We start from the raw sequence: 115,343 nt of genomic DNA on the forward strand, positions 1-115,343 counted from the left end.
TGCCCGCCGCCCCGAGGGGCCGCGAATACTCATCGGTAACCACAGGGGAAGATGAACCCCGTGACCGATTCAGCCAATACTTCCGCGAACCCCGTCGCCACCGCCGACCTGGCCGATGAGATCGGCCCGGAGATCCGCAGCTGCGACACCCAGTTCATTCAGTTCGGCGGCCGGGAGACCTTCTCCGGTCGCATCGTGACCATCCGCTGCTTCCATGACAATCTGCTGGTCAAGCAGACCCTCGGCGAACCCGGCGCGGGCCGGGTGCTGGTCGTCGATGGCGGCGCGAGCGTGCACACCGCCCTGGTCGGCGACATCATCGCCGGACGCGGCGTGGACAACGGCTGGGCCGGTGTGGTCGTCAACGGCGCGGTCCGCGACTCGGCCATCCTGCGCACCCTCGACATCGGCATCAAGGCGCTGGGCACCAATCCGCGCAAGAGCACCCAGACCGGCTCCGGGGAGAAGGACGTGCCGGTCGAGTTCGGCGGCGTCACCTTCGTGCCGGGCGACATGCTCTACAGCGACCACGACGGCGTCGTCGTGCGCGCCGAGAGCTAGCCCGCCTCTCCGGGACTTCAGCGCACAGCTGAGCCGTCGGCCGTCATACACGCGTGCCGGCGGCCGTGTGCCGAACCGATTTCGGCCGTACCCCCGAGTTACCCTCGCCTCCCGAGACCAGTTGTCACGGGTGCGGGAGACGCGCGTAAGGCTCAGTCCGCCGCGACACGGGCCTTGTGGCCCGCGAGCGTGACCACGTCGCCCGCTTGCAACTGTCGGCCGCGACGCGTCTCCACCTCGTCGTTGACGCGCACCAGGCCCTGTGCGATCACGGTCTTGGCCTCCGAACCGGAATCGATGAGGTTCGCCAATTTGAGGAATTGGCCGAGTCGAATGACTTCGTCCGCGATCGGCACATCGACAGGATCCGACATGGGTACATCCTCACCCGCCGACGCTCCCGCGCCAAAACGCGACCTCGCGACCGGCCGGTAGGCCGCGGTTCCCCGGTCCCGAGACACGTACCCGGTGGCTTCTCCACAATGTGCCGTCGCACCAGACACACTGGTGCGGTGACTTCGACGCAGGACCGGCACCACCACGACTCCGAGCACAGACCGGAGGCGCGGTCACCGGAGGTTCCGCACCGGGGACACGGGCGCTTCGGCGAGGTGCCGCACCTCGCCGGTCTCGTACTGGGTGTCTTCGCCGTGTGCTGTGCACTGTGGAGCATCTCCCCCGCCCTGCGCTACCTCACCTCCGGACTGCGGCACTACCTCGACGACTACTACTTCGACGCCCCCGACACCAGCCTCATGTGGGCGCTCATGGTCGGCCTGCTGGCGGGCGCGACCGCCAGCCGCAAACGCATCGCCTGGTGGGTGCTGGTCGGCTACCTCGCCCTGTACGCGCTGGCCAACGGCATCGAATTCGCCGCCGTGCGCGACTATCACGCCCTGGTCGCCCTCATCGTGCATCTGGGCGCGATCGGGATGCTCGTCGCCGCCTGGCCGGAGTTCTACACCCGGGTGCGTCCCGGCGCGGTGTGGAAGGCGCTCGCCGTGCTCGGCGGCGGACTGGCCGCGGGCTGCCTCATCGGCTGGGGACTGGTGGAACTGTTCCCGGGCAGCCTGCCCGGCGGCATCCAGCGACCGGCGTGGGCGGTCTCCCGGGTGACCGCGGCCATCCTGGTGAGCAACGAGAACTTCGACGGGCATCCGCCGCACTTCGTGAACCTGCTGCTCGGCCTGTTCGGCGCGGCGGCGGTGGTGGCGGCCGCGGTGGTGCTGTTCCGGTCGCAACGCGCGGCCAACGCGCTCACCGGTATCGACGAGTCGGCGCTGCGCGGACTGCTGGAGCGCTCCGACGTGGCGGATTCGCTCGGCTACTTCGCCACCCGCCGCGACAAGTCGGTGGTGTTCGCGCCCAGCGGCAAGGCGGCGCTCACCTTCCGGGTGGAGCTCGGGGTGTGTCTGGCCTCCGGCGATCCCATCGGCTTGCGGGAGGCGTGGCCGCACGCCATCGACGCCTGGCTGCGCATGTGCGACGAATACGGTTGGGCCCCCGCGGTCATGGGTGCCAGTGAGGCCGGCGCCACCGCCTACGGGCGCGCCGGACTGTCGGCACTGCGGCTGGGTGACGAGGCGATTCTGGAGACCCGGAGCTTCTCGCTGGCCGGACCGGAACTGAAGCAGGTGCGCCAGGCCGCCAATCGACTGCGCAAACAGGGCGTGGTGGTGCGGGTGCGCCGGCACGCCGAAGTGCCTCCGGAGGAGATGCGGCGGGTGATCGCCCGCGCCGACGCCTGGCGCGATACCGAGACCGAGCGCGGCTTCTCCATGGCGCTGGGCCGCCTCGGCGACCCGCTCGACGGGAACTGCCTGCTGGTGGAGGCGATCGACCCCGCCAGCTGCACCGGCCCGAACGACGAACCCCGGGTGCTGGGCATGCTGTCGCTGGTGCCGTGGGGCCGCACCGGCGTCTCCCTGGATCTCATGCGCCGGGACCCCATGGGCCCCAACGGGATCATGGAACTGATGATCTCGCAGCTGGCGCTGAACTCCGACCAGTACGGCATCACCCGGATCTCGCTCAACTTCGCGGTCTTCCGCGCGGTGTTCGAGGAGGGCGGGCGGATCGGCGCGGGACCCGTACTGCGCCTGTGGCGTTCGATCCTCATGTTCTTCTCGCGCTGGTGGCAGCTGGAGGCGCTGTACCGGTCGAATGTGAAGTACCAGCCCGTCTGGGTGCCGCGGTTCTCGCTGTACGAGGATCGGCGGCAGCTGCCCCGGGTGGCCATCGCCAGCGCGCTGGCGGAGGGCTTCCTGCCGCGCTTCGGCACCCAGCCGGACGCGACCCGGCACACCGGCGTGACCTCCGCGGTGCCCGACACCATCACCGGCCTGCACGCCGACGGCAGCGCGCCCGATCCGGCCGAGGACGCCGCGGCCGATCCGGGACCGCGGCGTCCGGAGCAGGTCCGGGTGCGCATGGACAAGTTGCGGCGGCTCACCGAACGCGGCATCGACGCCTACCCGGTCGCCTATCCGCCGACGCACACCATCGCCGCCGCCCGGCGGTCGCCGCAGGGCACCACGGTGCGAGTGTGCGCGCGGCTGTTACGAATTCGCGATTACGGCGGCGTCGTGTTCGCGCTGTTGCGCGACTGGTCCGGCGAGATCCAGTTGATGATCGACCGCGGCCGGGTCGGCACCGGTCGCGCCGCCGAATTCGACGAGTTCTTCGATCTCGGCGACCTGATCGAGGTGAGCGGGCAGATCGGCCGCAGCCGCCGCGGCGAGCTGTCGCTGCTGGCGCAGGACTGGCGCATGATCGGCAAATGCCTGCATCCGCTGCCGGACAAGTGGAAAGGCCTGGCCGATCCCGAGGCGCGGGTGCGGCAGCGTTATGTGGACATGGCGGTCAACTCCGAGACCCGCGAGCTGCTCACCAAGCGCAGCGCGGTGGTGCGCTCCCTGCGCGACACCCTCGGCGGCTGGGGGTTCCTGGAGGTGGAAACCCCGGTGCTGCAACAGGTGCACGGCGGGGCCAACGCCACCCCGTTCACCACCCACATCAATGCCTACGATCTGGACCTGTACCTACGCATCGCGCCGGAGCTGTACCTCAAGCGGCTGTGCGTGGGCGGCATGGAGAAGGTCTTCGAACTCGGCCGCGTCTTCCGCAACGAGGGCGTGGACTACAGCCACAATCCCGAGTTCACCATTCTGGAAGCCTATGAGGCGCACAGTGATTACGAGCGCATGATGCACGCCTGCCGCCAGCTCGTCCAGCAGGCGGCGGTGGCGGCCAACGGAAGGATGGTGGCGCTGCGGCCCGACAGCGACGGCGGCTACACCGAGGTGGACATCTCCGGCGAGTGGACGGTCAAGACCGTGCACGGCGCGGTCTCCCAGGCGCTCGGCGAAACCATCACGCCCGACACCGATGTGGAGCGGCTGCGGCTGCTGTGCGACAAGGCCGGGGTGGCCTACCAACTCGGTTGGGACGAGGGCCAGCTCGTGCTCGAACTGTACGAGCGCCTGGTGGAATCCCACACCGAGGAGCCCACCTTCTACATCGATTTCCCCACCTCGGTCTCCCCGCTGACCCGCGCCCACCGGCATATCGCCGGGGTCACCGAGCGCTGGGACCTGGTGGCCTGGGGTGTCGAACTCGCCACCGCCTACAGCGAATTGACCGATCCGCTCGAACAGCGTCGACGGCTCACCGAGCAGTCCATGCTGGCGGCGGGCGGCGATCCGGAGGCCATGGAGCTGGACGAGGACTTCCTGCAGGCGCTCGAGCACGCCATGCCGCCCACCGGCGGACTCGGCGTCGGCGTCGATCGCGTGGTCATGCTGCTCACCGGGCGCAGCATCCGCGAGACACTGCCCTTCCCGCTGGTGAAACCACGTACCGCGCAGAGCGATTCACGATGATGGCAGAATCCCGTGTCGCGCGGTATGTCGCGGCCTGACCTGCGCGTATTAACGCGACGTGGCCCGGGCACGACTACCGTTCGACGATCGGCCCGTGCCACGGGTCGCGAACCGAACGGGGGTTCCCACATGTACTACCTGGACCTGATGACCCAGGCGAATCTGCTCGACCACTCGGTCTGGGCCAGTCCCGACACCTGGACCGCCGCGCTCGAGCACCAGGCCAAGCGCAAGAAGAGCGGCGGCAAGGGCGGGCTGATCTTCGGCGCGATCTGCTGCATCGGGCTGGTGGTGCTGATTCTCGGCATCGTCTACCTGGTCACCCAGCGCAAGAAGAAGTAGGGGCGGGGCCGACCCGGGCCGGAGGTCCGGGTCGGGGGTACGGCACAGTAGGAGACGTGCAGTTGATCCTCGTCCGTCACGCCCAGCCGCAGCGCATCCACGGCACCGCCGCTCCAGACATGCACGGCACCGCCCCAGACATGCACGGCACCGCCGTGGCGGCCGATCCCGACCTCACCGAGATCGGCGTCCAGCAGGCCGGGCGGGTTCCGGGAGTGCTCGCCCCGCACCGGGTGGCCCGGGTGGTGAGCAGCCCGCAGCTGCGCGCCCGCGAAACCGCGCGGCCCACCGCGGAGAAGCTGGGCCTGGCGATCGACATCTGCGACGGTCTCGCCGAATACGATCGCGACCTGCCGGTGTACATCCCCATCGAGGACGCGCAACGCGAATTCCAGCAGGTGTACGAGCGGATCAAGGCCGGGTACATCCCCGAGCAGATCGACGCCGACGCCTTCCGCGCCCGGGTGCTGGACACGGTCGCGGCGATCACCGCCGCCGCCGACCACACCGATACGGTGGTCGCCTTCGCGCACGGCGGTGTGATCAATGTGCTGCTGCAGGATGTGCTGGGCCTCGAACGCCCGCTCACCTTTCCGATCGACTACTGCTCGGTCACCCGAATCCTGTACTCGCGCAGCGGGCGTCGCACGGCGGCCACCGTCAACGAGAACAGCCACGTGTGGGATCTGCTCCCCCCCGCGCTGCGCTGACGCTCCCAGCGGACTCCCAGCTCCATCGGACCGCGGGCACAGCTCGGCGGATTCTCATGGATCGCACGGACCGCTGCCACGGCGGTACGGATCAGACCGAAAGGACTCCGATGCGATTCACGAGGAACTCCGGACGCCGCCGGGTGATCGGGCGTGCCACGTTCGCGGCCGCGTTGACGGCCATTCCGCTCGCCGCCGTCGCCATTCCGGCGACCGCGGCGGCGCCCACCGCCGTGGAGATCTCCCGCCCGGGTCCACAGCACCCCGGCGGCGGTCCGGAACGTCCGGTCCCCGACCGCGATCCGGGTCGGCCCGACCATCGGCCCGCGCCGAATCCTGAGCCCTTCCCGATCCGGCCCTCGACCGGATCGTTCGGCAGCGGCTGACGGACGTCGAAGGCCGCCCCGGCGCGGCGGGGCGGCCTTCGACGGTCACGAGCCGGACGGTCACACGGTGCGGGCGATCCAGTTGTGCATCCAGCTGACGGCGGTCTGACCGCCGCCGACCGGGTAGCTGCCGTACATCTGGTGGGTGCCGGTGCCGTAGAACTGCCGCAACTGCTCGATGCGCTGCTGGTTGGCGTCCTCGCTGAGCTGTGCCTGCAAGGTGGGGAAGCCACCCTGAGCCATCAGATCGGTCATGATCGCACCCAGTTCCTGCTGGTAGCGCCACATGCTGGCCGGACTGGGATTGGATGCCTGCGCGAGGAATCCGGCGAAGCGCATGACGAAGTCGCTCTCCTCGGTCGAGCAGTACAGGTCGCCGATGGCGCAGATGGTGCGCACCCGGTCGGCGATCCAGCCGAAGCCGCCGACGCGCGGGCCACCGGCCCCGGCGCCCGGTGCGGCCGGGCCGACCTGGATGTCCGCGGGCGAGCGGCGCGGATCGGAGAGCAGGCCGACGGCCACGACCCGGTCCGGGGATACCGGCCCGATCCCGGTGCCGATCTCGGCGGCCAGGTCACCGGCCGCGTCCGCGCCCTGGCTGTAGCCCACGATCGCGATCTTGGTCGAGGCGCAGCGGGTTGCCATGGCGAGCACCAGATTTCGGGCGTTCGCGGTGGCTTCCGCCTTGGACGCGCCGTAGACGTCGCCCTCCCAGGGGAAGGCGGTCGCGGCATAGCTCACGTAGTCCACGCGCCCGGGTAGCCCGTCGGTCACACCCGACAGCATGCCGTGCTCGGGATCCTTGTCCTTGCCGGTCTCCCAGGTCCCCGGGACGGCGACCGTGTACAGGCTCGGGCATCCCGGATCCGCCACCGCGGATCCGCCACCGCCGAGCACGAGGCCGGACAACACACTCGCCGCTGCCCCCGCAGCGGCGACAATCTTCTTCAACCGCATAGTGCTCCAGTTCACCTGCCCCGGGACGTAACCGGTCACGTCCCGATTCCCGATCATGGTGCGGTCGTCCGATGACGTTTCCGTGCACACCGAGTTAACGCAGGTAACCCCACCCGTATGAGATTCGCGAACTCAACGCCGGCGCAGAGATCGGCGACACACCGGTGACAAGGATAAAGGGGCCTTGGCGTCGTCGCCGACCAACCGCGGGAAAACGTCCGATTTGCGTTGCTGCCAACATCTTTCACACACCGGCTCTGTGATGCACGCCACTGTGGAGGGGGTGAGACCGTGGCGACCGGTCCGCACTCGCGACGGCCTGTGCGAACTTACCGATGTATCGCACACCGAAATTCGCAGGTGTTCGCTCGGTTCGCGGGCGCATACTGACTTGTAGTTCCTCGTCGGGGTGGAGGGCATGAGGTGGAGTCGGCAATCCGATCGGATGCTGTCCGCGCGACCCGTTCACTGCTGACATCAGTAGTCGCGCGGTTCGCCGCCGCCTGGGAAACCGCGCAGGCGCCACCCGAACTGGCCCGCTTCCTGCCCGACGCACCCGAATTCCGGCGACTGTGCCTCATCGAACTGATCAAGGTCGACCTCGAATACCGCTGGGTGCGCTTCCACCACCCCAAACGCCTCGCCGACTACCTCACGGAATACGTCGAACTCGGCGCCGAACCGCTGCCGCCGGATCTGGTCTACGAGGAATTCCACGCGCTGCGCCGCGCCGGGCTCGAACCCGAACCGAGCGGTCGCGTCGACACCGACGACACCGTGCCCGCCCTCGCCGCCGACGACTACCGCAGCACCCTGATCGCGGTGCCCTGGGCGCAGGAAGCTCTGGACGGCATCGAGGTGGGCGACCGCATGGGCGACTTCGACCTGCTCAGCGAACTGGGCAGCGGAGCCTTCGCGCGTGTGTTCCTGGCCTGGCAGCGCTCCATGCAACGCCTGGTGGCGGTGAAGATCTCGCAGAATCGCGGCACCGAATCCGAGACGCTGGCGCAACTGGACCACGACCACATTGTGCGCGTCTACGATCAGCGGCTGCTCGCCGACCGCGACCTGAAACTGCTGTACATGCAGTACCTGCCGGGCGGCACCCTGCACGACGTGCTGACCCTGGTGCGCGCCCGCCCGCCCGAACAGCGCAGCGGCACACTGCTGCTGGAGGCGGTGGACGCGGCCATGCGCGCCCGCGGCGACATCGTGGACGGCGATTCCCTCATCCGCACCGAACTGGCCGCCGCCACCTGGCCGGAGGCCGTGGCGTGGCTGGGCAAACAGCTCGCCGAATCACTCGACTACGCGGCCCGCCACGGCGTGCTGCACCGCGATATCAAACCCGCCAATGTGCTGCTCACCGCCGAGGGCGCGCCGAAACTCGCCGACTTCAACGTGAGCTTCGGCCGCCACGTCGCCGGGACCAGCCCGCTCGCCTACTTCGGCGGGTCGCTGGCGTACATGTCGCCCGAACAGCTCGCCGCCTGCCATCCGCACCTGCCCACCACCGCCGAACACCTCGACGACCGCAGCGATATCTACGCCCTCGGGGTGATGCTGTGGGAATTGCTGACCGGCCACCGGCCCTTCGACGACGAAACGCGCGCGGGCGACTCCGCCACCTCCCTCGAGCGCATGCTGGAACTGCGCAAACGCGAAGTCGCGCAACAGCATCTGATGGACCTGCCCCCGGATACGCCGCCGACCCTGCGCCGCGTCCTGCTCGGCTGCCTGGCCCCGCGCCCGCAGGACCGGTGGGCCAGCGGGGCCGAACTGGCGCAGCAGCTGGGCCTGTGCCTGGATCGGCGTGCCCGCGATCTGGTAGACCCGCCGCACACCAGCCTGCGCGCCAAACTCGGACCGTGGTCCCTGCTCGCCATCATCAGCCTGGCCAGCACCGCCGGGCTCATCCTCGGCGTGCTGTACAACAACCTGCACAACGCCCCGCTGTTCTACGCCTGGGTGCGCCCGGATCAGCGGGAGCGACTCCAGGACATCAGCGGTCTGCTCGGCGTCCTCACCACCCCGATCGCCATCGTGGTGACCAACTATCTGTGCCGCCGCGCCTTCCTGGTGTGGCGGGTGGTACGGCGGGGCGGGACCGTGGACACCGCGATCCTCGCGCAGGCGCGGCGCGACACCCTAGTCGACGGCGACCGGGTGGCGCTGGTGGCCTTCGGCGGCTGGATGCTGCACGCCCTGGTGACGCCGTTCGTCCTGCTGGCCTACTCGGATCTGTCGGTGCGCCAGATCATCCACTTCTCCACCACGCTGGTGGTGAGCGGGACCATCGCCGTGGTGTATCCATTCTTCCTGGTCACCTTCTGCGTGGTGCGCTGCTTCTATCCGCGCCTGCTGGTGCACGGGGAGACCACCGACGACAGCGCCGCGCTGCGCGCGCTGGGCCGCCGCTGCAACCGCTATCTCGCGGTGGCGGCGTCGATTCCGCTGATCGCCGTGATCACCGGCCTCATGTTCCTGGAGCCCGCCGAGGTGTCCCTGGTCATCGACCCCATCCAATGGCTCTGTCTGGCGGGCATTCTCGGCTTCATCGGCGACTACTGGCTCAACCACCAACTCCAGGAGGACCTGCGCGCCTTCGAACGCGCGGTCACCCGAAGAACAGCAGCCCGAACAACCCCAGCCACACCACACTCGTGACGATGCCCGCGGCCGGCGGATCTGCCCGCTACAGGTCCAGCGAAGCTCGAAGGGCAGACTCCACGCGCTCGACGGTGTCCGGGTCGGCCGTGCCGAGCCGGTCACCGACCCATTGCCGGTACAGACGGTGCGTGGTGGCGGTGTTGACCCAACCATGGCCCGGGATCTCGACCGTGAGAATGTCACCGTCGTTCTCCTCGACAATGTCGAGACCCATGAACCACGGGCGTTCCGAATCGAGGACCGCTTGATTGGAGGCGAGCAGCACAATCTTCTGCAGCGCCGCACCGTGTTTGCCGTAACTGTGAATGTCTCCGCGCCTCACGCAGCGCCCTTGTGGCGGCGTTCGGCGGCATCGGCAGCGGCCTGCTCAGCCTCGTAGGCTTCGGTGGCCGCTTCGTCGGCCACCGGCGTCACGACCGGCCGAAAGTCCCGAATCGCCTTGTCGCGGATAGCCTTGGATACCCATGCCGATGTGGATATGCCCGCCTTGGCCGCCTCGGCCTCGGCAATACGCCACGCGTAACTGTCCAGAGACAGCGAAACCTTGGTCGTTCTCGGAGCCATACCGCCGATCGTACCGATCATCGCACTCGGATGGGCCGAATCTGCCGGTTCAGCCGCCAAGTGACACGACGACGCCCACGGACTCGAGTCCGTGGGCGTCGATGATGTATTCGATTCAGCGGGTCAGCGCTGCGCGACCATCGTGGGGGTGATGGGGGACGGCAGGGCGGAATCGCCCTCGAGGTACTTGTCCACCGCGGCGGCGGCGGCACGGCCCTCGGCGATGGCCCACACGATCAGGGACTGGCCGCGACCCATATCGCCCGCGACGAAGACGCCGGGGACGGTGGTCTGCCAGGCGTTGTCGCGCTTGACGTTGCCGCGCTGGTCGTAGCCGACGCCCAGATCCTCGAGCAGGCCGTTCTTCTGCGGGCCGACGAAGCCCATGGCCAGCAGCACCAGATCGGCCTCGAGGGTGAAGTCGGTGCCCTCGACCTTCTCGAAGCGGCCGTTCACCATCTGCACCTCGTGCGCCTGCAGGCCGGTGACCTTGCCGTCCGCGCCGACGAAACGCTCGGTGTTCACCGAGAACACCCGCTCGCCGCCCTCCTCGTGCGCCGAGGAGACCCGGTACATGAGGGGGTAGGTCGGCCACGGGGTGGACGCGGCGCGCTCCTCCGGCGGACGCGGCATGATCTCGAACTGGTGCACCGAGGCCGCACCCTGCCGGTGCGAGGTGCCCAGGCAGTCCGCGCCGGTGTCACCGCCACCGATGATGACGACCTTCTTGCCCTTGGCGTTGATGGGCGGCAGGCCCTCGTCGTCGGTGATGGGGTCGCCCAGCTGCACCCGGTTGGCCAGCGGCAGGAACTCCATGGCCTGGTGGATGCCGTCCAGATCGCGACCCGGGATCGGCAGATCGCGCGCGATGGTCGCGCCACCGGCCAGCACCACCGCGTCGAACTGCTCGCGCAGCTGCTCGGCGGTGATGTCCACGCCCACGTTCACGCCGGTCTTGAAGACGGTGCCCTCGGCCTCCATCTGCGCCAGGCGGCGGTCGATGAAGCGCTTCTCCATCTTGAATTCCGGAATGCCGTAGCGCAGCAGGCCGCCGATGCGGTCGTCGCGCTCGAACACGGTCACGGTGTGGCCCGCGCGGGTCAGCTGCTGCGCGGCGGCCAGACCGGCCGGGCCGGAACCGACCACGGCGATCTTCTTGCCGGTCAGACGGGTCGGGTACACCGGGGTGACCCAGCCCTCGTCGAAACCGTTCTCGATGATCTCGACCTCGACCTGCTTGATGGTGACCGGATCCTGGTTGATACCGAGCACGCAGGACGACTCGCACGGAGCCGGGCACAGGCGGCCGGTGAACTCCGGGAAGTTGTTGGTGGCGTGCAGCCGCTCGAACGACTCCTTCCACGCACCCTTGTAGACCAGGTCGTTCCACTCGGGAATCAGGTTCCCCAGCGGGCAGCCGTTGTGGCAGAAGGGAATACCGCAGTCCATGCAGCGGCTGGCCTGGCGCTGGAGGGTCTCGTGGGAGAAGTTCTCCTCGTAGACCTCTTTCCAGTCCATGAGGCGCAGCGGCACCGGACGGCGAGTCGGCAGTTCCCGTTTGGTGTGCTTCAGGAAGCCCTGTGCGTCACCCATTTACGACTCCTGACAAAAGCTAACGCGCCATCCGGCGCACCGAACAAGGCTGGTGCGTCGCACCGCGGTAACGTCGGCCGCGAACTGATCAGCCACGAGCCGCCTTGAATGATCGCAGCGCCTCACCGCACCCGCGGCACCGATGTGATCAGCCACGAGCTGCCTCCATGATGGCCTCATCGACATCCCGGCCCGAAGCCTCGGCCTCGGAGATGGCGAGCAGGACCTTCTTGTATTCGCGCGGCATGACCTTGACGAAGTTGTTCACCTGCTGCGACCAGTCGCCCAGGATGCGTTCGGCCACGGCCGAACCCGTCTCGTCGCGGTGGCGGGCCACGATGTCGTGCAGCCAGGTGAAGTCCTCACCCGAGAGCGGCTCGATGGCATCGGCCTGCTCGGGGTTGACATTGCCCGCGAAGGTGCCGTTCGGGTTGTAGACGTAGGCGACACCGCCCGACATGCCGGCGCCGAAGTTGCGGCCGGTCTCGCCGAGGATGACCACCCGGCCGCCCGTCATGTACTCGCAGGCGTGGTCGCCCACGCCCTCGACCACCGCGGTGGCGCCCGAGTTGCGGACCGCGAAGCGCTCGCCGACCACACCGCGGATGAACGCGTGGCCGTTGGTGGCGCCGAACAGGATCACGTTGCCCGCGATGATGTTCTGCTCCGCCACGAATTCGGCGGGCGCGTCGGACGACGGCCGGACGACGATGCGTCCGCCCGAAAGACCCTTGCCCACATAGTCGTTGGCGTCGCCGAGCACGCGCAGGGTGATACCGGCCGGGACGAACGCACCGAAGGAGTTACCGGCGGAACCGGTGAACGTGATGTCGATGGTGTCGTCGGGCAGGCCCGCGCCGCCGTACAGCTTGGTCACCTCGTGGCCGAGCATGGTGCCGACGGTCCGGTTCACGTTCGTGATCTTGGTTTCGAACTTGACCGGCTTGCCGCGCTCCAGCGCGTCGCGCGCCTGGGTGATGAGCTGGTTGTCCAGCGCCTTGTCCAGGCCGTGGTCCTGCTCCTTGGTCCGGCGGCGGTCCTGGTACATGAACGCCGTCTCGACGTCGTCCAGGATCGGCGACAGGTCCAGCTTGCTGGCCTTCCAGTGCGACTTGGCAGCGGTGGTGTCGAGCAGGTCGACCCGGCCGACGGCCTCGTCCAGGGTGCGCAGCCCCAGCGACGCCAGCAGCTCGCGCACCTCTTCGGCGATGAACATGAAGAAGTTCTCGACGAATTCCGGCTTGCCGGTGAAGCGCTCGCGCAGGATCGGGTTCTGGGTGGCGACGCCGACCGGGCAGGTGTCGAGATGACACACGCGCATCATGATGCAGCCCGAGACCACCAGCGGAGCGGTCGCGAAACCGTACTCCTCGGCGCCCAGCAGCGCGGCGATCATGACATCGCGGCCGGTCTTCATCTGACCGTCGACCTGCACCACGATGCGGTCGCGCAGACCGTTGAGCAGCAGCGTCTGCTGGGTCTCGGCCAGGCCGAGCTCCCACGGGCCGCCCGCGTGCTTGAGCGAGGTCAGCGGCGAGGCACCGGTGCCGCCGTCGTGGCCGGAGATCAGCACCACGTCGGCGTGCGCCTTGGACACACCCGCGGCGACGGTGCCGACGCCCGGCTCCGCGACAAGTTTCACGTGAATCCGCGCCTGCGGGTTCGCGTTCTTCAGGTCGTGGATCAGCTGGGCCAGATCCTCGATCGAGTAGATGTCGTGGTGCGGCGGCGGCGAGATCAGGCCGACGCCCGGAGTGGAGTGCCGGACCTCGGCGACCCACGGGTACACCTTGTGCGCGGGCAGCTGGCCGCCCTCGCCGGGCTTCGCGCCCTGCGCCATCTTGATCTGGATATCGGTGCAGTTGGTCAGGTAGTGCGCGGTCACGCCGAAGCGACCCGATGCCACCTGCTTGATGGCGGAACGCCGCCAGTCGCCGTTCTCCTCCGGCTCGAAGCGCGCCGGATGCTCGCCGCCCTCACCGGAGTTCGAGCGGCCGCCGAGCCGGTTCATCGCGATGGCGAGAGTCTCGTGCGCCTCGGCGGAGATGGAGCCGTAGCTCATCGCGCCGGTCGAGAACCGCTTCACGATCTCGCTGGCGGGCTCGACCTCGTCGATCGGAATCGGGTTGCGGCCCTTGGACTTGAACTTGAACAGGCCGCGCAGCGAGGCCAGCCGCTCGGTCTGGTCGTCCACCATCTTGGTGTACTCCTTGAAGATGGAGTACTGCCCCGAGCGGGTGGCGTGCTGCAGCTTGAACACCGTGTCCGGGTTGAACAGGTGGTATTCGCCCTCACGACGCCACTGGTACTCACCGCCGACCTCGAGCTCGCGGTGCGCGCGCTCGTTGCGGTTCTCCAGGAACGCCAGCCGGTGCCGGGCCGCGACCTCGTCGGCGATGTCGTCGAGGCCGATGCCGTCCAGCGGCGAGTTCAGGCCGACGAAGTACTCGTCGCACAGCGCCTGCGACAGGCCGACCACCTGGAACAGCTGCGCGCCGCGGTAGGACGCGACGGTGGAGATGCCCATCTTGGACATCACCTTCAGCACGCCCTTGCCCGCCGCCTTGTTGTAGTTGGCGACGGCCTTCTTGAAATCGGACTCGACCGAACCGGTGCCCAGCGACAGCGCGCCGCGCTCCAGCATGTCCTCGATGGACTCGAAGGCCATGTACGGGTTGATGGCTGCCGCGCCGAAACCGATCAGCATGGCCATGTGGTGCACCTCGCGGGCGTCACCGGCCTCCACGACCAGGCCGACCTTGGTGCGGGTGCGCTCGCGCACCAGGTGGTGGTGCACGGCGGCGGTCAGCAGCAGCGACGGGATCGGGGCGAGCTTCTCATTGGACTCGCGGTCGGACAGCACGATGATGCGCGCGCCGCCGTCGATGGCCGTCGAGACCTGGCGCTGCACGGCCTCGATGGCCTTGCGCAGCCCCTTGCCGCCCTTCTTGACCGGGTACAGACCGTGCACGACCACCGAGCGCAGCCCCGGACGGGAGCCGTCGTCGTTGATGTGAACCAGCTTGGCCAGCTCGTCGTTGTCCAGGATCGGCTGGGTCAGGGTGATCTGACGGCAGGACTCCGGGCCCGGGTGCAGCAGATCGGACTCGGGTCCGATCAGGGTGCGCAGCGAGGTCACGACCTCTTCACGGATGGCGTCCAGCGGCGGGTTGGTGACCTGCGCGAACAGCTGCGCGAAGTAGTCGAACAGCAGTCGCGACCGGTTGGACAGCACCGCGATCGGGGTGTCGGTGCCCATCGAGCCGAGCGCCTCCATGCCCTTCTCCGCCATGGGAGCGAGCAACAGGTTCAGCTCTTCGTTGGTGTATCCGAAGATCTGCTGGCGAATGAGCACGCGGTCGTGCGACATGTGCACGTGCGGGCGGTCGGGCAGATCGCCGAGCTTGGTCGGGCCCTCGTCCAGCCATTCCTGGTACGGGTGCTCGCCGGCCAGCTCCTCCTTGATCTCCTCGTCGCCGATGATGCGGCCCTGCGAGGTGTCGACCAGGAACATGCGGCCCGGCTGCAGCCGCGCCTTCTTGACCACCTTGGCGGGGTCGATGTCGAGCACGCCGACCTCGGAGGCCATCACGACCAGACCGTCGTCGGTGACCCAGATGCGCGAGGGGCGCAGACCGTTGCGGTCCAGCACCGCGCCGATGACGGTGCCGTCGGAGAAGCACACCGACGCCGGGCCGTCCCACGGCTCCATGAGGAACGAGTGGTAGCGGTAGAACGCGCGCTGCGCGGGGCTCATGTTCTCGTGGCGCTCCCACGCCTCCGGGATCATCATGAGCACGGCGTGCGGCAGCTTGCGGCCGCCCAGGTGCAGCAGTTCGAGCACCTCGTCGAAGCGCGCGGTGTCCGACGCGCCCGGGGTACAGACCGGGAAGATCTTCTCCAGGCGGTTGTTGCCCTCGGCGTCGGTGCCGAAGACGTCGGAGTTCAGCAGCGCCTCGCGGGCGCGCATCCAGTTCTCGTTGCCGGTGACGGTGTTGATCTCACCGTTGTGCGCGACCCGGCGGAAGGGGTGCGCCAGCGGCCACGAGGGGAAGGTGTTGGTGGAGAAGCGGGAGTGCACGATGCCGAGTGCGGATTCGACGCGGTCGTCCTGGAGGTCCAGGTAGAACGCGCGCAGCTGCGGCGTGGTGAACATGCCCTTGTAGACGAAGGTCTGGCCGGACAGGCTCGGGAAGTAGACCGACTCCTTGCCGACCGGTCCCGCGCCGGCGCCTGCCTTGCCGAGCTCGTGCTCGATGCGCTTGCGGACGACGTAGGCGCGGCGCTCCAGGTCCATGCCGGAGAGCTGCTCCGAGCCACCCTTGGGCGAGGCGATGAAGATCTGCCGGAAGGTCGGCATGGCGTCGCGGGCCAGCGCGCCCAGCGACGATTCGTCGATCGGCACCTCGCGCCAGCCGAGGACCTCGAGGCCCTCCTCGCGGACGATCTTCTCGACCCGGTAGGCGGCGCGCGCGGCTTCGCGGCGGGCCTGTGGGAGGAAGGCGATGCCGGTGGCGTACGAGCCCTCGGCGGGCAGCTCGAAGTCGACGATCGCCCGGAAGAAGCGATCCGGGAGCTGGATCAGGATGCCCGCGCCGTCGCCGGAGTTCGGCTCCGCGCCGGCTGCGCCTCGGTGCTCCAGGTTCAGCAGTGCCGTGATTGCCTTGTCGACAATGTCGCGGCTGCGACGGCCGTGCATGTCGACGACGAATGCGACACCACAGGCGTCGTGTTCGTTCGCCGGGTCATAGAGCCCGCGGGGTCCGTGCCCGTAACCGGCACCGCCGGTGGGGGACCTGTGGCCAGGAAGTTGCGTCATGCCTCTGCCTTCACAAAAACAGGCCTTCGAAGAATGCGGCCTTCGTCGAACGCCTCCGTCAGACTGCGCCCGGACGTTGCAGTCACAGTCGGCTTCCTGACCAGCGGCGCTGATGGTCATACCGTGCAGTCAACTCTCTAGTTGTCCACCCGCTTCGAATTCCTAGTCGGGTGCTCGGCGGTAACCCAACGCTTACGTGTTGGCTACCTGCCGCGCCGTTTTCGCCCTTTAGTCTGGGCACCGATCTGGTCCCGGCTGTTGGGGCGATATGCCGAACTTGTCGCGTTCGACGTAAGAGCAAACGATAAGTCAGGACTTGAGCCCAACCAACTTAGGTTGCACTAATAACAGTGTCTAGCTGGGCTTCTCCATCGATCCTCCACTACCTGCGCGTTCTCTAGTGTAAAGCAGCCGAGCGGCATCGTTTCAGTCGAGTTCGCCACTGTTGTCCAGGTGACCGGCCCGAGCGGAGGATCGCCCCGCTCACATGCCGGTATGCCCTCTCACCTGCATCGAAACAGATTTCCCCGCAATCACTTCGGATAAACCGGACGTAAGGTGGCTAACTTTCCGGACACCTCACCACCCCGTCCGGAGCGCCTGGGAGACAGGTCACGGCAATGTTCCGACCGTACGGAATCGTTTACCGTTCACCCAGCTCAGCACACGACTGGCTAACGTTGAATATGCGGTAGCTCACATTTGCCGGGGCGGTTCGGGGTGATCAAGCGCACGAAACGCGCCGGAAACTCGCCGATGTGAGCCTGAACACATCCCTCGCGGCCCACTCGGTGGAACCAGGCTCGGCCTGTCACGCTGAGATAACGAATAAGCGATAGTTTCGCACGGCCGAAACACCCTGGGACTTAGAGGATGTGAGATCCCATGACCGCCCCACACGTCCCTGAGCCGCACATTCCCGCCGATGCGGGCGGCAGCGCACCATCCTCCACACCGCCCGCGCAGCGCTCACCCGGGCCGTCCGATCCCGCCGCCGGGGTCCGCACGCTGCTGACCTGGCTGGGCGGCGGCGACAGCCACCTGACCGACCGGCACGAACTGTCCGGTTACACGCTCACCGGCGCGGTGGTGGCGCTGTTCGCGGGTGTCGCCGGTGCGGTCACCGCCCCGGCTACCGGGGCAGCCGGCTGGCCGATCGTCGGCATCGTCCTCATCGCGCTGTTCGCCACCCTGTTGGCCGGAGCCGTCGGGCGGGTGATGGCGACGGTTCCGGCACCCGCACGGGGTGAAACACGCCGTAGCCGAGCCGAATTCGCCGGGCGTGTCGCCGTGGCGGTGCTGGCGGGCGTGATGGTGGCCGAACTGGCGAGCACCGTACTGTTCGGCGGCACCGTGGACCGGCTGCTGGACGACCGGGCACGGACCGAAACCGAATCCGTCGCGACTGTGGTCACCGCCCGCGACGAACTCGATCGCGCGCGCACCGACCGCACCGCGCTCGACCAGCAGATCGCCCAGGCCAAAACCGATATCGACGCCGCGCTGGTGATCGCGCGCTGCGAGTACAACCCCGGCCCGGACTGCCCGAGCAACCGCATCACCGGAGTACCGGGACGCGGTCCCGAGGAGCGCACCGCCAACGAGATGCTCGGCGACGCGCGCGCTCGGCTCACCGCCGCCGAGGAGCGGATCGCCGGACTCGACGCCCGGGTCTCCGACAAGGAGCAGGCCCTCGCCGACGCGCGGGACGCCGCCTACACCGACGGCGACCGCGGACTGGGCGCGCGCTGGGTCGCCATGAACGACCACACCACGGCGCACGGCGGCGCGCTGGCGCTGCGCCTCGCCACCATCGTGCTCATGGTGCTGCTGGCCCTGCTGCCGCTGCTGCTGCGGTGGTGGCGCGGGGAGACCTCGTTCGACCGGCGGGTCGCCTTCCGCGCCGACACCGACCGCGCCGCGCAGGAGGCCGAGACCGCCATCGCGGTGGGGCGCGCGCGGACCCGGGTCGAGATCGAGAAGCTGCACGCCGAACAGGCGATCACCGCCGCCAGACTCACCGCGCACGCCGACACCGCCATCAACCGGGAACAGCAGCGCAAACGCATCATCGCCGCCATCGGCGGGCTGGAGATCGGCATCACCGAATCCGGCCGCCGCGCGGTGAACGAATTCGACCGCGCCGCGCTGGACGACGCGCCGGCGCACGAACTACCGGCCGCCGCGGCCGGAGACCGAAAGGACAGCTCCGTGTCTCAGGAGGGGATCGTGACACCGTCGAACCTGCCCGCCCAGATCGCGCCGGGAGCCGTGGCCCCGGCCGCCGCGGGCGGCGCACTCGCCCCGGCCGGTGCCGCGCCGCGCCCGGAGCAGGCGAAACCCGGTGGCGGCCTGGAGCTTCCGATTATCGGCACGGTGCCCTTCACCGATACGGCCGCGCGCTGGATCCGCCCGCTGGTGCCCTCCTTCGTCGCCAATGCCATCGACACCGCGACCCATCCGCTGCGCACCGTCCGCCAGGCGTTCGAGGAAGCCGAGGAGATCACCTTCACCCTGCGCCGCACCCGCAAGGTGACCGTCGACTCCGAGGACTCCGCCCAGCCGCAGCCGCCCGGCTACCAGTTCCAGCAGCCTGGCTACCAACTCCCCCCGGGAGCCCAGCAGCAGTACGCCCACCACGTCGCCTCGACCGTGGTCGACCAGCCGTACGCCCAGCACCCGGGCTACGCCCCCGGCTACTCCGCCCTGCCGGGCGGGCAGGCCGCCCACGGCTACGGTCTTCCGCCCGCACCCCAGCAGACCGAGCTGAGCGCTCGGCAGCACCCGGCCCTCGAATACCGCGGGCCGCGCGAACTGCCGCCCGGCAAGAACGAGTAGATCGCAGCGGCGGTCCGCCGCGGCCGGACCCGCCCGGAGCGGGCGGTAATCCCACGTCGGCGCGGCACGACCCAGGTTGCTCCGACAGTCGCGTGCGTGTGGGAACGGTGTGGTGGGGACACCATCGGCAGCCGGGGCCGGGGTCTACCGGTCCCCGAGCAGGCGATGTGGATCAGGCTCGCTCGCAGGCGATTCCGTCATTGTCGCGGTCGAGATGCGGCGCGTAGCCCGGGTCGCCCCGATGCAGTGGGGCCTGGCCCGCGCGGCGGACCTCGTCGCAGTTCCGGTAGTAGGTCGACGGTGCCTGCGGCTCCGGAGCGGGCTGCTCCGGCTGGGCCTGCGGGGCGGGCGCGGGGGCCTGCGGAGCAGGGGCGGGAGCCTGGGGAGCGGGACAGAACTGGGACGATCCGGCATTGCAGAGCAGATCGGTGATCGGATCGGCCGACGCGATCGGTGCGCCGAGGGTGAGTGCTGCGGTGGTGAGCAGTCCGGCCGCAACCGCGCCCGTGCGTCCGCGCCACCGGGTAATCGAGATGTTCACGCTGAAATTCCTGACTGATACGCGCAGGTGAAACCGTGTCCCCTGCGTCCAAAACGTGCCGGGGAGCGTGGAGTGCCCACGCCCTCGGGCAGCGCGCCCCCGACCAAAGCGAACCGCGAGAAAACGCTAGCCCGCCGGAAGCCGACGGTTCTGACACAACCGCCGACATTCCGTGCCAAAGATCAGGCCCGGAAGACCCTGTTGCGACGGTCGGAGACTCCGGCTGCCCGGTAGACGATGACCGCCGCCAGCAGCAGGATCGCCGTGGTGCCGGTGGCCGCGAGGTGCATGCCCGTGACGAAGGCCGAGTGGGCCGAGTCGACCAGGGTGGCCGCCGCCGAGGCGGGGAGGTGGCTGGCGGTTTCGACAGCGCCGCCGAGGGATTCGCGGGCCGCGTCCACCCGGGCGGGCGGGACCGTGGACAGATCCAGGCCATGGCGGAAGGCCGACATCACCACGCTGCCGAGGATGGCGACGCCCAGGGCGATACCGCCCTCCAAGGCCGTCTCGGAGATCGCGGCCGCGTTGCCCGCCCGCTCGGCGGGTGCCGAGCTGACGATCATGTCGGCCGAAACCGTCAGCGCCACACCGGCTCCCAGACCGATCAGCAGGAAGCCGAGCACGAACGGCCACACCGGGGCCGCCGCATCGGCACGCAACAGCCAGAACAGCAGCGCACCCACGGCCGCCACCAGCAGCGCGGACACCAGTACGGATACCGGACGCCAACGGCGCACCAGCCAGGCCGCGCCCAGTGAGCCCGTCAAACTGCCGATGGTGCCGGGAATCAGCAGCAGACCCGCTTGCAGCGGGGCCTTGCCCAGCACCAACTGCAGGTACTGCGACCCGAAGAACAGCACACCGGCCAGCGCGAACACCGACAGCAGATTGGTCAGCACCGCCGCGCGGAAGGGCGGCAGCGCGAACAGCTCCAGGTCGATGAGCGGCGCGGCAAGACGGCGCTGACGGCGCAGGAACGCCGCGCCGGCGAGCACGCCGACCAGCGCCGCGACCACTGCCGCCGAGCTGACGCCGTGCGCCGCGATCTTCTTGACCGCGAACACGATCGGGATCAGCGCCAGCATCGACAGTCCGGCGCTGACCAGGTCGAAACGGCCCGGATTCGGGTCCCGCGATTCCGGCACCAGCACCGGGGCCAGCGCCACGAGCAACGCCATGACCGGCAGGTTCACCAGGAACACCGAACCCCACCAGTAGTGCTCGAGCAGCCAGCCGCCCAGCAGCGGGCCGACGGCCGCGCCGCTGCCCGCCATCGCGCCCCAGACCGCGATGGCGACGGTGCGCTGCCGTGGGTCGGCGAACATGCCGCGAATCAGGCCGAGGGTGGCGGGCATGAGGGTCGCACCCGCGACGCCCTGCAGCACGCGGGCGGCGATGAGCATCTCGGGGCTGATCGACCAGGCGGCCAGCGCCGAGGCCAGCGCGAAGCCGACCGCGCCGATGAGCAGCAGTTTCCGGCGGCCGATGCGGTCGCCGAGGGTGCCCATGGTGATCAGCAGTCCGGCCAGCACGAACGAGTAGACGTCGATGATCCACAGCAGCTGCGGAGTGGTCGGGGCGAGGTCGCCGCTGATGGCGGGGATCGCGAGGTCGAGCACGGTGGCGTCGACCGAGACCAGCAGCAGGGCGAGGGCGAGCACGCTCAGTCCGGCCCAGGTGCGGGCGGTCGCCCGTGGGGGTCGACCGGCCGGGAGGGGTGTGTCGACGGCGCGGCGGTCGGCCGCACTGTCGGGGAGCGCCGCGGTTCCGGGTGCGGACCGGGCGTTGCGGTGGGTGGTCATATCCTTCGCTGCTTTCCGAGTTCGAACCGTCCAGACGGTACAGTAACAGATCAACCGTCCGGACGGTACAGTGATGGCCGTGACATCGACGCGCGACCGCATCCTCGACGCCCTCGAAACCCTGCTGCTCGACAAGGGCATGTCCCAGGTCACCCTGGAGAACGTGGCCGCCACGGCCGGCGTCTCCAAGGGCGGCCTGCTCTACCACTTCAAATCCAAGGACGCCCTGCTGGCCGGACTGGTCCGCCGCCTCGGCGACCGCGCCCACGAGCAACTCGATTCCGCGGTGGCGCAGGGCCGGTCGGTGGCCGAGTGGTATCTGCAGAGCCCGCATCCGGACAACGAGTCCGACGCCCTCGAACTGGCCCTGTACCGTTCCATGCTGGCCGCCATGCGCACCGTCGACGGCCCGCACGACACCGGGGTGGACGAGGTCGACCGCGCCCTCGCCGAGGTGATGACCACCTGGAAGACCGGTCTGGACAACGAGATCCACGATCCGGTGCACGCGGAGATCGTCAGCCTGGTCGGTGACGGCGTCTACCTGCGTGCCCTGCTCGGCCTGCCGCCGACCGAACCGGAGCTGTACCGCCGGGTCGTCGCCCGCCTGCTCGACGCGTAGACGTGGGTCGCGCGGCCCCCGCGCGCCTGGAACGGCGGACCGAGCACGGAAGTCAGCGACACGGCCGCACGGCACACGCTCCATCGAGAGGCGACCGCGCATGCTGGCAGAGCATCGCACCGGCATGCGTCGTTCGCACCGAAGGTGCCACCGGACCGGAGGCGGCAGTGTCCGCCGGGTCGACCGTGGCCGAAGGCACGATGACGATTGCCGCCGCCGTGTAGACGACGGCTGAGTTCCTACCGAGAATCGCCCGCCACCCGCCGAAAGCGTCGAGTCGCGACCGAAAGCCGCCGGACCGATAGACTCGGCCCGTGTTGCCAGCCGCCGACCACGCCGGTCCGACGACCGGATCGGCGACGGAACCCCAGCCCGAACCCGCACCGGTGCCGATCCGCCCGCTGCGGTTCCGGGAGCTGATGGATCTGCCGTTCGCGCTGGTGCAAAGCCGGATCAAGCTGCTGGCGGCCCTGTCTGGGGCCGGGGCGGCGGTCAGCGCGGCGATCGCGATCGGCTGCACCTTCGTGGTGATCGCGCTGGCCGGTGACTCCGATGTCGCCGTCGCGGTCGGCGCGGTGCTCATCACCCTGGTGTGCGTCTGGCTCCTGCGGCTCTATGTGCGCGGGATGACCACCGCCGTCGCGGTCGCCGTGGTGCACCGGCAGCCGCTGGGCTGGCGGGGCGCGCTGAACCGACTGCTGTCGCACCTGCCCGCGCTGGCGCTGTTCCAGCTCAAGTACACGCTGATCGGGGTCGGCGTGCTGGTGCTGGGCACACCGCTGGTCATCACACTGCCGTTCGCGGCGATCTGGCTGGGTTGGCTGCGAGCACGGCAGTACACCACCGCACCGGTGATCATCGGCGAATCCGCCACCGCCACGCTCGCCGCGCAGCGCGCGAAAACCCTGGCGCAGGGCACGGAATGGCAGCTGGTCGGCGTGTGGATGGCGCTGCGCACCCTGCTCCCGGTGCTGCTGCTGCCGATGCTGCTGGCCCTGGACCTCGTCGCCGAATTCACCGGCACTCACCGACCCGCGGTGATCGCCCTGCTCATCAGCGTGGTCATGCTCTGGACGGCCTTCGCCGACACCATCGAATCCGCCACGCAGACAGTCGTATACGTGGACCGCCGCTGCCGCCGCGAGGGTTGGGACATCCGCATCCCCCGGCACGCGGTTCCCACCGGAAATGGAGCACCGTCATGACCGGCTCGGGGGGAGAGCACGAGGACGCGGGCAGGCCGGGGCCACCCGCGAGTCCACCCGGTGAGACAAGCGCAGGGCTCCCTCCCGATGACGGCGGGACTCAGCCGACCAGCGGCAACACGGGAGCGCGACCGCCCGGTGACAACGCGGACCCGCAACGATCCGGAAGCCCGGTGAGCACACCACCAGTCGGCTACGAGGCGGCCACACCGCCATACGGTCACAACACCGGCACACCATCGCCCGGCGGTGGTCGCAGCGAAGAACCACCGCGAGGCACCGGTACGGGGGCACCAGCCCGGGCTGGCAGCACAAGCTCGTGGCATCCGGCCGAGATGCCCAGCGCCCCACCCATACCGGCATTGAGCGCGGCGGACGTGCATTTGGCCGCCGCCGAAACCGCCGCGCGGCAGCGGGATTTCGCCACCGCGCAGCGGGAGCGGTTCCGGGCGGTGACGCGCGGGCTGGAGCAGCACGGGGTGCTCGAGGTCAGCCGCGCCCGCACCGCCGACGAGACCGCGCATGCCGCCACCACGGCGCTCGGCGAGCGGGGCGATCTCGCCGATCCCACCGAGCTGCCCGCGGCCGCACGCAGTTTCGACGAGATCGTGTACGGCGGCCGGCCCGCCACCGAATTCGAATACCGCCGCTTGGAGCAGGCCGACCGCTACTCCACGGCCCCGCCGCCCGGCACGGAACCGGCCGAGGTCAGCGAGCGCCGCCGCAAGCCGCGCAAGAAGGCGGCGCGCTCCCGGCAACGCATGGACACTCCGGAACTGTTGCGCGACTGGCGGTTCTGGGCGGTCATCCTCGGTGTGCTCGCGGTGGCGCTGCTGGTCTTCGCGCTGGTGAACGCGCTCAGCGCGCCCTCGGTACCCCGGCCGACCGCACCGGATGGACCGCCGCCGGAGCCCCCCGATATCGACGGCCCGGAGTTCGGGGAGGGTTCGGACTCGCTGTTCGAACGGCTCCCCGGCTGGGTCGCCTTCGGCGGCCTGCAATGGGTCATCGCCTGGGTGATCGTGCTGTGGTGGCGGGCCCGCCGCCGCGGCAGCGTGGTGCCCGATCCGCTGCCGGTGCAGGTGCCCGCCCACGAGCTGCTCGCCGGGCAGGCCGGGCTGTACCGCCGTTCCCGCGACTTCGAGCATGTGGCCGCCCGGCTGCGCTCGGCGTCACTGCGGCGGCTGCGGCCCGTGCTCGGCCTCACCGCCGACAGCCCGCCCGACCGGGTGCTGGCGGCGGTGTGCACCCGCAGCGGAGCCGAACCGGCGCTCGTCGCCGCCGCTCTGTACGACCCGGTTCCCGACCGGGGCACTCTCGAACTCGTCGCCGCCCAACTCGAATGGATCGAAGCGGAGGTCCTGTGACCACAGTGGACACCACCCACACCCCCACCGCCGAGGACGCGCAACAGGCCCTGTTGGCCCTGCGCGCCGAGATCGGCAAGGCCGTCGTCGGCAATGACAATGCCGTCATGTACCTGGTGCTGGCGCTGCTGTGCCGGGGCCACGTACTGCTCGAAGGTGTTCCGGGCGTGGCGAAGACACTGCTGGTGCGCTCCCTGGCCACCGCGCTGGAGCTGGAGCACACGCGCGTGCAGTTCACGCCGGACCTGATGCCCGGCGATGTCACCGGCTCGCAGATCTACGATCCGCATTCGGCCGAGTTCACCTTCCGGCGCGGTCCGGTGTTCACCAATCTGCTGCTCGCCGACGAAATCAACCGCACCCCACCGAAAACGCAGTCCGCGCTGCTGGAATCCATGGAGGAGCGCCAGGTTTCGGTGGACGGCGTACCGCAGCCGCTGCCGGAGCCGTTCGTGGTGATCGCCACCCAGAACCCCATCGAGCAGGAGGGCACCTACCCGCTGCCGGAGGCGCAGCTGGACCGGTTCCTGTTCAAGGTCGACGTGCAGTTGCCCGGCCGCGACGACGAGTTCCGGATTCTGCAACGGCATGCCGCCGGATTCGATCCGCGCGATCTGGCGGGCGCGGGGCTGCGGCCGGTGGCCGGTCCGGCCCATATCGAGGCCGCCCGCCGGGCGATCGCACAGGTCACCCTGAGCCCGGAGGTGCTGGCCTACATCGTGGACCTGTGCCGGGCCACCCGCACCTCCCCCGCCGTCGCGCACGGTGCGTCCACGCGCGGCGCGACCGCGCTGATGGCGGCGGCGCGCGCCTTCGCGTGGCTCAACGGCCGCGGCTACGTGACCCCCGACGACGTGAAAGCCATTGCGCTGCCGGTGCTCCGGCACCGGATGCAGTTGCGGCCCGAGCATGAGGTGGCGGGTGTGACGGCCGAGGGTGTGCTGACCTCACTGCTCATGTCCGTTCCCGTTCCGGTGTAACCGATGGTCGTGACCGGCCGGTTGGCCCTCGCCGCGGCGGCCGCCGCGCTGTTCGTCACCCTGGCGCTGCCGTCCTGGCTCGGCGTGCTGGTGGCGACGGCGGCTTTGGCGGTGCTGGTGATCGCCGACCTGGCGCTGCTCGGCTCCGCCGACGACCTCGAGCTGTCCCGGGAACCGGTCACCACGGTGCGCACCGGACACGCGGCCGAGGTGGAACTGGTTGTGCTGAACAAGGGTTCGCGCACGCTGCGCGGCATCGTGTGGGATGACTGGCCCGACAGCGCGCACGCCGAGCACCGCACGCACGAACTGCGTCTGCCCGCCAATACCCGGGTGCGGTTCCACACCGAACTCACCCCGGACTATCGCGGTGACCGCATCGCGGGACCGGTGACGATCCGGCTGCTCGGCCCGCTCGGCATGGCGGGACGCCAGACCCGCCGGACGGTACCCGCCCGGCTGCGTGCGCTGCCGCCGTTCCGGTCGGAACGACTGCTGGGCGCGAAGATTCGGCGCTTGCAGCAGATGGAGGGGCGCAATACCGCCACCATTCGCGGGCAGGGCACCGAATTCGACTCCTTCCGTGAGTATGTGGTCGGCGACGACGTGCGCACCATCGACTGGCGCGCCACCGCCCGCGCCGACGACGTGCTGGTGCGCACCTGGCGGCCGGAACGCAACCGGCACGTGGTGATGCTGCTCGACACCGGCCGGATCAGCGCGGGCCGCGTCGGCGATGGCACCCGCCTGGACGCCATGGTGGAGGCGGCGCTGCTGCTGGCCGGGCTCGCCGCGGCGGGCGGCGATTCGGTGGATCTGCTGGCCTTCGACCGGGAGTTGCGCACCGAGGTGCGCGGGGTCGGCGGAAAGCGCTTGCAGTTCAAGCTCATGCACGCCCTGGCCGCGGTCGCACCGCGCCTGGTGGACACCGACTACCAGGCCCTGCTGAACGCCACCCTGCAACGCGCCCGCCGCCGCAGCCTGGTGGTGTGGTTCACCCACCTGGACGCCGCCGTGGTGCAGGAGCGGCTGCTGCCCGTGCTGCCGGTGCTCACCCGCCGCCACCGGGTGCTGATCGTGGCGGTCACCGATCCGGAGGTCGCGGCCGCCGCCACCCGCCGCGCCACCGTCGACGACCTGTATACGGCCGCCGCGGCGGAAAGCCTGGTCATAGAGCACACCCTGACCCGGGAGAACTTGCAGCGCATGGGCGTCCGCGTTATCGCCGCACCACCGGAGCAACTGCCGGAGGCGCTGGCGAACGAGTATCTGGAGCTCAAGCAGACGGGCGCGCTCTGAACTCGACCAATTTGTTACGGCTTTTGAGGGTTTGTTCGCAAGATTGCGCTCAATTCGAGGCCAACCTTCCACCGTCTCTTCACCGTTACAATGACAAGGTATGTCGAGGAGCGCAGCAGCTGCGTCACGCGGTCGAGCGGTGATCGCCGCAGGACGTCGTCATTCGGTCGGTGTCCGCACGGATGGATCGGGTTCGACGGCGGGACGGCCCCGGGCACCGGAGTGCCGCACCGATACCTGGCGCGACATCGTGGCCGTGGCCGCCGGAAACGTGCACACCTTCTCGAACACGGGCCGCTCGCACACGGTGGGGCTGCGCGCTGACGGCACCGTGGTCGCGGTCGGCTGGAACGGGGACGGCCAGTGCGACGTCGACGCCTGGACCGGTGTGGTCGGCATCGCCGCCGGTTGGCGACGCACCCTGGCGGTTCTCGCGGACGGCACGGTCCGGGCGGCGGGAAGGGGAACGGAGGGGGCGTGCGACGTCGACGCCTGGCGCGAGATCGTCGCCGTGGCCGCCGGGGATTGGCATTCGGTCGGCCTGCGCGCGGACGGCACGGTCACGGCGGTGGGTAACAACCGACGGCGGCAGTGCGAGGTCGCCGACTGGCGCGACGTGCGTGCCATCGCGGCGGGCTATCTGCACACCGTGGCCGTCACTGCGGACGGGCGGGTGCTCGCGGCGGGGGCCGCGTCGCATGGCGTCACGCAGGCATCCGGCTGGCACGACGTGGTCGGAGTATCCGCGGGCAGCTATCACACCGTCGCGGTCGATACACACGGCCGGGTCTACGCCGCCGGAGACAACAGCCACGGGCAATGCGATGTGGAGTCCTGGCGCGATGTCGTAGCGGTCGCCGCCGGGTCCACCCACACCCTCGGACTGCGCGGCGACGGAACCGTCCTCGCGGTCGGCGACAATGACAGCGGTCAATGCGATACGTCGGAGTGGCGACTCCGGATCTGATGGTCGGTCGGCGAGGTTGCCGCCCGCTGTCGGGTGTCGTCGTATCTCAGACGTGCGTCGCGACCGGCCGCGACCACTGCGTTTCCGGCTGGAACGGCACAGCCGGTGCGGCGGGCGGCGCGGGTAGTGCCCGGCGCTGGCGTTCGGCCAGGATGGCACCCAGGATGTGCATGGGCGGATGGCCCACGGGCACGGGCATGGCCAGCTCCGCGCAGACCGTGTGCAGCAGCGCCGCGCCGAGCTGCTGTTGCGCCGGCGGTGTCAGGCCGGGAAAGCGCAGCAGGTACTGGCGCACAGCACGAGCCGATTCGTCGGACAGCCCGGACACGTCGAGCTGCCGCGACCAGGCCAGCAGCCAGGGCGGCGGCACCGCGAGCCCCACATAGGGAATCCGGGTCTGCCCGTGCACGACCACCGTGCCCGCCAGAATGTCACCGACCCGCCGCGCCTGCGGCGAACACAGCGACACCAGAATCGCGATCAGCCCGGTGCCGAGAATCCAGAAGTCCACGATGCCGCCCAGCCCCCGGGTGAGCGCATGCCGAAAATCGACGGGCCCACCGTCGGCCCGCACCACCCGCAGCCCGAGCGCCAACTTGCCCACGGTCCGCCCGCGCGTCAACGTCTCACAGGCCACCGGATACCCGATGAGCACCCCCACGATGATCACGATGAGCGCCGCGTCCTCCCACGCCGAATCCGCGTTCAGCCCGGCCAACACCATCTCCGCCACGAAGATCAGCAGCAGCCCACCCACCAACTGCACCACCAGGTCGATCACGAACGCCACCGCCCGCGCGGGCAGCCGCGCGACCGGCAGTTCGACGGCGACAGCCTCGCCGGTGGTGAATAGGGCCATGATGACTCGCATTCTTCCCACGTAGGCGCGGCGAGGCAACACGCGCGCGCCGTGTCACGCGACCGCGCCCGGTCCGCTGGGTGAATACCCCGTCCCCCGGTACGCGTTCAGCGCCCGGCTGGGAGCTGCCGCAGCGCCTCCCCCAGCACGTCGACGTCAGTATTCATCGGCCATTTCGCCGACATCTCCCGGTGAAGCACACGAATGAATCCGATCAGTCGGGAACCTAGGGTTGCGGCACCGACCCGAAGGGCGTCGAGTGCACGCTGGCTGGCGAGTTCGGGTTCTCCGACACCGGCCAGTGCGCAGGCCGATTCCGCGACGTACCAGGTTGCCCACTCGGATGTCAGCATCTCGGGGTCGAAGCTCGACAGACCCGCCTCGAGTGATTCCAGTGCCTTACCCCACTGGCGCGCGAGGCGGTAGGCCAGCCCGCGCTGCATTTCGATCAGGGCGTCGGAGTAGAAGTACTGGGCGTCGGGCCGTTTCGGGTCGCCTCGAGCGATCAGGTCGGCCGCTTGGTCGAGCTTTGCTTCCATAGCGTCCAGATCGCCCGCGATCGCCAGACCGCGGCCTTCCTGCTGCACGGCCAGCGCGAGCACGGTAGGACTGAGTACTCGAGCATCGCGCTGTGCGGCGCGGGACAAACCGACCATGCAGTCGATCTCGCCCGCCATCCACGCGACATGTCCCCGCATGGACAGGGCGGTGGAAATCATGTCTCGATTGCCGCTTTCCGTCGCCAGCTCCAGTGCCGCGCGATAGTGGTGAACGGCTGCTCGATGGTGGCCGAGGTTGGCGTGGAGCCAGCCGAGAAACTGCTGCCATCCCGCTGCGGAGTCGACCACCTCGGTCCGCACCGCGCCCCGGGCCTCGGTAGCCAGCTTCGAAGATATGCGCGCCTGCCGCAGACTCACCGGCAGCACGAGTTCGGAACCGACTCGATCCTCGAGTCTCCGCGTCTCGGAGAGCAATTCGGCCATATCCCTCGCCAAGGCGCGATCGATGTAGCGTCGCTCCGCCAGCGCGGCGGATTCCCGCAGACCCAGCTGTGTCGATCGATCGGCTTCGGCTGTCTCGGTGATGACGCTGTCGTAGACGGCTTCGAGTACCCCATCGGCTCCGAGGACGCCGTCCAGCTTCCGGACCAGATCGGCGGGAGGTTTGCGCCTGCCGTTCTCGAGGCGCGACAGCGCACCCGGGTCGTAGTGCAGCAAGCCAGCCAGTCCGCGCACCGACAGACCCGCTCGCGTTCGGAACTTCCGAAGCTCGGTACCGAATACCTGCCACTCCTCCATTCCGCCCCCTCGCGCGACCGTGCCGAGCAGCGTTGCGGTGCCGCCTGATTCGTTGGCAACACCATGGCCACGCTGCAACGCTACCGCGCGACTCGAGACCGCACGACGCTTCCGGTAGCCGCATCGTCAGGGTGTTGTCATCGCCCGGTAGCGCTCCCCCGGTGGTGCGGCCCCAACCACCTACAGCGGAAGGGACGGCAATGGATCAATCCGCGCGAGGCGACAGCGAGGACGGCACAGCACGCGCCGCATCCAGCGGCTTTCGCTACCTCCAGCGCATCGACGGCTCATGGTCGCTCATCGGTGATGACGGTTGGGAAATGAGCATCGACGACCTCGAATCCGATGCGAGGGCCGCGCTCGCCGCCGTGGCGTTCGCGCCGATCGACATCGATCCACTGTGGGTCGTGGACACCGAGATTCGGTGATCACCATGTCGTGGTGGGTGTTCGCGATCGGTGTGGTTGCCGCACTCGTGTTGACCGCGGCCGCGTACGCGGTGGCGTGGTTCTGGCCGCGTCATACGCCGGACGGGCGCAGCGTGGCCGAGATACGGCGACGGCTGCGGGAGGAGAGCAGCGCGATAGACGCGGCCGTGTGGCCGGCCGGGTACCCGCATGATGCGCCCGACCGACCGATGGGAGAACCCGAGGCGCAGCGAACCATGCAGTGGCACCGGTCGTGTCGGGTCGGCGAGTGTCCACGCAAGACCGTGGCGTGGCGAACGCTGGTGGAGGCGGGGAGGATCACACCGGATTCGGGACGCACCTATTGATCGGGTACATCGCTGTACGGCAGCCGTCTTCGCACCGCCTCTCCTCTCCGGAGCATCGGCGTGCAGTGGTCACAGGCCCGGATGGATCGGCAGTCGTGAACGCGCCGCGCGGCTCCTTCTGCGAATCATGACGCCGTTGTTAGGGAATCCTGACGACACTCAGGACTGCCCGGATGCCGCACCGGCCGGGCTACTACGAGCTGCTACACCACTCTTACATACACAACCGTAGGTGTGTCCGGGTCACGATTGCTTGGAAGGGCCTGGCCGGGTTCGGACGGATTGACACACTAGCTATCTACCTACCCCTCGCGCCGGGACGAGATCGATTCCATGGCTGCGCGATTAGAAGTCGTATGCGGGCTCAGCATCGAGGATCTTTGCGAACATCGCGATCAACCCGGTTAGGTCGGATTCGGCCCGCGCCGCGTGGCAGGCACCGTGCAACTCGGCCAGGTCGGTCTTATTCCAGTCGAGTCCGGCACCCCGTTCGGAGAGGAGAAGGTTGAAGAACTCGCGAGTAGCACGACCATTACCTTCCCTGAAGGGGTGGGCGAAGTTCGTGTAGTCGTACAGGTACGCGATCCTGCGCGCGAGATCTGCCTCGGGAACAGCCTTGAGCTGCTTGAGAAGGTAAATCTCAGAGGCGACATGCTCCATCGGCTGGATGATGGAGCTTGGTGGGCAGAAGGACTCGCTACCCTTTTCGATGCCGACAGTCCGCACATGTCCTGCCCAGATGTACACGTCTTGAAAGAGCTGGCGATGGATCGCTTTCAGGTACGCCAAGTCATACGAGCGGTCACCCAGAAGGTCGGGAGCCTCGCGGAGTTCAATCACACGCGCCTCGACGAGGTCGTTCTCCGCGTCCTGCAACGCTTCGAGCGTTCGGGCACCGACGCGATTTCTAAGAACGTTCGTTCCAGGGATGAAATAGCCCTGCCAGTTCCGTTCGAGATCGCCGACGTCCCAAGGATGCGGCATTCCTCGTCCGACTACTGGACGTTGTACCGACTGCGGACGCGAGCGCTCAGCTCAGCCGCAGTGATTGTGCCGCGAGCGTAAGCAACCTGGTCGGCGCGGGTGGCATTCGTACTGCGCGAACCTTCGAGCTCAGTGCTACGGCGGATCGCCCGCACAACCTTCACTCGCTTCTTGACGCTCCTCACGTCGCTCACCTCAACACCACCTTTCGTCACCTGCCTCCAGAGTAGTCGACGGAACTGACATCGTGTCGATTCGCTGCCCAACTTCAATCGGTCGGCGTGAGTGAGCGTTCATGCCTGCCATGCTGCCGCCGAACATGCTCGCAGACGGTGTCAGATCCACCGACGCCCACCGCGGGTGCTGGCCGTGTCGGGCGGGTACGTGGGGCGTGGCCGATAGTCTTTCCTCAGCCGTGCGGCAGGAGGGCAGTGGATGGATCTGGACGCGTACACCTATGTGCACAGGCAGTCCTGGGAGCGGCTCGATCAGCTCGCGACCCGGCGCAAGCGGTTGTCGGGGGCGGAGACCGATGAACTGGTGCGGCTGTATCGGGTCACCTCGCAGCAGTTGGCTGCGTTGCAGACGCAGGGGGCCGATGCGGAGTTGATCGCCGGGTTGTCGGCCATGCTGACCCGGGCGCGGGGACGGGTGTTGAGTGCGCGCACCGAGATCGGCAAGGAGATCGGTTACTTCTTCACGCACCGGTTTCCCCTGGCGGTGTATAGGGCGTGGGGCTGGTGGGCGGGGGTGGCGGCGGCGTTCCTGCTCGGGTCGACGGTGTTGGCCTGGTGGGTGGCCGAATCGTCGCATGCGCGGCGCACCCTCGGGCTGCCGGAGAACGCGCCGGAGCTGACCGGGCCGGGTGGGGCGTTCGAGTCCTACTACTCCGAACATCCGAACGACGCGTTCGCCGCCCAGGTGTGGACCAATAACGCGTGGGTGGCCGCGATCGCGCTGTTCACCGGATTCCTCATGGTGCCCGCGGTCTACGTGCTGGTCATGAACGCGGTGAACCTGGGCATTACCGCCGGGATGATGGGGAACGCGGGACGGTTGGAGTCGTTCTTCACCTTCATCCTCCCGCACGGAATGCTGGAGCTCACCGCCATTTTCGTGGCAGGCGGCGCGGGGCTGAAGCTGGGGTGGACGCTGGTCGATCCGGGGCGACGCAGCCGGGTGCAGGCGCTCGCCCACCAAGGCCGGGCAACCGCCGTGATCGCAGTGGGATTGGCGGTAGTGCTGTTCGTGTCCGGTCTGATCGAGGGTTTCGTGACCCCGAGTCAGCTGCCTGATCCGCTGCGCATCGGGGTCGGCCTGCTGGCGGAGTTGATCTTCCTCGGCTACGTGTTCGGCGTGGGTCGCCGGGCGGCACTGGCGGAGGACCAGAGTGAGCACATGTCGAGCTACTCGATGGGGATCGGACCGGATCCGGCTGCGGTGTCAGGGCCTTCGACCTCGGCGGCAGCGGTCGGGAATTGATTTCCACTGGCCGCAGCGAGTCCAGCTCAGCTGCGGCCAGCGTTGCCGACAACTCTACACAATCGTTATGCCGACGCAACCCTCGACACGGACCGCGGGCGTATAAGCCGACCAGGCGAATCAGGCGGCGAGGGAGGGTGATCCGGCAAGATCGCTAATTTCCAGCTTCCCCGTTTTCGAGGCTAGGTAACGATCACCGTGATCGTTTCGTAGCAACTTCCGCGCCACCGGCGAGCGACCCTAAGGACCGCTTGGTGTGAACCCCGCCTGAACGTTTGCTTCGGTTTCGGACAAATCTCGCCACCAACTCGATCAACCCGCGTTCATCTGGTGTTTTCCGAGAGCAAGAGGCTATTGCCTGCCGTTCGCCAGATTTGAAACAAACTCTAAGTCCGTTTAACAGAGCTAAGGCCGTACGCACGTCTAGCAAAAGTCACCGAAAAGGTGGTGGCTACCCCGAGTGCCGTCCGGCGGCAATCGAATTTCGCTCTCACCGACCGGTCGCGCACCCATCCGCCGCCGCCCGGCAACGCCCCGACCGGGGGCTGCCGAGCAGCACTGCGATCTTCGTCACATCTCACCGCGACCTGCGGTTTTCCTCAGCCCGCGATCCGGACTATGCCCGTCGTGGTCCCCTGCAGCACATCGCCGGAATGCAGCAGCAGCGGCGAGGTCTGCAAGGGATCGGCGAGCAGCGTGGACGGAAGCCCGCGCTCGCTCACGACCTCCCCGGTATGCGGGTCCACGACCGTGAACGCGTAACCGTCCAGCGGAGTGGTGACCGGCAGACCCACCCGGCCCACCGTGTAGAGCAGTCCGTCGCCCGCCGACAGATGCGGCACGGCGGAACTGCGCACCGTGTTCTCCCACACCGTGCGGCAGCCGCCGCCGTCCACATCCACCCGCGTCATACCGCCGACGAAGGGAGCCGACGCCGGTTCCGCCGGACCCGCGCCCTCCGGCACCGCCGGATACGGATACCCGTAGGTGGAGGCCACGAACACCGACTCCCCGATGCCGACGGGCGAGTTCTCACTACCCGCCCCGCCGCGCGTCAACACCGGCCGGGTGCACACGAGTTCACCGCTGCCGGAACGGAATACCAGCAGGCTCACCTGTTCCGCCGCGTTGTCGACAATCGTCACATAGTCGGCCCCGGTGCTCGGCCCGAAGTAGGTGGGCGTGGAACCGGTCCCCCAGGACAGCTGCCCAGGCTTGCGCGCCGGACCCCGGTCGTAGGCCGCGCGCCACAACTGCACCGGCCGCCCGGCGGCGTCGGCGTCGAATTCGTAGAGCGCGTGCGTGGTCGCCACCGCGACCCGCCCGCTCGGCGCGGCCGAGATGCTGTTGGCCACCTGCTCCCCCGCGGGCAACCCGAGTGTTGCGACGGTACCGCCGAGCGTCACCGTGCCGACGATGCCGCGCGCGGTGGCGAACCAGACCGTGCCCGACCAGTCCGGCACCAGCCCGGTGACGCTGTCACCGTCCGGGATGGCCGCCGAGAGATCCACCGAATCGACCACGCGCAGTTCCCATCCGGCTCCGCTGCGCTCGTGCGCGATGCGCAGCAGCTTCCGGGTGCCGTCCACCACCACGAGGCGATCGGCATTGTCGAGATAGGCGTACACGCCACCGAGCAGCCCGCCCTTGGTCAGCTTCAGCTGCGCCAGCGACCCGGTGAGCACCCCCGCCGACCCACTGGCAAGCCCCGCCGATCCGGTGGCCGGACCCCCGGACCCGGTACCGAGCAGCCCCGAATCCGCCGGATCGATCAGATGCACCACCGGCGCACGGTCGACCACCCCGGTACACAGCGCCACCACCAGCCCGTCGGACCCCTGCAACAGCGTCGGACAGGCCGCCCCCAACGGGTACACCCCGATCCCCCGCGCACCGGTCCCCGGCCCGGGATACGGCACCACATCCGAGGACCCCGCATCCCCGTGCATGGTCGCCGTACCCACCGGCCCCAGATATGGATTCGGCTCCGCCAACGGCCCCCACCCGGGAGCCGCCGCCCCCGGCCCCGCCGCGATAGCCCCCAACATGCCGACCGCCAGCAGCCCCAATGCCGACAGTCCGATTCTCCGTGCTGACACAGCCGCCGATACTGCCCGACCGCTACCGGGTCCTCGGGCAATACGCCACTCCGGCCCCGGCCAGTGGGACCGGGTCTGGACTTACGACGCCAACTCCGCCCGGGCGGGCGGCTGCCAGATGCGGCTGCGCAGGTCGGTGCCGCGGATGACCTGGATGCGCCACGGGGTGAGGCGCAGTACGCGCAGCTTGGGATCGTCGGGGCCGTGCCAGAACTGGCCGAGGTGGTAGCCCGCGCCGCGGGGGCTGGTGCGGCGGTAGAGGTCCCAGACGTGGGTTTTGAGGGTGATGTCGTCGACGCCTTCGGCGGTCGCCTCCACCGCCACCGAGTTGTTGCCGGGTTTCCAGTAGGAGAAGCTGGTGTGCGGGTTGGCGGCCAGGTGCTTCTCCTTGACGGGGGTGCGGTAGGTGGCGAGCCAGCCGAGGGGGTTGCCGTCGACCTTCTCCCACACCGGGATCAGGACGCGGGTGCGGGGGCGGTTGCGGGCGTCGACCGTCACCATGGTGGCGTAGTTGATGGAGCCGACGTAGGCGTTGAATTCGCTTTCCAGATCCTCGAATCGGGCGACCTTGGCGCTCATGAGGCGACTCCCTTCCGGAGAACTTCGATCACACTGGCGAAACTGTCCGAACCGTGCCCTGATTCCCGGGCGCGCAGCATGGTGGACTTGAGCAGTTCGGGCAGGGCGGTGTCGATGCCGCGGGCCGACTCCTCGTGCAGCACATGGTCGATGGTCGCTATCTGCACGTCCACGGTGGCGTCGTCGCCCGGGTAGCTGCCCTCGTCCACCTGGGTGGCGTAGCGGGTGAGGAAGGAGTTCACGGTGGCCAGCCAGCGGATCGCGATGGGCGTGAACTCCTGTGCCGCAACCTGTTCCGCGCCGACCAGGGCAACGCCGTGCAGCCAGCCGGTCATGGTGGACCACATGAGATTCAGCAGCGCCGAGTCGTAGAGGGCGGCGATACCGGCGTCCGCGCCGAGGTAGAGCGGATCGCCGAGGGCGGCGAGGGTCTCTCGGTGCGGTTCGAACGCGGCGGCGGCACCGCTGTAGAGGAACATGACCTCGGAGCTGCCGACGCCGGGCGGAGTGGTCATGATGCCGCCGTCGAGATAGTCGACGCCGCGCGCACCGAACCACTCGGCGGCCGCACGGGCCTGCTCGGCACCGCACGAGGTGAGATTGACCAGCGCCTTGCCCGCGAGTTCGGCCACGATCGGATCGGTGAGCTCCCGCATCGCCTCCTGGTCGAACACGCAGACGAGGACCAGCGAGCTCGCCTCGACCGCCCGGCGCGGATCGGCCGCGAGCACCGCGCCCCGGTCCACCAGCGGCTGGGCCTTGTGCGCCGACCGGTTCCACACGGTGACCCGGTGGCCGCGATCGAGCAGCGCGGCGGCCAGCGCCGAGCCCATCTGGCCCAGGCCGAGTACCGTGACGGACTGCGGTGTGGTGTTCATCTCTTGTCTCCCTTGAGGTTTCAACGATTCTTGGCCGACCGGGATCAACATTCGCAGCCCGTGCGGGAGCCGACCAGTGACACGAATGCCGGGTATCACCAAATTCCTGCCATAGGCTGACGGGTATGAGCGTCGGTTCCGTAGCCCTGGTCGTTCCCGCCGACATCGGCGTGCCCACCTGGGATCTCTACGAATTGAGCATTCCGGCAACGGTTTTCGGAAAGCCACAGCCGGACCTGTCCCCCACCTGGTATGAATTGCGACTGTGCGGCACCGGTGATCGGAGCGAACCCGGCTCACCAGGCTTCACACTGCGTACCCCCTACGGGCTCGAGGGTCTGGTGGGTGCCGACACCGTGATCGTCCCATCGGTGCCGGACGACTGTGTCGATGAAGGAAAGCCGCTGCCACCCGATCTGATCGACGCCCTGCGCGCCGCGCACGCCGCCGGCGCCCGCATCGTCTCGCTGTGCACCGGAGCCTTCGCCTTGGCCGAGGCCGGACTGCTGGACGGCCGCCGCGCCACAGCGCACTGGATGCACACCGCGGAGCTGGCTCGCCGCTATCCCGCGGTGCGCGTCGACGATTCGGTGCTGTACGTGGACAACGGCGATGTCCTCACCAGCGCCGGGATGACCGCCGGCCTCGACCTGTGCCTGCACCTGGTGCGCCGCGACCTCGGCTCCCGGGTGGCGAATCAACTGGCGCGGCGCATGGTGGTGCCCGCGCACCGGCCGGGCGGTCAGGCCCAGTTCATCGAGGAATCGGTGCCCGAGACCGACGACCGCGCCCTCGCGCCGGTCATGGACTGGGCGCGCACCCGGCTGGACCGGCCGCTCACCGTCGAGGACCTGGCCCGCCGCGCCGCCGTCAGCCCCCGCACCCTCTACCGCCGTTTCCAGGAGACGACCGGCACCACGCCGCTGCAATGGCTGCTGAACCAGCGCCTGGCCCGCGCCCGGATGCTGCTGGAGACCACCCACCTGCCGATCGAGAAGATCGCCGAACGCAGCGGCCTCGGCACCGCCAACAATCTGCGGCACCATTTCCTGGAGCGGCTCGGCGTCTCCCCCGGCGGCTACCGCCGCAGCTTCCCCTGCCAGCCCCACGAGACCCGATCCCACGAGACGAACGTCGCCTGAAATGCGAAAAGCTCGATCCGGAATCCGGATCGAGCTCCTCATCTGGTGGGCGAGGGGGGACTTGAACCCCCACGTCCTTACGGACACTGGCACCTGAAGCCAGCGCGTCTGCCATTCCGCCACTCGCCCGAGCGACGTGAAAAAGTTATCACGGGGTATGCCCTAAAACGAAATCGCCTGGTGACCGGCCGTACACCAAGTTGCGGACCGGGCGGGAACCAGGGGCTTTCGCCAAGAGTTACAGGTGTGGACGATCGTGGATATCATGCAATCACCGTGTCCCTACGGCGACACGCCCTTCTCGCGTGTCGCCGTATCGGACGCGCCGTGCATGACACGGCGTCTGCAGACCACGACACGAGAAACGCTCGCTCTCGAGGGAGCGTCATGACCCGGGAGGAGGGGCGATGGGGATCGTTTCGCGGTTCGAACGTCGCCTCCAGGGAGCTGTCGGGGATGTCTTCGCCCGCGTGTTCGGCGGTAGCGTCGTGCCCCAGGAAGTCGAGTCGGCCCTCCAGCGCGAGGCCACCGATCACATCCAGGAACTCGACGGTGGACACCTGTTGGCACCCAACAGCTACACCATCACCATCAACGAGTCGGACCTGCGGCAACTCGAGGCCGACCACGATCTGACCACCCGCGCGTTCGCCAAACATCTGCAGGACTACATCCGCGAGCAGGGGTGGCAGACCTACGGCGAAGTGCACGTGGCGTTCGAGGCATCACCTACGCTGCACACCGGACAGTTCAGAACCCGCGGCCGGGTGGACCCGGACGTGGGCCGTCGGACCGGCCCACCACCGGCCTCTGAACGACCACAACGACCCGAACACCCGCAACCAGGAGCTGGCCCCATGACGCAGAACTCAGGCTACGACCCCAGCCGTGACGCCGCGGAGTCCGATCCACGCCGCGGTGGGTACGCACCCCCTCCGGCGGGCGGCCAGCAGGGCTACGCCGACCAGGGCTACGGCCAGCAGGGTTACGCCGATCAGGGCTACAGCGACTACCAGAACGGTTACGACCAGGGCGGCTACGGCCAGCAGGGTTACGGCCAGCAGGGTTACGCGGACCAGCAGGCGTACGGCCAGCAACAGGGCTACGCCGACCCCGCGTACGGCCAGCAGGGTTACGCCGATCCCGGCTACGACCAGCAGGGCTACCAGCAGGGTTACGACCAGGGTGGCTACGGCCAGCAGCAGGGCTACGACCAGGGGTACGGCCAGCAGGGCTACGACCAGGGCGGCTACGGACAGCAGGGCTACGACCAGGCGTACGGCCAGCAGCAGGGCTACGCCGACCCGGGCTACGGCCAGCAGGGCTACGCGGACCCCGGCTACGACCAGGGCGGCTACGCACCCGACGACCAGTACGGCCAGCAGGGCTACGGGCAGCAACCCGGCTACGGCCAGCAGGGCTACGGACAGGCTCCGGCGGCCCCGCCGCACGGCGGCTCCAGCTACTCGGCCACCCTCCAGCTCGACGACGGCAGCGGTCGCACCTACCAGTTGCGTGAGGGATCCAACATCATCGGCCGCGGCCAGGACGCGCACTTCCGGCTTCCCGACACCGGGGTGTCCCGTCGCCATATCGAGGTGCGTTGGGACGGCCAGACGGCCATGCTCTCCGACCTCGGTTCGACCAATGGAACGCTGGTCAACGGCTCGCCGGTGCAGGATTGGCAGCTCGCCGACGGGGATGTCATCCGCGCCGGGCATTCCGAGATCCTGATCCGGATCGTCTGATCCCGTAAGCTCGCGGTGCAGGTCACGATATGGCCCGAGAATCCTCGGTCGTATCGTGATCGCAACCGGTCTACGGCCCTATGATGCTGCCAACACTCACGCGGTGGCGAAACCCGGCCCGTGCTGACAGGCAACACCGGTTGGGGGTCGACGAACCGTACCTACAACACGGTCGAACAGGAGGTGGAGCACCGTGCAGGGATTGATCCTGCAATTGACCCGTGCGGGGTTCCTGCTGCTGCTGTGGCTGTTCGTATGGGCGGTGCTCCGGACCTTGCGCAGCGATATCTACGCGGCATCCGGCATCAGAGTCGCGCCACGGTCCCCGAGTGGTTCCGCGGTGCTGCCATCGTTTCGCCGGGGCCAGAAGGGCGCCAAATATCTCGTGGTGACTCAAGGCTCACTCGCCGGCACCCGCATCACTCTCGGCACCCAACCGGTGCTGATCGGGCGGGCCGATGATTCCACGCTGGTACTCACCGACGACTACGCCTCCACCCGCCACGCGCGCCTGTCGCCGCGTGGTGAGGACTGGTACGTCGAGGATCTCGGTTCCACCAATGGGACCTACCTCGACCGCGCGAAAGTCACCACGCCGGTGCGGGTTCCGCTCGGCACCCCCGTCCGTGTCGGCAAGACAGTGATCGAGCTCCGATCGTGACACTTGTTCTCCGCTACGCAGCGCGCAGCGACCGCGGTCTCGTCCGAGCCAACAACGAGGACTCCGTCTACGCGGGTGCGCGGCTGCTCGCGCTCGCGGACGGGATGGGCGGCCACGCCGCCGGTGAGATCGCCTCGCAGTTGATGATCGCCGCCCTGGCCCATCTCGACGACGACGAACCCGGCGACGATCTGCTCGGCAAGCTCGACCGCGCGGTGCGCGAGGGCAATGCCGCCATCGCCGATCAGGTCGAGGAGGAACCCGAACTCGACGGCATGGGCACCACGCTCACCGCCATCCTGTTCGCGGGCAAGAAACTCGGCCTCGCCCATGTCGGCGACTCCCGCGCCTACCTGTTCCGCAACGACGAGCTGACCCAGATCACCCGGGACGACACCTTCGTGCAGTCGCTGGTGGACGAGGGGCGCATCACCCCGGAGCAGGCGCACACCCACCCGCAGCGTTCGCTGATCATGCGCGCGCTCACCGGCAACGAGATCGAGCCGACGCTCATCGTGCGCGAGGCCCGCGCCGGTGACCGCTACCTGCTGTGCTCGGACGGCCTGTCCGACGTGGTCAGCGACGAGACCATCGGCAACACCCTGCGCGAGGGCACCACCGACGAGGCGGCCGACCGGCTCATCGAACTGGCGCTGCGCAGCGGCGGTCCCGACAATGTGACCGTCGTGGTCGCCGATGTGATCGACCTCGACTACGGCCAGAGCCACCCCATCGTGGCGGGCGCGGCCTCCGGTGAGGACGAGGACACTCCCCCGCCGAACACCGCCGCCGGGCGGGCGGCCGCCATGAGACCGCCGCGGGCCGCCCCGCGCCGCGCCGTCCAGCAGTCCGAGCCCGAACCGCCGCGCAAGGGTCACACACTGCGCTGGCTGCTGCTGGCGGTGGCGCTCATCGTGGCCATCGGCGCCGGGCTCACGGTCGGCTACAACATGATTCGCAGCAACTACTATGTGGGCGCGGACGGCGATCGGGTGGTGGTACTACGCGGGCTGCCCGGTTCGGTACTGGGCTACTCCATCCACGATGTCGATCAGATCGGGTGCGTCACCCGCGATGGCGAACTGTCCCTCGTCGCCCCCGGCACCGACTTCCCGGCCGGCTGCCGCGAACTGACCTTCGACGATCTCAAGCCCACCGGTCGCGATTCCGTCGAGAAGGGCCTGCCGCCCGGGTCCCGTGAGGACGCCGTGACGCAGATGCGGTCGCTGGCGCAGCGGGAACTGCTGCCGCCGTGCGAGAAGCCCGCCGAACCGGAGCCGACGCCGCCGAGCGAGACGAATCAGCCGCCCGCCACGGGTGCGCCGACCACGACGGTGCCGCCCACCACCACCCAGCCGGAGACCGAGCCGGGTGCCGAGCGCACCGGTGAGCTGCGGCCGCCGGAGAACCGCGAGCAGCCCCCGACGAGCGCCCCCGTCACCACCACCACCCAGGCCCCGCAGATCGCGGGCCAGAACTGCAGAGTGACGGACTGATGTCCGCACCGGCACCGCCGTCCGCTGGGGCCTTTCCCAGTCCCCCGGGCGGATTCGCTCCCGCGCCGCCGCCGTCCACCCGGCGGAATATCGAGTTGCTGCTACTCGGTCTCGCCGCTCTCGTCACCACGGTGGCGCTGGTGCTGGTGGAGGCCAGCCAGGAACAGTCCATCAGCTGGGACATCGCCAAACTGGGTTTGGCGTACCTGGCGCTGTTCGGGGTAGCGCATCTGGCGGTGCGGCGCTTCGCGGCCTTCGCCGACCCGGTGCTACTACCGATCGTGGCGCTGCTCAACGGTCTGGGGCTGGTGCTCATCCATCGCCTGGATCTGGCCGACAAGCAGGACGCCGTCTTCAACTCCACGGCCATCCCCTCCCCCGACGCCAATCAGCAGGTGCTGTGGACGGGGCTGGGGATGGTGGTGTTCCTGGGTCTGCTCATCACGCTGCGCGACTATCGCACGCTGGCGCGCTACGCCTACACCCTGGGACTGATGGGCCTGATCGCGCTGAGCATTCCGGCGCTGCTGCCGGACCGGTTCTCCATGGTCAACGGCGCCAAGATCTGGATCCGACTGCCCGGATTCAGCGTGCAGCCGGGCGAATTCGCGAAGCTGCTGCTGATCATCTTCTTCGCCGGGGTGCTGGTCGCCAAGCGCGACCTGTTCACCGTGGCGGGCAAGCATGTGCTGGGGCTGGAGCTGCCACGCGCCCGCGACCTGGGCCCGATCCTGGTGGTCTGGGTGGTGTGCATCGCTGTGCTGGTGCTGGAGAAGGATCTCGGCACCTCGCTGCTCATCTACGCCACCGTGCTGACCATGCTCTACATCGCCACCGAGCGGGTGGGCTGGCTGGTCATCGGCGGCGGTCTGCTGGCCATCGGATTCCTCTTCGCCTACAACAGGTTCGGGCATGTGCGGGTGCGCGTGGAGACCTGGCTGCACCCGTTCGACGACTACAACAACACCGGCTACCAGATCTCGCAGTCGCTGTTCGGCCTGGCCACCGGGGGGCTGGCGGGGACCGGGCTGGGCAGCGGACGGCCGTCGCAGGTGCCGTTCGCCAAGACCGACTTCATCATCACCACCATCGGCGAGGAACTGGGGCTCGTCGGCCTGGCCGCGGTGCTCATGCTGTTCACCGTGCTCGTGGTGCGCGGGCTGCGCACGGCGCTGGCGGTGCGTGACAGCTTCGGCAAGCTGCTGGCCGCCGGACTGGCGTTCACCATCGCCGTGCAGGTGTTCGTGGTGGTCGGCGGTGTCACCAAACTGATTCCGCTGACCGGTCTCACCACGCCGTTCGTCTCGTACGGCGGTTCCTCGCTGCTGGCCAACTACGCGCTGGTGGCGCTGCTGATCAAGATCTCCGACGCGGCCCGCGCACCCGCCCCGGTGCGCAGGCGCGCCCCCGAACCCATTGCCGACGCCCCCACCGAGATGGTGCGGCGACCTCCGAAGGGAGGCACCGCGTGAACACTCCCCTGCGTCGCGTCGCCATGGCCGTGATGATCATGGTCGTCGCCCTGCTGGCCAATGCCACCTACGTGCAGGTCATCAAGGCCGACAGCCTGCGCAGCGATCCGCGCAACGTGCGAGTGCTGATGGACGAGTACTCCCGCCAGCGCGGCCAGATCTCGGCGCAGGGCACGGTGCTGGCCAGTTCCGTCGCCACCGACGACCGCTACAAGTACCTGCGCACCTACCCGACCGATCCGGCGGCCTACGCCCCGGTGACCGGGTTCTACTCCATGCAGTACGGCAGCACCGGGCTCGAGCACGCCGAGGACTCGGTGCTCAACGGCTCCGACAACCAGCTGTTCGGCCGTCATCTCGTCGATCTGGTCTCCGGCCGCGATCCGCGTGGCGGCAATGTGGTCACCACCATCGACCCGGTCATGCAGAAGGTCGCCTACGAGCAGCTCACCTCGAAGGGGTACACCGGTTCGGTGGTGGCCATCGAACCGAGCACCGGGCGCATCCTCACCATGGTGTCCACCCCCAGCTACGACCCGAACCAGCTGTCCAGCCACGACGGCGCCGCGGTCACCCAGACCTGGAACGACCTGCAGCAGGACCCGCGCTCACCCATGCTGAACCGCGCTGTGTCGCAGACCTATCCGCCCGGTTCCACCTTCAAGGTGGTGGTCACGGCCGCCGCGCTGTCCGCGGGCATCGCCCAGCCGGACGACCAGTTCACGGCCGCGTCGCGCATCACCCTGCCCGACACCGCCACCACGCTGGAGAACTACAACGGCAACCACTGCGGCCCCGGCGACAGCCAGACCGCATCACTGACCACCGCGTTCAAACTGTCCTGTAACACCGCTTTCGTGGAGCTCGGTATCAAGGTTGGGTCCGCGAAGCTCAAGGACGAAGCGGCCGCGTTCGGTATCGGACAGCACGAGGGGATCCCGATTCCCGTGGCGGACAGCACCGTCGGCACCATCCCGGACGGCGCCGCGCTCGGACAGAGCAGCATCGGCCAGCGCGACGTGGCGCTCACGCCACTGGACAACGCGGTCATCGCGGCCACCATCGCCAACGGCGGCGTCCGGATGCGGCCCTACCTGGTCGACCAACTGCAAGGCCCGGATCTCAGCGTGCTCAGCACCACCAAACCGATGTCGGTGGGTCAGGCGGTGAACGCCCAGGTGGCGTCCCAACTGACCACTCTGATGATGGAATCGGAGAAGAACACCCAGGGCGGGGGCCGCAGCCCCTACACGATCGCTTCCAAGACCGGCACCGCCGAGCACGGCAGCGATCCCCGCAACACCCCGCCCCACGCCTGGTACATCGCCTTCGCGCCGGCGCAGAATCCGAAGATCGCGATCGCGGTCATCGTGGAGAACGGCGGTGACCGCGCCCTGGCCGCGACCGGTGGTTCCGTCGCGGCGCCGGTCGCCCGCGCGGTGCTCGACGCCGGACTGGCGGGGGGCTGAACGATATGAACGTGCTCGCTGGACGGGGGCTGGAATGCTGACCAACGGTGCCTTGATCGCCGACCGCTACCGGCTGCATCGCCTCATCGCCACCGGCGGAATGGGACAGGTCTGGGAAGCCCTGGACACCCGCCTCGACCGCCGGGTCGCGGTGAAGGTGCTGAAGGCGGAGTTCTCGACCGACCCCACCTTCCGGCACCGGTTCCGCACCGAGGCCAAGACCACCGCGCAGCTCAACCACCCCGGCATCGCCGGCATCTACGACTACGGCGAGACCATGGACCCGGCGGGCGGCGAAACCGCCTACCTGGTCATGGAATTGGTGTCCGGTGAACCGCTGAACGCCGTTCTCAACCGGCTCGGCCGACTGTCGGTGGCGCAGGGCCTGGACATGCTCGAGCAGACCGGTCGCGCGCTCCAGGTGGCGCACGCCACGGGCGTCGTGCACCGCGACGTCAAGCCCGGCAACATCATGGTGACCCCGACCGGCCAGGTGAAGATCACCGACTTCGGCATCGCCAAGGCCGTCGACGCCTCCCCGGTCACCAAGACCGGCATGGTCATGGGCACCGCCCAGTACATCGCGCCCGAACAGGCCACCGGCGAGGACGCCACCGCCGCCTCCGACGTGTACTCGCTCGGCGTGGTCGGCTACGAGGCGCTGGCCGGACAGCGGCCCTTCACCGGCGACGGGGCGCTCACCGTCGCCATGAAGCATGTGCGGGAGACCCCGCCGCCGCTGCCGCCGGACCTGCCGCCGAACGTGCGGGAGCTCATCGAGATCACCATGGCCAAGGAGCCGGGTCAGCGCTACACCAGCGGCGGCGAATTCGCCGACGCGGTGGCCGCCGTGCGCGCGGGCCGTCGGCCGCCGCCGCCCAGCGGCCTGGCCGGACCGATGACCTCCGGCGCCACCCGAGTGCTGCCGCCCGGACCGACCGTGATCCTGCCCACCGCCGCCCGCGGTGACGCCGCCACCGTGCGGTACCCGACGCCGCCGCACGCGCAGCGGGCGCAGCAGGCGCCGGTCGCCACCGCCATGATGCAGGGCCCGAACACCCCGCCGCCCGGCACGCCGCCGATCGGCGGACGCACCGCCGAACAGGGCGGCGGACGATTCACCAACAGCCAGAAGGCCCTCGCGGGTCTCGGCGTCGGCGCGCTGGCCGTGGGTGCCGCGGCGGCCTTCGTGCTGCTCAACAACAATCCTCCGGATCCGACGCCGCCCACCAAGACCAGCGCCGTGGTGGTTCCGCCACCGGTGCAGTCCACCACCACGACGACCGAACCGCCGACCACCACTCGGTTCGTGCCACCGCCGCCGACGGTGCCGCCGACCACCGAGGAACCGCTGCCCACCACCACCGAGCCGCCGCCGACCACCACGACGCAGCCGCCGACCACCACGCCGGACAAACCGACGACCACCAAACCAGCGCCGACCACCACGGTCAAGCCCAGCAAGACCACCATCGAGCCCCCGTTCGAAATACCATCGTGGCCACCGACGGTGCCCGGTGGCGCCGGTGGTGCGTTCGGAACCACGCGACCAGCACACAGCAGCACTCCAGCTCCCGCCGCCCAGCAAGGACTGCCATGACGACCCCGAAGAATCTCTCCTCTCGCTACGAGCTGGGCGAGATCATCGGGTTCGGCGGTATGTCCGAAGTCCACAAGGCGCGGGATATGCGCCTCGGCCGCGATGTGGCCATCAAGGTGTTGCGTGCCGACCTGGCCCGCGACCCCACGTTCTACCTGCGGTTCAAGCGGGAGGCGCAGAACGCCGCCGCACTGAACCATCCGGCGATCGTGGCGGTCTACGACACCGGTGAGGCCGAGGTCGACGGCGGGCCGCTGCCGTACATCGTCATGGAGTACGTGGACGGTGACACGCTGCGCGACCTGGTGCGCGGCAAGGGGCCGCTGCCGCCGCGCCGGGCCATGGAGGTCATCGCCGATGTGTGTGCGGCGCTGGACTTCTCGCACCGCAACGGCATCGTGCACCGGGATATGAAGCCCGCCAACATCATGATCAACCGCGCGGGTGCGGTGAAGGTGATGGACTTCGGCATCGCGCGCGCCATCGCCGACAGCTCCAACCCCATGACGCAGACCGCCGCGGTCATCGGCACCGCGCAGTACCTGTCCCCGGAGCAGGCCCGCGGCGAACAGGTCGACGCCCGCTCGGACGTGTACTCCGTCGGCTGCGTGCTGTACGAGATCCTCACCGGCGAACCGCCTTTCACCGGCGACTCCCCGGTCGCGGTGGCGTACCAGCACGTCCGGGAGGATCCGCGGCTGCCCTCGCACGTACACCCGGGCGTACCGCGCGAACTGGACTCGGTCGTGCTCAAGGCCATGAGCAAGAACCCGGCCAACCGCTACCAAACGGCCGCCGAAATGCGCGCTGACCTGATCCGGGTGCTGGGTGGGCAGAAGCCGACCGCGCCCATGGTCATGACCGAGGAGGAGAGCACCACCTTCCTCGACGAGGAATTCCCGGTATCGCGCTACCGCACCGTGGAACGCGGCGACGACACCAGCGAACAGGAGATCGTCGACCCGGGCGGCTCCCGGCGCGGGCTGTACCTGGGCCTGGCGGGCGCGGCCGCGGTGGTGGTGGCCTTCGTCCTGTTCTGGACGCTGATCGGTCCCGGCTCCGGTCCTGACCAGGTGACGGTGCCTGATCTGGCCAATCGGCCCGCCGCCACGGCGCAGCAGGAATTGGAGCGGCTCGGTTTCACCGTCGCCATCCAGGAGAAGCCGGACAGCAAGGTGGCGCAGGGCAATGTGATCGCCACCCAGCCGCTGGGCGGATCACCCATAGACGAGGGCAGCACCGTCACCCTCCAGGTGTCCACCGGCCCCGCGCAGGTCGCGGTGCCGCGCCTGGCCGGACTCACCCAGCAGCAGGCCGAACAGCAGCTCAATGCCAAAGGGCTGCGGCTGGATTCGGACGTGCAGCGCGACGCCTCCAGCGTCGAGGACAAGGACAAGGTGATCGCCCAGACCCCCACCGAGGGCGCGCGCATCGACGCCAACAGCACGGTCACCATTACCCTCGGCAAGGGACCCGAGCAGGTGCGCGTCCCCGATGTGGTGGGCCAGCCGCTGGAGGTGGCCGAACCCAATCTGGTGGAGAGCGCCGGTTTCGAGATCACCGTGCAGGAGGTGCAGAACTCCCAGCCCAAGGGCACGGTGATCGGCACCAACCCGGCGGGCGGCTCCATGGCCGACCGGGGCTCCACGGTCATCGTCCAGGTCTCCACCGGCGACGCCATCACCATGCCCGACCTGCGTGGGATGACCCCCGCCCAGGCCGCCGACACCCTCCGCTCCCGCGGCTGGGTCGGCCAGATCAGCCAGAACACCCAGGCCACCCTGGACGCGGGCAGTGTGGGCCGAGTCATCGCCCAGCAGCCCGCGGTCGGCTCCTCGCTCGGCAAGACCGCGACGGTGACCATCACGACCGGCGTGCTGTCCCTCGGACCCCCGTGAGATCCGCCGATCGGCACCACCGGCATGGCCGCGCCCCGCGAGGAGCGCGGCCATTCTCGTCAGAGCCGCAGGTGGCGGTTCATCGACATGGCCTCGTCGGCGAGGTCGGGCAGTTCGATCACCTCGATGCCGTGCTCGCGGAGCTTCTCGACGCCGACGCAGTCGGCCACGAAGGTGGCCGGTTCCCGCCAGGCGATGACGACCCGCCGAATGCCCGCGCGCAGAATGCGATCCGTGCAGGGGGCGCGGTCGAGGCTGGCGCGCTGCGAGCAGGGTTCCAGGGTGCTGTAGAGGGTGGCGTGCGGTAGCCGCGGGTCGTCCGGTTCCAGTTTGTTCAGGGCGGATTCCTCGGCGTGCACCTTCTCGTCGGTCTCCCGCGACCAACCGTGTGTGATCTCCACGCCGTCCTCGCCGACGATCACCGCGCCCACCGAGAACGCGGTCACGCTGATCGGGCACAGTCGGGCCAGTCCGATGGCGTGGCGCATCCACTGCCGGTGCAGGCGCTGCTCATCCGACACGGGGACCCTCCTCCTTCGGCAGGTAGCGCAGCAGGGCGATATCGCCGACCTGACTGACCTCGGCCAGCCGCAGCCGCCGATGCGGCCCACCCGGATACGCGGCGGAACGCAGGAATCGCGGGGCGGCCGAATCGCCGACCAGGATCGGGGCGACCGCCATCAGCATCTCATCGGCCAGTCCCGCCGACAGGAAGGCCGTGTGGATCGCGCCGCCGCCCTCCACCATGAGCCGTTCGACGCCGCGCGCGCCGAGATCGTCCAGCAGCGCGGCGAAATCGACCACACCGCCCAGGGATATGACCGTCGCCGCCCGCGTGACGCGATCACCCAGCCGCACCGCACCGGCCTCGGTGGTGTAGACGATGCGCTCCCCGCCGCTGTGCCAGAAGCGCAACTCCGGGTCGAGCTCACCCTTGGCCGAGACGACCACGCGCAGGGGATACTCGGATCGCCCCGCCGACACCCGGGCGGCGCGGCGCTCGGCGCTGTTCACCAGCAGCCGGGGATTGTCGCGACGCAGCGTCTCCGCGCCGACCAGGATGGCGTCGGATTCGGCCCGCAGTCGATCGACCCGGTCGAAATCCGCCGAATTCGACAGCAGCAGCCGCTCGGTGCGCGCGTCGTCGATGTAGCCGTCGATGCTCACCGCCACCGACAGCAGCACGTGCGGTCGGCGGCGCACCACATCGTCGGGGCGATTCACACCAGCGCCGCGACTTCCGCCTCGAGGGTCCGCACCAGGCCCTCGTCGGGCCGGGCGCCGCAGACGCCCAGCCAGTTGGCCAGCATCCGGTGCCCGCCCTGGGTGAGCACGGATTCGGGATGGAACTGCACCCCGTGAATGGGCAGCTCACGATGCCGCATGGCCATGACGATCCCGCTCTCGGTGCGGCCGAGCACCTCCAGCTCCGGCGGCATGGTCTCCTCGAGCACGGTCAGCGAGTGGTAGCGGGTGGCGGTGAAGGGGTCGGGCAGTCCGGCCAGCACCCCCGCGCCGACGTGGTAGACGTCGGAGGTCTTGCCGTGCAGCAGCTCCGGGGCCCGGGTGACGGTGGCTCCGAAGGCCGTACCGATGGCCTGATGCCCCAGGCACACCCCGAGCAGCGGTACCTCGTGCTTCGCGCAGGCCCGCACCAGCTCGATACTCGCCCCGGCGCGCTCCGGCGTCCCCGGCCCGGGGCTGATGAGCAGGCCGTCGAATTCGGTCACCACCGCGTTCACGTCCGCGAGCTGTGGATCGTCGTTGCGCCAGACCGTCGCGTCCACACCCAGCTGCCCCAGATATTGGACCAGGTTGAACACGAAGCTGTCGTAATTGTCGACGACCAGAACACGCATGGTTCGAGAGTAGCTGGGCGCGGCCGCGATCGTCGCAGGCAATACCTAGTATGGACGCATACCTCAGCCATGCGCTGAAGTCACGGAGAGGCGGAGGAGAGCCACCCATGCCCAAGTCGAAGGTCCGGAAGAAGACGGACTACACGATCAACCCGGCAAGCCGGACACCCGTCAAGGTGAAGGCGGCGGGTCCCTCGCCGGTCTGGTACGTCTCCATCATGCTCGGTTTCATGCTGGCCGGGCTGGTGTGGCTGCTGGTGTACTACCTGGCCGCAGAGCAGATCAGCTGGATGAGCGATCTGGGTGCGTGGAACTTCCTGATCGGCTTCGGCCTCATGGTCGTGGGCCTGATCATGACCATGCGCTGGCGCTAGTTCTCCCCAGTCTCCACAAGATGAGCGGGGTGTGGATGGATACGACCGCTACATATAGCGGCTGCTAGTGAGCTCGATCGCCTTACAACAGTGTTATTCATACACACTTGTGGATGAATCTGTGGACAACTCGAGGAGGGTTTGGGGACAGTGACGCCAGCCGATTCCCGCGCCTTGGCGTGGTCGACCCCACCCGCCGCCCTCGCGGTCTGTGCCCTCGGCGGGATCGTGCTCGCCGTGGCGGCCTTCCTGTCCGACGATCCGCCGGGTCGGCTGCTCATCGGCCTGGCCGCGATCGCCCTGCTCGTCATGGCCGGAGTGGGCCTGCGGCAGCGGCCGCGCCTGGCCGTCGAGCCGGGCACCCCCGATCCGGTCGTGGTGCGCGGCGTGGCCGGACCCAAGCGCTATACACCCGAGCAGGTGCTGCGGGCGCGCGTGGTCTCCTACCGGCGACTCGGCCGCCGCATGCCCATGCTCGAACTGGATGTGGACGACGGCGGCGAAGAGCGGCTGCTCATCTTCGGCCGCTGGGATCTCGGGGCCGCACCCGCCGAGGTCCTCGAAACCCTGCGTGCCCATCTGGGTCGCTGATCCGGTAGTTCACCCGAGTCGCTCCGGCCGAGCCTCGAAAGGATCCGGCCGAGCCGAGCCGTCAGTTGATCACTATCACCGTCGGCGCGGCCAGCACGCTCACCACCAGCGCGAGCACCACCACGGCCGCCACCGATCCCCAACCGATCGCGGAGGCGGTCGACTGGGTGCGGGCGCGCAGCAGGCGCGGCAGGTACAGGATCCCGGCCGTGGACAGCGTCCCCGCCGCGAGTCCGCCCAGGTGCGCCCACAGCGAGATGCCGGGCACCGACACGCTGATGAACAGGTTGATCGCCAACAGCACGGCGATCTGCGTCATGTTCTGCCGGGTACGCAGCATGATCACCGCGACCGCGCCGAACAGACCGTAGATCGCGCCGGACGCGCCGACGGTGGCGGTGAGCGGATCGACCAGCGCCATGACGGCCGCGGAGCCACCCAGCAGCGAGGCCAGATACACGGCGAGGAATCGCGTACGCCCCAACGCCACTTCGCAGTACGGGCCGAGCAGGTACAGCGCGAGCATATTCACCAGCAGGTGGATCAGGCCGTAGTGCAGGAAGCCGGAGCCGACGACGCGGAACCACTCACCGTCCCCGACGAAGGCGGGCACCAACCGCCATGCCCTGAACAGCGAGGAGGCCCGATTGTCCATCAGGTTCCCGGCTTCCAGCGCGGTAATGCCGTAGATGGCGACATTCACGGCGATCAGCGCGTAGGTCACGAAGGGCACGGGATTGCGCGACAGCGTCGCCCCGCCCACCGTGCGCACCTGCCGAACATCCTTCTGCCCCTGTGCCACACAGTCCACGCAGTGCTGCCCGACCGAGGCCGAGCGCAGGCATTCCGGGCAGGCGGACCGCCCGCACCGCGTGCAGGCCAGACCGGTGGGCCGGTCCGGATGGCGGTAACACGACGGTGCGGGCGGGTGAGGATTCATCTCTACTGCTTTCGAATTCAGTCGATGGTGACGCTGTTGATCACGACCGGATCCTTCGGCCGGTCGTTGCGATCGGTCGCGGTGGTGGCGATGGTGTCGACCACCTTGCGGGAGTCGGGATCCACCACCTCTCCGAAGATGGTGTGCTTCCGATTGAGATGCGGCTGCGCACCGACGGTGATGAAGAACTGCGAACCATTGGTGCCCGGCCCGGCGTTGGCCATGGCCAGCAGGTAGCCGCGGTCGAAGCGCAGTTCGGGATGGAACTCGTCCTTGAACTCGTAGCCCGGCCCGCCGCGCCCGGTACCGGTCGGGTCGCCACCCTGAATCATGAAGCCGTCGATCACGCGGTGGAAGACGGCACCGTCGTAGAACGGCCCGGAATCGGTGCCCGCGGCGTTCTTCGTCGTGTACGGGGCGGAGCCGTCGGCCAGGCCGATGAAGTTGCGCACCGTCGCGGGGGCGTGGTTACCGAAGAGCGAGATCTTGATATCGCCGAGGTTGGTGTGCAGCGTCGCCACGGCGGTCTGATTCGGTGAGGTCACGCCGCCCATGCTATGCCGTTGCCAGCGGGGGAACCCCCAGCGACCTGCGGTCACCACCCCTTGCTGCGCGAAAACGCGTGCTGTGTCACAGTGGTCGGATGGAGCTGGGGAGTTTTCGCAACCGAATCATCGCGGCGGCACTACTCGGAGCGGTGGGCAGCATTGTCGCGGTCGTCCTGAACCGCCGCCCGCAGCCGCCCGCCCCCGAACCGCCGCGCCTGGGCTATTCCCGCAATGGTTCCGCACCCACCCCGCTCGCCGGAGCGGGCACGGAAACCACGCGCTGAGCATTCCTACCGGCTCACCGAGCGCTTGTACTGCCGCACGGCCAGCGGAACGAAGATCACCAGGATCACGGCGACCCACATGAGCGTGGTCGCCACCGGATGCCGCATGGACCAGGTGTCCGGCGGCGGCATGGCCGGGCTGGTATTGCCGAACAGATCGCGAGTCGCCTGCGTCAGCGCCGACACCGGATTCCATTCCGCGAACAGCTTCAGCGGTCCGGGCAGATTCTCCATCGGCACGAAGGTGTTGGCGAGGAAGGTGAGCGGGAAGATCACGATGAACACCGCGTTGTTGAACACCTCGGGCGCTCGCACGATCAGGCCGATCACGGCCATGATCCACGAGATCGCGTAGGCGAACAGCAACAGCAGCAGATACGCCAGCACCGCGTCCACGAACGATCCGCGAATTCGCCAGCCGACCACCAGACCGGCCAGCGACATCACCACCAGGCTCACCACATTGATCACCACGTCGGCGCCGGTGCGGCCGATGAGGACCGCCGCGGGTTCCATGGGTAGTGAGCGGAAACGGTCGATGATGCCCTTCTGCATATCCTCGGCCAGGCTCAAACCCGTGAAGGTGCCGCCGAATACGACCGTTTGGGCGAAGATGCCCGCGATGAGGAATTCGCGGTAGCCGCCCTCCATACCCGGCACCTGGATGGCCGTGCCGAACACGTACGCGAACAGCAGCACGAACATGATCGGCGACAGTGTCGTGAAGATCAGCACGTCCGGGACGCGTTTGATCTTGATGACATTGCGCTTGGTGATGGTGAGGCTGTCGCTCGCCAACATGGTGGCCCGCTGGGCCAGCGACGGTTTCTCGACGGATGTCAGCATGGCGCTCATCGGGCCTGTCCCTCCTTCTCCAGCTCCGCCGAACCCGAGCCGTTCACCAATTCCTCGGCCTCATGGCCCGTCAAGGTCAAGAACACGTCGTCGAGCGACGGTCGCCGTAGTCCCACGTCATGAATGGCCACTTCATGTTTGGTGAGCTGGCCGATAGCGTCGACCAGCGCCTGCGAACCATTGCTGACCGGGACGATGATGCGCCGCAGCCCCGGCTCCAGCCGGATCTCGCCGTGCGCCAGCCCGGACAGCGCCTGTTCGGCGACCGCCAGATTGTCCACATGGTCCACGGTCAGCTCGATGCGGTCGCCGCCGACCATGGACTTCAGCTCGTCGGAGGTGCCCTCGGCGATCACCGTGCCGTGGTCGATCACGGCGATGGAGTCGGCCAGCCGGTCGGCCTCCTCCAGGTACTGGGTGGTCAGCAGCAGGGTGGTGCCGCCCGCGACCAGTTCCTCCATGACATCCCAGAGGTCCAGGCGCGCACGGGGATCGAGGCCGGTGGTCGGTTCGTCCAGGAACAGCACCGGCGGGTTGGCGACCAGGGCGCCCGCGAGGTCGAGCCGCCGCCGCATACCGCCGGAGTAGCCCTTCACCGGGCGGTCGCCGGCGTCGGACAGCCGGAAGCGCTCCAGCAGCTCCCGGGCACGCTGCTTACTGCGCTGCACCCCGAGGTGGTACAGCCGACCGACCATTTCGAGATTCTCGAAGCCGGTGAGGTACTCGTCCACGGCCGCGTACTGGCCGGAGGTGCCGATCCGGGAGCGCAGCAACTGCGGATCCTTCAGCACGTCGACCCCGGCGACGGTGGCGCGGCCGGAGTCGGGGATGAGCAGGGTGGTCAGAACGCGGACGGTGGTGGTCTTCCCCGCGCCGTTGGGACCCAGCAGGGCTTTGACGGTGCCTTCCGGCACCCGTAAGTCGAGTCCATCCAGTGCGACCACGCGGCCGTACCGTTTGACCAGCCCCTCTGCGACTATTGCGTCGGGCATGATTCTCCTGGTGTCGTATGGGTTCTTAGCTCGTATAGATGTCTGAGCTGCGCAGATACTGTCGACCGTGACCGGGACGCTATCGCCCCAGTATTGCCCAGGCTGATCGTGATTTCATCCCATTTACCCCGTTTCGAAACGCCTGTCGCACACGAGGAGCCGCCGCCCTCGGGAATGCGGCGGCGCGCGGTCCTCGACAGCTCGTGCACGAACACATGTTCGCAGCGGGGTACGACAGGTTCGGCGAAAAATTCTTCCAACGCGATGGTCCCCGTGCGCACACAAACTCGAATCGTCGCGTAGGATCGTTCCCGTCGGCCCCTCCCCCCCGGGCCGACCTATCGCGGGCCTCGGCTAACTCCCCCCCTTCGCCGAGGCCCGCCCCCCTTTCTGGAGTCGGCTCACCGGACTAGACCAATACGATCTAGATCAGTGGGCGGATCTCGTTGCGGCGCAGCACATGCCCGCGCAGTCGGCTGATACCGCGCACCCGCACACTGCGCAGATGCCGCAGCGTGAATTCCGGATCGCCGTCGAGTCGCGCGGCCGCGCCGTCGTCGATGAGCACGGTGCCCGGCCGAGCCACACCGGTGAGCCGCGCGGCCACATTCACCACATCGCCGTAGAGGTCGCCGAAGCGCTGCAATACCGGCCCGTAGGCCAGGCCGATGCGCAACTGCGTGGTGATCCCCGGCGACGCCTCCGCCGCCTCCTGAATGGCCAGCGAGATCCGCGCGCCCTGCTCGGCGGACCCGGCCGCGTACATGACCTCGTCGCCGACATTCTTGATCACCCAGCCGCCGCCCGCGGTGATCGCGTTGCTGGTGACGGTCTCGAACGATTCCAGCAGCGCCGAGAGCTCCTCGGGGTCCAGATGCCGGGTCAGACGCGTGTAACTGACCATATCGGCGAACCCGACCGCCAACTGCCGCACCTGGTCCCCCGCCACCGCGCCGCCGTCCAGCGACCGCGCCAGCGAGGAGGCCAACTGCCGCCGCCAGGCATAGGAGAGCAACTGCTCGAGTTCGGAGACGACCTCCTCGGTGGCCGCCCGCGCCGCCTCCTGCGGATCGGCCGCGGGATCGGCCTCGGTAATGGCCGCGATCCGGTCCAAGATCTCCTCGGTAACCAGATCGACCTGCCACTCCGCCAGCCGCGCCATGGACTGCCCCAACTGCCGCGCCGCCGCCGTCTGCCGCGGAACATCCGCCCGCGCAAGCACATTCAGCTTGGTGAAGGCGCGAACAGCCTGCACATCGGCATCGGTGTACTCGATCGCCTCATCGTCCGGATCAGCCGGAAACCCCAACGACACCCACAGTCGCCGCGACAGCGTCGACGGCACCCCGGTGCGGTCGGCCACCTGCCGCCGGTTGTACTTACGCTCCCCGCTCAGCAGATAAGGCTCGACCACCGACTGAACCAATTTGGAGATCTCAGTGGAGGCCATGGGGCCACCTTACGGCGCAACCCCCCCACCACGCCGCCGCCACGACCCGCCTGGTGACCGATCACAAACCAGGGCTGGGTTCGCGGGCGTCGGGGTGTTGAGCCGCGGTCAGGCGTGCTCACGAAGAGCATGAGCCTTTGTTCGTTCCGCGTACACCCTCAGCCTGGTTGCTCGGTTTCGGCCAGGCCCCGCACCGCTGTTCAGCGCAGAGCCGGGTCTGTGACCCGATCACTGCTTCCAGCTCCTGCGAACACCCGATCCAACAGATCGAGCACGGGATCCCCCGGCAACACATCCACATTTCCCTGCCAGATGACCCCGCCCTGCGGACACCACACCAGCACCCGCCGAGATCCCGGTGCGACCCCTTCGGCCACAACGCTGTTCATACCCGGTGCGATCGCCAAACTTTGGGTGCGCCCATCCGCGTCCGGATCCACCGAACACCGATCCGCCGGGTACTCGGTCCCGTGCACCACCACTTTGATCCGAGCCCGCCCCGGAATTACCTGCACACTCGGATCAGCCGCCGCAAACGCCGGATCCGCCAGCAGCAACGCGCCAGCCGCGACCACGGTCGTCACCACCCGGCTGCCGCGCACACCCTGCAAAGCCCGAAACCCCACTTCAGCCCTTTCTTCCGGCATCCACCAGGATCCCGATCCTATGCCGCACCCACCCCCGCTCAGTATCGGGTAGATGCCCTAATCCGCCGACAATCTTCGAACTCGACCGAGCATCTCGGAGCTAGGCCCGCGATTCGGAACAGCCCAGCCCGGCCCACCAGCGAACCCCCGTGCGACAGCGACCATTACGGTCCTGGAATCGGCATATGGTGCGTTCGCGCACCGGCGGCCCCTTCGATGCCTGCGCCGAATCCCCCGAGGGGTCCTCCGTTCGTAGTTCCTGCGTTCGGCGCGTTGTTCGGGCAGTCCTGACTTTGTCGTCTGCCGATCAGGAGGCTGGGGCACTCGGGTGAGACAGCGCGATTCGAGCCGTTCCCGCTGGTCACCCGGTTCCGTTGGTAGCGTCAGCGCCATGGAGCTTCGTGATCTCGTAGCTCGAGCTGTACGCATCGGGGCAACACCCGGACTCCCAGCTTCCCCGGCCGAGCTCGCTGCGGCAGAGTCGCGACTGGGGGTCCGCTTCGATCACCAATACAGAGAGCTGATGTCGATCTGCAGCGGCATCGAGGCGATCGGTGGTTCCTTCCTGTACCCGGCCGATGAGCTCGGGGCCTCGCCACGATGGCTGGAGCGGACCGATTTTCTCGAGATCGAGTACTTCACCGGCGATCCGCCGGGCTTCGAGATGCGGAACTGGGAGATGATCGAACCGATCTTCCATCCGCCTCCGGCCGGACGAATTCATGTCCTGATCGGCGATGACGAATTGCAGCCCGAAGCCTTGGTATGCAACTTCTCCAGTACCGATCCCGACGCGCCGCCCGGGGATATCGCCCAGTGTCGCTACGAACCTCACATCCGTGGAGATCTCACCGAGACCTTGACCGAACTGATAGACGTTGCCGAAGAACTCGGCATGGATGACGGGCGCGTCGAGTCCGACCAGCACGATCGCGCAGACGTGTACTTCCAAATCGGCCGTCTGCTGCGAGGGATCTCGACACAGAACCGTGCGTACATTCGCCATGCCCTGTCGGCTCGATGGCGTCACGAGTTCGACCAGCGACCGGGCCAACCCGGCCTCAACGACCTCCGAGATTCCGTGTGCTGGCACCGGGTACCAGCCAAGATCGAACCGATCGAGTATGACCTGTGGGGATCGCCTCCGCATTCTGTGCGCGCCACGGCGACCATCCCCGAGGGCTGGTCGAAATCCCCGCTCGAGGCCGTCATCGGTGTCGTCAAGGAGAACACCGTGTGGCGGATCGACTCGTGGTCGTGGAATCGACCTGACGGATAGCGTTGCCATCTGACGGATGAATTCGCAGACACCCATACCCCAGAGAGCTATCCCTTGCGCCCGGAAACCCGTACAGTCGAGCTCCTGTTTGCGGGGCGCTGCTGCCACAGCGGGGTAAGGGGCACTCCCCTACCAGCGATTCCCCACCTCATCCTGAATCAACCGGCGGGTCGGTTCCCCGTACACAGCCTGATCACTCAGCGCCGCAAGCAGCAGCGTGCCCTGGATGACGACCGCTATTGATCAGCGACGCTCAGCACCGTCCGGCCATACGATGACGACAGGCACGCCTTTGCCGCGGGCCAGTTCGACGACGGTGCCGGTGCCGCCTTTCTCGCTGGGTTGGGAATCCCATACGGCGATCAGCGCATCGCAGGTGCCGACGAGCGCCTCGTTCGCGGCCTCGTATGCCTCGCGGCCAGCCTCGTCGAACTCCATTACCCGCACGGTGTCCGCGCACCGGATCAACTCATCGAACTGCTGGGCGTGATCGGGCTTGACCTTGCGCTCACGGTAGTTCCGTGACGGCAGCACGACCTCGAGTCGGCCGCCCGCGTCGAGTACGGCCTGCGCGAACACCGAGTCGGCACCGCGGGCGATACAGCTGACGCCGACAAGGTCGACCGCATCGCCGTGCTCGTCGAGGACACGGCGGATCTCGTCATAGATGAGCGGCACCGAGTCGGCGGTGATGTTCATATGTTCGGTCACACCGATGCGAGTCATGCCCACTTCTATACAGGTGCGGTGATATAGGGGCGCATCCTGTCGCGGAACTCGGCCACGACAGCGAGGTCGGCGAGTTGGCTGGTTCGCTGGTACATCTCGCCGAGCTTTACCCGCACCCGGTCGGACGCAGTCCGTTCCACGGTGGTCAGAGCCTCGTGCCCGAGTCGACACGCTTCCTCGGCCTCACCCTCGATCAGACGAGCCTCGGCGATGCCGAGCTGATCGAGGGCGGTGCTGCGCAAGCGGTCCGGCCTGCGGAGCGCGATGGCCTGCCCAATGTATTCGGCGGCCGGTGCGGCGTACTCAGGGTTGCGCTGTGCCATCTCGAGCAGACGGCCCCCGGTGGTGCCTGCGAACTCGGCGGCGTCGAAATAGCCAATCCAGTACGGGGTTTCGCCGAGCCCGGTCGCTGCAAGTGTTTCGAACGCACGATCGGAGGTTCGCCGGAACGCCGTTGGTCCGCCGAGCCGTGCGTATGCCCATGCTTCGCGGGTATCGAGCATGGCCCGGACTGTGGGCGCTGCCTCGTTGAACGCGGCGCACATCCGCGACACCGGGATCCCGCCCGGGCCGCCGGGCCGCCGCTCCTATGAGGTCAAGGCAGCCCTGTTACGCGGGGACGTGGCGTGTCAGTATGAGCGTCACGGGCAGCATCCAGGGGCAGCCGTTCGTGTTCAGCGACTACTCACGGACCCGTGAAGTGCCGACAACGCAATGTCCGAGCCGATGAGAGGAGTTCCGATGTCGATGGACAAGCGCACATCCCAGGAATTGCGGGACCAGATTCAGCCGATCGCCGAGGCGGTGGCCGCCAAGCTCGGGGCCGGGCACCCAGCGGTCGCGGCGCTGGACTTGGCTGCGGCCGAGATCGCCGCCGCCGTGCCCATGCCTCGCCGGTACGCCGACTACGAGCCGCAAACCGTGCCCGAAGCGACGTAGTCCAGATATGACGAAATCCACCTCAGATTCACGGGTGGGCCGCAGCGCCGCAGCCACTTTCGTGGACGCGGTTCGTGGACACGAGCATACCGGAGGGTCAGAAATGCACTCTGACCTGCACCGATGCTTGTGGAGCCTAGGGGAATCGAACCCCTAACCCCTGCCTTGCAAAGGCAGTGCTCTGCCAATTGAGCTAAGGCCCCGGACGGGGAAGAATCCCCGAAAGTTGTTCAGCGCGTGGTTACCTCGTGCCAGAGGTCCGCGTCGTTGCGCTGACGCAGTTTGCTGATTCCGAAAATCACCGCGGCAACGAGGCCGATCGTGAGGAGAAATTTCATGAATCCCACCCTACAGAGATATTCGGGAGTGGGCCTAGGAGGACTTGAACCTCCGACCTCTTCGTTATCAGCGAAGCGCTCTAACCGCCTGAGCTATAGGCCCTCATCTCGGTTCCGGGTGTCTCACCCGAACCGAGGCATGAGATTACCGTACGACTCCCCGAGTAACCAAAACGGCCGGTAGCGGGCTTGTACGAGCCCGCCGCCGGCCGCTTCGAGAGGTACTCCGATGCGAGTGGACTAGTCCGGATCGGCCAGGGTCACCTGGATGCCGCCGACCAGATCGGTGCAGTTGTTGTAGACGAACACGCCGACCGTGGACAGGGCGGTGAAAAGCACCACATTGATCATGCCGATGACACCGGCGTAACCGAAGACGGTGCCCGCGTCCACGATCGCCGAGGACGAGCCGCCGTCGGAGACGATGTCGGTGAAGGTGGAATTCATCCGCTCCCACACGCCCATGCCCTCGAGCACGAGGTACAGCAGGCCCACCGCGAGCATCCACACGAAGAACAGCGCCACGCTGATCACCAACGACACCTTCAGCGTGGACCACGGATCGATATGGCGCAGCTGCACCGTCGCCCGCAGTGGTTCACCGCTGGAGACGGCCTGCTGCACGGCCGCCGGAGCCGACGGCGACACCGGACCCCCGGCGACCGCCGCGGGAGCCTCCACATGCTGTGGCAGCGGATGCCGCAGATCGGACAGATCCGGCATGTCCTTGACCAGTTCCGGCCGCGCGATGCTGCGGGTCGGCCCGTCGATGCCGACGGACTTCACCATGGCGGCCTCCTTGCGGGCCGCCTTGGCGGCCAGGTCGGCCGTGGTGCGGGCATTGGACGCGCCCGCGTTCAGGCCGACCCCGGGCGCGGAGCCCGGGCGTCCCGCCACCGGTGCCTGGCCGGGACGGTAGAGGTTGGACTGCGGCTCCCGCTGCGGTAGCTGGGACCAGCCGCCCTCCTCGAACCGGGACGTGGTCTGCCCGTCACCGGGTGCCGGTTGCTCGGCGGCCTGATCCGGGGCGGCCTGCTCCGGATCGCTCCGACGTCCGGCGTTGCCATCCTGCGCGAAATCACCGGACTGGCCCGACATTTCAGGCGGTTGCGGCTGCCCTTCCGGCGATCCCGGCCGCGGAATGGGGCGCGGCGGAATCGGGGACGGTGCGATTCGCTCGGTCACACCGTTGGCATGCTGCCGCTGGTCATTCGGCTGATTCGGAGTGGTCAATGGTGAATCCTTCGATCCGTTGTGCCGCCGCTGCTGTCGAGAAAACTACTGCTTCGCCGAACCACTGGCATCTTCTTCACCGGAAACCGCGTCGGGCTCATCGGCGTTGCGCGCGATTGCGAGCAACGTAGCGCCCTCGCCCAGGTTCATCAATCGCACGCCCTTGGTCTGGCGTCCGGCCTTGCGCACCTGGTTGGCCGCCGTCCGGATCACACCGCCGCCGGAGGTGATGGCGTACAGCTCGTCGTCGTCGTCGACGATGAGCGCTCCGACCAGACTGCCACGTTTCTGGTCGTACTGGATGGTCAATACGCCCTTTCCACCGCGACCCTGCGCGGTGTACTCGTCCAGCGCCGTGCGCTTGGAGTAGCCGCCCGAGGTCGCGACGAGCAGGAAGCCCTGCTCACCCTCGTGCACCACGTTGAGCGACAGCAGTTCGTCGTCGGTGTTGAAGCGCATGCCCTGCACGCCGGAGGTGGCGCGGCCCATGGGACGCAGCACCTCGTCGTTGGCGGCGAAGCGGATCGACTGGCCGTGTGCGGAGACGAGCAGCAGGTCGTCATCGGCGGCACACAGCGCGGCACCGACCAGTTCGTCCTCGTCGCGCAGGTTCACCGCGACGATGCCGCCGCTGCGGTTGGAGTCGAAATCGGTCAGCCTGGACTTCTTCACCAGGCCCTTGCGGGTGGCGAGCACCAGGTAGGGCGCGTCCTCGTAGGACTTGATCTGGATGACCTGGGCGATCTTCTCGTCCGGCTGGAAGGCCAGCAGATTCGCCACGTGCTGGCCGCGCGCGGTGCGGTTGGCCTCGGGCAGCTCGTACGCCTTGACCCGGTACACCCGGCCCTTGTTGGTGAAGAACAGCAGCCAGTCGTGCGTGCTGGTGATGAAGAAGTGCTTGACGATGTCGTCCTGCTTGAGACCCGCGCCCTGCACGCCCTTGCCGCCGCGCTTCTGCGAGCGGTACAGGTCGGTCTTGGTGCGCTTGGCGTAACCGGTCTCGGTAATGGTGACGACCACGTCCTCGCGGGCGATCAGATCCTCGTCCGCGACGTCACCGTCGGAGGCGATGATCTTGGTGCGCCGGTCGTCGCCGTGCTTGTCGACGATTTCGGCCAGCTCGTCGCGCACGATCGCGCGCTGCCGCTCCGGCCGCGCCAGAATGTCCTTCAAATCGGCGATCTCGGCCTCGATCTTGGCCAACTCGTCGAGGATCTTCTGCCGTTCCAGGGCGGACAGGCGGCGCAGCTGCATATCGAGAATGGCCGTCGCCTGGATCTCGTCGATATCGAGCAGCTGCATCAAGCCGGTACGGGCCGTCTCGGTGTCGGCCGAGCGGCGGATCAGGGCGATCACGGCATCCAGCTGATCCAGGGCCTTCACCAGACCGCGCAGGATGTGGGCGCGTTCCTCGGCCTTGCGCAGCAGGTACTTGGTACGCCGGACGATCACGTCCAACTGGTGATTCACGTACAGGCGAATCATCTGGTCCAGACGCAGCGTGCGCGGCACGCCGTCCACGATGGACAGCATGTTCGCGCCGAAGCTGGTCTGCAGCTGGGTGTGCTTGTAGAGGTTGTTCAGCACCACCTTGGCGACCGCGTCACGCTTGACCGTGATGACGATGCGCATGCCCACGCGATCCGAGGACTCGTCGTGGATGTCGGCGACACCGGCGATCTTGGCGTCCTTCACCTGCTCGGCGATCGAGTTGATGAAGTTGTCGGTGTTGACCTGGTAGGGCAGCTCGGTGATGACGATCGTGGTGCGACCCCGATTGTCCTCCTCGATCTCCACCACACCACGCATCTTGATCGAGCCGCGGCCCGTCGTGTACGCGTCGTGAATGCCCTGGGTGCCCACGATCAGACCCGCGGTCGGGAAGTCCGGACCCTTCACCCGCTCCATGCACGCGGCGAGGGTGGACTCCTCGTCGGCGAGGTGATTGTCCAGCGCCCAGTAGATGGCCTCGGCGAGTTCGGTCAGGTTGTGCGGCGGGATATTCGTCGCCATACCGACCGCGATGCCGTTGCTGCCGTTCATGAGCAGCACCGGCACGCGGGCCGGGAGCACCACCGGCTCCTGCGTCTTGCCGTCGTAGTTCGGCAGGAAATCGACCGTCTCGTGGTCGATTTCGCGCAGCAGCTCCATGGCCAGCGGGGTCAGGCGGCATTCGGTGTAGCGCATGGCGGCCGCGCCGTCGTTGCCGCGCGAACCGAAGTTGCCCTGACCATCCACCAGCGGGTAGCGCAGCGACCAGGGCTGCGCCATGCGCACCAGGGTGTCGTAGATGGCCGTGTCACCGTGCGGGTGGTAGTTGCCCATGGTGTCGGCGACCGGGCGAGCCGACTTCACATAGCTGCGATCGGGCCGATACCCGTTGTCGTACATCGCGTACATGATCCGGCGGTGCACCGGCTTCAGACCGTCGCGCACCTCGGGTAGCGCGCGGCCCACGATCACGCTCATGGCGTAGTCGATGTAGGAGTTCTGCATCTCCTGCTGGATGTCGACCGGTTCGATCCGGTCGCCACCCGACGGGGGCAGGGAGGTCTCAGTCATGAATTGGTCTCCGTGGGAAGTCTGGTGGGGTGGTGGATGTGGGGCCTAGGGGAATCGAACCCCTGGGGACCACCTCCCCTACACATCGAGGAAGCGGACATCCTTGGCATTGCGGGTGATGAAGCTGCGCCGAGCCTCGACGTCCTCGCCCATGAGGACCGAGAACAGCTCATCGGCGGCCGCCGCGTCATCCAGGGTGACCAGGCGCAGCACCCGCACGCTCGGATCCATGGTGGTCTCCCACAGCTCCTTCGGGTTCATCTCGCCGAGACCCTTGTAGCGCTGCACGCCGTCGTCCTTGTTGATCTTCTTGCCCGCGGCCAGGCCGCGCTCCAGCAGACCGTCGCGCTCGCGGTCGGAGTAGGCGAACTCCGGATCCGACCGCTGCCACTTGAGCTTGTACAGCGGCGGCTGCGCCAGGAATACGTGCCCGTGCTCGACCAGCGGCCGCATGAAGCGGAACAGCAGGGTCAGCAGCAGGGTGGAGATGTGCTGACCGTCCACGTCGGCGTCGGCCATCAGCACGATCTTGTGATAGCGCAGCTTGCTGATGTCGAACTCGTCGTGGATGCCGGTGCCGAAGGCCGTGATGATCGACTGGACCTCGTTGTTCTTGAGCACCTTGTCGATGCGCGACTTCTCGACATTGATGATCTTGCCGCGCAGCGGCAGGATCGCCTGGTACATGGAGTCGCGGCCGGATTTCGCCGAGCCACCGGCGGAGTCGCCCTCCACGATGTAGATCTCGGACTTGCTCGGATCCTTGGAGCGGCAGTCCGCCAGCTTGCCGGGCAGTCCGCCCAGATCGGTCGCGCTCTTGCGCCGCACCAGCTCCCGCGCCTTGCGGGCGGCCACGCGCGCCTGCGCCGACGACACCGCCTTCTGCACGATGGTCTTGGCATCGGCCGGATTGGCCTCGAACCAGTGCGTCAGATGCTCGTTGCAGGTGCGCTGCACGAACGACTTGACCTCGGTATTGCCGAGCTTGGTCTTGGTCTGGCCCTCGAACTGCGGGTCGGCGACCTTCACGCTCACGATGGCGGCCAGCCCCTCGCGGATGTCGTCGCCGGTGAGGTTGCCGTCCTTCTCCTTGAGGAGCTTCTTGTCCTTCGCGTACTTGTTCACCACCGTGGTGAGCGCGGCGCGGAAACCCTCCTCGTGGGTGCCGCCCTCATGGGTGTTGATGGTGTTGGCGAAGGTGTGCACCGACTCGGAGTAGCCGGAGTTCCACTGCATGGCCACCTCGAGCTCGTGCCCGGTGCCCTTGCCGGTGAACGACACGATCGAGTTGTGGATCGGCGTCTTGGTCCGGTTGATGTGCTTGACGTAGTCCTCGAGACCGCCCGGGTAGTGGTAGGTCCGGGTCTTCACCTTCGGCTCGGCGGGCGGCGTGTTCTCGTCGAGATGTTTGGGCGCCTCGGCGGTCTCGCTCACCACCTCGTCGGTGATCTCACTCTCGGAGACCCGCTCGTCGGTCAGGGTGATGGTGAGGCCCTTGTTCAGGAACGCCATCTCCTGCAGGCGGCGCGCGACCGTCTCGAAGTTGTAGACGGTGGTCTCGAAGATGTTCGGATCCGCCCAGAAGGTCTGGGTGGTACCGGTGCGCTTGGTGGCGTCGCCCTTGATGAGCTTGCCCGGCTTGGAGTCCTTGTACTCCTGGCTCCAGTGGTAGCCGTCGCGGTCGATCTCCACGTGCATGCGGGTGGACAGCGCGTTCACCACCGAGATGCCGACGCCGTGCAGGCCGCCGGACACCGCGTAGGCGTCGGAGTCGAACTTGCCGCCCGCGTGCAACTGGGTCATGACGACCTCGACGGTCGGAATGCCCTGGGCGTGCATCTCCACCGGGATACCGCGGCCGTCGTCGACGACTCGGACGCCGCCGTCGGCCAACAGGGTCACATCGACGCGGGAGGCGTATCCCGCCATCGCCTCGTCGACGGAGTTGTCCACGACCTCCCAGATCAGGTGGTGCAGACCGCGCTCACCGGTGGAGCCGATGTACATGCCGGGACGCTTGCGGACGGCTTCGAGGCCCTCCAGGACCGTGATGTTGGAGGCACCGTAGTCCTGGTTTCCCGCTTTGCCCGGGGTGGAGCCGCTTGCGTTGGAGTCGTTGGCAGCCACTGCTCGGTAGCTCTCCTTACTTGCTGATCCTCTCGACACAGCGCGAGACGACACACGTGGGACCCCGAATCCTGTCTGCTCGAGAATTACGGGTCCACGCGCGGGCTCTGCGGAACGCGCCGGAGATATCGCCGCTAGTTACCCCACCATCCTACTGGCAGACCCGACACAGAATGCACCTATGACACCCCTGAGTGGGCCACAGATGCATGAAATCGATCGGCGAAGGGTCAGGAGATAGGCGGACCGGGTTCCAAAGCGTTCAGCGGGCAACTGGAACGTCGCCACAGAAGACGCGACAAAGTTCACCAGCGACTCGCTGGACAGCCGGAGGGATTCCGGTGTCGCGAACCCCCGGGACACCCCCGAGCCTAGCCGGTCGCACCGACGAATTCAGCCCACGTTCCACGTGAAACTCGCCGCTGACCAGGAACTCTCGAATTCGACGGGATGGTGACGGCGTGTGAACGGACCGATCCGACGATCCCCAGCCCATCCGCCCTCGGGCAAGGGCGGCGCATTCGAAGGCCCGACGCCACGAGGGCCGCCGTCAAGCGGGTCCGCACCACTGCCACAGCAGGCGCGGTCGAGTGACGCGGCCGAATCCGCCCCGGTGTGCGAGTGGTGGCGACTACCCGTAGGTGTCGCGCGGGCCGCGGCCCTTGATGTGGCGGTCGCCCTTGCGCCAACTGGGGGCCACCGGGCCGTTGATGCGCAACGAGGTGACCACGCCCTGGCCGACCGCGCGATTGATCTTGGCGAGGATCTGGGATTGCAGCATGCGCAGCTGCGTGGCCCAGGCGGTGGACTCGGCCTGAATGCTGAGCACCCCGTTCTCCAGGGAAACCGGGTGCGCGTGCGACGCGATGTCCTCCCCCACCACCGACTCCCAGCGACCGAAGACCATGCCCTCGGCGACCTTGCCGGACCAGCCGCGATTGCGCGCGAGCGCTCCCGTCAGCGCCGACAGCGCCTGCGGGTCGCGGTCGTCGGGATGCGCACCCGACCAGCCGCTGCGGCGACGGCGCAGTGCCCGCACACCGCCCTTGCGCGGCGAGGCCCGCCCCTGACCGACGGACTTTCCGGCCGCGCGGGCGGCGGCACGTGCCTCCTCGAGCGCGCGCCGAGCGAGGTCGATGCCCCGCAACTCCCCATCCGGCCCGCCTCCCGCCGCCGGAGCGTTGTCGGACCGTTCCGGTTGGTCACCCATTCCGATCCCTTCCCTTGCCGAGCCGCACGTCGCACCGATTCTGCCGTACGGGACCGACAGTGTCGCCATGCACGGAGTCACCATTGATCGGGTACCTCGATCGCTCGACCACGACCACATCGTGCGCGTCTTCGACCAGCGTTGGCCGGGCGGTGTTGTTGGGGGCGACGTCCGCCGGTCGGGTTCGACAGCCCGGCCCGCCCGCGGGCGACCGTTTTCCGCGCGACTCAGGTTCCGCGCGACTCCGGGAAGAATTTCCCGGCGGCACGGCTGTCACGGGCGGGCGAAGCGCAGCGGTGACTCGGCACCCGCAGGCAGCGCGACCTCACCCACGATGCGGAGGCGGGCCGCCTGGTCGCCGCGCGCGGCGGCGCGGGGATGCGCTCACGGTGCCGGAACCGCGATGCGGGAGATGCGGTCGTCGGCCTCGCCGGAGGTCTCCACCCGCAGCGGGTTGGCGTCCAGTTCGGGCGGCACGTCCTCCGGCACCGCGGCGGTGATCAGCACCTGTTCGGCGGTCGCGGCCACGGCGGCCAGGGCGGTGCGGCGGCGGCGGTCGAGCTCGGCGAAGACATCGTCCAGGATGAGCACCGGATCGCTGCCCTGGGTGCGCAGCAGTTCGAACGCGCCCAACCGCAAAGCCAGTGCGAAGGACCAGGATTCGCCGTGACTGGCGAAACCCTTGGCGGGCGCGGACCCCAGCATGAGGTCCAGGTCGTCACGGTGCGGACCGACCAGGCAGACCCCGCGTTCCAATTCCTTGGGACGGGCTGTGGACAACTCGCGCGACAGGATGGACTCCAGCACCTCCACGTCATCGTCACGTGGCGCTCGCGCCGGGTCCAGGAACTCCGGGGGCAGCGTGGCGCTGCGGTAGCTGATCGTGGCGGGCCGGGATTCCGGCGCGATCCCCGAATACGCCTGTGCGAGATGCGGATGAAGTTCGTGCACCAGTCGCAGCCGCTGCGCGAGCAGCACGGCGCCGTGCGCGGCCAGATGTCCGTCCCACACGTCCAGGGTGCTCAGCTCCGCCCCGGAACCGCCGCGGGAACGGGCATGGCGGCCAGCCGATTTCAACAGCGCCGAACGCTGCCGCAGCACCTTGTCGTAATCCGCCCGCACCCCGGCCAACCGCGGCAGCCGTGCGGTGGCCAGCTCGTCCAGGAAGCGGCGGCGCTCCCCCGGATCGCCGCGCACCAGCGACAGATCCTCGGGCGCGAACAGCACCGTCTGCAGAATCCCCAGGATCTCCCGGGTGCGGCGCACCGGCGAGCGGTTGATCTGCGCCCGATTGGCCGACCCCTGATTGAGCTCCACGTCGACCCGTAGCTCACGGCCGGAGTTCACCACCGTGGCCCCGATCCGCGCCCGCGACGCCCCGATCCGGATCAGGGGCGCGTCGGCCGCCACGCGGTGTGATCCGAGCGTGGCCAGGTACCCGACGGCCTCGACCAGGTTGGTCTTGCCGTTGCCGTTGGAGCCGAGGAAAACCGTTCGCCCCGGCGGCAATTCGAGGTCGGCCCGCTCCCAGGATCGAAAATCGAGCAGCGACAGCGCCCGAACGTACATCTACTCCACCGTGCCCGTCGCCCTGTGGAAATGTGCAGCGAGCTGGGGATATCCGCCGACGTACGACGAAATCCCCGCTCTCGCCGAGTTTTTCACAGGTTTGTCAACACTGTGCACAAACGTTCGATCCGCGGATCAGCCCGGGAGCCGGACCGGCATCAACAGGTAGATGTAATTACCGGTCAACGCCGCGAACGCGCCGGACTCCGAGGGCTCCGGTGCGTCGTCGGAGGCGGGCAGCAGGACCGCCGGACGGCTGGGAGTGGTGAAGCCGAAGGCCACCCGATCCGAGCGCAGCGCGGACAGGCCGTCCACCAGGTAGCCCGGATTGAAGGCGATGGTCAGCGGCTCGCCGCGGAAGTCGGCCACCAGCCACTCCTCGGCGCGACCGGCATCGTCACCGCCCGCGGAGAGCAGCAGGCCCTCCTCGTTGAACTCCAGCCGCACCTGCGCACCGCGCTCGGCCACCAGCGCCACACGCTTGATGGCCTCGGTCAGCGCGCTCACCGACAGGGTCGCGATGGAGGTGTGCTCCTTGGGGAGCAGCTGGCGGAACTTGGGGAATTCCGCGTCGAGCAGCCGGGTGGTGGTGCGGCGGCCGCCGTTCACGATGCCGAGCAGGCCGTCGGTACCGGTACCGAACGCCAGCTGCACGGGGGCATCGGACGGACCGAGGGTCTTACCGGCCTCGGAGAGGGTGCGTGCCGGAACCAGCACGGCGGTCTCCACATCGGGACGCCCCGGATTCCACTCCAGCTCACGCACGGCGAGGCGGAAGCGGTCGGTGGCCGCGAGCACGACCTTGGGGCCCTCGATCTCGACCCGGATGCCGGTGAGCATGGGCAGCGTGTCGTCGCGCCCGGCGGCGACGGCCACCTGGCCCACCGCCTCGGAGAACACGTCGACCGCGAGTTCACCGGTCTGAGGAGGAAGTTCGGGAAGCTGGGGATAGTCCTCGACCGGCATGGTGGGCAGGGAGAACTTGGCGCTGCCGCACTGGATCAGCACCCGGGTGCCGTCCACCGAGACGTCCACCGGCTTGTTGGACAACGCCTTGGTGATATCGGCCAGCAGGCGACCGGACACCAGGACCTGTCCGGGTCCGGCGACCTCGGCGGCCACCCGCATCTGCGCGGAGACCTCGTAGTCGAAGCCGGAGACCGTCAGCCCGCCCTCATCGGCCACGAGGAGTACGCCGCCGAGAACCGGTACCGGAGGCCGCGAGGGCAGGCTGCGAGCCACCCACGCAACGGATTCGGCGAAATCCTCGCGAGCGACCCGAAACTTCATGCTTGCAAGGTCCATCGCCCGGTCTGTCCTCTCCCAGTCTCGATCGTTCGTGATCTGTCTCGGCTCGTCCAGCGTCGGCTCGACGCCTAGGGCAGCTGGTGAATCGGCCGCCTCGAAGTCTGGCATAGACGACCGACACCAAACCGTACCCGCGCGAGGCGTCGTCGCCAACGTCGACCCTCCGGCGTCTTCGGGTGTCGATCTTCGACCGTCCCGCTTCTCCCTGCCGTTCGTTCGGGTGTGGAGGGGGCCGGGGCGCACCGTGCGCTCCCGAGCCGAGTTTCCACACCGCCTGTTTTAAAGAAGAGATCTCTAGAAGAGAAATCTAAGTAGTAATAGGGGCTGTGGATTCTGTGGACTCCGCTCGTTTCCGCAGCTGAGAGTGGGTGGCGGCGTGGGGATGTCCGTGGGGTGTCTCGAGGATGAACGGGGAGCGTCTGTGGACCGCCCGAAGTTGTCCAACATCCATCCTCGAGTCGTCCTCGAGTTGTTCCACGATTCCACCCCACTCTGCCCACATCTGAGCGAATCCGGGGACAACTCGAGGATTCCTCGAGGACCTGACAGGGAGTCCTCGAGGAATCCACAGGGCATAACTCGTGTCCTGGCAGGTCAGGCCCCGTGGATGAATCGGCCTGTGGGAACTGTGCACTACCGCCTGTGCACCGCTGTGAGTAGAGCCCTGGGGGCAAACCCGTGGACAACAGTGGGATTCCTCGAGGAATCCACATGCTTTCCTCGAGGACTCCTCGAGGAATCCACAACCCAGAAAACAGAAGACCCCCACGTCAAGTGACGTGGGGGCCTGTTAGCTGTGGATCAGCGGGAGCGCTGCTTGATTCGGGCTGTGAGTTCTTGCACCTGGTCGTACACCCGGCGGCGTTCGGTCATCTCCTTGCGCACCTTCTTCTCGGCGTACATGACCGTGGTGTGGTCGCGCCCGAACGCCTGACCGATCTTGGGCAGGGATAGATCGGTGAGTTCGCGGCACAGGTACATGGCGATCTGCCGGGCCTGCGCCAGCGGCCGCGCCTTGCCGGGACCGGTCAGTTCCTCCAGCGTGGTGTTGAAGTACTCCGCGGTCACGGCCATGATCGTGGCCGCCGTGATCTCCAGCGTGGCGGTGTCGGGCATGAGGTCGCGCAGCACCACCTCGGCCAGCGACAGATCCAGCGGCTGTCCGTTCAGCGAGGCGAACGCGGTGACCCGGATGAGCGCGCCCTCCAACTCGCGGATATTGCGCTCCACCCGGCTGGCGATGAGCTCGAGCACGTCGTGCGGCACATCGAGACGGTCCATCCGGGCCTTCTTGCGCAGGATGGCGATCCGGGTCTCCAGCTCCGGCGGCTGCACATCGGTGATGAGGCCCCATTCGAACCGGGTACGCAGCCGCTCCTCCAGCGTGGCCAGCTGCTTGGGCGGCCGGTCCGAGGACACCACGATCTGCTTGTTGGCGTTGTGCAGCGTATTGAAGGTGTGGAAGAACTCCTCCTGGATACCTTCCTTGCCCTCGATGAACTGGATGTCGTCGACGAGCAGGATGTCGGTTTCCCGGTAGCGCCGTTTGAAGGCCACCTTGCGGTCGTCACGCAGCGAGTTGATGAAGTCGTTGGTGAACTCCTCGGTGGACACGTACTTCACCCGCATGCCCGGGAACAGCCGCTGGGCGTAGTGGCCGGCCGCGTGCAGCAGGTGGGTCTTGCCCAAACCCGAAGCGCCCCAAACGAACAGCGGATTGTAGGCGCGGGCCGGAGCCTCCGCGATGGCCACCGCGGCGGCGTGCGCGAAACGGTTGGAGGCGCCGATGACGAAGGTCTCGAAGGTGTACTTGGCGTTCAGGCTGGCCGAGGAGGGGGCGGGGGTGTCGCGCTCGGGCGGCTTGTTGAAGTAGGTGGGCCACGAGTTGCGGACGTTGACCACCGGCTCCTCGTCGTCCACCGGACGCCGCGCCGCGGGCATGGACTCGGGCTCCGGCTCCGGTTCGGTGGGAAACAGCGATTCCTGTCCGGGCGGCATGGGCGGGGTGCGGTGCGTGCTCTCCCGACGGCGCGGCGCCGGAGCCACGGGCGGCGTCATCGGCTGGGACATGGCCTCCGGCATGCGCTCCGGCATGGGGTCCGGCAATTCTTCGGCCATCGGATCGAGCGGACCCTGACCGTAATCCACAGGTGGATAGTTTTCTCGGGATTGATAGTCCGAGGGCTCCCCGTAGCGCGGGGGTTCGGGATAGTCCGGAGCGCTCTGGTAGCGCGGCATCGGATGCTCGGCGGGTGGCGGTTCGGGCACCGGAGCGTACTGCGGCGGAGCCGGTCGGGGCTCGCGCGGACGCTCCGGGCGGGAGGTCATCCGGGCGTGGCGGGGGTTCGGGGCGCGGTCGGCGGGCGGGTGCTGCGGTGCGGCTATCCGCACGCCGAGACCCTCGACCTGAGGGCCGAGCCGACGGGCGAGCGAGCGCAGGATGGGTTCGCGCAGATCGCGTTCCACCACCTGCTGAGCGAGCGGACCGGATACCGAGAGCAGGGCGAATCCCTGCGCGAAGGTGATCGGCGTAATGAGCCCCAGCCAGGCCTTGAGGGCCTTGGAGACGGGCTGGATGTCACCATCGGAGGAACCGGTGGTGAGTTCGGCCACGACCTCGGGCCATACGGCGGTCAACTCGTTCTGCTCGGCGTCCACTTACGGTCGTCCTCCCCGGAGTAGGTCGAATGGAGCAGACGGTCGGGCACTGCTCGGAACTCCCACATTCCGGACACAGCGAGGACGCGTCGGCCCTACGAATATGCCACTCCAGGGGTCTTTCCACACAATTATCCACAGATGTGGACAACCTGGGGATACGCGTGTCGCCGCGGGTGAGCCCCCAAATCAGGCGTGGACCTGCGGTTCTTCAGCAACCGATCAGCAACTGTCGGGCGACTCGCAGGAAAGCCGGTGCCAAGGACCGTACACGACGACCCCCGCTCGACACGAACCCCCAGGAGAGGCGGCGATAATCGGCATGTCGTCGGCCGGCGGCCCTACGCTGAACACAGCGACAGCCATCACGTAACCCCGAGTTTGACCCCCGATCACTGGGTCAGTACCCTCGTACAGTCACCCTATGGTGCGGTGGCGGCTGTCTGCTGCCCGTGCCTCCAGGGTATTGCGCGCGAGTCTCTCGCGACACGTTTCACCGACAAGCTTCGGGCGTCACCAGGCGCCCACCACCTAGAGGAGTGTTGACCGTGGCCAAGGGCAAGCGGACGTTCCAGCCGAACAACCGTCGTCGGGCGCGGGTCCACGGGTTCCGCCTCCGGATGCGGACCCGTGCGGGCCGCGCCATCGTTTCCGCGCGTCGTGCCAAGGGCCGCGCGCGGCTCACGGCCTGATTCCGGTCCTACCCGGACTCGGCGTCGCATGACCGGCTCGCCGTACGGATCGTTCCTCCGGACTCCCGCTCACTCCTCCCCGCTCGGATGCTCAGGTGCTGCCTGAGCCCTATCGGCTGCACCGGCGTACCGACTTCGCCCGGACGGTGCGCCAAGGCCGACGGATCGGGAGGCGGGATCTTGTCGTGCATGTACTACTAGCCGACGGGCAGGAGGCGAACCGTGACCACCCGAGTATTCGGGTGGGCGGGCCGCGATTCGGATTGATCGTCAGCAAGGCGGTGGGAAACGCGGTGGTACGCCACCGGGTGGCCCGCCGCCTGCGTCATATCTGCGCAAGCGTGGCCGCCGATCTGCCCGAGGGCGCGGATGTGGTGTTGCGCGCCCTGCCCGGCGCCGCGGACGCTCCGTCCGACGAATTGCGACGGCAGCTGCGTGCCGGTCTCCGTAAACTCGGCGTCCTCACCGGCAGCGAAGCATGACCGCCCTGCGCGCGGTCGCGCGATTCCCGGCCAGGGCCCTGATCTTCCTCATCGAGCTGTATCGGACCTACATCTCCCCCACTCGCATGCCGGTGTGCCGGTTCACCCCCACCTGTAGCGAGTACGCGGTGACGGCGCTGCGCACCCGAGGTCTCGTCGTGGGACTCGGACTGACAGCCGTGCGGCTGGCCAAATGTGCGCCCTGGCACCCTGGTGGGTGGGACCCCGTACCGGAACGGAAGGACGCCCGCACGTCTGCTCCGGACGAGGCATCGACTTGTAAAGGGTCACCGCCCGCGGTGACCGGCGATACGAACGACGGGAGTGCATAGAGCCGTGCTCGACTTCATCTACTACCCGGTGTCGGCCATTCTGTGGTTCTGGCACCGTGCCTTCGGCTTCGTGCTGGGCTACGACAGCGGATGGTCCTGGACCCTGGCCGTGGTCTTCCTCGTCTTCACGCTGCGCTTGGTGCTGTACAAGCCCTTCGTGAAGCAGGTGCGCACCACCAAGCAGATGCAGGAGTTGCAGCCGCAGATCAAGGCGCTGCAAGCCAAGTACAAGAACGATCGCCAGAAGATGGCGCTCGAGATGCAGAAGTTGCAGAAGGACCACGGCTTCAACCCGCTCATGGGTTGCCTGCCGGTGCTGTTGCAGGTGCCGGTGTTCCTCGGCCTGTTCCATGTGCTGCGGTCGTTCAACCGAACCGGCCACGGGTTCGGTCAGCTGGGCCTGTCGGTGGAGGAGAACGCCAACACCGCCAACTACATCTTCAGCGCGGCCGACGTCCAATCCTTCCTCGGCGCACGTATTTTCGGAGCGCCGCTGTCGGCCATGATCACCATGCCGGACAGCATGATGGCGGCCTTCACCGCCTCCGGCCCGGAGCCCTCCCGCATCGCCATCGCGGCCGTCTCGATTCCGCTGATGATCATCGCCGGTGTCGCCACCCACTTCAACGCCCGCGCCTCGGTGGCCCGGCAGAGCCCGGAGGCGCTCGCCAACCCGCAGGCCGCGCTGATGAACAAGCTGGCGCTGTACGTGTTCCCGCTCGGTGTGCTCGTCGGCGGTCCGTTCCTGCCCGTCGCCATCCTCGTCTACTGGGTGTCCAACAACATCTGGACCTACGTACAGCAGCACCTCGTCTTCGGTCATATGGAGAAGGAAGAAGAGGCGAAGAAGGCCGCCGCCATCGAGCGTCGGGCCGCGAATGCTCCGAAGCCGGGCGCCAAGCCGGTCGACACCCGCAAGAAGCCCGCCGCCATTGCCGATTCGGATAGGGCCGATGCGGATGCGGCCGACGACTCCTCCGATGCCGCTCCCCCCGCGACGCAGAACGGCGCCAAGCCGCCCGCCAAGCCCGCCGCCAAGTCGAGCGGTGGCGGCAAGAAGCGCTCCGGCAGTCGCGGGCGCGCCAATCAGAAGAAGCGGCGCTGAGCCATCAGCATTCATCAGCGTCATCAGCTTTCATCGGCGTGAGGCTGCGCCGGACAATTGCAGATTAAGGAAACGACAATGACTGTTGAGACCGACGGAGGGGATTCCACTGTGACGGCTGCTGCCGCGGACACCGAGGCCGATGTCGTGAACGATGATGTCGCGAACGATGCCGAGGAAGCACTCATCGAAGAGGGTGAGATCGCGGGCGACTACCTCGAGCAGTTACTGGACGTCCTCGACTTCGACGGCGATATCGATCTCGATGTCGAGGGTGACCGCGCGGTGGTGAGCATCGACGGCGGCAAGGATCTGGACAAGCTCGTCGGTCGGCGCGGGGAGGTGCTCGACGCGCTCCAGGAGCTGACCCGCCTGGCCGTGCAGCAGACGACCGGTGTGCGCAGCCGCCTCATGCTCGATGTGGCGGGCTGGCGGGCGAAGCGCCGCTCGGAGCTCAGCGCGCTGGGCACCGAGGCGGCCCGCCGGGTGGCGGAGACGGGAGAGCGTGAATCGCTCGCTCCCATGACGCCGTTCGAGCGCAAGATCGTGCACGACGCCGTGGCGGCCGTCGACGGTGTGGTCAGCGAGAGCGAAGGCGTGGAACCGAACCGTCGCGTGGTCGTCCTCCCGGGCTGACACGGAAGCCGCGAAACCCGTAGGGCCCCTGGTTCCGAGAACCGGGGGCCCTACGCTTATCTCTAGTCCCCCCGCCCCGCCGCTTCACTGCGGGGAAGTTTGATTCCACTTCTTCGGAAGGATGTTTCACGTGGAACCGGATGCCGATGTGACCGCTCCCGATCTCGCGCCGCCCGCTGAGGCGGCGGTGGTCTTCGGTGATCGACTCGCGCTGGCCGAGAAGTACTGCCGGGCGCTCGCGACCGCGGGCGTGGAGCGCGGACTCATCGGGCCCAGGGAGGTGCCGCGGCTGTGGGATCGCCACATCCTCAACTGCGCGGTGGTGGGTGAGCTCATTGCGCCGGGTTCGACCGTGGTCGACGTCGGCAGCGGTGCGGGGCTGCCCGGAATCCCGCTCGCCATCGCGCGGCCGGACCTCCGCATCACTCTGGTGGAGCCGCTGCTCCGCCGAACCGTGTTTCTGGCCGAGTTCATCGAGTCGGCCGGACTGGATGTCACCGTGGTGCGCGGGCGCGCTGAACAGTCCGGTGTGAAGAAGGAAGCCGGCGGTGCGGATGTGGTCACCTCCCGCGCGGTCGCTCCGCTTGCGAAGCTGGCGGGCTGGTCCATGCCGCTGGTGCACGAGCACGGCCGGATGCTCGCCCTCAAGGGAGCCAGCGCGGCCGAGGAGTTGGAGCGCGATCGCGGTGAGCTGACCCGCGCCGGGGCGGGGCGGCCGCGGGTAATGGAATGCGGAGTGGGCGTGCTGTCCACTCCGACGGTTGTCATCAGTGCCGAGCGTCTCCCCCGCGCCGAGCGTCGGCAGCAGCGGCGCGGGCGCTGAGTCGGAGGGTATGGGATGTCGGTTCGATTCCTGAATGTGGATGTGGAGGTTCGCGATAGCGCGGACCTCACGAGTCTGGGCGCGGCACTCGAGGCACTCGGGCGAGACGTCTCACTCCTCTACTGCGGCGAGATGGAGCCGGGGCGCTGGATGCTGTCGTTCGAGGCGTACCTCGAGACCATGGACGATCCGGATGTGGTCGCGGCAGCGTGCTGCGCGGCGGTCGAACAGCTGCCCGCGGCGGCGCGGGCGCGGTGGGACGAGGCCGAGGATCGCGTCTTCGATATCGGCTTCGATGCCGCCGTGGACGGACACGTCGGACAGCCGATGCTCTCCCCCGTGACTCTCGCTCGCGTCGCCGCAGTCGATGCCCGGCTCGCCATCTCCGTCTACACCCACGACCTTGTTTCACGGGAAACATCGGCCGACTCCGAACCGATCGCCCTCGACGCGGACTGATCGGAGCGACCGCCCGAACCCACGCCCGGAGCGCATGTTTCATGTGAAACATCGTGAAAAGTGTGCGCGAAACCCGAACTTCGGCGATGCGAGTGCGTGTCGGACAGTGATCAGTGCCGTTCAGCTTCCGTATTGTGTTCGGTGCTGGCAAGCTAGGAGCGTCGAGCGAGCGCAGACCCGCGATGCCCGGCACCCGGCTCGGAAGTGGCTTCGGAATGGGTATCGATCTCGCACCTCGCATCCTCTCGGTGAGTACGCAGCGTCGCGTGATCGTAGGCAAGTGGCGACACCGCCCACTCGCCCACGAGCGTGGCTGCGGTGGCATGGGTGCGCAAATCAGCTCGACCACGTGTCTTGAAGTTCTCGGGGTTAGGAGCCTGTATGTCGAACGGTCCGGCGAATGTTTCACGGGAAACAACGTCGCGGGTCCCCGGATTGCTGGAGAGTGGGGGCGCCGGCGCTGAAGAGTTCGGCCGCACTGCCTTCGGGAACATCTCCCCCGCCGAAACCCCGATAGCGGCGGAAGCGCACCGCGCCAGCCAGATCCTGCATCCGGGCACGGCCAGCATTCCGCGCCCCAAGGAGCAGCGCGTCATCACCATCGCCAATCAGAAGGGCGGTGTCGGCAAGACCACCACGGCGGTCAACCTCGCCGCCGCCCTCGCCCTGCAGGGGATGCGCGTGCTGGTGATCGACCTCGATCCGCAGGGCAATGCCAGCACTGCACTCGGCGTCGAACACCACTCCGGGGTGCCGTCGAGCTACGAGCTACTCATCGGCGAGGTGTCGGTCCGGGATGCGATCCAACAGAGCCCGCACAATGAGCGGCTGCTGTGCATTCCGGCGACCATCGACCTCGCCGGCGCGGAGATCGAACTCGTCTCCATGGTGGCGCGCGAGAGCCGCCTGAAGACCGCCATCCAGGACGCCAATCTCGCCGGGTACGACATCGACTACGTGATGATCGACTGCCCGCCCTCGCTCGGTCTGCTCACCGTCAATGCGATGGTGGCCGCCAAGGAGGTGCTGATCCCCATCCAGTGCGAGTACTACGCGTTGGAGGGTGTAGGTCAGCTGCTCCGCAACATCAGCCTGATCCAATCGCACCTCAACCCCGCCCTGCACGTCTCCACCGTCGTGCTCACCATGTACGACGGCCGCACCAAACTGGCCGACCAGGTGGCCGAGGAGGTGCGCGGCCACTTCGGCGACGCGGTGCTGAAGTCGGTCATCCCGCGCAGCGTCAAGGTGTCCGAAGCGCCCGGCTACGGCATGACGGTGCTCAACTACGATCCCGGTTCGCGAGGAGCGATGAGCTACCTCGACGCCGGGCGCGAGATCGCGGCTCGGGCCACCCCGGCCGCGGCGGGAGAATCACACACGGATGAAAGGGGTCGATAGGCCGATGAGTCAGGCGAAGAAAGGTGGACTGGGACGCGGTCTCGCCGCGCTGATCCCGACCGGGCCCGCGGCGACCCAGGGCCTCGGCAGTGCCGCTGCCAATGTCGTCATCGGCCTGGACCCGATTGGGCCGCAACCCGCTACGGCGTACCTGCATCGCGTACCCGATCCGGCCGACGGCGAGGCCGCGGCGGATGTGGGCGCGGAGCCGGGCGCGGATGCGGGCGCGGTGTATCGGGAGATTGCGCCGGAGCTGATCGAGCCCAATCCGAAGCAGCCGCGCACCGTCTTCGAGGAAGAGGCGCTGGCCGAACTGGTGCACTCCATCAAGGAGTTCGGCCTCATGCAGCCGATCGTGGTGCGCCAGTTGGCGGAGTCGCCGACGCCCCGCTATCAGCTCATCATGGGCGAGCGGCGGTGGCGGGCCAGTCAGGAAGCCGGGCTCACCGCCATTCCGGCGATCGTGCGCGAGACCGCCGACGGCTCGCTGCTGCGCGATGCGCTGTTGGAGAACATCCATCGTGTGCAGCTGAATCCGCTCGAAGAGGCGGCGGCCTATCAGCAGCTGCTGGAGGAGTTCGGCGTCACCCACGAGGAATTGGCCGCGCGACTGGGCCGCTCCCGTCCGGTGGTGACCAATATGATCCGCCTACTCAAGCTCCCCATCCCGGTGCAGCGCCGGGTCGCGGCCGGAGTGCTTTCCGCCGGACATGCCCGCGCCCTGCTGTCCCTGGAGGCGGGAGCCGAAGCACAGGAGGCGCTCGCGGCGCGGATCGTCGCCGAAGGGCTCTCGGTCCGGGCCACCGAGGAAGCGGTCACCCTCGCCAACCGGAACCCGGATACCGCCGCCACTCCCCCGGCGCCGAAGCGTAAGCCCATCCAGATGCCGGGTCTCCAGGATGTGGCGGAGCGGCTGTCGGAATCCTTCGACACTCGGGTCACCGTGGCACTGGGCAAGCGCAAGGGCAAGATCGTCGTCGAGTTCGGATCCATCGACGATCTGGAGCGAATTGTGAGCCTGATGGAGCAGACAAAGCCCTAACCCTGGGCCCGGAGCCGAAACGTCACAGTGACGGTCTTGTTCGTCGGGGTGCTCGCCGAGCTGCCTCGAGCCTGGATCAGAATGGACTGGTAGTGCGCGCTCCGGATGACCCAAACGAAAGGTTCGGTAGGTGACAACTGATCTCGTCAGGGTCGTGGTAACTCACCGGGTAAGCCTCGTAGCGGCTCGTGGCTGCGCGCCGACCTCGCGGAGAGGTGGATGAGCGCGGTGTCCAGCAGTGTTACCGCACTGACTCTCGACGGACTCGACAAGCTGCCTGGGCACGCGCGCCGCTGCGTGTTCTGGGAGATCGATCCGGCAGTGGCCGCGGACTGCTACGAATTCAGCGATCCGGTCTTCGAGAAGGAAGCCTGGCTCTCCACCGTCATGCTGGAGTGGGGATCATGCGGACAGGTGGCCCTGGTGGACGGGCAGTCCGTCGGCTGCGCGCTGTACTCGCCGCCGAGCGCGGTGCCGCGCGCCGGACTCTTCCCCACCTCGCCGGTGAGCCCGGACGCGGTCCTGCTGACCACGCTGCGGTCCGAAATGCCGTACCAGGACAACGACATAGCCCATCAGCTGATCCAGGCCGTGGTGGCCGATCTGGTGCGTCGCGGTGTACGGGCCATCGAGGCGTTCGGCATTCGTCGGGAGCCGCCCAGCACCGCCATGCCGGACCGTCTGCTCGGTTCCATGCGGCTGATGGAACGCATCTCCACTCCCCCGCACGGCATTCCGACCGCTTCGGCATCACATACCTGCACTCCGGACAACTGCATGATCGAGGCCGACTTCCTGGAGGACGTGGGATTCAAGGTCGTTGCCTCCCACCACCGGTTTCCACGGCTGCGATTGGAACTCGACAGCGACCACCTGTGGAAGGAAGATGTGGAGCGCGCGCTCGACCAGTTGCTCGCGGCCGCGTCGATGACCGTCCCGGGACGGGTGCTCACGCTCTGAGCACCCGCGGGGACGCGCACCCTCGGATAACGAAAGAGCCCCAGGATGTCCTGGGGGCTCACGTCTTTCGTGACCGCTTGCGCGCTCAGATGCGGTCGGCGGCGGCCAGTTCCTCGGCCAGCAGTTCCGCGAAGGTGTAGGTGCCGGTCGGCTGGTCGTCCTGACCGAGCAGGTAGAGGCGTTTCACGGAGATCAGGATCGCTTCGGCGATCACGTCCCGCATGCGCGGATTGGTGAGTACCGAGGCGTCGTAATCATTGGTGAGATAGCCGATATCGACCTGCACGGTGGGCATCTTGGTGAGCCGCAGCAGATCCCAGGTGCGGGCGTGGGTGCGACAGTCCTGCAGCGAGGTGCGCGCCACGATCTCACGCTGGATGAAACCGGCCAGCACCTGGCCGATCATCGAGGTGGAGCCATGTGAATTGCCGAAGTGGAAGCTTGCCACCCCGCTGGCCGACGGGCTCGGATTGGTGGCGCAGCGCAGCGAGATCATGAGGTCGGCATCGAACGTGTTGGAGGTCTCCGCGCGCTCCGCGTCGGAGGGATTGGCTCCCCACGGCCGCGACAGGAAGGTCTCCATACCGGTGGCCGCCATGCGGCCCTCGAGCCGGGAGGCCAAGTCCCACAGGATCTCCGACTCGTACACATCACCGAATTCGGTGGGTACGGCGAACCCCTTGTCCGGGCCGCCGAGGCCGGGATCGATGACGATGCGCTTGCCGGTGAGCTGCGGTCCGGCGCGGTGCACCACCTCTTCCTCGGCGATGCGGTGCGGGTTGCCGCCGGTTACGCGAGCGCCCAGCAAATCCAGCGACCGCAGGGTGTCCGGGCCGCAGATGCCGTCGGAAGCGAGACCGATCTCACGTTGGAAGGCGGTGAGCGCCTCGTGGGTGTGCGGGCCGAAATACCCGTCCACGCGGTGCACGTAGAAGCCCAGGTCCTGCAGTCGGCGCTGGAGTGTCGCGACGTCGTCGCCGTACAGCGGAGCGGACAGCTGGTAGATGAGGGTGCGCGCACCCAGTCGGTAGGACGCCTCCTTCAGCGCCCGATAGGTGGCGGGGCCGACGACGCCGTCCACGAGCAGACCGCGATACTGCTGGAAGGCGCGGACCGCGGAATCCAGATCATGATCGAAAACAGCGTCCGAATCCTTCCAGTACTCACCATTCGGTCCCGACTGATCGGAATGCGGGTGAGTGTGCAGGAATCCGAGACTTGCGAGGGTGCTCCGAACCTCTGCTACGGCTGGTCCACTATCGCCGTGACGAAGTCGGTGCATGCGTGAGAGCCCTTTCCTTCCGCCAACCCGGGTACCCACTCATGCGTTGGTTCACACCTTCCGCACGACCGGAGCGTCGGTCGATTGTCTCAGACCCGGACCGAATTTCGGCAATCTGTCGAGTGCAGGAATCCTACCCCGGCGGTAGCGTCAGGGGCCGGAGGTAGGAGCCCGCGGTGAACCACAGGCTCCTACTCGCGCCAGATCCTATCCAGCGTCGTCAGATGACGCCTTCGAGTTCGCGCAGAAGGGCCGCTTTGCCCTTCGCTCCGACAATTCGCTTGGTTTCCTTGCCCCCTTGGAACAGCACCATGGTAGGCAACGACAGAATGCCGTAGTGCTTCGAGGTCTCCGGATTGGCGTCGGCGTCCAGCTTGGCGATGGTGATCTTGTCGCCGTGGGTGGCGGCGATCTCCTCCAGCACCGGGGCGACCATCTTGCACGGACCGCACCACGTCGCCCAGAAGTCGACCAGCACCGGCTTGTCGCTGATCAGCACCTGATCCGCGAAGGTCTGGTCGGTGACGGTGATCGTCGCGGAGGTCTTGGCGTCGGACATGATTCTCCTACTGGGTTACTTCGACCGGCTGACCGGCGTGATCGAGAGTGTTGCTGGTGATGTCGCCCTGTTCGGCCAGCCAGCGCTCGGCGTCGATGGCCGCGCGGCAGCCCGTTCCGGCGGCGGTGATGGCCTGCCGGTAGGTGTGATCGACCAGATCGCCCGCGGCGAAGACGCCCGGCAGCGAGGTGTAGGTGCTCTGCCCCTGCACCTGCACGTAGCCCTCGCCGTCCAGCTCCACCTGGCCGCGCACCAGCTCGCTGCGCGGGTCATGGCCGATGGCGACGAACAGGCCGGTGGCGGGGAATTCCGAGGTCTCCCCGGTCCGGGTGTCGCGCAGCGTCAGGCTGGTGACGCTGTTCTCACCGTTGACCTCCACGACCTCGCTGTTGAGGACGAAGCGGATCTTCTCGTTGGCCTTGGCGCGCTCGAGCATGATGCGGGAGGCGCGGAACTCCTCGCGGCGGTGCACGATGGTGACGCTGGAGGCGAACTTGGTGAGGAAGGTGGCCTCCTCCATGGCGGAGTCGCCGCCACCGACCACCACGATGTCCTGGCCCTTGAAGAAGAAGCCGTCGCAGGTGGCGCAGGCGCTGACGCCGCGGCCGAGCAGCTTCTGCTCACCGGGTACGCCCAGGTAGCGGGCGGCCGAACCCATGGCCAGGATGACCGCGTAGGCCTCGTGGGTCTCGCCGCCGACCACGACCTTCTTGATCGGACCGGTGAGGTCGAGCTCGTCGACGTCCTCGGTGCGGATGTCGGCGCCGAACCGCTTGGCCTGCTCGCGCATCTCCTCCATGAGATCCGGGCCCATGATGCCGTCGCGGAAGCCGGGGAAGTTCTCCACCTCGGTGGTGGTCATGAGCGCGCCGCCGAATTGGGTGCCCTCGAACAGCAGGGGTTCGAGTTCCGCGCGCGCCGCGTACACGGCTGCGGTGTAGCCAGCTGGTCCGGAACCGACGATGATCAGGTCGCGTACAGGCGTGCTCAAGGGGCCCTCCGAGGCAGTGTGAAACTCAGCGTGTCGGTCAACAACAGCCTAAACGCTGTTGTTCCCGCGGCTGCTGAGCGGGCAGGACGGCGTGGGCCAGGTCGCCGTGGATCAGGTCGCCGTGGATCAGGTCGCAGCGGCTCGCCCGGGTCGCGGTGGGTCAGCCGATATCGGTATTGGCGAGCACCCGGGGATCGTCCGGTGTGCAGTCGGCCCCGAGCACCACGGCGGTGATCGTGGGAGCCTCCGGTCCGGTGAGGAGGACGAGGGCGGCGTCCTGCCCGCCGTAGATGACATCGCGGGAGCCGAGGATGGCGCGGTCCAGGCCCGCGCCCGCGAGGCAGCCGGTGAGCGTTTCCCGGGTGGCGAGGGGGCCGGTGGCATCGTAGCGGCCCAGCGCGCTGAGCACGGTGGTGGAGGTGAGGTCATCGGTCAGTCGCAGCGGTGCGGGATCGGCCATCGGCGGGGCGTCGTCGCCGCGCAGGGCGTCGGCGGCGACGAAGGCTCCGGCGACGAGTGCGACCGCGGCCGCGACGGCGGTGATCCATCGCAGTCGGGTGGTCCACGGTGCCGGATCGCGCGGGGCGCCGTCGAAATAGTCGCTGTCCGTATAGGTTTCGATGAGGTCGGATTCGATGGGGTCGAGATCGGTGGCGGTGAGTTCGCCGGTGTCGAACGGGGAGACGGCGGGCATGGGGGCGGTGGCCGCGGGGTTGGCGCGGTCGGGATGCAGGCGGTGCACGGTGGCCATTCGTTCGCTCGGATCGGGGGTGTTCACGAGGTCGTCGATCATGCGCTCGAGGCGGGCGGTGACCTCGGCGGGCATGGGGTGGACGATGCGGTCGTCACGGCCCAGCGCGCGCAGGTCGCCGTTCACCCGGTCGAGGGAGCGCAGGTAGCGCATGGCATTCGGATCGCGACGCACCTGTGGCCAGAGCCGCCGCGACAGCTGTGCGGGCATGTTCCCGGCGTGCAGGTCGGCGAGCAGTTCGGGCGAGTAGGGAGGTTGCGGCACGGTGTCGGTCGCCATCACGCCTCCAGCTGTCTCGTGCTCGTCCATTGCCCCTCCAGGTCGGGCCTGTCATGGGAAGTCGCGGACCGGTACCGGGGTCCGCGAGAACATCGACATTCACTTCGCTTCTATGTAGGACGCAGCTGCGCTAGGTTCGGTTCCCGTCCTCGCGCAGGGATTTCAACTGTTGTTCGAGCCGCCGTCGACCGCGGGCGCACCGGCTCTTGATCGTGCCCTCCGGTACGCCCAGCAGTTTCGCGGCATCCGCGACCGAATACCCTTCCAGCTCAACGGCCACCAGTGCGGTGCGCTGATCGGCGGGCAGGCCGAACAGGGCCGCGTCCACGATCAGCGTCGCCTCCCGGGCCGCGAAATCATCTCGGGCATAAGGGGGTTCGTACAGCGTCTCGTCGGGTAACGGTACCGTGCGGCGGAGCTTGTTGCGACGAATCCGATCCAGACACGCGTGCAACACGATGGTATGCAGCCAACTGCGCACCTCGGCATCGCCGCGGAAGGAGGCGGCCTTGCGGTGGGCGGACAGCAGGGCGTCCTGTAGCGAATCCGCGGCGTCCTCCGGGGTGGCGGAGGCACGGACGGCGGTCTGCCACAGGTGATCCCGGTGGCGGCGCAGCAGTTCCGCGAACGCGTACCGGTCCCCCCGGGCGTGTGCGGAGAGCAGCGCATGGTCGGGCGTGTCGGACAAGCCCTCGTGGCGTTCGTTCGATTGCGACAATACAAACCCCTGCCGAAGAGTTCGGCTGATCATATCCAGCGTCACGATTCGGCAGCAACGATCCGGCGAAGAAAGACGCAGCTAGCGGGCGTTTTCGGGCGAATCGGGCGGATGTGGGGCGGTGCGGAAGGCCGGTGTGGTCACGGCGCTGTGACGTGCGGGCGGCCGGGGTCACCGGGCGCGGTGGCGCGACTAGGGCGCGGCTTCGAAATGCACTTCGGAGAGCGAGGACTGGTACTGGCCCCCGTTGTTGCCCAGGGCGGTGATCCAGATCAGCACGTAGCGGGTCGACTGCTCGGAGCTCACCGGAATCTCGGTGGCCCCCTCGCCGAGCGTCGCCGACCCGATCAGCTGCGTCTGATCGAGGGTCGGCGCCGCGGTCGGTGAACTGCGGATCTCCACCATCGTCCCCGGGGTCTGCGAGTCGATCACCACCTTGGTGAGCTTGCCCGGGCTGCCCAGCGTGGCCAGCACCCCGACCCCGTTCTTCAGGGCCGGGAACTGCTGGAAGTACTGGTCGGTGCGCCAGAAGGTGGCCGGATCATTGTCCAGCACCGCCGACACACCGCCGATATTGTCGGGCGTGCCCTCCGGGGAGTACACCGAGACGCCCGTGATGGGCATCGGCACCCCACCCGTCGGCGCGGCCGGAGTGGGCTCCGGCGCGGGGCCGCCGGGGACGGCCGGTGCCGAGGTGGCCGTGGTGAGGCCGATATTGCGCTGCTCGTTGAGCGGCTGATCGGACGCCCCCGGCGCGAAGATGCTCAACAGCCACCAGATCACCACGCCGACCACCAGCGCGGCGAGCACGCCGAGCCCGACCAGGATCCACATCATCCGCTGCGAGCGTTCCTTCTCGGCGGCGAGCAGTTCCGGATCGGCGAGCGTCTCATCGGGTGCGCTGGGGGCGCGCTGTCCGAGTCGCAGCACCGGAATGAAGTCGGTCTTCTGATCGACCACCGACGCCTGCTCCAGCACGTGCTGCACGGTCGCGGCGGTGCGTACGCCCTTGTTCGACTCCAGCGAGCGCACCGCCACCGCCGAGATCTCGAACGGCACCTCCGGGCGGATCTGGCGAGGCTCCACGGGGGTGCCGTCGGGCCCGAAATCGGCCAGCCGGAGCCCGCCCACGGTGGCCGCGCTGCCCGTCATCCCGCCGGTGCGGATGGGCCAGCGGGCGACGGTGAGGGCGTAGAGCATGGCGCCGAGCCCGCGCACGTCCGACTGCGCGTCGGAGTCGGCGAGGGTGCCGGGGAAGGCGAGCACCGCGTCACCGGAGGCGCTGATGCGAATCCGGTCCGGGTGATCGATGGACAGCGAGCCGCCGCCGCGGTGGGCGAGTTCGGCCGCCGCGGCCAGGGCCCGGATGGCGCGGGCCGCGCCGATGGGCGAGGGCTGCGTCTCGGCCATCTCGCGCAGCGATCGACCCGGTGTCCATTCCGCCACGACGATGCCGCCCGAGGAGCCGCGCACCACGTCGAGCACGCGCGCCAGACCCGGTGAGTTGATCCGGCCCAGGCGCAGGGTGCGCGACAGAATGGCTTGCGGCCCATCGTGTCCGGAGTTGTCCGCGGCCTTCTGGTCGGCGTCCACGAAGGTCAGCGCGACCTCGCGGTCCAACTTCACGTCCAGGGCCTGCCAGAACCGCAGGCCGCGCGCGCCGCCGTGCCCGGCGAGCAGCCGGTAGCGGCCACCCGCCACGGATGCGCCCGCGATCAGCTTGGGGCCGCGCTGAACTCGTTTGGACGGTGCCTCCACACGTAGCGGCGGCATGGGCATGACACCGGTCTGCGTGGGATCGGCCGGTGCCTCGTGGCCCGAATCCGCTTGCCGCTCTTGCTGGGCCGGGGCGTCGGCGGTGTCCGCCGCCTCGGCTCTCTCCGGCGCTGCTCCGGTCTGCGAACCCGGAGGAACGTCGGTCGAGAGCCCGCCTCCCGCGGCCGTCGCAGATTCGGCGGCCGGGACGCCGCCCGCCGCGTCGTCGCTCACCCTCGTTCCTCCTTCGCCGTAAAATGTCGAAGTCCGCTCCTGGATCGGGTCGCCGACGGCGCGATCGTCGGTCTCCGACGCCGCGCGGGCGTCGCCGCCCGACACTGCGCGAGTACCCGAACCGGTCTCGCCGCGAACGCCGGATCCGGCGGTTGCGTTTCTCTCCGGAACAGGGTACGGGAATTGACCCTTTCCAGTGTTGTCAACCGCCTCGGGTCGAACGACCGGCAGCACCATGGTCTGCGCGTCCAGGTACGGGTCGTACCGGTAGTAGTACGGCGCGGCCCGCAGATCGGCCATGGGCAGCACCATGGTGGCGTCGACGCCGTCGGCCGGACCTTCCAGATCCAGATCGGGTGCGGGCGGCGCGAAGCCGAGGCGGCGCGAGATGGCGACGGTGATGGCCACGATCTCCGGAATGCCGGCCAGTCGCATCAGACCGAAGGCAACCGCGAACATGACGATGGCGGTGAGCCCGACCCGCACCAGCGAGCCCAGCCCGCCGAAGGAGTCCGACAGCCGGTGCAGCCCCAGCACCTGGTCCACGATCCACATGACCGCGCCACCGGCCAGTGACGCCAGCAGCACCCGCGTGATGGTGCGGCCCACATTGGTCATGCGCAGGTCGCCGAGGCTGCGATGCAGCAGGAAGCCGCCGATCACCGCGCCCGCCACGAAGCCGAGACCATTGGCCAGACTGAGGCCGATCACCACCTGGTCGGGTCCGAGCACCATCGGCATGATCGCGGAGAACACCACCTTCACGGTGGTGATGCCGAGAATGATCCAGGTTGGGGTCCACGCCTGCTCCCGGGCGTAGAACACGCGCAGGTGGATCAGCACCAGCGCGTACGGGATCAGCGTGAACGCCGACCAGGCCACGGCCTCGCCGAGCCGTCGCGCGTCGCCGCCGAAGTTGCCGTAGCCGTAGAGCGCCTGACCGATCTGCGGTCCGGCCAGCGTCATGAAGACGACCACCGGCAGCAGCGCGATCATGGTGAGCCGGGTCGCCGCGCCGAGATCGTCCACCACGGCGGGGGTGTCGTCGGCGGCGGCATTGCGGGACAGCCGCGGCATGATCGCGGTCAGCACGGTCACGCCGAGCACGCCGTACGGGAGTTGCAGCAGCAGCCAGGCGTTCTGGTAGATGGCCGGACCCGCGGCGTCCATATGCGAGGAGATGCGGGTGGCGATCACCCATCCGGCCTGACTGATCAGGACGTACAGGATGATGGCCGCGCCCATGCCCGCGAACATCTTGAGCCGGTCGTCCACGCCCCACAGCGGCTTCAGGCTGATGCCCTCGCGGCGGATGGCGGGCAGCAGGCTCATCGCCTGCACGATCACGCCGATGGTGACGCCGAGTCCGAGTAGCAGCAGTTTCGGCTCGCCCATGCGCACCGGGTCGAGGGTGATCTCCCCCGGCGTCACGGCGTACAGCACCAGGACGACGAGCACCACGACGTTGTTCAGCACCGGAGCCCAGGCACCGGGTTTGAACACCTGATGGGTATTGAGGATGGCCGTGAGCAGCGCCGTCATGCCGTAGAAGACGATGGCGGGCAGCAGCAGGAAGGTCAGCGCGGTGGTGAGGGCGACGTTCACCTCACCGTCGTCGGACAGGAAGACATGCGTGACGAGCACCGGCGCGGCGGCCGTCACCAGCAGGGTGCCGATGCCCAGCACCGTGAGGGCGGCGGTGTACAGCCGCCGGACGAAGGCCGCGCCGCCGTCGGGGTCCTCCTTCTCCGCACGCACCAGGGTCGGCACCACGATGGCGGTGAGCACCGCGCCGACCAGCAGTTCGGAGATCATGGTCGGGATGGTGGCCGCGACGGTGTAGGCGCTGGCGATGGCCGGGCCGAGCACGGTGAGCAGCAGCAGCTGTTTGCCGAATCCGGTGATGCGGCTGATCAGCGTGGCGAACGCGATGGACCCGGACTCCTTGACCAGGCGGGCGTTCGAGCTCTCGGCCTGCTGGGCCGTTTTCACCACGGTGGTGCGCGGTAGCGGCTGGCGGTCCGAGGGCGGCGTCGGATAGCGCTGGGGTTGGACGGGCCGCTGCGGCGGCGGTGTGACATGTCCCCAGTGGTAGCGCTCCTCCGGCGGCACCTGCCCGTGGGCGGCGTGGCGCGGGCGCTGGGGTTCGGGGCGCGGGCGCTGGGATGCCGGGTACTCGGGTTCCGAGTACTGGGGTTCCGAGTACTGGGACGCAGGGCGCTGGGGTTCCGGGTGCTGGGGCGGTTGCGGCCGGGGCGGTAGTCCGGCCGGTCGCCGCATGACGGGTGGTTCGGGTGCCGGATACTCCGGTCCCGAGGGGGGACCGGACGGTTGACCTGGTAGCGGGCCGGGGCGCGGCTGCGGCCGCCCCGGCTGCCCCTGCCGTGGCTGCGGCTGGCCGTGTCGGGGTTGTGGGCGGCCGGGCTGTCCCGGTCTCGGTTGCGGGTGCGCGGGTTGCTCCGGTCCGGGCTGGGGCTGTCCTTGCCGCGGTTGCGGTCGGCCCGGCGGCATTCCGGGTCCACCGGGTTGTCGTCCCACGCCTCGCTCCCAGGGTGCGGAGGGGGCGCGCCGTGACGGCGGCCCCTCGGGTTCGCGGCCCGATGAGCGCGGTTCACCGTGTTCGCTCATCGGTCCTCCTGTCGTTGCATCTCCCGCTTGCGGGCACGCCGGAACCGATTCACCCGACGTCGGGTCTCCGGATCGAACCCCTCATCGGCCGGATCGGCCTGCCCGCGGAAGCGGTGCCACAGGCGGCGTCCGGCCAGCAGGAACAGCAGCGCGCCCGCGCACCCGGTAATTATCGCCAACGCCTGACCATAGGCGTTGGAACGCACCGATACCGTTACGGCATCGCCGAGCGGCACCCCGTCCGGCGTGGTAAGTGCGATGGGTATCACCAAGTTTCGGCTGTCACTCACCTCGGTGGGGATCTGGAAGGAGCGGGTGCCCTTGGCGGGCAATACCTCCTCGCCGACATCGGTGATCTTCGTCTCGGCGGGCGCGTCGATGCGGAATTCGACGCGGATGGCGACCGGCAGGTCGTTGCGCGCCACCAGCAGCAGCGGACTCTGTTCCGAGGCGAGGGTGTAGACGCCGCCCGGCGGCAGCACGGTCACCGATCCGAACAGTTCGTGCAGGGTGCCGGTGGTCTGGTCGAGGCGGCGCTGGGCGACGGTGTCGGGCTGGCCACCGCTGCGCCGATCCGACAGCGTCAGGGTTCGGATCAGATCGTCGCGCAGCGGGGTGAGGAAGGCGCGCGGGCTCAGCTCCTGCTGCGGCACCTCCACCAGCGCGTTCATCAGTTCGGTAATGCGATGCGCCTGGGCGCGCACCGGGTCCACGAAATGCCGCGGCACCGATTCGTCGGCGGCCTGGCTCAGATAGTCGAGCTCGTAGGGCTGCGGGTCGGCGGGCTGGGTCAGCAGGTCGGTGAACGGGCGCGGGACGGCGAGATTGTCGCGGAAGAGCAGCTGCAGCTGCTCGAGCAGCGCGGTGGCCTCCTCCCGATTCGCGCCCCACTGCTGCGGCGGCATGAACAGCGCCGCCCCCGGCCGGTCCGGCCGCGGGTTCAACGCAGACCAGGAGATGGCGCCGAGAGCGTCCTGGAGTCGCGCGGGGCGGGAGTCGGCGTTGACGTCGTAGCGCACCGACTGCGGGGTGAACGACGGCGTCGGCGGATGGGAGCCGATGGCGGCCAGCGCGGTGGCCGACCAGATGTCGAAGGTGGCCACCCGCAGTCCGGGATCGATCGGCGGCGGCGCGCCCGCCACCGGATTCAGCGGGATGTCGGGCAGCCGCACCATGTCCGGATTCTCGGCCGGGGCGGGTGCGTCGATGGTGTCGTCGGCGGTGGCGGTGGACCGGCCGTCGGTGGGGACGACCGCGTTGTCGGCGAGTACGGCGGTGGTGACGCCGTGCGCGGCCAGCAGATGCGCCGCCTCGACGTCGATGGTGCCCGCGTCGGGCAGATTCACCCCGCGCAGCGAGGTGACCGAGAGCAGGGAGTCGACCACGTCGGCGGGGGCGACCAGCGCCCGATGGGTGAGGGCCGGATCGTTGACGGCGGCCAGCGCGGTCTCGTCGACCTGCGCGAACGGCAGTGCCACCGTGCATAATCCGGAGGCGACGGTGCGCAGCCGGTCCAGCCAGGTCTTGGCGGCCTGCGCGCCGGTGCCCACGCGGGTGGGTCCGTCCGGATCGGATGGACTGGCCAGCACGCGGTAGCCGGTGATCATCGCCGACACCGTGACCAGCAGGTCCGGGTCGATGGCCAGACACAGCGCCGAGGCCAGCCCGCCGCCGGAGCGGCTGTCGTTGCGCAGCGCCGATTCCAGGGCCGAGAGCAGTTGGTCGAGACGCCCGCCGGAGCTCAGCGAGGAGGCCAGCTCGTCGTCGGTGAGCAGCGCCTGACCGTCCACCGAGCCGGGGATGCCGGCCATCAGCCGGGGCCGGTCGGCCAGCGGCCACAGCATGGTGGTGGCCACCGGCGGCGCGGCGGGGGCGGCCGGAACCGGCGGCGGGGCGTCGACGGAGGTGTCGGCGGTGGCCGGGACGCCGAGTACGGGCAGTAGGAAGCGCGCGTCGTCGAGTCGGGCCTGATTGCCGTAGGCGGGTTCGCCGTTGACGTTCAGCAGCAGCGGATAGACGCCGGGCTCGGTGATCTGGAGGTCGGTGACGTCGCTGGGCATATCGCCGCCGCCGCGCAGGGCCACGGTGAAGCTGAACTGTTGATGGTCGCCCGGGCTGAGCCGGTCGGACACCGCTCGGAACGCACCGGTGACGTCGTAGTTGATCTGATCCAGCTGCAGCGCGGTGCGCAGTTCGCTGGCCGCGGTCACGGGCCGGGCCCGCTGGACGCGGATGCTGATGTCGTCGACCACGCGGTCGCCGATGTTGGTGACGGTTCCCGAGACCACGAAGTAGGGGTCGCTGGTGGTGGTGATGACCGTGGGCGTCACCGAATCCAGGGACAGCTTCAGGAATTTCGGGCCGGTACTGCTGCCGTAGCCGTTGCCGTCGGGCTGGCCGGCGGCGGGCACGGCGCAGACGCCGGTCGCCACGACGGCCAGCATCACCGTGACGAGCGACAGCAGCCAGCGGTGCAGCGGCCTGTTCGGACGCAGGGACCCCGCACGCGTCATTGTCTGCCGTTCTCCATCCGATCGATCAGCCGCTTCGCCACCTCCGCCAGCCTGCGTTCGTCGGCGTACGCGAGCCGGGAATCGAGTTCGCCCAAGGGAACCCAGGCCACCTTGGTGACCTCCACGTCGGCGTCGGACAGTTCCCCGCCGATCGACCGCATGAGGTAGTGATGCACCGTCTTGTGTACCCGGCGGCCCTCGGTGACGAACCAGTAGTCGATGCTGCCCAGTTCGGCGACCACCGTGCCGTGGATACCGGTCTCCTCCGCGACCTCGCGGATCGCGGTCTGTTCGGCCGTCTCCCCCTCTTCGATATGTCCTTTCGGTAGCGACCACAGTAGGCGGCCGCGCCGATCGGTGCGTCCGATGAGGGCGGCGGAGGCTTTGTCGCGGGGGCCGTCGAGACCGTCGACCACGAGTCCGCCCGCCGAGGTCTCCCGGACGGTACGCATGCGGGGTTTCGGCGCATTACCGGCCGAACCGCGGCGCCGGGGCTGGCGGCGTCGACTGTTCGCGCGATCGGCCGGAGGAGACACTGCGTCAGTCTAGCGGGCAAGGGCGCAGGTGCCGCCTCGCTGCGTCGAGCTGCCGGAACGCCGCTGCAAACACCCCTCGGCCGGGGTGTCGCGACCGCTCCCCCGTGCCGTCCGGAAGCGCCTTCGCGGGCAGTCCACCGGGTCCGGCGGCGCGTCGCGCCGGGTTTCGGCCCGACGGGGCGACTACCGGATTGCGCCACTCCACTAAGCTGCGTTTTCGTGGTTTCGCCTGAGTCCGACGCAGCAAACGAGGAACGCCGTACCCGATTGCTCGCGGCGGCGGCGATCACACTGGGACGGCTGTCCGAGGTCCTGACCCCGCTCGGCGAGCTCTTCGCCGCGCACGGCCATCACCTGTACCTGGTGGGCGGCAGCGTGCGCGACGCGGTGCTGGGCCGGCTGGGCACGGATCTGGACTTCACCACCGACGCCCGGCCCGAGCAGGTGCAGGAGCTGATGCGCGGCTGGGCCGACCACCTGTGGGATACCGGCGGCCTGGTCTTCGGCACGGTGAGCGCGGCCAAGGGCGGGCAGCAGCTGGAGATCACCACGTTCCGCGCCGACAGCTACGACCGGGTGTCCCGCAATCCGGAGGTCACCTTCGGCGACTCCCTCGAGGGCGATCTGGTGCGCCGTGACTTCACGGTGAACGCCATGGCGGTGCGGATCGGGGCGCTGGGCGAACTGGAGTTCGTCGATCCGCTCGACGGGATGTCGGCCCTGCTCCGGGGGGTGCTGGATACCCCTGCGGCGCCGCAGGATTCGTTCCACGACGACCCGCTGCGCATGCTGCGTGCGGCGCGCTTCGTCGCGCAGCTCGGTTTCACCCCGGCCCCGCGGGTGCGGGAGGCCATCGTCGCCATGGCCCCGGAGCTCGACCGCATCACCGCCGAGCGGGTGCGTACCGAACTCGACAAGCTCATCGGCGGCGAGTACCCGACCGACGGCATCGACCTCATGTGCGAGACGGGCCTGGCCGAGCGGGTGCTGCCGGAGGTGCCGGCCATGAAGCTGGAGATCGACGAGCACCACCAGCACAAGGACGTCTACCAGCATTCGCTGACGGTGCTGCGCCAGGCCATCGATCAGGAGGAGGGCGACCCGGACCTGATCCTGCGCTGGGCCGCGCTGCTGCACGATATCGGCAAGCCGCCCACCAAGAAGAACGAGCCGGGCGGCGGGGTGAGCTTCCATCATCACGAGGTGGTGGGCGCGAAGATGGTGCGAAAGCGCATGCGCGCGTTGAAGTACCCCAAGCAGTTCACCGAGGATGTGGCGCGCCTGGTGTATCTGCACCTGCGCTTCCACGGCTACGGCAAGGGGCAGTGGACCGATTCGGCGGTGCGCCGCTATGTCACCGATGCCGGTGAGCTGCTGCCGCGCCTGCACAAGCTGGTGCGCGCCGACTGCACCACCCGCAACAAGCGCCGCGCGGCCATGCTGCAATCCACCTACGACGATCTGGAAGTGCGGATCGCCCGCATTCAGGAGCAGGAGGATCTGGCGCGGGTGCGCCCGGACCTGGACGGCAACGCCATCATGGAACTGCTCGGCATCCAGCCCGGCCCCGAGGTGGGCAAGGCGTGGAAGTTCCTGAAGGAGTTGCGGCTCGACCGCGGCCCCCTCACCCGCGAGGAAGCCGAGACGGAGTTGCTGAAGTGGTGGAAGGGCCAGCAGTCCGCGTCCTGATCGCCGCTGTCAAAAGACGATGAGCGTGGTGCCCGCCACGATGGCGGCGCGGATCTGCGCCAGGTCGAAGGAACCGGTGAGGCCGGGCAGATCGGCCTCGAAAAGTACGTCGTCGCCGATTCTTTCGGCGCGGGTGATGCGTGCGTGATTCGGCAGATCGGTCAGTGGGATCGGCTGTAGCCGCACCGCGCGCCGCGGCATCCGGATGCCCCACCAGTTGGCCCGGTGCAGCGTGATGATGAGGATATTGTCCTTGATCTCCGCGGTGGCCAGGGCCCGCAATCGTCGTTTTCGATGCCGCGCCAGGATCATTCCGTCCGGCGCGGTCCGCAGCAGCCAGTCCGGTTGCCAGCTGTTGATCCATTGCACCAGCGCCTCGATGTGGATGGTGCCGCGCAGATCCAGTTGGGCGGAGCGGATTTTGGTGGGCACCCCCGGGATGAGCCGCACGCCGTGCGCGATGACGGTGAGTTCCTTGATCGGCTGCTCGTTCCAATACAGATCGGTCAGCACGGTTTTCGACTGGAAGTGCGCCCCGCGCCGCCGCACCTTGAGGGTGTGCAGGGTGGCGCGCAGATCGTGGCCGAGCACGGTGGCGCTCACCTCCTGCCCGCCGAATTGGCTGAGGATGCCCTCGGACAGCAGGGTCATGAGCACATCGGGCATGAGCGCGGTGACGGTGCCCGCGCCGAAGTCGGCGACCGGATCCAGCCAGGCGGTGGTGAAGGTGGTCCACTGATCCAGCCAGCTCTGGTCGAACAGGCGTCGTCCCAGGTCCATGCCGAGGTCCACCGCCCGCAGAGGTGACCAGGCCTTCGGATCGAAATACGTGGCCATGATTGCCCCGAGCGTACCGGCAGCAGGTGACAGCACCGGGTCGAACGCTGTGACGCCGGTCGCATCAGACCGGAAAGTATCCGCAGATGCGGGACTTTCTTCTTGTTGTACCCGCATATGCGAGGCTATGGTGCTCGCATGCCCGATATTCGCATCCGCGACGCCGCCCAGCTGCTCGGTGTCAGTGACGACACCGTCCGCCGCTGGATCGACGCCGGATCGCTCGCGGCCCACAAGGACGGATCGGGCCGCCTGGTGGTCGACGGCGAGCAGTTGGCGGCCCTGGCCGTCGAGCACGCCCGGACCCCGCGGGCGCGACTGGGCAGTGCCTCCTCGGCACGCAATCGGTTTCCCGGGCTGGTCACCAGGGTGGTGACCGATACGGTGATGGCACAGGTGGAGATGCAATGCGGGCCGTTCACGGTGGTGTCGTTGATGAGCAGCGAATCGGTGCGCGAGCTGGGGTTGCGGCCCGGCAGCGTGGCGGTGGCGAGCGTGAAGGCGACCACCGTGGTGGTGGAGACCGACGCCGATTCCGGCGGGGCCGCATAGGCTTTCGCTCCGGTTCGGGAGCGGCCGCGCTGGCGGTGCTCGGGGTCGCGGCGCTGTCCGGCTGTGGCACTTCCGATTCCGCATCCGGCACCACGACAGTGACCGTCTTCGCGGCGGCCTCCCTCCAGCACGTCTTCACCGACCTGGGCGAGCGGTACGAAGCCGCGCATCCCGGCACGAACGTGGCATTCTCCTTCGCCGGATCCTCCACGCTCGCAGCGCAACTCGAACAGGGCGCGCCGGCCGATGTCTTCGCCAGCGCCAATCCGGCCAACATGGACAAGGCGGTGCGTGGTGGCCGGATCACCGAGACGCCGACCACCTTCGCCACCAATACGCTCACCATCGTCACCCCGCCCGGCAATCCGGCCGGAATCGCGACCCTGGCGGACCTGTCCCGCCCGGATCTGCGCCTGGTCGTGTGCGCGCCCCAGGTGCCGTGCGGTGCGGCGACCCGGGCGGTGACCGCCGCCGCGGGCGTCGCCATCACCCCGGTGAGCGAGGAGTCCGCGGTGACCGATGTGTTGGCGAAGGTCACCACCGGGCAGGCCGACGCCGGTCTGGTGTACGTCACCGATGCCGCCTCGGCCGGGGACCGGGTGGTGACGGTGCCCTTCCCGGAGGCCGCGGCGGCGGTCAACAGCTACCCGATCGCGGTGGTCGCGGATGCGCCGAACTCCGAGGGCGCGCGGGAGTTCGTCGACCTGGTTGCCGGGCCGGAGGGCCGGAAGCTGCTGGCGGAGGCCGGGTTCGGTTCCCCGTGAAACATTCGATGCGACCGCGCGGCCTGTCCGGTTCGGTCTTCCCCGGGCCGGGTGTGCCCGCGTGGCTGCTGCTGCCCGCCGTCATCGGTTTCGCACTGGTCATCGGCCCGCTGCTGGCCCTGACCACGGCCGTGGACTGGGCGAACTTCTTCGGCCTCATCACCTCGTCCGCGTCGCGGGACGCCTTGACACTGAGCGTGCGGACGGCGGCGGTCGCGACGCTGCTGTGCATCGCTCTCGGCGTGCCGATGGCGGTGCTGCTGGCCCGCGCCCGCTGGCGGGCGCTGCCCGTACTGCGCTCGCTGGTGCTGCTGCCCCTGGTGATTCCGCCGGTGGTCGGCGGTCTGGCGCTGCTGTACCTGTTCGGTCGCAACGGTCTGCTGGGTCGGGAACTGGAGGCGGCGGGCATCCGCATCGCCTTCAGCACGACGGCGGTGGTGCTGGCGCAGACCTTCGTCGCCCTCCCGTTCCTGGTCATCACCCTGGAGGGGGCCATGCGCACGGCCGGTGACCGCTTCGAGCGCATCGCCGCCACCCTCGGCGCGCGCCCCACCGTGGTGTGGTGGCGGGTGACCCTGCCGCTGCTGCGCCCGGCCCTGATCTCGGGTTCGGTGCTGGCCTTCGCCCGTGCCCTCGGGGAATTCGGTGCGACGCTGACCTTCGCGGGCAGCCTCCAGGGCCGCACCCGCACCCTGCCGCTGGAGATCTACCTGCAACGCGAGACCGACGCCGACGCCGCGGTGGCGCTGTCGCTGCTACTGGTGCTGGTCGCGGTGCTCATCGTGCTCATCGCCTACCGGCGCGTGGGTGCTGCGGCGAACGGGCGGACAGCATGAGCGCTCGGGCGTGGAGGAGGCAGCGCGGCGTCGCCACGCAGCGCGGGATCACTGCGCAGCGGCCCCGCTCGCACGAGAACGGACACCGTGTGAGTGGTTGGGTGCGGAGGAGGCAGCACGGTGACACCGCGCAGCGTCCCTACTCGCGCCGAAAGGGCACAGCGCGTGGGCTGTACGTGGCGGCGCGGGTGGCCGCTCGTGCCGGAAAGGACACCGCATGAGCGGGCGGGTACGCGGCAGGCAGCGCGGTATCGCTGCGCAGCGGCCCCGCTCGCACGAGAACGGACACCGTATGGGTGGTTGTGCGCGAGGGAAACAGCGCGGCGTCATCGTGCAGCTGCACGCCCGGGGCTTGGCGGAGAATGCATGAGCGGCCTGCACATATCGGCGCGGGTGGCCGCTCGTGCCTTGGACGTGGAGTTGGCGGTCGCGCCGGGTGAGGTGCTGGCGGTGCTCGGACCGAACGGTGCGGGGAAGTCCACCCTGCTGGACGTGATCGCGGGAATGCTGCCGCCGGACGCGGGCACGGTTCGGCTCGACGGTCGGGTGCTGACCGATACCGCGCGTGGCATCGCGGTGCCGCCGCACCGGCGCGATATCGGCCTGCTCGCGCAGGAAGCGCTGCTGTTCCCACACCTGTCGGTGCTGGCCAATGTGGCATTCGGGCCGCGCAGCAACGGACTGCGGGGCCGGGCGGCCGAACAGGTGGCGCGTGACTGGCTGCGCGCTGTCGACGCCGAGGAATTCGCCGATCGCGCACCGGGTTCGCTGTCGGGTGGGCAGGCCCAGCGGGTGGCGCTGGCTCGGGCGCTGGCGGTGCGACCACGGGTGCTGCTGCTGGATGAACCCATGGCGGCGCTGGACGTGACCGTGGCTCCCGCCATGCGCGCCCTGCTGCGCCGGGTGCTGCGCGACAGCCCGCACGCTCCGACCGGCACGGTGCTGGTCACCCACGACATGATCGACGCGCTCACCTTGGCGGATCGCCTCGTGGTGATCGAATCCGGCCGGGTGGTGGAGTCGGGTCCGGTGGCCGCCGTGCTGGCCCGCCCGCGCAGCGCCTTCGCGGCCCGGATAGCCGGTATGAACCTGGTGGTGGGAGAGGCGGTCGCGGCGGCCGATGCCGCCGACCCGGTGCACGCCGTCGATGCCGACGGGATGCGCGTCCACGGGTGCGCGGACGCCGGGTGGACGCCCACCGGCCGGGCGGCCGCCGTCTTCGCGCCCACGGCGGTGGCGGTGTACCGCGCACAACCGGAAGGCAGCCCCCGCAATGTGTTTCCGGTGCGGATCGCCGAGCTGACCGATCGCGGCGGAATCATCCGGGTCCGGGCCGATCTGACCGGAACCGGCCGAAGCGGCCGGAAGCGCGGCGACGCGGCGGCGAACGGTGTCGGCGCGAGCGGTCCCGTCGCACTGACAGCGGACCTGACACCGGGCGCGGTGGCGGACCTGAGGCTGGCCCCGGATACGGAGGTCTACTTCTCGGTCAAGGCTGCCGAGGTACAGGTGTACCCCTGCTGAGGCGCGACGCGGCGACCGCGCACCGACCCCGCGCGGTGCCCCGGTCACCCGGCATGGCCCGCGTGGCGAGTCCGGCATTGGCGGCGCGAGGATCGGGTGGTGGTGGCGCGAGATCGGGTAGCGGTGGCGGCGCGAGGATCGGGTGGTGGTGGCGCGAGGATCGGGTGGTGGTGGCGCGAGATCGGGTAGCGGTGGCGGCGCGAGGATTCAGGCAGTGTCGGTGGTGTGCGGCGAGGTCGGGGCGGCGGTCGTGGCGCGGATTCGGTTGTGGGGTGTGTCGATGGCCGCCGCGGTGCCATGCTGGAGCCATGGCGTTCGATCTGAACAGCGACCTCGGTGAGGGTTTCGGTGCGTACAGCATGGGCGACGACGCGGCCATGCTGGACATCGTGACCAGCGCGAACATCGCCTGTGGCTTCCATGCCGGTGACCCGTCGATCATGCGGCGCACCTGTGAGCTGGCGGTTGCCAAGGGTGTGCGGATCGGCGCGCACATCGGTTACCGGGACCTGGTGGGTTTCGGGCGGCGGCACGTGGCGGTGGCCGCGGACGAATTGCGCGACGAAACCCTGTATCAGATCGGCAGTCTGGATGTCTTCGCCCGCAGCGCGGGTGACCGGGTGCGATATGTGAAACCGCACGGCGCGCTGTATCACGCCGCGGCCGCGGATCGGGAGCTGGCCGAGGCCGTATTGTCGGCCATGGCGGAATTCGGCGGGGAGCTGTCGCTGCTCGGCCCGGCCGGGACCGAGTTGGAGGCGGCGGCCCGGGCGCGTGGAATCGCGTTCGTCGGTGAGGGTTTCGCCGATCGCGCCTACCTGTCCTCCGGCAGGCTGGCGCCGCGCAGCCAGCCGGGCGCGGTGCTGTGGCCCGACGACGCGGTGACCCAGGCGCTGTCGATCGCCCGCGACAGCAAGGCCGTCACGGTGGACGGCGGCGCGGTGGCGGTACGCGCCACGAGCATCTGCGTCCACGGCGATTCTCCGGCCGCGGTGGAGATGGCGCGCCGGATCCGCTCGACCCTGGACGACGCGGGCATCCCCGTCGGCGCGTTCTGCTGAGTGGGAGACCACCCATGACCGCTGTACCACCGATCCCCCGCCCTCCTTCCGGACCGACGACGGCATCTCGCGGAGGTGCGTCGTAGTGCCCCGGCACGATCCCACGCACATGCCCGGCGACGATGCCGCACGCGCGGCCGCGACCGCAGGCGACAACGTCGATCGTCGGATCCCGCGTCCGAGTGCCACCGCCTCGGGTAGCAGTGCTGCGGTTCCCGGTGGCGCTGGCGGTGCTGATGTCGCGAGTTCTGGTGGCGCTGGGGGTAGCGGTGTCGCGGGTTCTGGTGGCGCTGGGGGTAGCGGTGTCGCGAGCTGTGGCGGCCCAGATGATCGCAGCGGCGTGAGTGCGGATGCCCGGGGATCGGCACGGCAGCCGGGGTCCGCCGGGGAGTCGGCGGTGGACCCCGGGGACACCACTGCTGCTGCCGCAGCGTCGGCCCGGCCGGGCGCGCGCCGCGCCGCGCTCGCGCGGGAGGCATTCGCCGGGGACATTCGTGCGGCGGGCGACCGGGCGCTGCTGGTGATTCCGCCGTCGCGCGCCCTCATCCCGCGTCTGCTCGCGGCGCTCGGGGCACGGCCAGACGGCGTGGTGGATGTGTTGCCCGCCGCCGAGACCGTGCTGGTGACCCTGGACTCGCCCGCCGCCGCCGAACCGGTGCGCCGTCGGTTGTCCGGCGTGCTGGCCGATCTCGCCGCTGCCGTCGGGGGCGCGACCGGCGAACCGACGCCACTCCATCCCGCCGAGCCGGGTGCGGACGCGGTGGGCGATACCGACGCGGTGGGCGGTACCGGTGTCGGCACCGAACCGCTGGAGGTCCCGGTGCGCTACGACGGCGCGGATCTGCCGCAGGTGGCGGAGCTGCTGGGTCTGACCGTCGACGAGGTGATCACCGAGCACACCGGTATCGAATGGCAGTGCGCCTTCGTCGGTTTCGCGCCTGGATTCGGCTACCTGGAAGCCCCGGACGACCGCCTGGCCGTGCCGCGCCGCGCCCAGTCGCGCACCGCCATTCCGCCGGGCGCGGTGGCGCTGGCGGGCGGCTACTCGGCGGTGTATCCGCGCCGCAGTCCGGGCGGCTGGCAACTCATCGGCACCACGGCATTGCGCATGTGGGATGTCGATCGCGATCCGCCCGCACTCATCCGCGCCGGTACCCGGGTGCGGTTCGCGGCGGTGGACCGTTGATTCGAGTGGAGCGGGTCGGACCGCTGGCGACCATTCAGGATCTGGGCCGTCCCGGCTGGTTCGGCTCCGGCGTGGGCACGGCCGGTGCGGCGGACCGCGCCGCGCTGCGCCTGGCCAACCGGCTGGTCGGCAATCCGGAGGGTGCGGCCGGAATCGAGGTGCTGCTCGGCGGTGTGGAACTGCGTGCGCAGCGCCACCTGACCGTGGCGGTCACGGGTGCGCCCGTACCCGCCTTCGTGGACGACCGCCCCGTCGGCATCGCCAGCGTGCTGGAAATCGATGAGGGCCAGTGTCTTCGGCTCGGCCTGGCGCGCACCGGACTGCGCGGTTATGTGGCCGTGCGGGGCGGTATCGACGTGCCGCCGGTGCTGGGGTCGCGCAGTCGCGACACCCTGGCGGGCATCGGCCCGGAACCGCTGCGGCCCGGAGATGTGCTGCCTGTCGGCGCTCCCCCGCGCACCCATCCGATCGTCGATGTCGCCCCCGTCGCACCGCCCGGCGACGACCCGCTGACCGTCCGGGTGCTGCTCGGCCCCCGCGACGACTGGTTCACCGCCCCCGGCGATCTGTGCGCCGGGGAGTGGACGGTCTCCGCCGACACCGACCGCATCGGCGCGCGGCTGGACCGTCGCGGCGGCCCACCGCTGCGCCGCCGCGACGACCGCGAATTGCCCACGGAGGGCGTCGCGTTGGGCTCCATCCAGGTGCCGCCCAGTGGCCAGCCGGTGGTGTTCCTCGCCGACCATCCGATCACCGGCGGCTACCCGGTGATCGCGGTGGTGGTCGACGCCGACGTCGACGCGCTGGCGCAGGCGCGCCCCGGCAGCCGAATCCGATTCCGGCGGGGCTGATTTCCGGCGAGGCTGATTCCCGTCGCGCCGGGGTCGGCCCGCGTCGATCTCGGCCAGCTCGAGTTCGACCACGTCGATGCCGGCCGGACCGACGGCGGCGGCCACGCGACGGGCTCGAGCACGGTCGGCTCGAGGGCGGTCGGATCGCGCGAGGTGAACCCCCTCAGTGCTCCAGCTTCGCGTGCATGAGATACACGTTGTAGCTCCCCCACGCCGACAGCGTGAAGTACAGGTCCTCGGCGGTCGACCACGGATGGATGAATCCGCCGTAGGTGGCCGGATAGTCCCGGGTGCTCACCAGCGGAATCGGCTCGCTCCACGTGCCCTGCGGTTCGGCGGCGGTGCGCAGCACGAGCTGATGCGCGGGCGCGTCCAGGTACACCATCTGCCACTGCCCGCTGCCCTGGTCGTAGCGGATGGACAGTTCACTGGCGGTGCCGAGAACCAGTGGGGTGGCGAGCAATTCGTTGGGTCCGTCGGCGGGCACCCAGTTGCCGCCCACCCAGTACTGGTAGGCGGTCTTGTTCAGCACCTCGGCGGCGGGTACCCGGGCCAGGCCGATAACGCCCATGCGCCCGTTGGGAGTTCCGAACATGTACACCCAGTCGCCGTGCGGCACCATGGTGGCCACCTGGAAGCGTCCGATGCCGAACAGGTTGTCCCACTGCGCGTGCTGGGATTTCACCCAGGTGCGGCCGTTGTCGTCGGACCAGGCGAGGCCGCCGTGGTTGGTCCACCACATGCCCGGTATCCGGCTCCACCGGTTCACCGACATGTAGGTCAGGTACTGCCGGTCGCCGAGCGCGAATCCGGAGGTGGGAATGGTGGTGGTCTCGAAGTTCTTGATCTTGCGGCTGCCCAGCAGTTCGGCCGCGTGGCAGCGGCTGTCCTGGACGAAGGAGTCCAGGGTGAGGCCGTCGGAGAGGTCGCGGTCGGTGCTGTAGGCGAGCACGTTGCTGCGCCAGTCCGGGCCTCCCACGCTGTCGGGGACCCAGCCCTTGCCGAAGGTGTCGCCGAAGACCACGGCCACCTCGCCGGGCCGGTTCTCCCACATGAGGCCGAGGTCGGTACCGTCCACCTGCCAGCGGATATCGGTGCGGTTCTGCGAGCCCGGACCGGTGAGCTGCTCGACCAACCGGACCTCGGTGACGCGCGGCGGTGCGACGGGTGCGGCGAGCGGCCCGGGTGCGGGCGGGACGTGTGTCGGCGTCGGCGCGGGCTGCGGCTCCGGCGGCTCCCCGCCGGGGACCGGGATGGGAATCGGCTCGGTCTCCGGGACGATCTCGATCTCGGGCAGCCGCGGCAGGACCGGTACGGGCGGTTGCGAGGTCTGCGGTTCGGGTGCCGGTTCCGGCGGCGCGGTGGGCGTCGGTGTCGGTTCCGGCGGGCGCTCGCTGTCGGGAAGCTCCGGCGGTGTACCGCTCGGGGCGGCGGGAGTCCCTGTGGCACTGGGATTGTGCCGCAGATCCGGGCATGGTGAGGCGCACGGGTCCGGCGGCAGCGGGGCCGGGTCGATCCGGGTGTCGTCCGGCGCGGGCCCGGGTATCGGCACCGGCACGAACTCCGGTACGGGGACCGGGATTCGGATGGTCGGCGGCGGGCTCCACGGCGTGGTATCCGGTTGAGGTTCGCGGGCCAGCGGGTCGAATCCCACCTCACCGCAACTGTTCACGGGGGCGGGCGCCCACGGCGCGGGGGCCGCGGCCGCCGGCGGGGTGAGCGCCAGACCGACCGCGACGACGCCGGTCAGTACGGATGCGGTGCGGAGCGGGGTCGGGATCGGCGCGCGCTGCGGAAATCCCATTGCTCTGTGCGTCTCCTGTCCGGGGGCGCGGCGTACCGCGTCACTCGAGATCGACAACCGTGTCACAGTATCGGTCCGCGTGCGGTTGTGCGCGAGTCGTCCGCGCCGTCAACCGATTTGCGACCGAAACGAGACCGGTCTAACACGAGCGCCCGCCCCGCCACCGCGTGTCGAACGCGATGGCGGCGAGTCCACAGGCGTAGATCCCGGCCGCAGCCACCACTACCACGGGTGCACGCCCATCGGCCGGTATCACCGTCGCGGTGGCCGCCAGCGCCAGCACGAAGGCGATATTGAAGACGGTGTCCTGGAGGGCGAACACCTGCCCGCGGTGCGCGTCGTCGATCTCGATCTGCATGGCGGCATCACCGGTGAGTTTGATGGTCTGCCCGGCCAGGCCGAGCAGGAAGGCGGCGGCCAGCAGCGCGAGCCGGGCGCGTGCCTCGTCGTCGCCGGTGGCCACGGTGATCGGCGTGACCAGCGTCAGCTGCACGACGATGGCGGTGACCAGCCCCGCCACGACGGTGCGGATGCGGCCCAGGCGCGGGATGAGCAGCGGCGCCAGCACGGCCGCGCTCAGCATGCCCGCCCCGGTGCTGGTGATGGCGACACCGAAACCGGCCAGCCGCTCGGCGACCCCGGAGCCGTCCTCGACGCCGCGCCGCAACACCAGCACCATGAGCAGCGTGTCGGCCCCGAACACCATGCGGTGCGCGCCGATGCCGATCATGGCGGTGGTGACCTGGCGGGAACGTCCGGCCGCCACCGCGCCGCCGCGCAGCCCGCCCGCGATGGCGCGCACCGAGCTGCGGGCGTCGCGCTCGGCCCGGTCGGGTCCGAGTATTCGGCCCCGGAATCCGGCCGCCGCGGCGACGCCGAGCACCGATCCGACGGCACTGCCCGCGACCGCGACCGCCGATCCGGTGTCACCCGGCCCGATCAGTCCGATAACCCCGAAGCCGAGACTCGCGCCCACGATGGCGCAGCCGGCCGCTGTCGTCGCCATGATCGAGTTCATCGGCACCAGCCAGCGCTGTTCCAGCACCTTGGGCAGCGCCGCCGCGCAGCCCGCGCCCACGAACCGCCCGATGCCGACCACGGCGAGCGCGAACAGCAGCAGCGGCGTGGCGGCGATCCCGCCCGCCAGCAGCGCGGCCGTCACCGCGATCAGCCCGGCCCGCAGCACATTGGCCAGCAGCAGGACGGTGCGCCGGTCCCAGCGGTCCAGCAGCGCGCCCGCATAGGGGCCGATGATCGAGTACGGCAGCAGCAGGGCCGCGAATCCGGCAGCGATATCCGCCGGATCGGTCTGCCGTTCCGGATTGAACAGGATCGCCCCCGACAGCGCCGCCTGGAACATGCCGTCGCCGAACGGACCGGCCAGTCGGACGACCGCCAGTCGCAGTACCCCCGGGTTGCCGCGCAGCGCCGCGCGGACCGTGCGCGCGAGTGCGCCGAAACCCTGCCCCGATCCGAATCCTCGCCCCGTTGCCGGGACGTTCACCGGGCGGGATGCGTGGTCACGAGGGCGTAGACGGCGGCGCGCATATCGGGGGCCATCGGCAGGTTGTCCAGTCCGTCGGCGTCGACCCACTGGTATTGATCGTGTTCGCTCGGATCGAGTGCGATCTCACCGTATTCGGCTTCCACCACGAAGCTGTATTTGCGGACGCGGGATTTCGTGCGGGTGGCGTAGTCGAATCCGCCGAGTACGTCGGTGATTCGTACCAGGCGAAGTCCGGTTTCCTCGAAAAGTTCGCGTTCCACGCATTCGGCGAACGTTTCCCCGGATTCCACGCCGCCGCCCGGCAGTTCATACATTCCACCGTGCCAGTCATCGGCGACACGCCGTACGACCAGTAGTTTGCCATTGCGGAACACAGCGACGCCGACCACGAAATGGGTGATGCCCTCGCTGCCCGCCTGCTGCCGGAGTTCGCGTTCGATACCCGCGAGTACCTCAGGTCTCATCCGTCCCCCTCCCTCCGGTTCTGCTTGCGGCACATCATGTTACGGTCGCCGCCCCGGCGCGGCACGGCGGGCGGCTTTCCGGCGCGCCCGCCGGGCGACAATTCGCTGGCCGGATGCGCCGTTCGGTAATGCCTGGTCGGGGCCGTGCGGATGATTGCTGCCCGCACGATAGAATTTACCGGGAATTCAGGCAGGGGTTCCGAACGGGCTTCTACCCTGGAAGTCGATCGGTGCTCGCCGGTGAGAGGAGACGGCGGTGTCCACGCTCACGACACCACACATCGATGTCCATCGGGGCGGCGACCGCATGAAAACGCGTGTGGCGTGGCTGGATTCGAAGCATTCCTTCTCCTTCGGCGAACACTACGATCCGGACAACACCCACCACGGCCTGCTCCTGGTCAACAACGAGGACATCGTGCTGCCCGGCGAGGGTTTCGACACCCACCCGCACCGGGATATGGAGATCGTGACCTGGGTGTTGAGCGGTAGCCTGGTGCATCAGGATTCGCTCGGTCACGCCGGCGTCATCTATCCCGGCCTGGCCCAGCGCATGAGTGCGGGGACCGGCATCCTGCATTCGGAGAAGAACGATGCGTGGCGGATCAGCAATGCCGCCGAACACGAGGAGCCGGTGCACTTCGTCCAGATGTGGGTGGTGCCCGACGAACCCGGCATCGAACCGGGCTATCAGCAGTTGGAGATCGACGACGAATTGGCGGGCGGCGGCCTGGTGACCGTGGCCTCCGGACTGCCGTGCTACCGCGACCGCACCGCCATCGCCATCGCCAGCAGTCATTCCGCGCTGCATGTCGCGCGGATGACCGAACCCGGCACGGTGGCCGAACCGAGCACCGAGGTGCGTCTCCCGGAGGCCCCGTACCTGCATGTCTTCGTGGCGCGGGGCGAGGTGGAGGTGGAGGGCGTCGGCACCCTCTACGAGGGTGACGCCGTGCGCATGACACGCAGCGGCGGTCAGCGCATCACCGCGAATATGCCCGCTGAGGTGCTGGTCTGGGAAATGCACGCGCGGCTCGGCGGGCAGTAACCGTCGTCGGCGCGGTCGCGCCAATACCATGGGCGGTGTGCGTCACCTGCGTTAACGGTTTCCGCGCGGCCGCGCGATACCGGGAGCGAGCACCGATGGAAGGATGCCACCATGTCGCAGTATCCGCCGCCCGGCCAATACCCGCCCCCTGGTGACTATCCGCCGCCGGGCGGCTATCAGCCCCAGCCCGGCTATCCCGAGCAGCCCGGCCAGCAGTACTGGCAGGAGCCCTCGAAGGGCAAGGGCCTGGCCATTACCGCGCTGGTGCTCGGCATCATCGCCATTCCGACGGGTTTCATCCTGCTCGGTTTCCTCTTCGGCCCGTTGGCCGTGATCTTCGGCCTCATCGCCCTGCTGAGCAAGAAGTCCGGCGGCACCGGAATGGCCGTCACCGGTATCGTCCTCGGCCTGATCGGCGTGGTTGTCTCCCTGGTCGTGGGTCTGTTCTTCTGGGGCGTCGCCAAGGAGGCGGGCTTCGACAACTTCCTCGACTGCATGAATGCCGCGGGCAATGATCAGGCCAAGATCGAGCAGTGCCAGCGGGACTTCGAGCAGAATCTCGACGACCGGTTCGGCATCACCATCACCCCGGAGCCGACCCGCTGACGGTCAGGCCGAACCCTCGCGGTCGGTGTGGGTGATGCGGCAGGCCCGCATCGCGTCGAGCACCTCCGCCAGTTCGGGCCGGAAGTCCCCTTCCGGCGGACAGATCCAGCGGCGGTAGCCGCCGCGCTCGTCGGCGGGTGAGGGCAGTACGATGCGGCTGCCGGGCAGCGCCACGCTCGCGCAGTCCCGGAACAGGTCGGCCACCAGCGTCATATCCAGATACGAGTTGTCGGTGGGGCCGGTGAGGAAGGTCCAGCGGGCCGAGCGCGGATGCGCGATGACCGGCCCGCAGCGGGCGCGCAGTCGAGCGCGGACACGATGCCCCAGCTCGGCGGGCATGGTGACGGCTCCGACCGCGCCGACCTCCAGCATGATCCGGCCCAGGCCGGGGTCGACGACGCCGTAGAGACCGTGCTCGGCGCGATAGCCCCGGCAGCGGGCGAAGGCGTCCTGGGTGTCCGTATGGAAGGTGGGGTCGAGCGTGCTCATGGGCGAACTCGTCTCGGTGCGGACCACTCGTCGGGATGGGTTATCAGACCGTAACCCCCGGCAATCGAAATGACAATAGTCACACGCTGGGGAGTTGCCAGGCGTAGCATCGGCAGTCATGGCACCCGTCTCTCCGACCGTCGCCCGCTGGGAACTGGTCCTGCGTCTGCGGGAACTACGCGAGCAGCACGGGTTCGATTCCGCCACCTTCGCCAAGCGGGTCGGCTTCACCCCGGCCAACTGGTCCCACGTGGAGAAGGGCCGCCGCGTCCTCACCGTCAATACCATCGGCCCGGTACTGGAGCTGCTCGAGGTGGAGGGTGAGGAACGCGAGGAACTGCTGGCCTTGCTGGCCGCCAGCAAGGAGCGCGGCTGGTGGGCCAAGTCCTCGGCCCTGATCGGCACCGAACTGCAGCGCTACTACGGCATGGAGTACGGCGCGGAGGCCATCCGCAGCTACGACAGCCTGGTGATTCCGGGCCTGCTGCAAACCGAGGAGTACGCCCGGGCCCTGATCAGCGCCGACGTCATGATTCGTCCGGTGCAGGTGGAACAGCTGGTTGCCGTGCGGATGCGCCGCCAGCAGCGGTTGTTCGATGACGACCGGCCGGAGGTCACCGCGGTGGTCGGCGAGGCAACGCTGCGTCAGCAGATCGGCGGTCCGAAGGTGCTGCGCGGCCAGCTCGAACATCTGGCCCGGCTGCTGGACGACAGTGACGCGGTGACCGTGCGGGTCATTCCGTTCACCGCAACGGCGGGTGCGGTGCTGGGCGGCTCGAGTTTCCATCTGCTCGATTTCACCGCCGCGGCCCTGCCCACTTTCGGCTGGGTCGAGAGCGCGGTGTTCGGAGGTGCGGTGGACGATCCCGACCAGGTGCGGGATCTGTCGTTCGCCTATGTGCGTGCACTCGACCAATCTCTCGATCGCGCAGAATCTTTGGAGATGATCAGAATTTATGCGAAAGGGGAATGAGAGCATTTCGTACCGTAAAATGCAGCCCATGTCCACCACAGCGAGGCTTCATCCGGAATCCACCGGATGGTTCACATCGTCTCGAACCAACAACGGCAATCAATGCGTCGAGGTCCGTTTCGACGGTGCTGCGGTGCTCATTCGTGACAGCAAGTACCGCCGCGATCCGGCGCACCGCCTCGCCGACGAGCCCATCATCACCGTCACCGCGACCGAATGGATGCGCTTCCTCGCCGCGGTGACCGGTCGGCCGTCCGCTCCCTCGACCCTCACCCACCACACCGCTGCGGACGGCTCGACCACCCTCACCGACGGCGAGATCACCCTCGTCTACACCCCCGGCGAATGGGCGGCATTCACCGCCGGAGCCCAAGACCACGAGTTCGATCGTGTGCCAACCCGACAACTGATTTCGTAGCGACCGGGGTAACTCACCGGGTACGTCCGCAATCGCGTCGGCTCCCGACGCAGGCACGCATGCATGACGGAAGGCGGCTCTCAAGCCGTGCGCTGAATACGCGGAGAGGCGGACGAGCATACTGGAGATCGTGACTACGCAGCAGGCTCCCTCCGGTATCGATCTTTCCCATGTCGACGCGAGCGTGCGGGTGCAGGACGACCTGTTCGCACATGTCAACGGCCAATGGCTGGACAGTTACGAGATACCGGCCGACCGGGCGGTGGACGGCGCCTTCCGCACCCTCTACGACCAGGCCGAGCTGGATGTGCAGCGGATCATCCAGAACGCCGCGGCCTCGAATGCCGAACCGGGCACCGAGGAGCGCAAGATCGGCGACCTGTACTCGTCGTTCATGGACGAGACGGCCGTGGCCGCCGCGGGACTGACCCCGATCGCCGAGGAACTCGAGGCCGTGCGCGCGGTCACCGACCGAGGTGAGTTCGCGGCCCTGCTCGGTCGACTGCAGCGCACCGGAGTGGGTGGCGCGCTGGCGTACTACGTCGACACCGACGACAAGGATTCGACCCGCTACCTGGTGCACGCCACCCAGTCCGGGATCGGCCTGCCCGACGAGTCCTACTACCGCCAGGACGAATACGCGGAGATCCGCGACAAGTATGTCGCCCATATCCGCCGCATGTTCGAGCTGGCGGGCCTGGAGGTCGACGCCGACAGGGTGTTCGAGCTGGAGCGGAAGCTGGCCGCCGGGCACTGGGATGTGGTGCGCCGCCGCGATGCCGAACTGTCCTACAACCTCACCACCTTCGACGCCCTCGCCGCCGAGCATCCGGAATTCGACTGGGCGGCATGGACGTCCGCGCTGGCCGAGGGCCTGGACCGCTCGGGCCCGGAACTGTTCGCCGAAATCGTGGTGCGCCAGCCGGATTTCGTGCGCACCTTCGCCCGGCTGTGGGCCTCCGAGCCGCTGGCCGACTGGCAGGCGTGGGCGACCTGGCGGGTGCTGAAGGGCCGTGCCGCCTACCTGACCGCCGATCTGGTCGAGGAGAGCTTCGATTTCTACGGCCGCACCCTCACCGGCGCGCAGGAGAACCGCGAGCGCTGGAAGCGCGGCGTCTCGCTGGTGCAGGAGCTGCTGGGCGAGGCGGTCGGCAAACTCTATGTGGCCGAGCACTTCCCGCCCGAGGCCAAGGCCCGCATGGTGGAGTTGGTCGGCAACCTCCAGGAGGCGTACCGCCGCAATATCGCCCAGCTGGACTGGATGAGTCCCGAGACCCGCGAGGCCGCGCTGGCCAAGCTGGAGAAGTTCACCCCCAAGATCGGTTATCCGGACACCTGGCGTGACTACTCGGCCGTCGCCATCGACCCGACCGACCTGGTGGGCAACTTCCGCCGCGGCTACGCCGCCGAACACGACCGCGACCTGAACAAGCTCGGTGGCCCGGTGGACCGCGGCGAATGGTTCATGACCCCGCAGACCGTGAACGCCTACTACAACCCGGGCATGAACGAGATCGTCTTCCCGGCGGCCATTCTCCAGCCGCCGTTCTTCGACATGAACGCCGACGACGCCGCTAACTACGGCGGCATCGGCGCGGTCATCGGCCACGAGATCGGCCACGGCTTCGACGATCAGGGTTCCAAGTACGACGGCGACGGCAATATGGTCGACTGGTGGACCGAATCGGATCGCACCGAATTCGGCAAGCGCACCAAGGCGTTGATCGACCAGTACAACGCCCTCTCCCCCAAGGACCTCTCCGACGAGCACAAGGTCAACGGCGAGTTCACCATCGGCGAGAACATCGGCGATCTGGGTGGTCTCTCGATCGCCCTGGAGGCGTACAAGATTTCGCTCGAGGGCACGGAGCCGCCGGTCATCGACGGGCTCACCGGGTTGCAGCGGGTGTTTTTCGGCTGGGCGCAGGTGTGGCGCACCAAGGCGCGCCCCGAGGAGGCGATCCGCCGCCTCGCGGTGGATCCGCATTCGCCGCCGGAGTTCCGCTGCAATGGCGTCATCCGCAATCTCGACAGCTTCCACGAAGCCTTCGGCGTCGAGCCGGGCGATGCCCTCTACCTGGAACCCGCACAGCGCGTGAAGATCTGGTAAGCCCGGTCCTAGCGCAGACGCGCCTCGGTCTCGGCGTCGAAGAAGAACACCTCGTCCGGCTTCGGCGTCAGCCGGAGGCGGTCACCCAGGGTCACCTGGAAGTGGCGGTCCACCCGCGCCACGACCTTGCCCGAGCGGCTGGACCATTCGTCGGTGACGCCGTGGGAGTAGAGGAAGGATTCGGCGCCGAGTTCCTCGAGCAGTTCCACCTCCACGGCCAACGCGTTGGCCGGATCGGTGGTGACCTCCCAGGACTCGGGCCGGATACCCACCACGATCCGCTTACCGGTGATCGCCTTGCGCGGCACCGGGATCGAGAGTCCGTTCAGCACCGCGTGGCCGTCACGAATCGGCGCGGTGAGCAGATTCATCCCCGGTGAGCCGATGAATCCGGCCACGAAGGTGTTGACCGGATCGTCGTACAGTTCGCGCGGTGCGGCCACCTGCTGCAGGACGCCGTCACGCAGCACCGCCACCCGGTGCCCCATGGTCATGGCCTCGACCTGGTCGTGGGTGACGTACACGGTCGTGGTGCCCAAACGCTGTTGCAGCGCGGCGATCTGGGAGCGGGTGCTCACCCGCAGCTTGGCGTCCAGATTGGACAGCGGCTCGTCCATGCAGAACACCTGGGGCCGCCGCACGATGGCGCGCCCCATGGCGACGCGCTGGCGCTGACCGCCGGACAGCCGCGCGGGCTTGCGGTCCAGCAGCGGTTCCAGCTCCAGCATGGCCGCGGCCTCCGCCACCCGAGCCCTGGTGTCTGCCTTGCTCATTCCCGCATTGCGCAGTGCGAAGCCCATGTTCTCGGCCACGGTCATATTCGGGTAGAGCGCGTAGCTCTGGAACACCATGGCGACATCGCGGGCACGCGGCGGCAGTGCCGTCACATCCCGGTCGCCGATGAGAATCCGCCCGCTCTCCACGGATTCGAGTCCGGCCAGCATGCGCAGACTGGTGGATTTCCCACAGCCGGACGGCCCCACCAGCACCAGGAATTCCCCGTCGGCGATATCGAGTACCAATTCCTCGACCGCCGGGTGGGGTGCTCCCGGGTACCGGTGGGTCACACCGTCGAACCGCACAGTCGCCATAGTGGCCGGACCTTCTTCCGAAAGAGAGTGTTACTTGGGCAGTTTCGGCAGGATCTGCCGGTCGAGGATGGCTTGCAGCTGGTTGGTGACGTCGGCGTAGGTGGTGGTGACGTCGGCGTTCTGCAGGCAGATCTTCTCGAAACCCGCGCCGATGATCTGGTCGGCGCCGGGCAGGAACACCCGTGCGTAATCCTGCGACCTGGTCAGCGGCAGCTGGTCGATCGCGGTCTTGGCGTGCGGGTTCTGCGCCAGGTACCGCTGCTCGCTCGGATCCGCGAGGGCGGACTTGCGCACCGGCATGTATCCGGTGCCCTGAGAGAAGGCGACCGTGCCCTCGGTGCCGGTGAGGAAGTTGATGAACTTGAGCGCGTTCACCTTCCGCTCATCGGAGATGCGCGACGGAATCGCCAGCCCCGCACCGCCGGTGGTGCAGCCGGGGCCGTTCGGATGCGGCAGGAACGCCGTGCCCAGCTCGAACTTCGAGTCCTTGACGATGCTGCTCAGGCTGCCGGTGGAGGCCAGCGTGGAGGCGATCAGACCCGCGCTGAAGTCGGGAGCGATCTGCTTGCGGACCCCCGCGTACTTCTTGGCGTAGATCATGTCGCGCAGGAAGTTTCCGGCGGTCAGCGAATCCGGTTCGTTGAAGGTGAGCTGCCACTCGTCGGAGTACGCACCGCCGAAGGTCCAGTTCGGCCCCTGGAAGGTCCACGCGAGATAGTCGGTGGCATTGCCCCAGCCGTGCGCGAGCTTGCCCTCACCGACGACCTCCTGGAGCTTCGGACCCCACTCGTCGAACTCCTGCCAGGTCTCCGGGCCCCGGTCCGGCAGTCCGGCCTGCGCCCAGACGTCCTTGTTGTAATAGAACAGCGGGGTCGAGCGGGCGTACGGCAGCGCCCAGTACTTGCCGTCGAACCTGTAGTCCTCGAGCAGCGAGGTGACGTAGTCCGAGGAGTCCACCCCGGCGTCGGCGAAGAGGTGGTCCAGCGGTTCGATGGTGCCGTTCAGGGCGTAGTTGAACCACCAGACATCGGAAAGCACCACGATATCGGGCAGTTCACCGCCGGACAGCGCCGCATTGAACTTCTGCGACACCTCCTCGTAGTTCTTGCCCGCGTCGACCAGGTTCACGGTGATCTCCGGGAACTGCTGCTGGAAGCGGCCGATCAGATCGGCCTCCAGATCCTTGGAGGTGCCCGGGTGGTTGGACCAGAAGGTGAGCTGGTTGGGGTCACCGCCCTGGGAGCCGCCGCCTCCGGTGCCCGCACACGCGGTCAGGGCGAGACCGGCCGCGGTGGCACCGGCCAGGCCGAGGAAGCCGCGCCGCGACAGGGACGGCAAACGTGGATCGGACACGGGAATCTCCTTGTGGAACTCAGCCTTTGACCGCACCGGAGGTGAGGCCCTTGATCATGTGACGTTGCAGGGCGAGGAAGATGACGAGGATCGGCAGCATGGTCATGACCGTTCCGGCCATGACCGGACCCCAGTTGGTGACGCTGGGGTTCTCGGTGTTCTGCAGCAGCGTGAGGCCCACCGGCAGCGTGGCCACCTCGGGACCGTCGGCCATGAGGAACGGCCACAGGTATTCGTTCCACTCGTTGACCAGTGTGATCACCGCGAAGGCCACCATGGTCGGCCCGGACATGGGCAGCACCACTCGGGCCAGCAGCCGCCACCAGCCCGCGCCGTCCATGCGTGCCGCCTCGATGATCTCGCCGGGCAGCGACAGGAAGTGGTTGCGCATGAGGAAGGTGCCGAAGGCGACTCCGAACAGCGGAACCATGATGCCGGTCAGGGTGTTTCGCCAACCCAGCTGGGAGACCAGCGCGTAGTTGGAGATGACGGTGATCTGGTTGGGCACCATGAGCGCCGCGATGATCACCAGGAAGACCACGTTCTTGCCCGGGAAGCGCAGGAACACCAGCCCGTACGCGCTGAAGACGCCGAGCGCGAACTTCACCGCCGACACCACGGCGGTCACGATGATCGAGTTCTTCAGGAAGGTCCAGAAGGGCAGCGTGGTGGTGGCGTAGGAGTAGTTCTCCGGATGCCAGGTGGTCGGCCAGTACACGGCGGGTTGCACGTAGATATCGCCGCGGTCCTTGAACGAGGTGATCAGAATCCACAGCAGCGGCACCCCGATGACGATCAGCACGCACGCCATGGCGCAATAGCCGAAAATCGTTGCCCACCGCGCTCTGTCGATGGCCCGCCCTGTGCTGCCGAGCCGCTTCATCGCTCGTCCCGATCCATGATGCGCACCTGGACCAGCGTCACGATCAGCAGCACCACGAACATGATGGTGGCCACGGTCGCGCC

The 115,343-nt window shown here is 68.4% G+C and carries 101 protein-coding genes, 3 tRNA genes and 1 pseudogene (1 of these 105 cut by a window edge); 51 read left to right on the forward strand and 54 right to left on the reverse strand.

Features of this window, described 5'->3' with window-relative positions; genetic code table 11:
- Positions 1-60 precede the first annotated feature (60 nt).
- The gene (gene rraA, locus QJS31_RS18085) at positions 61-561 is read left to right on the forward strand and encodes a ribonuclease E activity regulator RraA (RefSeq protein ID WP_306357228.1); all 501 of its coding nucleotides are present in this window, start codon (positions 61-63) and stop codon (positions 559-561) included.
- Positions 562-713: 152 nt separating this feature from the next.
- Here the strand turns inward: rraA and QJS31_RS18090 are convergent, their stop codons facing one another.
- Positions 714-935: an RNA-binding S4 domain-containing protein gene (locus QJS31_RS18090; protein ID WP_039808223.1), complete on the reverse strand. Its 222-nt coding sequence runs from the start codon at positions 933-935 to the stop codon at positions 714-716.
- A 138-nt stretch (positions 936-1,073) separates the two neighbouring features.
- Between QJS31_RS18090 and lysX the strand changes: the two genes are divergently transcribed.
- From lysX to QJS31_RS18110, 4 genes are all read left to right on the forward strand, one after another.
- Positions 1,074-4,442 carry a bifunctional lysylphosphatidylglycerol synthetase/lysine--tRNA ligase LysX gene (gene lysX, locus QJS31_RS18095; protein ID WP_306357229.1) on the forward strand — a complete coding sequence of 1,123 codons (3,369 nt, stop codon included), beginning with the start codon at positions 1,074-1,076 and terminating at the stop codon, positions 4,440-4,442.
- Between the two features lie 129 nt (positions 4,443-4,571).
- Positions 4,572-4,784: a hypothetical protein gene (locus QJS31_RS18100; protein WP_143983343.1), complete on the forward strand. Its 213-nt coding sequence runs from the start codon at positions 4,572-4,574 to the stop codon at positions 4,782-4,784.
- Positions 4,785-4,840: 56 nt separating this feature from the next.
- Positions 4,841-5,494, forward strand: coding sequence for a histidine phosphatase family protein (locus QJS31_RS18105; RefSeq protein ID WP_306357230.1), 654 nt, complete (start codon positions 4,841-4,843; stop codon positions 5,492-5,494).
- Positions 5,495-5,604: 110 nt separating this feature from the next.
- On the forward strand, positions 5,605-5,880 hold the full coding sequence (locus QJS31_RS18110) for a hypothetical protein (RefSeq protein ID WP_306357231.1): 276 nt from the start codon (positions 5,605-5,607) through the stop codon (positions 5,878-5,880).
- A gap of 60 nt (positions 5,881-5,940) precedes the next feature.
- Here the strand turns inward: QJS31_RS18110 and QJS31_RS18115 are convergent, their stop codons facing one another.
- Positions 5,941-6,837 carry a cutinase family protein gene (locus QJS31_RS18115; protein WP_306357308.1) on the reverse strand — a complete coding sequence of 299 codons (897 nt, stop codon included), beginning with the start codon at positions 6,835-6,837 and terminating at the stop codon, positions 5,941-5,943.
- A 423-nt stretch (positions 6,838-7,260) separates the two neighbouring features.
- Here QJS31_RS18115 and QJS31_RS18120 point away from each other — a divergent pair, with 423 nt between their 5' ends.
- A complete protein-coding gene (locus tag QJS31_RS18120) occupies positions 7,261-9,504 on the forward strand; it encodes a serine/threonine-protein kinase (protein ID WP_282786029.1) in 2,244 nt (747 codons plus the stop codon).
- 28 nt (positions 9,505-9,532) lie between these two features.
- Here the strand turns inward: QJS31_RS18120 and QJS31_RS18125 are convergent, their stop codons facing one another.
- The 4 genes from QJS31_RS18125 to gltB form a co-directional block, all read right to left on the reverse strand.
- The gene (locus tag QJS31_RS18125) at positions 9,533-9,772 is read right to left on the reverse strand and encodes a hypothetical protein (RefSeq protein ID WP_306357232.1); all 240 of its coding nucleotides are present in this window, start codon (positions 9,770-9,772) and stop codon (positions 9,533-9,535) included.
- A gap of 53 nt (positions 9,773-9,825) precedes the next feature.
- A complete protein-coding gene (locus tag QJS31_RS18130) occupies positions 9,826-10,071 on the reverse strand; it encodes a hypothetical protein (RefSeq protein WP_282786027.1) in 246 nt (81 codons plus the stop codon).
- Between the two features lie 123 nt (positions 10,072-10,194).
- Complete coding sequence (locus QJS31_RS18135) at positions 10,195-11,664, reverse strand: glutamate synthase subunit beta (RefSeq protein ID WP_282777499.1); 1,470 nt, start codon at positions 11,662-11,664, stop codon at positions 10,195-10,197.
- 148 nt (positions 11,665-11,812) lie between these two features.
- Positions 11,813-16,483, reverse strand: a complete 4,671-nt coding sequence (gltB, locus tag QJS31_RS18140; protein WP_282777500.1) for a glutamate synthase large subunit — start codon at positions 16,481-16,483, stop codon at positions 11,813-11,815.
- Positions 16,484-17,368: 885 nt separating this feature from the next.
- On the opposite strand from gltB, the gene QJS31_RS18145 reads away from it, so the two are divergent.
- Complete coding sequence (locus tag QJS31_RS18145) at positions 17,369-19,321, forward strand: DUF4407 domain-containing protein (RefSeq protein ID WP_306357233.1); 1,953 nt, start codon at positions 17,369-17,371, stop codon at positions 19,319-19,321.
- A 172-nt stretch (positions 19,322-19,493) separates the two neighbouring features.
- Here the strand turns inward: QJS31_RS18145 and QJS31_RS18150 are convergent, their stop codons facing one another.
- Positions 19,494-19,862 (reverse strand): excalibur calcium-binding domain-containing protein, encoded by a 369-nt coding sequence (locus QJS31_RS18150; RefSeq protein ID WP_370450370.1) that lies wholly within the window; start codon positions 19,860-19,862, stop codon positions 19,494-19,496.
- 182 nt (positions 19,863-20,044) lie between these two features.
- Complete coding sequence (locus QJS31_RS18155) at positions 20,045-21,664, reverse strand: MFS transporter (protein ID WP_282777504.1); 1,620 nt, start codon at positions 21,662-21,664, stop codon at positions 20,045-20,047.
- A gap of 73 nt (positions 21,665-21,737) precedes the next feature.
- On the opposite strand from QJS31_RS18155, the gene QJS31_RS18160 reads away from it, so the two are divergent.
- The 6 genes from QJS31_RS18160 to QJS31_RS18185 all read left to right on the forward strand — a co-directional run bounded on the left by QJS31_RS18160 (position 21,738) and on the right by QJS31_RS18185 (position 28,104).
- Positions 21,738-22,286: a TetR/AcrR family transcriptional regulator gene (locus QJS31_RS18160; protein ID WP_306357234.1), complete on the forward strand. Its 549-nt coding sequence runs from the start codon at positions 21,738-21,740 to the stop codon at positions 22,284-22,286.
- A 314-nt stretch (positions 22,287-22,600) separates the two neighbouring features.
- Positions 22,601-23,491, forward strand: a complete 891-nt coding sequence (locus QJS31_RS18165) for a hypothetical protein (protein ID WP_306357235.1) — start codon at positions 22,601-22,603, stop codon at positions 23,489-23,491.
- 335 nt (positions 23,492-23,826) lie between these two features.
- Positions 23,827-24,858: a DUF4129 domain-containing protein gene (locus QJS31_RS18170; RefSeq protein ID WP_306357236.1), complete on the forward strand. Its 1,032-nt coding sequence runs from the start codon at positions 23,827-23,829 to the stop codon at positions 24,856-24,858.
- Complete coding sequence (locus tag QJS31_RS18175; RefSeq protein WP_306357237.1) at positions 24,834-25,838, forward strand: MoxR family ATPase; 1,005 nt, start codon at positions 24,834-24,836, stop codon at positions 25,836-25,838. The genes QJS31_RS18170 and QJS31_RS18175 overlap by 25 nt, the downstream gene beginning before the upstream one ends.
- A 3-nt stretch (positions 25,839-25,841) precedes the next feature.
- Positions 25,842-27,137 (forward strand): DUF58 domain-containing protein, encoded by a 1,296-nt coding sequence (locus tag QJS31_RS18180; protein WP_306357238.1) that lies wholly within the window; start codon positions 25,842-25,844, stop codon positions 27,135-27,137.
- 256 nt (positions 27,138-27,393) lie between these two features.
- Complete coding sequence (locus QJS31_RS18185) at positions 27,394-28,104, forward strand: chromosome condensation regulator (protein WP_306357239.1); 711 nt, start codon at positions 27,394-27,396, stop codon at positions 28,102-28,104.
- Between the two features lie 46 nt (positions 28,105-28,150).
- Here QJS31_RS18185 and QJS31_RS18190 read toward each other — a convergent pair whose 3' ends face one another.
- The 3 genes and pseudogenes from QJS31_RS18190 to QJS31_RS37390 all read right to left on the reverse strand — a co-directional run.
- Positions 28,151-28,963 (reverse strand): RDD family protein, encoded by an 813-nt coding sequence (locus QJS31_RS18190; protein ID WP_282777515.1) that lies wholly within the window; start codon positions 28,961-28,963, stop codon positions 28,151-28,153.
- Positions 28,964-29,070: 107 nt separating this feature from the next.
- The gene (locus QJS31_RS18195) at positions 29,071-29,946 is read right to left on the reverse strand and encodes a hypothetical protein (protein ID WP_282777517.1); all 876 of its coding nucleotides are present in this window, start codon (positions 29,944-29,946) and stop codon (positions 29,071-29,073) included.
- 135 nt (positions 29,947-30,081) lie between these two features.
- A pseudogene (locus tag QJS31_RS37390) lies at positions 30,082-30,261 on the reverse strand (multiprotein-bridging factor 1 family protein); the annotation flags it as partial.
- 200 nt (positions 30,262-30,461) lie between these two features.
- On the opposite strand from QJS31_RS37390, the gene QJS31_RS18200 reads away from it, so the two are divergent.
- Positions 30,462-30,689 (forward strand): hypothetical protein, encoded by a 228-nt coding sequence (locus QJS31_RS18200; RefSeq protein WP_282777519.1) that lies wholly within the window; start codon positions 30,462-30,464, stop codon positions 30,687-30,689.
- Between the two features lie 692 nt (positions 30,690-31,381).
- Here QJS31_RS18200 and QJS31_RS18205 read toward each other — a convergent pair.
- Together QJS31_RS18205 and QJS31_RS18210 are read right to left on the reverse strand one after the other, a co-directional pair.
- Entirely contained in the window at positions 31,382-32,020 is a 639-nt protein-coding gene (locus tag QJS31_RS18205) for a Fic/DOC family protein (RefSeq protein WP_282777520.1), read from the reverse strand.
- 11 nt (positions 32,021-32,031) lie between these two features.
- The gene (locus QJS31_RS18210) at positions 32,032-32,214 is read right to left on the reverse strand and encodes a hypothetical protein (protein WP_282777536.1); all 183 of its coding nucleotides are present in this window, start codon (positions 32,212-32,214) and stop codon (positions 32,032-32,034) included.
- 241 nt (positions 32,215-32,455) lie between these two features.
- Here QJS31_RS18210 and QJS31_RS18215 point away from each other — a divergent pair, with 241 nt between their 5' ends.
- Positions 32,456-33,502: a stage II sporulation protein M gene (locus QJS31_RS18215; RefSeq protein ID WP_282777522.1), complete on the forward strand. Its 1,047-nt coding sequence runs from the start codon at positions 32,456-32,458 to the stop codon at positions 33,500-33,502.
- Between the two features lie 599 nt (positions 33,503-34,101).
- On the opposite strand, the gene QJS31_RS18220 is transcribed toward QJS31_RS18215, so the two are convergent.
- The 3 genes from QJS31_RS18220 to QJS31_RS18230 all read right to left on the reverse strand — a co-directional run bounded on the left by QJS31_RS18220 (position 34,102) and on the right by QJS31_RS18230 (position 37,058).
- Positions 34,102-35,550 carry a hypothetical protein gene (locus QJS31_RS18220; protein ID WP_282777538.1) on the reverse strand — a complete coding sequence of 483 codons (1,449 nt, stop codon included), beginning with the start codon at positions 35,548-35,550 and terminating at the stop codon, positions 34,102-34,104.
- Positions 35,551-35,682: 132 nt separating this feature from the next.
- Complete coding sequence (locus QJS31_RS18225; RefSeq protein ID WP_306357240.1) at positions 35,683-36,180, reverse strand: pyridoxamine 5'-phosphate oxidase family protein; 498 nt, start codon at positions 36,178-36,180, stop codon at positions 35,683-35,685.
- Positions 36,177-37,058 carry an NAD(P)-dependent oxidoreductase gene (locus QJS31_RS18230; protein WP_306357241.1) on the reverse strand — a complete coding sequence of 294 codons (882 nt, stop codon included), beginning with the start codon at positions 37,056-37,058 and terminating at the stop codon, positions 36,177-36,179. Before QJS31_RS18230 ends, QJS31_RS18225 begins: the two co-directional genes overlap by 4 nt.
- A 125-nt stretch (positions 37,059-37,183) precedes the next feature.
- Between QJS31_RS18230 and QJS31_RS18235 the strand changes: the two genes are divergently transcribed.
- Positions 37,184-38,200 (forward strand): helix-turn-helix domain-containing protein, encoded by a 1,017-nt coding sequence (locus QJS31_RS18235; RefSeq protein ID WP_306357242.1) that lies wholly within the window; start codon positions 37,184-37,186, stop codon positions 38,198-38,200.
- 43 nt (positions 38,201-38,243) lie between these two features.
- Here QJS31_RS18235 and QJS31_RS18240 read toward each other — a convergent pair.
- Positions 38,244-38,329, reverse strand: a tRNA-Leu gene (locus tag QJS31_RS18240).
- Positions 38,330-38,607: 278 nt separating this feature from the next.
- Here QJS31_RS18240 and QJS31_RS18245 point away from each other — a divergent pair.
- The 7 genes from QJS31_RS18245 to pknB all read left to right on the forward strand — a co-directional run bounded on the left by QJS31_RS18245 (position 38,608) and on the right by pknB (position 48,544).
- Complete coding sequence (locus QJS31_RS18245; protein WP_306357243.1) at positions 38,608-39,948, forward strand: DUF3662 and FHA domain-containing protein; 1,341 nt, start codon at positions 38,608-38,610, stop codon at positions 39,946-39,948.
- Between the two features lie 193 nt (positions 39,949-40,141).
- The gene (locus tag QJS31_RS18250; RefSeq protein WP_282777532.1) at positions 40,142-40,609 is read left to right on the forward strand and encodes an FHA domain-containing protein; all 468 of its coding nucleotides are present in this window, start codon (positions 40,142-40,144) and stop codon (positions 40,607-40,609) included.
- On the forward strand, positions 40,606-42,105 hold the full coding sequence (locus tag QJS31_RS18255; RefSeq protein WP_306357244.1) for a PP2C family serine/threonine-protein phosphatase: 1,500 nt from the start codon (positions 40,606-40,608) through the stop codon (positions 42,103-42,105). The genes QJS31_RS18250 and QJS31_RS18255 overlap by 4 nt, the downstream gene beginning before the upstream one ends.
- Complete coding sequence (locus tag QJS31_RS18260) at positions 42,105-43,577, forward strand: FtsW/RodA/SpoVE family cell cycle protein (protein WP_282785980.1); 1,473 nt, start codon at positions 42,105-42,107, stop codon at positions 43,575-43,577. The genes QJS31_RS18255 and QJS31_RS18260 overlap by 1 nt, the downstream gene beginning before the upstream one ends.
- A complete protein-coding gene (locus tag QJS31_RS18265; protein WP_282785981.1) occupies positions 43,574-45,046 on the forward strand; it encodes a penicillin-binding protein 2 in 1,473 nt (490 codons plus the stop codon). Before QJS31_RS18260 ends, QJS31_RS18265 begins: the two co-directional genes overlap by 4 nt.
- Before the next feature lie 34 nt (positions 45,047-45,080).
- Positions 45,081-46,646: a protein kinase gene (locus tag QJS31_RS18270; RefSeq protein WP_306357245.1), complete on the forward strand. Its 1,566-nt coding sequence runs from the start codon at positions 45,081-45,083 to the stop codon at positions 46,644-46,646.
- Positions 46,643-48,544, forward strand: a complete 1,902-nt coding sequence (gene pknB / locus QJS31_RS18275; RefSeq protein WP_282779778.1) for a Stk1 family PASTA domain-containing Ser/Thr kinase — start codon at positions 46,643-46,645, stop codon at positions 48,542-48,544. Before QJS31_RS18270 ends, pknB begins: the two co-directional genes overlap by 4 nt.
- Positions 48,545-48,603: 59 nt before the next feature.
- Here the strand turns inward: pknB and QJS31_RS18280 are convergent, their stop codons facing one another.
- The 3 genes from QJS31_RS18280 to QJS31_RS18290 are packed head-to-tail and all read right to left on the reverse strand — an operon-like array spanning position 48,604 to position 50,403.
- On the reverse strand, positions 48,604-49,065 hold the full coding sequence (locus tag QJS31_RS18280; protein ID WP_306357246.1) for a deaminase: 462 nt from the start codon (positions 49,063-49,065) through the stop codon (positions 48,604-48,606).
- Positions 49,055-49,768: a dihydrofolate reductase family protein gene (locus tag QJS31_RS18285; RefSeq protein ID WP_282779775.1), complete on the reverse strand. Its 714-nt coding sequence runs from the start codon at positions 49,766-49,768 to the stop codon at positions 49,055-49,057. The genes QJS31_RS18280 and QJS31_RS18285 overlap by 11 nt, the downstream gene beginning before the upstream one ends.
- The gene (locus QJS31_RS18290; protein WP_282779774.1) at positions 49,765-50,403 is read right to left on the reverse strand and encodes an aminodeoxychorismate/anthranilate synthase component II; all 639 of its coding nucleotides are present in this window, start codon (positions 50,401-50,403) and stop codon (positions 49,765-49,767) included. Before QJS31_RS18290 ends, QJS31_RS18285 begins: the two co-directional genes overlap by 4 nt.
- A 107-nt stretch (positions 50,404-50,510) precedes the next feature.
- Here QJS31_RS18290 and crgA point away from each other — a divergent pair, with 107 nt between their 5' ends.
- The gene (gene crgA / locus QJS31_RS18295) at positions 50,511-50,777 is read left to right on the forward strand and encodes a cell division protein CrgA (RefSeq protein WP_143983370.1); all 267 of its coding nucleotides are present in this window, start codon (positions 50,511-50,513) and stop codon (positions 50,775-50,777) included.
- Positions 50,778-50,927: 150 nt separating this feature from the next.
- On the forward strand, positions 50,928-51,368 hold the full coding sequence (locus QJS31_RS18300) for a PH domain-containing protein (RefSeq protein WP_306357247.1): 441 nt from the start codon (positions 50,928-50,930) through the stop codon (positions 51,366-51,368).
- Between the two features lie 61 nt (positions 51,369-51,429).
- Here QJS31_RS18300 and QJS31_RS18305 read toward each other — a convergent pair whose 3' ends face one another.
- The gene (locus tag QJS31_RS18305; protein ID WP_282779769.1) at positions 51,430-52,308 is read right to left on the reverse strand and encodes a rhomboid family intramembrane serine protease; all 879 of its coding nucleotides are present in this window, start codon (positions 52,306-52,308) and stop codon (positions 51,430-51,432) included.
- Positions 52,309-52,325: 17 nt separating this feature from the next.
- Complete coding sequence (locus QJS31_RS18310; protein ID WP_029930539.1) at positions 52,326-52,853, reverse strand: peptidylprolyl isomerase; 528 nt, start codon at positions 52,851-52,853, stop codon at positions 52,326-52,328.
- Positions 52,854-52,951: 98 nt separating this feature from the next.
- On the opposite strand from QJS31_RS18310, the gene QJS31_RS18315 reads away from it, so the two are divergent.
- Positions 52,952-53,140 (forward strand): hypothetical protein, encoded by a 189-nt coding sequence (locus QJS31_RS18315; RefSeq protein ID WP_306357248.1) that lies wholly within the window; start codon positions 52,952-52,954, stop codon positions 53,138-53,140.
- A gap of 6 nt (positions 53,141-53,146) precedes the next feature.
- Here the strand turns inward: QJS31_RS18315 and QJS31_RS18320 are convergent, their stop codons facing one another.
- The 3 genes from QJS31_RS18320 to QJS31_RS18330 form a co-directional block, all read right to left on the reverse strand.
- On the reverse strand, positions 53,147-53,995 hold the full coding sequence (locus QJS31_RS18320) for an ABC transporter permease (protein WP_081592124.1): 849 nt from the start codon (positions 53,993-53,995) through the stop codon (positions 53,147-53,149).
- Entirely contained in the window at positions 53,992-54,987 is a 996-nt protein-coding gene (locus QJS31_RS18325; protein WP_282779766.1) for an ATP-binding cassette domain-containing protein, read from the reverse strand. Before QJS31_RS18325 ends, QJS31_RS18320 begins: the two co-directional genes overlap by 4 nt.
- A 424-nt stretch (positions 54,988-55,411) precedes the next feature.
- Complete coding sequence (locus QJS31_RS18330; protein WP_039808161.1) at positions 55,412-56,437, reverse strand: adenylate/guanylate cyclase domain-containing protein; 1,026 nt, start codon at positions 56,435-56,437, stop codon at positions 55,412-55,414.
- 1,038 nt (positions 56,438-57,475) lie between these two features.
- On the opposite strand from QJS31_RS18330, the gene QJS31_RS18335 reads away from it, so the two are divergent.
- Positions 57,476-58,363, forward strand: coding sequence for an SMI1/KNR4 family protein (locus QJS31_RS18335; protein ID WP_282779763.1), 888 nt, complete (start codon positions 57,476-57,478; stop codon positions 58,361-58,363).
- Between the two features lie 243 nt (positions 58,364-58,606).
- Here QJS31_RS18335 and QJS31_RS18340 read toward each other — a convergent pair whose 3' ends face one another.
- Together QJS31_RS18340 and QJS31_RS18345 are read right to left on the reverse strand one after the other, a co-directional pair.
- Positions 58,607-59,062, reverse strand: coding sequence for a hypothetical protein (locus tag QJS31_RS18340; RefSeq protein WP_282779761.1), 456 nt, complete (start codon positions 59,060-59,062; stop codon positions 58,607-58,609).
- 35 nt (positions 59,063-59,097) lie between these two features.
- Positions 59,098-59,595: a hypothetical protein gene (locus QJS31_RS18345; protein WP_306357250.1), complete on the reverse strand. Its 498-nt coding sequence runs from the start codon at positions 59,593-59,595 to the stop codon at positions 59,098-59,100.
- 238 nt (positions 59,596-59,833) lie between these two features.
- On the opposite strand from QJS31_RS18345, the gene QJS31_RS18350 reads away from it, so the two are divergent.
- Positions 59,834-60,031 (forward strand): hypothetical protein, encoded by a 198-nt coding sequence (locus QJS31_RS18350; RefSeq protein ID WP_306357251.1) that lies wholly within the window; start codon positions 59,834-59,836, stop codon positions 60,029-60,031.
- A 130-nt stretch (positions 60,032-60,161) separates the two neighbouring features.
- On the opposite strand, the gene QJS31_RS18355 is transcribed toward QJS31_RS18350, so the two are convergent.
- The 10 genes from QJS31_RS18355 to dnaA form a co-directional block, all read right to left on the reverse strand.
- Positions 60,162-60,234: transfer RNA gene (locus tag QJS31_RS18355), tRNA-Ala, on the reverse strand.
- A gap of 27 nt (positions 60,235-60,261) precedes the next feature.
- Positions 60,262-60,369: a DLW-39 family protein gene (locus tag QJS31_RS18360; RefSeq protein WP_218007277.1), complete on the reverse strand. Its 108-nt coding sequence runs from the start codon at positions 60,367-60,369 to the stop codon at positions 60,262-60,264.
- A gap of 29 nt (positions 60,370-60,398) precedes the next feature.
- Positions 60,399-60,472 (reverse strand) — tRNA-Ile (locus QJS31_RS18365).
- A 137-nt stretch (positions 60,473-60,609) separates the two neighbouring features.
- Positions 60,610-61,602: a DUF3566 domain-containing protein gene (locus QJS31_RS18370; protein ID WP_282779754.1), complete on the reverse strand. Its 993-nt coding sequence runs from the start codon at positions 61,600-61,602 to the stop codon at positions 60,610-60,612.
- Positions 61,603-61,647: 45 nt separating this feature from the next.
- Positions 61,648-64,164, reverse strand: coding sequence for a DNA gyrase subunit A (gyrA, locus tag QJS31_RS18375; protein ID WP_029932485.1), 2,517 nt, complete (start codon positions 64,162-64,164; stop codon positions 61,648-61,650).
- 78 nt (positions 64,165-64,242) lie between these two features.
- Positions 64,243-66,291 carry a DNA topoisomerase (ATP-hydrolyzing) subunit B gene (gene gyrB, locus QJS31_RS18380; RefSeq protein ID WP_282779752.1) on the reverse strand — a complete coding sequence of 683 codons (2,049 nt, stop codon included), beginning with the start codon at positions 66,289-66,291 and terminating at the stop codon, positions 64,243-64,245.
- A 631-nt stretch (positions 66,292-66,922) separates the two neighbouring features.
- A complete protein-coding gene (locus QJS31_RS18385; RefSeq protein ID WP_306357252.1) occupies positions 66,923-67,501 on the reverse strand; it encodes a DUF721 family protein in 579 nt (192 codons plus the stop codon).
- 384 nt (positions 67,502-67,885) lie between these two features.
- Positions 67,886-69,070, reverse strand: coding sequence for a DNA replication/repair protein RecF (gene recF, locus QJS31_RS18390; protein WP_306357253.1), 1,185 nt, complete (start codon positions 69,068-69,070; stop codon positions 67,886-67,888).
- A 135-nt stretch (positions 69,071-69,205) separates the two neighbouring features.
- The gene (dnaN, locus tag QJS31_RS18395; protein WP_029932481.1) at positions 69,206-70,375 is read right to left on the reverse strand and encodes a DNA polymerase III subunit beta; all 1,170 of its coding nucleotides are present in this window, start codon (positions 70,373-70,375) and stop codon (positions 69,206-69,208) included.
- Positions 70,376-71,179: 804 nt separating this feature from the next.
- Positions 71,180-73,036, reverse strand: a complete 1,857-nt coding sequence (gene dnaA, locus QJS31_RS18400) for a chromosomal replication initiator protein DnaA (RefSeq protein WP_306357254.1) — start codon at positions 73,034-73,036, stop codon at positions 71,180-71,182.
- Positions 73,037-73,584: 548 nt separating this feature from the next.
- On the opposite strand from dnaA, the gene rpmH reads away from it, so the two are divergent.
- The 10 genes from rpmH to QJS31_RS18450 all read left to right on the forward strand — a co-directional run bounded on the left by rpmH (position 73,585) and on the right by QJS31_RS18450 (position 80,968).
- On the forward strand, positions 73,585-73,728 hold the full coding sequence (rpmH, locus tag QJS31_RS18405; RefSeq protein ID WP_081592136.1) for a 50S ribosomal protein L34: 144 nt from the start codon (positions 73,585-73,587) through the stop codon (positions 73,726-73,728).
- A 95-nt stretch (positions 73,729-73,823) separates the two neighbouring features.
- Positions 73,824-74,210, forward strand: a complete 387-nt coding sequence (gene rnpA / locus QJS31_RS18410) for a ribonuclease P protein component (RefSeq protein ID WP_282776896.1) — start codon at positions 73,824-73,826, stop codon at positions 74,208-74,210.
- Entirely contained in the window at positions 74,207-74,542 is a 336-nt protein-coding gene (gene yidD / locus QJS31_RS18415) for a membrane protein insertion efficiency factor YidD (RefSeq protein ID WP_282776898.1), read from the forward strand. Before rnpA ends, yidD begins: the two co-directional genes overlap by 4 nt.
- 4 nt (positions 74,543-74,546) lie before the next feature.
- On the forward strand, positions 74,547-75,647 hold the full coding sequence (gene yidC, locus QJS31_RS18420; protein WP_282776945.1) for a membrane protein insertase YidC: 1,101 nt from the start codon (positions 74,547-74,549) through the stop codon (positions 75,645-75,647).
- A gap of 78 nt (positions 75,648-75,725) precedes the next feature.
- Complete coding sequence (locus tag QJS31_RS18425; RefSeq protein ID WP_282776900.1) at positions 75,726-76,283, forward strand: protein jag; 558 nt, start codon at positions 75,726-75,728, stop codon at positions 76,281-76,283.
- Between the two features lie 121 nt (positions 76,284-76,404).
- Positions 76,405-77,106: a 16S rRNA (guanine(527)-N(7))-methyltransferase RsmG gene (gene rsmG / locus QJS31_RS18430; protein WP_282776902.1), complete on the forward strand. Its 702-nt coding sequence runs from the start codon at positions 76,405-76,407 to the stop codon at positions 77,104-77,106.
- Positions 77,107-77,121: 15 nt separating this feature from the next.
- Positions 77,122-77,565: a hypothetical protein gene (locus tag QJS31_RS18435; RefSeq protein ID WP_282776904.1), complete on the forward strand. Its 444-nt coding sequence runs from the start codon at positions 77,122-77,124 to the stop codon at positions 77,563-77,565.
- A 381-nt stretch (positions 77,566-77,946) separates the two neighbouring features.
- Positions 77,947-78,966: a ParA family protein gene (locus tag QJS31_RS18440; RefSeq protein WP_282776906.1), complete on the forward strand. Its 1,020-nt coding sequence runs from the start codon at positions 77,947-77,949 to the stop codon at positions 78,964-78,966.
- A gap of 4 nt (positions 78,967-78,970) precedes the next feature.
- Positions 78,971-80,008 carry a ParB/RepB/Spo0J family partition protein gene (locus QJS31_RS18445; RefSeq protein WP_282776908.1) on the forward strand — a complete coding sequence of 346 codons (1,038 nt, stop codon included), beginning with the start codon at positions 78,971-78,973 and terminating at the stop codon, positions 80,006-80,008.
- Between the two features lie 228 nt (positions 80,009-80,236).
- Positions 80,237-80,968: a GNAT family N-acetyltransferase gene (locus QJS31_RS18450; protein ID WP_282776947.1), complete on the forward strand. Its 732-nt coding sequence runs from the start codon at positions 80,237-80,239 to the stop codon at positions 80,966-80,968.
- A gap of 85 nt (positions 80,969-81,053) precedes the next feature.
- Here QJS31_RS18450 and QJS31_RS18455 read toward each other — a convergent pair whose 3' ends face one another.
- The 8 genes from QJS31_RS18455 to QJS31_RS18490 form a co-directional block, all read right to left on the reverse strand.
- On the reverse strand, positions 81,054-82,250 hold the full coding sequence (locus QJS31_RS18455; protein WP_282776910.1) for an N-acetylmuramoyl-L-alanine amidase: 1,197 nt from the start codon (positions 82,248-82,250) through the stop codon (positions 81,054-81,056).
- A 220-nt stretch (positions 82,251-82,470) separates the two neighbouring features.
- Complete coding sequence (gene trxA / locus QJS31_RS18460; RefSeq protein WP_029932470.1) at positions 82,471-82,809, reverse strand: thioredoxin; 339 nt, start codon at positions 82,807-82,809, stop codon at positions 82,471-82,473.
- A gap of 7 nt (positions 82,810-82,816) precedes the next feature.
- Entirely contained in the window at positions 82,817-83,800 is a 984-nt protein-coding gene (gene trxB / locus QJS31_RS18465; RefSeq protein WP_282776914.1) for a thioredoxin-disulfide reductase, read from the reverse strand.
- A 160-nt stretch (positions 83,801-83,960) separates the two neighbouring features.
- Positions 83,961-84,830, reverse strand: coding sequence for a hypothetical protein (locus QJS31_RS18470; protein ID WP_306357255.1), 870 nt, complete (start codon positions 84,828-84,830; stop codon positions 83,961-83,963).
- A 130-nt stretch (positions 84,831-84,960) separates the two neighbouring features.
- The gene (sigM, locus tag QJS31_RS18475) at positions 84,961-85,548 is read right to left on the reverse strand and encodes an RNA polymerase sigma factor SigM (protein WP_228807442.1); all 588 of its coding nucleotides are present in this window, start codon (positions 85,546-85,548) and stop codon (positions 84,961-84,963) included.
- A 192-nt stretch (positions 85,549-85,740) separates the two neighbouring features.
- Entirely contained in the window at positions 85,741-89,817 is a 4,077-nt protein-coding gene (murJ, locus tag QJS31_RS18480; protein ID WP_306357256.1) for a murein biosynthesis integral membrane protein MurJ, read from the reverse strand.
- Positions 89,818-90,161: 344 nt separating this feature from the next.
- The gene (locus QJS31_RS18485) at positions 90,162-92,678 is read right to left on the reverse strand and encodes a DUF6049 family protein (RefSeq protein ID WP_282776922.1); all 2,517 of its coding nucleotides are present in this window, start codon (positions 92,676-92,678) and stop codon (positions 90,162-90,164) included.
- Entirely contained in the window at positions 92,675-93,130 is a 456-nt protein-coding gene (locus QJS31_RS18490; RefSeq protein WP_282776924.1) for an NUDIX hydrolase, read from the reverse strand. The genes QJS31_RS18485 and QJS31_RS18490 overlap by 4 nt, the downstream gene beginning before the upstream one ends.
- A 303-nt stretch (positions 93,131-93,433) precedes the next feature.
- Between QJS31_RS18490 and QJS31_RS18495 the strand changes: the two genes are divergently transcribed.
- Positions 93,434-94,903 (forward strand): CCA tRNA nucleotidyltransferase, encoded by a 1,470-nt coding sequence (locus QJS31_RS18495; protein WP_282776926.1) that lies wholly within the window; start codon positions 93,434-93,436, stop codon positions 94,901-94,903.
- 9 nt (positions 94,904-94,912) lie between these two features.
- Here QJS31_RS18495 and QJS31_RS18500 read toward each other — a convergent pair whose 3' ends face one another.
- Positions 94,913-95,740: a hypothetical protein gene (locus tag QJS31_RS18500; protein WP_282776928.1), complete on the reverse strand. Its 828-nt coding sequence runs from the start codon at positions 95,738-95,740 to the stop codon at positions 94,913-94,915.
- Positions 95,741-95,878: 138 nt separating this feature from the next.
- Here QJS31_RS18500 and QJS31_RS18505 point away from each other — a divergent pair, with 138 nt between their 5' ends.
- The 7 genes from QJS31_RS18505 (at position 95,879) to QJS31_RS18535 (ending at position 102,514) form a co-directional block, all read left to right on the forward strand.
- Positions 95,879-96,292, forward strand: a complete 414-nt coding sequence (locus tag QJS31_RS18505; RefSeq protein WP_039808098.1) for a molybdopterin-binding protein — start codon at positions 95,879-95,881, stop codon at positions 96,290-96,292.
- A 35-nt stretch (positions 96,293-96,327) separates the two neighbouring features.
- Complete coding sequence (modA, locus tag QJS31_RS18510; RefSeq protein WP_282776932.1) at positions 96,328-97,056, forward strand: molybdate ABC transporter substrate-binding protein; 729 nt, start codon at positions 96,328-96,330, stop codon at positions 97,054-97,056.
- An 8-nt stretch (positions 97,057-97,064) separates the two neighbouring features.
- Positions 97,065-97,892: an ABC transporter permease gene (locus tag QJS31_RS18515; RefSeq protein WP_282776949.1), complete on the forward strand. Its 828-nt coding sequence runs from the start codon at positions 97,065-97,067 to the stop codon at positions 97,890-97,892.
- A gap of 366 nt (positions 97,893-98,258) precedes the next feature.
- Positions 98,259-99,416, forward strand: a complete 1,158-nt coding sequence (locus tag QJS31_RS18520) for a sulfate/molybdate ABC transporter ATP-binding protein (RefSeq protein WP_306357257.1) — start codon at positions 98,259-98,261, stop codon at positions 99,414-99,416.
- A gap of 308 nt (positions 99,417-99,724) precedes the next feature.
- Entirely contained in the window at positions 99,725-100,477 is a 753-nt protein-coding gene (locus QJS31_RS18525) for a LamB/YcsF family protein (protein WP_282776936.1), read from the forward strand.
- Between the two features lie 490 nt (positions 100,478-100,967).
- Positions 100,968-101,663 (forward strand): allophanate hydrolase subunit 1, encoded by a 696-nt coding sequence (locus QJS31_RS18530; RefSeq protein ID WP_372341574.1) that lies wholly within the window; start codon positions 100,968-100,970, stop codon positions 101,661-101,663.
- The gene (locus QJS31_RS18535) at positions 101,660-102,514 is read left to right on the forward strand and encodes a biotin-dependent carboxyltransferase family protein (RefSeq protein ID WP_306357259.1); all 855 of its coding nucleotides are present in this window, start codon (positions 101,660-101,662) and stop codon (positions 102,512-102,514) included. Before QJS31_RS18530 ends, QJS31_RS18535 begins: the two co-directional genes overlap by 4 nt.
- A gap of 163 nt (positions 102,515-102,677) precedes the next feature.
- On the opposite strand, the gene QJS31_RS18540 is transcribed toward QJS31_RS18535, so the two are convergent.
- The 3 genes from QJS31_RS18540 to QJS31_RS18550 form a co-directional block, all read right to left on the reverse strand.
- Positions 102,678-104,318 carry a DUF4185 domain-containing protein gene (locus tag QJS31_RS18540; protein WP_306357309.1) on the reverse strand — a complete coding sequence of 547 codons (1,641 nt, stop codon included), beginning with the start codon at positions 104,316-104,318 and terminating at the stop codon, positions 102,678-102,680.
- Between the two features lie 139 nt (positions 104,319-104,457).
- Positions 104,458-105,744, reverse strand: coding sequence for an MFS transporter (locus QJS31_RS18545; protein ID WP_306357310.1), 1,287 nt, complete (start codon positions 105,742-105,744; stop codon positions 104,458-104,460).
- A gap of 74 nt (positions 105,745-105,818) precedes the next feature.
- A complete protein-coding gene (locus QJS31_RS18550) occupies positions 105,819-106,289 on the reverse strand; it encodes an NUDIX hydrolase (protein WP_039808078.1) in 471 nt (156 codons plus the stop codon).
- A 256-nt stretch (positions 106,290-106,545) separates the two neighbouring features.
- Here QJS31_RS18550 and QJS31_RS18555 point away from each other — a divergent pair, with 256 nt between their 5' ends.
- On the forward strand, positions 106,546-107,337 hold the full coding sequence (locus QJS31_RS18555; protein WP_282782295.1) for a pirin-like bicupin family protein: 792 nt from the start codon (positions 106,546-106,548) through the stop codon (positions 107,335-107,337).
- A 111-nt stretch (positions 107,338-107,448) separates the two neighbouring features.
- On the forward strand, positions 107,449-107,943 hold the full coding sequence (locus tag QJS31_RS18560) for a DUF4190 domain-containing protein (protein WP_282782298.1): 495 nt from the start codon (positions 107,449-107,451) through the stop codon (positions 107,941-107,943).
- Between the two features lie 3 nt (positions 107,944-107,946).
- Here QJS31_RS18560 and QJS31_RS18565 read toward each other — a convergent pair whose 3' ends face one another.
- Positions 107,947-108,432 (reverse strand): hypothetical protein, encoded by a 486-nt coding sequence (locus tag QJS31_RS18565; RefSeq protein WP_282782299.1) that lies wholly within the window; start codon positions 108,430-108,432, stop codon positions 107,947-107,949.
- A 118-nt stretch (positions 108,433-108,550) separates the two neighbouring features.
- On the opposite strand from QJS31_RS18565, the gene QJS31_RS18570 reads away from it, so the two are divergent.
- The 3 genes from QJS31_RS18570 to QJS31_RS18580 all read left to right on the forward strand — a co-directional run bounded on the left by QJS31_RS18570 (position 108,551) and on the right by QJS31_RS18580 (position 111,933).
- Positions 108,551-109,405: a helix-turn-helix transcriptional regulator gene (locus QJS31_RS18570; RefSeq protein ID WP_282782301.1), complete on the forward strand. Its 855-nt coding sequence runs from the start codon at positions 108,551-108,553 to the stop codon at positions 109,403-109,405.
- 28 nt (positions 109,406-109,433) lie between these two features.
- Positions 109,434-109,823: a DUF397 domain-containing protein gene (locus QJS31_RS18575; RefSeq protein WP_282782302.1), complete on the forward strand. Its 390-nt coding sequence runs from the start codon at positions 109,434-109,436 to the stop codon at positions 109,821-109,823.
- 130 nt (positions 109,824-109,953) lie between these two features.
- Positions 109,954-111,933, forward strand: a complete 1,980-nt coding sequence (locus tag QJS31_RS18580; RefSeq protein WP_282782304.1) for a M13 family metallopeptidase — start codon at positions 109,954-109,956, stop codon at positions 111,931-111,933.
- Between the two features lie 8 nt (positions 111,934-111,941).
- On the opposite strand, the gene QJS31_RS18585 is transcribed toward QJS31_RS18580, so the two are convergent.
- The 4 genes in view from QJS31_RS18585 to QJS31_RS18600 are tightly spaced (at most 34 nt apart) and all read right to left on the reverse strand, a layout consistent with a single transcriptional unit that may run on beyond the window.
- Complete coding sequence (locus QJS31_RS18585; RefSeq protein WP_306357260.1) at positions 111,942-113,024, reverse strand: ABC transporter ATP-binding protein; 1,083 nt, start codon at positions 113,022-113,024, stop codon at positions 111,942-111,944.
- A gap of 30 nt (positions 113,025-113,054) precedes the next feature.
- Positions 113,055-114,362 (reverse strand): ABC transporter substrate-binding protein, encoded by a 1,308-nt coding sequence (locus QJS31_RS18590; protein ID WP_282782317.1) that lies wholly within the window; start codon positions 114,360-114,362, stop codon positions 113,055-113,057.
- A 34-nt stretch (positions 114,363-114,396) separates the two neighbouring features.
- On the reverse strand, positions 114,397-115,260 hold the full coding sequence (locus QJS31_RS18595; RefSeq protein ID WP_306357261.1) for a carbohydrate ABC transporter permease: 864 nt from the start codon (positions 115,258-115,260) through the stop codon (positions 114,397-114,399).
- A protein-coding gene (locus tag QJS31_RS18600; protein WP_372341573.1) for a carbohydrate ABC transporter permease crosses the window boundary here: on the reverse strand, positions 115,257-115,343 show its end. Its footprint extends 816 nt past the window's final position; 87 of the gene's 903 nt are visible here — the last part of the coding sequence; its start codon lies beyond the right edge, outside the window; its stop codon occupies positions 115,257-115,259. The genes QJS31_RS18595 and QJS31_RS18600 overlap by 4 nt, the downstream gene beginning before the upstream one ends.

This window comes from Nocardia sp. CC213A (genome assembly GCF_030766805.1).
GTDB classification, from domain to species: domain Bacteria; phylum Actinomycetota; class Actinomycetes; order Mycobacteriales; family Mycobacteriaceae; genus Nocardia; species Nocardia otitidiscaviarum.

Bases quoted from the DNA above. Each gene is read 5' to 3' on its own strand.
- QJS31_RS18090 (WP_039808223.1), bottom strand. From the start codon at position 935: ATGTCGGATCCTGTCGATGTGCCGATCGCGGACGAAGTCATTCGACTC.
- QJS31_RS18100 (WP_143983343.1), top strand. From the start codon at position 4,572: ATGTACTACCTGGACCTGATGACCCAGGCGAATCTGCTCGACCACTCG.
- QJS31_RS18110 (WP_306357231.1), top strand. From the start codon at position 5,605: ATGCGATTCACGAGGAACTCCGGACGCCGCCGGGTGATCGGGCGTGCC.
- QJS31_RS18115 (WP_306357308.1), bottom strand. From the start codon at position 6,837: ATGCGGTTGAAGAAGATTGTCGCCGCTGCGGGGGCAGCGGCGAGTGTG.
- QJS31_RS18130 (WP_282786027.1), bottom strand. From the start codon at position 10,071: ATGGCTCCGAGAACGACCAAGGTTTCGCTGTCTCTGGACAGTTACGCG.
- QJS31_RS18135 (WP_282777499.1), bottom strand. From the start codon at position 11,664: ATGGGTGACGCACAGGGCTTCCTGAAGCACACCAAACGGGAACTGCCG.
- gltB (WP_282777500.1), bottom strand. From the start codon at position 16,483: ATGACGCAACTTCCTGGCCACAGGTCCCCCACCGGCGGTGCCGGTTAC.
- QJS31_RS18145 (WP_306357233.1), top strand. From the start codon at position 17,369: ATGACCGCCCCACACGTCCCTGAGCCGCACATTCCCGCCGATGCGGGC.
- QJS31_RS18155 (WP_282777504.1), bottom strand. From the start codon at position 21,664: ATGACCACCCACCGCAACGCCCGGTCCGCACCCGGAACCGCGGCGCTC.
- QJS31_RS18160 (WP_306357234.1), top strand. From the start codon at position 21,738: ATGGCCGTGACATCGACGCGCGACCGCATCCTCGACGCCCTCGAAACC.
- QJS31_RS18170 (WP_306357236.1), top strand. From the start codon at position 23,827: ATGCCCAGCGCCCCACCCATACCGGCATTGAGCGCGGCGGACGTGCAT.
- QJS31_RS18175 (WP_306357237.1), top strand. From the start codon at position 24,834: ATGGATCGAAGCGGAGGTCCTGTGACCACAGTGGACACCACCCACACC.
- QJS31_RS18180 (WP_306357238.1), top strand. From the start codon at position 25,842: ATGGTCGTGACCGGCCGGTTGGCCCTCGCCGCGGCGGCCGCCGCGCTG.
- QJS31_RS18190 (WP_282777515.1), bottom strand. From the start codon at position 28,963: ATGGCCCTATTCACCACCGGCGAGGCTGTCGCCGTCGAACTGCCGGTC.
- QJS31_RS18195 (WP_282777517.1), bottom strand. From the start codon at position 29,946: ATGGCCGAATTGCTCTCCGAGACGCGGAGACTCGAGGATCGAGTCGGT.
- QJS31_RS18200 (WP_282777519.1), top strand. From the start codon at position 30,462: ATGGATCAATCCGCGCGAGGCGACAGCGAGGACGGCACAGCACGCGCC.
- QJS31_RS18205 (WP_282777520.1), bottom strand. From the start codon at position 32,020: ATGCCGCATCCTTGGGACGTCGGCGATCTCGAACGGAACTGGCAGGGC.
- QJS31_RS18215 (WP_282777522.1), top strand. From the start codon at position 32,456: ATGGATCTGGACGCGTACACCTATGTGCACAGGCAGTCCTGGGAGCGG.
- QJS31_RS18220 (WP_282777538.1), bottom strand. From the start codon at position 35,550: ATGTTGGGGGCTATCGCGGCGGGGCCGGGGGCGGCGGCTCCCGGGTGG.
- QJS31_RS18225 (WP_306357240.1), bottom strand. From the start codon at position 36,180: ATGAGCGCCAAGGTCGCCCGATTCGAGGATCTGGAAAGCGAATTCAAC.
- QJS31_RS18230 (WP_306357241.1), bottom strand. From the start codon at position 37,058: ATGAACACCACACCGCAGTCCGTCACGGTACTCGGCCTGGGCCAGATG.
- QJS31_RS18235 (WP_306357242.1), top strand. From the start codon at position 37,184: ATGAGCGTCGGTTCCGTAGCCCTGGTCGTTCCCGCCGACATCGGCGTG.
- QJS31_RS18245 (WP_306357243.1), top strand. From the start codon at position 38,608: ATGGGGATCGTTTCGCGGTTCGAACGTCGCCTCCAGGGAGCTGTCGGG.
- QJS31_RS18260 (WP_282785980.1), top strand. From the start codon at position 42,105: ATGTCCGCACCGGCACCGCCGTCCGCTGGGGCCTTTCCCAGTCCCCCG.
- QJS31_RS18270 (WP_306357245.1), top strand. From the start codon at position 45,081: ATGCTGACCAACGGTGCCTTGATCGCCGACCGCTACCGGCTGCATCGC.
- pknB (WP_282779778.1), top strand. From the start codon at position 46,643: ATGACGACCCCGAAGAATCTCTCCTCTCGCTACGAGCTGGGCGAGATC.
- QJS31_RS18290 (WP_282779774.1), bottom strand. From the start codon at position 50,403: ATGCGTGTTCTGGTCGTCGACAATTACGACAGCTTCGTGTTCAACCTG.
- crgA (WP_143983370.1), top strand. From the start codon at position 50,511: ATGCCCAAGTCGAAGGTCCGGAAGAAGACGGACTACACGATCAACCCG.
- QJS31_RS18305 (WP_282779769.1), bottom strand. From the start codon at position 52,308: ATGAATCCTCACCCGCCCGCACCGTCGTGTTACCGCCATCCGGACCGG.
- QJS31_RS18315 (WP_306357248.1), top strand. From the start codon at position 52,952: ATGGAGCTGGGGAGTTTTCGCAACCGAATCATCGCGGCGGCACTACTC.
- QJS31_RS18320 (WP_081592124.1), bottom strand. From the start codon at position 53,995: ATGAGCGCCATGCTGACATCCGTCGAGAAACCGTCGCTGGCCCAGCGG.
- QJS31_RS18325 (WP_282779766.1), bottom strand. From the start codon at position 54,987: ATGCCCGACGCAATAGTCGCAGAGGGGCTGGTCAAACGGTACGGCCGC.
- QJS31_RS18330 (WP_039808161.1), bottom strand. From the start codon at position 56,437: ATGGCCTCCACTGAGATCTCCAAATTGGTTCAGTCGGTGGTCGAGCCT.
- QJS31_RS18335 (WP_282779763.1), top strand. From the start codon at position 57,476: ATGGAGCTTCGTGATCTCGTAGCTCGAGCTGTACGCATCGGGGCAACA.
- QJS31_RS18340 (WP_282779761.1), bottom strand. From the start codon at position 59,062: ATGAACATCACCGCCGACTCGGTGCCGCTCATCTATGACGAGATCCGC.
- QJS31_RS18345 (WP_306357250.1), bottom strand. From the start codon at position 59,595: ATGCTCGATACCCGCGAAGCATGGGCATACGCACGGCTCGGCGGACCA.
- QJS31_RS18350 (WP_306357251.1), top strand. From the start codon at position 59,834: ATGTCGATGGACAAGCGCACATCCCAGGAATTGCGGGACCAGATTCAG.
- QJS31_RS18360 (WP_218007277.1), bottom strand. From the start codon at position 60,369: ATGAAATTTCTCCTCACGATCGGCCTCGTTGCCGCGGTGATTTTCGGA.
- gyrA (WP_029932485.1), bottom strand. From the start codon at position 64,164: ATGACTGAGACCTCCCTGCCCCCGTCGGGTGGCGACCGGATCGAACCG.
- QJS31_RS18385 (WP_306357252.1), bottom strand. From the start codon at position 67,501: ATGGGTGACCAACCGGAACGGTCCGACAACGCTCCGGCGGCGGGAGGC.
- recF (WP_306357253.1), bottom strand. From the start codon at position 69,070: ATGTACGTTCGGGCGCTGTCGCTGCTCGATTTTCGATCCTGGGAGCGG.
- dnaN (WP_029932481.1), bottom strand. From the start codon at position 70,375: ATGGACCTTGCAAGCATGAAGTTTCGGGTCGCTCGCGAGGATTTCGCC.
- yidD (WP_282776898.1), top strand. From the start codon at position 74,207: ATGACCGCCCTGCGCGCGGTCGCGCGATTCCCGGCCAGGGCCCTGATC.
- QJS31_RS18425 (WP_282776900.1), top strand. From the start codon at position 75,726: ATGACTGTTGAGACCGACGGAGGGGATTCCACTGTGACGGCTGCTGCC.
- rsmG (WP_282776902.1), top strand. From the start codon at position 76,405: ATGTTTCACGTGGAACCGGATGCCGATGTGACCGCTCCCGATCTCGCG.
- QJS31_RS18435 (WP_282776904.1), top strand. From the start codon at position 77,122: ATGTCGGTTCGATTCCTGAATGTGGATGTGGAGGTTCGCGATAGCGCG.
- QJS31_RS18440 (WP_282776906.1), top strand. From the start codon at position 77,947: ATGTCGAACGGTCCGGCGAATGTTTCACGGGAAACAACGTCGCGGGTC.
- QJS31_RS18445 (WP_282776908.1), top strand. From the start codon at position 78,971: ATGAGTCAGGCGAAGAAAGGTGGACTGGGACGCGGTCTCGCCGCGCTG.
- QJS31_RS18455 (WP_282776910.1), bottom strand. From the start codon at position 82,250: ATGCACCGACTTCGTCACGGCGATAGTGGACCAGCCGTAGCAGAGGTT.
- trxA (WP_029932470.1), bottom strand. From the start codon at position 82,809: ATGTCCGACGCCAAGACCTCCGCGACGATCACCGTCACCGACCAGACC.
- QJS31_RS18470 (WP_306357255.1), bottom strand. From the start codon at position 84,830: ATGGCGACCGACACCGTGCCGCAACCTCCCTACTCGCCCGAACTGCTC.
- murJ (WP_306357256.1), bottom strand. From the start codon at position 89,817: ATGCGGCGACCGGCCGGACTACCGCCCCGGCCGCAACCGCCCCAGCAC.
- QJS31_RS18485 (WP_282776922.1), bottom strand. From the start codon at position 92,678: ATGACGCGTGCGGGGTCCCTGCGTCCGAACAGGCCGCTGCACCGCTGG.
- QJS31_RS18490 (WP_282776924.1), bottom strand. From the start codon at position 93,130: ATGCGTACCGTCCGGGAGACCTCGGCGGGCGGACTCGTGGTCGACGGT.
- QJS31_RS18500 (WP_282776928.1), bottom strand. From the start codon at position 95,740: ATGGCCACGTATTTCGATCCGAAGGCCTGGTCACCTCTGCGGGCGGTG.
- QJS31_RS18505 (WP_039808098.1), top strand. From the start codon at position 95,879: ATGCCCGATATTCGCATCCGCGACGCCGCCCAGCTGCTCGGTGTCAGT.
- QJS31_RS18515 (WP_282776949.1), top strand. From the start codon at position 97,065: ATGCGACCGCGCGGCCTGTCCGGTTCGGTCTTCCCCGGGCCGGGTGTG.
- QJS31_RS18520 (WP_306357257.1), top strand. From the start codon at position 98,259: ATGAGCGGCCTGCACATATCGGCGCGGGTGGCCGCTCGTGCCTTGGAC.
- QJS31_RS18525 (WP_282776936.1), top strand. From the start codon at position 99,725: ATGGCGTTCGATCTGAACAGCGACCTCGGTGAGGGTTTCGGTGCGTAC.
- QJS31_RS18540 (WP_306357309.1), bottom strand. From the start codon at position 104,318: ATGGGATTTCCGCAGCGCGCGCCGATCCCGACCCCGCTCCGCACCGCA.
- QJS31_RS18550 (WP_039808078.1), bottom strand. From the start codon at position 106,289: ATGAGACCTGAGGTACTCGCGGGTATCGAACGCGAACTCCGGCAGCAG.
- QJS31_RS18560 (WP_282782298.1), top strand. From the start codon at position 107,449: ATGTCGCAGTATCCGCCGCCCGGCCAATACCCGCCCCCTGGTGACTAT.
- QJS31_RS18565 (WP_282782299.1), bottom strand. From the start codon at position 108,432: ATGAGCACGCTCGACCCCACCTTCCATACGGACACCCAGGACGCCTTC.
- QJS31_RS18570 (WP_282782301.1), top strand. From the start codon at position 108,551: ATGGCACCCGTCTCTCCGACCGTCGCCCGCTGGGAACTGGTCCTGCGT.
- QJS31_RS18575 (WP_282782302.1), top strand. From the start codon at position 109,434: ATGTCCACCACAGCGAGGCTTCATCCGGAATCCACCGGATGGTTCACA.
- QJS31_RS18585 (WP_306357260.1), bottom strand. From the start codon at position 113,024: ATGGCGACTGTGCGGTTCGACGGTGTGACCCACCGGTACCCGGGAGCA.
- QJS31_RS18595 (WP_306357261.1), bottom strand. From the start codon at position 115,260: ATGAAGCGGCTCGGCAGCACAGGGCGGGCCATCGACAGAGCGCGGTGG.